The organism is Mesorhizobium sp. B2-9-1, assembly GCF_006439455.1.
Taxonomy (GTDB): Bacteria; Pseudomonadota; Alphaproteobacteria; order Rhizobiales; family Rhizobiaceae; genus Mesorhizobium.
On the sequence record NZ_VFTP01000013.1, the window covers coordinates 1 to 115,343 of the forward strand.

Consider the following 115,343-nt stretch of genomic DNA (forward strand, 5'->3'; position numbering starts at 1 on the left):
CGGCAGGACAGAGGGGGGCGCGAAGGAATGAGACTTGCGATCTCTTCCGCTACCCCTTCTCCGCCGTTCCGTCCAGATACTGCGTCAGCGCACAGACCAGGTGGTAGAAGATGCTGGCCGGCACGTCGGTCGCCAGCGAGCGGCCGCGCTCGTCGATGCGGTCGATCCACAAGCCGAGCGGGGCCGGATCTATGTGCCAGCGAAAAAGGCGGCCGACGCGCGCTTCGATCTCGGGCTTGAGGTCCGGCCCGCCCGAGCCGTCGAGCGCGATTGCCGCCTTGATCGCTTCGGCCTGCGGCCAGCTTCGCGAGACCGTGTCGAGCGGCAGGCCCTGGCGCGAGACCGCGCCATAGGCGAGGCCGGTGGCGCGGTTGAGGCCATTGGCAACGGCCGAGGCATAGAGCTTGCGGGCGAAGGCGGTGAGTTCGCCCTGGCCGCTGCGAGCGGCGAAATCGACCAGCAGCGACGCCCATTCGAAGTGATGGCCAGGCTCGGTCCAGCTCCGCTTGTCGCCTGCCGCCGGTTTCCAGCCGTCGTCGAAATATTCACCCAGTGTCCAGCTCTCGGCATCGAAGAAATGGCTACGGAAAAGATCGATGATGCGCGCCGCGCGGCGCAGATAGACGCGCTCGCCCGTCGCCTTGTGCCAGGCGAGGAAGGCCTCGAGCAGATGCATGTGCGGATTGGAGCGCCGTTCCTCCGCGCCGTCGGAGGTTTCCAGAAAGCCGGTCAGGCGGTCATCTTCCAGATGCGCGTCGAGGAAGGCGAATGTCTCTCCTGCGAGCCGCAACGCGTCGGGATGGCCCGACATATGGGCGTGGGCGAGCGCCAGAAGCACGCAGGAATGGTCGTAGGCATCCTCGACCGGATCGGCGACCGAGCCGTCGATGTTGAGCGTGCGCACCCAGCCGCCGCGATCGGTGCGGCCCTGCCCCGCCATGAAGTCGATGCCGTGCGCAATCAGCCGGTCGGCCGGGCCGTCCCAGCCGCGCTCCTTGGCGACCGCGAAGGCATAGACCTGACGCGCCTGCGTGCGCATGCGCTTGGGTTTCATCAGCGGCGCGGCGTCGAAGCCCAGCGCCTCGTGGAAGCCGCCATGGCGTTCGTCGACGCCAAGCGTCGACCATAGCGGCAGCGTCTCCTCGAACAGCCAGTGGCGCACGCGCCGCCGCCAGGCGCCGCTCTCGATGACGCGATCATGCGCCGGCGTGAACCTTGTTTCGAGCCGGCCGGATTTCTCCAGTTGCTCGACGATCTTCTTGACGTGCTGGCTGTGGCTGACCGGCGCGACGAAGGTGGCGTCGGCCGTGGAGACGATCGCCACGTCCTTCATGCCGATGGCCGACAGCAGCCGACCCTCGCTGCGGATATAGGAGTTCTCGCAATCGATGGCGACGACGTCTCCAACGATGACGTTGCCGCCCTTGTCGGACGGGCCGACATCGAGCAGCGACTGCCAGGAGCCGAGATCGTTCCAGCGGAAACTGGCGGGCACCATGGCGATGTCTTTCGCGCGTTCCATGATGGCGTAGTCGATCGAGGTCGACGGGATAGCGGAATAGAGTTCCAGCGGCATGTAGAGACCGGACAGATCGCTGGTCGCCGTCTTGTAGGCGGCCTCCGTCGCCTGCCAGATTTTCGGCTCATGAGCCGCGAAGGCGTCGCGCATGGCGCCGGCGCGGAATAGGAAGATGCCGGTGTTCCAGTAGAAGCTGCCGGCGTCGACATAGGCCTGCGCGGTGGCGAGATCCGGCTTCTCGACGAAGCGCGAGACGTCGAAGACGCCGTCCTGGCCTGCCCCGACCTCGATATAGCCATAGCCGGTCTCGGGCTGGGTCGGCTTGAGGCCGAACACCACGAGCCGGCCGGCATTTGCCGCGCCCGCGCCCGCCTCGATGCTTTGCCAGAACTGGCCCGGCGTCGATATCTCGTGATCCGACGGCACCACCAGCACCAGCTCGTCGCCATAGTCGGAGAGCGTGCGCAGGCTGGCCAGCGCCACGGCGGCGGCCGTGTTACGGCCCGTCGGCTCGAACAGCGGCCCGCCGCCGGCCAGATCGATGCCGGCAAGGTCGGCATGGACGCGGTCGGCGTGACGCTCCGAGGCGATCAGGAAGATGGGCGTCCCACCGTCGGGCCGCGCCGCCAGCCGGCGCAAAGTCTTGGCCAGCATCGAGCCGTCGCCCGAGAAATCGTGGAACTGCTTGGGATTGTCCTCGCGCGACAGCGGCCACAGCCGCGAACCGACGCCGCCGCTCATGACGAAACTGACGATGCGCTGGTTCATGAACGACCCTGTCAAAAGTCCGGCTCCCTTGGGTCGGACTTACGACAAAAGCCTTTAAGCCCACCTTTACCTCACAACCAAATCCTATGCCATTCGGGCAAGCTCCGCGAAAGAAAGGAAATGCGACAGAAGGACTGCCATTGCCGCTTGCAGGATCGGAAAGCGGCAGCTATAAGCCCGCGGTCTGGTCACGGAGTGTAGCGCAGTCTGGTAGCGCACCTCGTTCGGGACGAGGGGGTCGCAGGTTCAAATCCTGCCACTCCGACCAGTTTCAAGCTCCCGAGAAATCCCCTGAAAGCCTTGCGCCACAACGGTTTGCGCCGCTTCGGTGATGGGAACAAGCAGAGAACATGGACGACCGTGAGACCGTCTCACGTCTCACCTGAGACTTTGGGCGTTCTCCTGGCGTTCAGGCGACCTCGCGATGCAGCTTCTCGTCGATCTGTTGAGGCGCTGCATGGCCGCGTAAGGCAGCGTGAGGATGGGACTGTTGAGGCGGAGCCGCAGAGCGGTTAATTGAGGGAATGACGTTCAAGTTTATAGCCATTTCGATCGCGACGCTGCTTCTGGCAGGCTGCTCGTCGACCACCGCGTCGATCGGCCCGGCGAAATACGACAAAATGAACTGCCCCGAGCTCAACAATGCGGTCGGCGACACCGCGACCGATATTTCACGCACCGCAATCGCTCGCGGCAAGGTCGCCAACACCAGCGTGCCGACATGGCTGCTCGGCGGCGAGCGCGTGAAGACGGCGGTCGCCAATCGCGAAACCGCGCGGATCGATAGGCTGCAGCAACAGCAGCAGGCGATCGTCGCGACGCGGGACCAGAGGTGCCCGTCCTCGCAGTGAGGCGAGCGAGATTAAGCTTACCCGGCTTCAAGCGCTCATACGGAACCGTGCCGTATCGATCGCGGCGTTCATCAGTGTCTGGGTGTAGGCTTCGCGCGGATTGTCGAAGATTTCTTGCGTCGGCCCTTCCTCGACAATCTTTCCCTGCTTCATGACGATGATGTAATCGGCCATGGCGCGGACCACCGCGAGGTCATGGCTGATGAAGAGGTAGGACAGCTCGTGGTCGGCCTGAAGCTTGCGCAACAGCTCGACGATCTGCTTCTGCACGGAACGGTCGAGCGCCGAGGTCGGCTCGTCGAGCACCACCACTTTCGGCTTCAGGATCATGGCGCGGGCAATGGCGATGCGCTGGCGTTGGCCGCCGGAGAACTCGTGCGGGTAGCGGTTGCGCGCATTGGGATCGAGGCCGACCTCGCGCAACGCCTCGACGGCGCGCTGGTCGCGCTGCTTGCCGGTCAATGAGGGCTCGTGCACCAAAAGTCCCTCGGTGATCACTTGGCCGACGGTCATGCGGGGCGACAACGAGCCGAACGGATCCTGGAAGACCAGCTGCAATTCGCGCCTGAGCGGCCGCATCGCCTGGCGGTCCGCGTCCGAAATGTCGCGGTCGCCAAAGCGGATCACGCCGTCGCTGGGCAAGAGCCTGAGCAGCGCGCGGCCAAGCGTCGACTTGCCTGAACCGGACTCGCCGACGATGCCGATCGTCTGGTTACGCTTCAGCCGGATCGAGATCCTGTCCACCGCGCGCAGCATCAGCGGCTCGCCGCCAAGGAAGCCGCCGCCGATCTTGAAGACGACTTCGACATTGCGGCCTTCGAGCAGCACCGGCGCACTGGCGGGCGGCGCCGCCTTGGCGCCCGTCGGCTCGGCCGCTAGCAGCATCTTCGTGTAGGCATGCTGCGGATTGGCGAAGAGCGCTTCGGCATCGCCCTCCTCCACCACCTCGCCCAGGCGCATGACATAGACGCGGTCGGCGAAGCGGCGCACGATGCCGAGGTCGTGGGTGATGAAGACGATGGCCATGCCGAGCTTGCGCTGCAGTTCGGCAAGCAGCATCAGAATCTGCGCCTGGATGGTGACGTCGAGCGCCGTCGTCGGTTCGTCGGCGATCAGGATGTCCGGATCGTTGGCCAAGGCCATCGCGATCATGACGCGCTGGCGCTGGCCGCCCGACATCTCGTGCGGATAGGATTTCATCCGCCGTTCGGGATCGGGGATGTGCACCAGCCTCAGGAGCTTCAGCGCTTCCTCCCGCGCGGCCGCCGCGGAGAGCCCGCGATGCCGGCGGATCGGCTCGATCAGCTGGTTGCCGATGGTGTAGAGCGGGTCGAGCGAGGTCATCGGCTCCTGGAAGATCATGCTGATCTTCCGGCCGCGCACCTGGTTCAGCTCGCTCTTTGACATCGTCAGGAGATTGCGACCGCGGTAGTCGACCTGGCCGGTCGCCTCGCCATTGGAAGAAAGCAGGCTCATCGCCGCCATCATCGTCTGGCTCTTGCCGGAACCGGATTCGCCGACGACGGCGACCGTCTCGCCGGCATTGACCTTGATGTTGATGCCCTTGACCGCCTCGACCGTGCCGTCGAGGGTCTGGAAGCGGACGCGCAGGTCCTTGACGCTGAGGATCGTTTCGGAAGCAGTCATCTCAGCGATCCTTGGGGTCAAGCGCGTCGCGCAGGCCGTCGCCGACGAAATTCAGGGCGAACAGCGTCGAGACGAGGAAGAAGGCCGGGAACAGAAGCAGCCAGTTGGCGTAGCCGATGTTCTTGGCGCCGACCGAGATCAGCACGCCCCAGCTGGTCATCGGCTCCTGCACGCCCAGACCGAGGAAGGACAGGAAGCTCTCCAGGATGATGACCTGCGGCACCAAGAGCGTCATGTAGATGACGACCGGGCCAAGCAGGTTGGGGATGACATGGCGCAGCAGGATGCCGCGCTGGCCGACGCCCATGGCCTCCGCCGCCTGGACATATTCCTGCCTGCGGATCGACAGCGCCTGGCCGCGCACGATGCGCGCCATGTCGAGCCACAACACAGCGCCAACCGCCAGAAACATCAGCACGAAGTTGCGGCCGAAAAACACCACCAGCATGATGACGAAGAAGATGAACGGCAGCGAATAGAGCACGTCGACAATGCGCATCATCACCTCGTCGACCTTGCCGCCGGAGAAGCCCGCGGTCGCGCCGTAGATGACGCCGATGACGCCGGCGACGACGCCGGCGAGCAGGCCGATGGCCAAAGAGATGCGTCCGGCCATCAGCGTGCGCGAAAGCAGGTCGCGGCCGGTGTTGTCGGTGCCGAAGAAGAAATATTGCTGCTTCACGGCCGAGCTCATCGTCACTTCGAGGCCGTCGGGCGACTTGTTCTCGATCCTGGTGTCGTCGAAGGCGTCGGAGCGGTCGAGATAGCGGATGTTGCGGTCGTCGATCGGCTTGGTCGAGGTGACGGTGACGATGACGCGATTGCCGTCCTGATGCCATTCCTTGATGTCGGCGCGCATGCGCTTGATGGCATCGCCCAGCGCACCCTGGATCATGTCGGGTTTCGGATAGGCCGAAAAGCTCGGCGGCATGCGCACATAGTCGCCATAGATGGTGGTGTATGCATGCGGCACGACCCACGGACCGCAAATGCTGATGATGGCGATGAAGGCCAGGTAATAGAGGCTGAGCATCGCGGCGCGGTTGCGTTTGAGCCGCGCCCAGGCATTGCCCCAGAGCGAGCGGCCGACGATCGGCTCGGGCACGGCGACAGCGAGGTCAGTCATAGCGCACCCTCGGATCGACGACCGCATAGAGCAGGTCGACGATCAGGTTGAAGACGATGGTGAAGAGCGCGATCACCACCACGGTTCCCATGACAAGCGTGTAGTCGCGGTTGAGGGCTGCATCGACGAAGTAGCGGCCGACTCCGGGTATGGAGAAGATCGTCTCGACGATGATCGAGCCGGTCAACAGCGCGGCCGCCGCCGGGCCGGTGAAGGAGACGATCGGCAGCACGGCGCCGCGCAGCGCGTGCTTGACCACCACCGACCAGTCGGACAGGCCGAGCGCGCGGGCGGTGCGGATATGGTGCGAACGCAGGCTCTCGATCATGGAGCCGCGCATCAGGCGAGCGACGATTGCGATCTGCGGCAAGGCCAGCGTCAGCACCGGACCGACTTTGTTGATCAAGGCGCCGTCGCCCCAGCCGCCGATCGGCAACAGCTTCCAGGACAGCCCGAAGACGAGCTGGATCACCGGCGCGATGACGAAGGTCGGGATGGTGCTGCCTGCCGTGGCCAAGGCGATCACTGAATAATCGCCTATCTTGTTCTGGTTGAGCGCGGCGATGGTGCCCAGGATCGAGCCCAGCAGCAGCGCCAGCACCAGAGCCGAGGTGCCGATCTGTACCGAGATCGGCAGGCCCTTGGCGAAGAGTTCGGTGACGGTGAAATCCGGCAAATTGTAGCTCGGGCCGAAACTGCCGCGCAAAAGATTGCCGAGATAGTGGACATATTGCAGCCAGAGCGGATCGTTGAGGCCGAACTGGGCTTCGAGATTGGCCCTGATCTCGGGGCTCAAGCCCCGCTCCTGGTTGAACGGGCCGCCTGGCGCGACGCGGATCAGGAAAAACGCCACCGTCACGATGACGAACAGCGTCGGGATGGCGGTCAACAGCCGCCGGAAGACATAACGCAGCATCGGCGCCCCGCTTCAGCCAGGGCGACAGGCTCTCCAGTCGAAGATCCGTGGCGCGCCGGCATCTCTGATCTTCGCACCGGGCAGCCCGAAAATCCAATCCGACTTTCGGCCCGGCACGACGACAGACCGCGACCGCCGCTCCCAAAAGAGCGGCGGCACGGCCAAGGTTTCTTGTCAGTCCTTGGAGATGAAGCGGGACGGATGAATGTCCATCACATTGTCGTCGAAGCCATGCAGCTTCGAGGAAACGATGTCGTGGTAGCTGTAGTAGAGAAGCGGGATCTCGCCGACGTCGTCGACGAGGATGCGCTCGGCTGCGGCGAGGTCCTTCATGCGGTCCTCGGGCTTGCCGCCTGCGGCGGCCGCCTTGTCCATGGCGGCTTCATAGGCAGGGCTGTTGTAGTTCGAGTAGTTGTTGCCGCTCGCCTTGCGCGAGATGCCGAGGAAGGTCTCGGGATCCTTGTAGTCGGCGATCCAGGCGGCACGGGCGACGTCGTAGTTGCCCTTTTGCTCGAGGAAGCTGTAATGGGTCTTGGTGTCGGTGTTGAGCAGCGTCACCTCGACACCGAGCGGCTTCAGCTGTTCCTGGATGGCGACAGCCGTGTTCTTATGGTTCTCCGAGGTGTTGTAGCGGATCTCCATCTTCAACGGATGCTCGGGTGTATAGCCTAGCTTTTCCAGGATCTTCTTGGCCGCATCCTCGCGGTCGATCTGCGGCATGTCGGCGTATTTGGCCAGTGCCGGCGTGTAGCCCTCGATGCCCGGGGGCACCATCGAATATCCGGGCAGCATCGAGTTCTGCCAGACCTTCTCGGCGAGGAAGTCGCGGTCGATCGCCATCGAGATGGCGTTGCGCAACTCTACATTGTCCCAAGGAGCCTTGTCGGTCTTGACCGCGTAATAATAAGTGCCGAGATACGGCCCGACACGGACCTGGTCGCCGAATTTGGTTTTGAGATCGGCGAGCTGCTCGGTCGGCAGGTCGCCGTAGCTGTCGAGTTCGCCTGCCTCGAAACGCTTCATCGCCGACGAGCGATCCTCGGTCGGGATATAGTTGACCACGTCGAGCTTGACGCTCGCGGCGTCCCAGAACTTCGGGTTCTTGACCAATTTCATATGGTCGTTGGGAACCCACTCCGCCAGCGTATAGGCGCCATTGGAGACCAGCTTGCCCGGCTTGATCCAGTCGGCGCCGAGCTTGTCCATGGACGCCTTGTTGACCGGATAGGTCGCCTGGTGGGTCAGCATCTCCAGGAAATAGGGCGTCGGAGCCTTCAGCGTGACTTCAAGCGTGTTGGCGTCGATCGCCTTCACGCCCATATCCTCGGCCTTGCCTTTCTTGGTGTTGAAATCCTCGGCGCCCTTCACCGGATAGAGCATCGAGGCGTATTCTGCAGCGGTGGCCGGATCTTCCAGTCGATGGAACGAAAAGACGAAGTCGTCGGCCGTCACCGGGGTGCCGTCCGACCAGAGGCCGTCCTTGCGCAGCTTGAAGGTGTAGACGGTGCCGTCATCCGACACCGTCCAGCTTTCGGCGGCGCCCGGAATGAGGTTCGTCTTCTGGTCATGCATGACGAGGCCCTGGAACAGGTCGCGTATGATATCGGCTTCGTAGACCGTCGACGTCTTGTGCGGATCGACCGTCTCCGCCTCGGCGGCGGCGCCGCGGTTGTAGACGGTCTCGGCGAAGGCAGGCGTGTAGAATGTGCCGGCGGCCAAGGCCAATGTGGTGGCGAACACCGTCGCCTTCAGCATGTCTTTCAGCATGAAGTTTCTCCCTGTCGGCGCAGCCCCTCAGCCGCGCCTTCTTAAGTTTTGACACCTCGGAACCGTTGAAACGGCCCCGTTTCAGGCGCGCCGCCGGTTCCTTCCGGCGGCTGGTGGCAGGAGACTAGACAGAGCGAAATCTTATTTCAACCATTGCCTGCTTGACGCAAAGTGAGCGCCATAACGCTAAAACAGCGAAACCTAAAGCTTAGAGCTTGCTTTCAACTTGGCACACCTGCCGGTTGTTCCAGCTGTTTTCTGTTTTTGCAGGCGGCCTTTGGCATTCTCCGCGCCATGCTGAAGAACCGAAAATTGCTTGTTCCGTGGTCTCGTTTCCGGGCTGACGCCACGGGCACGTCGGCAATCGAATTTGCCATGCTGGCGCCGGTCTTCATCCTGCTTCTGCTCGGCATGGTTGCATATGGGATTTATTTCGGCGCCAGCCATTCGGTGCAGCAGATCGCCGCCGACGCGGCGCGCACCGCGATTGCCGGCCTCAACCAGACCGAGCGGCAGGCGCTGGTTACCGATTTCATCACTCACGATGTCTCGGGTTATCCGTTCGTCGACGCCAACAAGCTGACCGTCAACGCGCAGGACAGCGCCGTCGACGGCAGCCAGTTCGTCGTCTCGGTCACCTACGATGCGCGCAACCTGCCGATCTGGAACCTGTTTCGGACGCTGCCGTTGCCGGGCACGACGATCCAACGTCAATCGACGATCCGCGTCGGAGGCATATGATGCCGATCAAGGGGGGATTGATGGCGGCGACGCGACGGCTGCTCGCCGACCGGAGCGCGAATTTCGCCGTCATGACCGCGCTGTGCACGCCGGTGGCGCTGGCGCTGACCGCCTTCGCGATCGACGAAGGTTCCCTTTACAACGAGCGCCGCGCCGCGCAGTCGATCGTCGACCTTGCCGCCATCACCGCGGCCTCGAACATCACCAACGCCCAGCAGGCGGTGCTGACCGCGCTCAGCGACAACGGCATCACCTCGGTCGCCGTGCAGCGACAGGGCACGACGGTGGCGCCGACCGCCAGCAAGGCCGTCGTCCAGGTCGTGCCGGGTCGCTACACGGGCATCAGCACCATTGCCGCCGGCAGCCGTTTCGAGGCGGGCAAGCTGCCCTACAATGCGGTCCAGGTAACGCTCAAGAAGCAGGGTACGCTTTATTTCGCCGGCTCGATCATGGCGCCGCCCACTCTCGGCACGACCGCTATCGCCAGCGCGCAGCCGCAGGCGGCTTTTTCGGTCGGCTCGCGGCTCGCCAGCCTCAATGGCGGCATTCTCAACGCGCTTCTCGGCGGCCTTCTCGGCGGCAACATCTCGCTCAGCGTGATGGACTACAATTCACTGGTGTCGGCCGATGTCGACGTTCTTTCGTTCACCGATGCTCTGGCGACGCAACTGCATCTGACCGGCGTTTCCTACAACGACGTGCTCGCCTCCAAAGCAACGATCGGCCAGATCGCCACGGCAATGGCCAATGTGCCGGGGCTCGACCGCACAGCCAAACTCGCTCTGCAGACCATGGCCTCCAGCGCCACCAATACGGTCAGGATACCGCTCAGCACCCTCATCGATCTCGGCTCCGTCGGCGATCTCGGCATCGGGCAAAAGCCGGCCGGCCTCAACGTGACAGCCAGCGCGCTCAGCATGCTCACCGCGGCTGCCGCTCTGGCCAATGGCACGAATCAGGTCGCGGTCAATCTCGGCGCCACCATACCGGGGCTGGCATCGACGACGCTTGCGATCGCCGTCGGCGAGCCGATGCAGAACTCGGCCTGGCTGGCTGTGGGAGAGGCAGGCACCGTGGTGCGCACGGCGCAGACCCGCATCAAACTCAACGCCGATGTCACTGTCGGCAACTCCAATCTCGGCGGCGGCACCAGTCTTGTCGCCGTCCACCTGCCGCTCAATGTCGAAGTGGCCTATGCCGAAGCCAAGCTGACCGACATAACCTGCCCGACCGGGCCGTCGAGCATCAATGTCTCGATCGCCGCGCAGCCTGGCGTCGTCTCTGCGCATCTCGCCAACAGTAATGCCAGCGGCTTTGCCGACTTCGCCCAGCCGCAGTCCTTCTCCAACGCCGATATCGCGGAACTGAGGCTGTTGCTCATCCCGTTGCTGCAGGTGACAGGCTCGTCGGCCTTCTCGGTCACCAATATGGCGCCGACGAACCTGACCTTCAGCGCCACCGATATCGCCAACAAAACGATCAAGACGGTGTCGACGAAGAACCTGACGCAGTCGCTCACGACATCGCTGGTCAACAACCTGTCGCTTTCGATCAATGCGCTGGGGCTAGGCCTCAATGTGACCGCCCTGCTCGGCACGGTGAAACCGGCGGTAGCGACGCTGCTTAACGGCGTGACCGCGCCGGTCGACGACCTCCTCTACAATGTGCTTGGAGCTCTGGGCGTCCATGTCGGCGAGGCCGACGTGCGCGTGACCGGCGCGACCTGCGGACGCTCGGTGCTGGTGCAGTAAGACAACCGTCAGCCAATCCTGCCGACGAAACTGCCCAGAGGCGCCAGCGCCAGCACGCTGTCCTCGACAACACCGGTAAGAATGCCGGCGGCGTCAACGTCAAATGCCGCTATCTCGGCCTCGCCGATCTCGGTGGGCAGCGCCCAGCCTGTTGCCTCGGTCGAGAAATTAAAAACGCAAAGCAGCCTTTCGCCGTCGCGCTCACGGAGGAAAGCAAGCACATCGCCCTCGGCATCGAGAAAGCGGATCGAGCCTTGGATCAGTGCCGGATGGCTCTTGCGCAAGGCGAGGATCGACCGATAGGCGGCAAGCACCGACCGCTCCTCGCCATTCTGAACGTCGACCGCCCGGGCGCGATGCGCCTGTGGCACCGGCAGCCAAGGCTTGGCCGTGGAGAAGCCGCCATTGTCCGCCTCTGCCTGCCAGACCATCGGCGTGCGGCAGCCGTCCCTGCCCTTCACGCCGGGCCAGAAGCGGATGCCGACGGGATCGCGCAGATCCTCATAGGCTAGCTCCGCCTCCTCCAGCCCCAGTTCCTCGCCCTGGTAGAGGCAGATCGAACCGCGCAGGCAGGCAAGCAGCGCGATCGAGAACTTCGCCACCGCGTCCGGGCTCTCGCCAGGCCGCGTCCAGCGGCTGACATGGCGCACGACGTCATGATTGGAAAAGGCCCAGCAGACCCAGCCGTCCGGGGCAGTTGTCTCGAACGCCTCGACGCAGCCGCGCACATGGGCGGCGGAAAATTGCGGGCTGAGCAGGTCGAACGTGTAGCACATCTGCAATTTGTCGCCGCCCGATACGTAGGCGGCGAGCGTCTGCAAGGAGCGCTCCTCGTCACCCACCTCGCCGACCGCGGCGCGGTCGGGATATTCGTCGAGCAGCGCGCGGAAACGCTTCAGGAAGTCGAGGTTTTCGGGACGCGTCTTGTCGAAAAGATGCTCCTGGAAGGCGTAGGTGCTGGTGGCGCCATTGGTGCCGGCCACACTTGCGGCCAAGGGCGGGTTGTCGCGCAGCCAGCGGTCGTGGACATAGTAGTTGACCGTGTCCAGCCGGAAGCCGTCGACGCCGCGTTCCAGCCAGAAGCGCACGGTGTCCAAAAGCGCGTCCTGAACGTCCGGATTGTGGAAGTTCAGATCCGGCTGAGCGGCGAGGAAATTGTGCATGTAGTATTGCCGGCGGGTAGCGTCCCATTCCCAGGCCGGCCCGCCGAACAGCGATTGCCAGTTGTTGGGCGCGCTGCCATCCGGCCTGGCGTCGGCCCAGACATACCAGTCCGCCTTGGCATTGTCGCGGCTGGCCCGGCTTTCGACGAACCATTCATGCTTGTCCGACGAATGCGAGATCACCTGGTCGATGATGAGCTTCAGGCCGAGCCGATGCGCCTCGGCGAGTAGCACGTCGAAATCTTCCAGGCTGCCGAACATCGGATCGACGTCGCGATAGTCGGATACATCGTAGCCCATGTCGGCCATCGGTGACTTGAAGAAGGGCGACAGCCAGACGGCGTCGACGCCGAGCGACGCGACATGGGCGAGCCGCGCGGTGATGCCCTTGAGGTCGCCGCTGCCGTCGCCGGTCGTGTCCTGGAAGGAGCGTGGATAGACCTGATAGATGATGCAGCCGCGCCACCATGCGCTTCCTTGCCCGGAATTTTCGGCAGCCATCACAAGCCCTTCCCGTTGCGCGATTGAGCGGCACGCCGCTCGATCATGAAATTGACGCTGCGGCCGGGCAGCGGCCGCGCAAGATCAACCGGCTGCGCCTCGATCGCCGGGCGCCACTCGTAGCCGTTCCGGACCGGCAAGGTGAAGACGCATTGCCGGCGATCGCCATTGATCATGACGGCAAGGCGGCCGCCCTCGTTGTCGCCGAGCAACATGACGAGGCGATGTCGATCGGGATCGTTCCACTCCGTCTCGCCGAGCGGCGCGCCCGTCTCCGTCAACCACTCGACATCCGGAATGGCCGAAGCATGGGCCGGCTTTCCGGTCAGGAAATGCGTGTCCGACAGCGCGGGAAAGGCACGACGCATTGCAGAGAGCGATGAGGCATATCGCTCCAACGCCTGATCGCGGCCGGCCCAGTCCAGCCAGGTGATGGCGTTGTCCTGCGCATAGGCGTTGTTGTTGCCTTTTTGAGTGCGGCCGAACTCGTCGCCGGCGGCCAGCATGATGGTGCCGCGCGAGGCGAAGAGCGTCGCCAGCAGCGCGCGCTGGTCGTCGAAGCGCGCCTTGGCAATCGCCGCGTCGTCCGTCTCGCCCTCGGCGCCGTTGTTCCATGACAAATTGTCGTTGTGGCCGTCGCGATTGTGCTCGCCATTGGCCTCATTGTGCTTGCGCTCATAGGCGACGATGTCGGCGAGCGTCATGCCGTCATGCGCGGCGATGAAATTGACCGTGCGGCTCGCCGGTTGGCCTTCCCTGCCGAAGACATCGGAGGAACCCGCAAGCCGGGTGGCCAAGGCGCCGGTCGCGCCGGTATCGCCGCGCCAGAAGCGCCTGGCATCGTCGCGGTAGCGATCGTTCCATTCCAGATATGGCGGCCGGAAATTGCCGAGCTGGTAGCCGTTCGGACCGATGTCCCATGGCTCGGCGATCAGCACGCGGTCGGCGAGCCCGGGATCGCCGGCGATGGCCCGAAGCAGCGGCGCTTCCGGGTCGAAGGCGCCGTCGACGCGGCCGAGCACCGGCGCCAGATCGAAGCGGAAGCCGTCGACGCCGGCCAAGCTGACGAAGTGGCGCAGCGTATCGAGCACCATCTCGCGCATCACCGGATGATCGCAGTCGACAGTGTTGCCGGTGCCGGTGTCGTTGACCAGGCTGCCGTCCTGCCGATGCCGGTAGTAAGCCAGCGCATCCAGTCCGCGCAGCGACAAAGTCGGCCCGAGCCGGTCGCTTTCGCCGGTGTGGTTGAAGACGAGGTCGAGGATGGTGCCGATGCCGGCCTGGCGCAGAGCAGCGACAGTGTCGCGCAGTTCCTTGAGACCGCCGGGCGCGAGGCGCGGATCGAGCGCCATGAAGGTGACGGGATTGTAGCCCCAGGCGTTGCTCAGCCCCAATGGCGGCAGGTGCCGCTCGTCGATCGACGCGGTGACCGGCATCAATTCGACGGCCGACACACCGAGACGCTTCAGGTGCTCGATGATGGCCGCATGGGCGAGTGCCGCGATGGTGCCGCGCTGGGTTTCCGGCACGTCCGGATGCAGCTTGGTGAAGGAGCGGACATTGATCTCGTAGATCAGCCCGCCTGGCCGGAACAGCGGCGGCTGGGGCGGCACCGGTTTGGGCAGCGAACGCGCGATCGCCTTCGGCACCAGCGGAGCGGTGTCGGCGCCTTCGTTGCGTTTGGCGGCAAGCCGCCAATGATATTGGTATGGACGATCGACCTCGACGGCATAGGGGTCGGCGAGAAGCTTTTTCGGGTCGAACCACAGGCCGCGCTCCGGTGCATAGTCGCCGTCGGCGCGGAAGCCGTAACGCGCGCCGTCGCCAAGGCCGGAGACAAGGAGCGCGTGCACGCCCCCGCCTTCCGGGTTAAGCTCCAGCCGGTCGATCTCGCGCGCGCCGCTGTCGTCGAAAAGCGAGACCCACAGGCGTCTCGCCGATGACGACCAGGCGGCAAAGCGGATACCTTCGGGGGTGATGGTGGCGCCGAGGGTCATGCGAGCGCCTCCCCTTCTCCCCTTGTGGGAGAAGGTGGATCGGCGCGCAGCGCCGAGACGGATGAGGGGTGTTGGAAGAAATGAGGCGGCGGCGATGCGAGCGCCGGTTTGGGCCAAGCTGGAGCACCCCTCATCCGTCGCCTTCGGCGACACCTTCTCCCACAAGGGGAGAAGGGGGAGTCGCGCCACACCACCCTCAAGTAATCACGCTCGGCTTGTTGCGGCCGGTGTGGCTCTTGATGCCGGCGATGTCGTCGGCGGCGGCGATGAGATCCGCGAGCGCTTCCTGCGTGTCGAGGTCGTGCCTTGCCTTGTCCGGCTCGTAGCGCTCGATGTAGAGGCGCAGCGTCGCCCCTGACGTGCCGGTGCCGGAGAGGCGCAGCACGACGCGCGAGCCGCCCTCGAACAGGATGCGAATGCCCTGGTGCTCGCTGACCGAGCCGTCGACCGGGTCGTGATAGGCAAAATCGTCGGCCTTGGCGATCTTGAGGCCGCGCACGCTGGTGCCGGGCAGCGAGCCCAGCTTGGCGCGTAACTCGTCGACCAGCGCATTGGCGCGATCGCTCTCGACCTCCTCATAGTCGTGGCGCGAATAATAGTTGCGCCCGTAGGTCTCCCAGTGCCCGGTTACGATGTCCTTGCAGCTCTCGCCGCGCGCGGCGAGGATGTTGAGCCACAGAAGCACGGCCCACAGGCCATCCTTCTCGCGCACATGGTTGGAGCCGGTGCCGGCGCTTTCCTCGCCGCAGATGGTGGCCATGCCGGCATCGAGCAGGTTGCCGAAGAACTTCCAGCCGGTCGGCGTCTCATAGATGCCGATGCCGAGCTTTTCGGCGACGCGGTCGGCGGCGCCGCTGGTCGGCATGGAGCGGGCAATGCCTTTCAGGCCGTCCTTGTAGCCCGGCGCCAGTTTGGCATTGGCGGCAAGCATCGCCACCGAGTCCGACGGCGTGACGAAGATGCCTCTGCCGATGATCAGGTTGCGGTCGCCGTCACCATCCGAAGCCGCGCCGAAATCCGGCGCGTCCGGCCCCATCATCTCGTCATAGAGGTGCTTTGCGTGCACCAGGTTCGGGTCCGGGTGGTGGCCGCCGAAATCGGGCAGCGGCTTGAAGTTGCGGCAGGTGCCGTCCGGCGCGCCGAGCCGGCGTTCGAGGATCTCCTTGGCATAGGGGCCGGTCACCGCATGCATGGCGTCGAAGCGCATGCGGAAGCCCGATTTGAAGAGCTTCCTCAGCGCGTCGAAGTCGAACAGGCTTTCCATCAGTTCGGCATAGTCCTTGACCGGGTCGCAGATCTCGACCGTCATGTCGCCGGCCTTGACGGTGCCGATGGTGTCGATGTCGATGGCACCGATATCGGCGATCTTGAAGCTCTTGATCTCTTTCGACTTGGCAAAGATCGTGTCGGTGATCTTTTCCGGCGCCGGGCCGCCATTGCCGGCATTGTACTTGATGCCGAAATCCTCGTGCGGGCCGCCCGGATTGTGGCTGGCCGACAGGATGATGCCGCCGAAAGTCTTGTATTTGCGGATGATGTTGGAGGCGGCCGGCGTCGAGAGAATCCCGCCCTGCCCGACCATCACCTTGCCGAAGCCGTTGCCGGCGGCAATCGCGATGGCCTTCTGGATGACCTCGCGATTGTAGAAGCGGCCGTCGCCGCCGATCACCAGCGTCTTGCCCTGAAAACCGTCCAGCGCATCGAAGATCGACTGGATGAAGTTCTCGGCATAGTGCTCCTGCTGGAACACCGGCACCTTCTTGCGCAAACCGGAGGTACCCGGCTTCTGGTCGGTATAGGGTTTGGTGGGGACGGTTTTGATCATGCCTCAGGCAGCCCTTTTTGAAAGCAGCAAGCGATAGAGTTCGACATATTTTTCGGCGCTCTTGTCCCAGGAGACATCGGCCTTCATGCCCTGGCGCTGGATCGAGGCCCAGGTCGCGGGCCGCGCATGCTGCTCGACCAGCCGCTGGATGGCATGGAGCATCGCGGCACCATTGTTGGGCGCGAACTGGAAGCCGGTGGCGACGCCGGCCGACAAGGCGGCCTCGTTGGCGTCGATGATGGTGTCGGCCAGACCGCCCGTCCTGGCGACGACCGGCACGCAGCCATAGCGCAGGCCATAGAGCTGAGTCAGCCCGCAAGGCTCGAAGCGCGAGGGGATGATGATGGCGTCGCAGCCGCCCTGCATGACGTGCGAAAGGTCTTCGTCGTAACCAACGACGACGCCGACGCGGCCGCGATGGCGGGCGGCGGCGGCGAGCAGCGTGCCTTCGAGGCCGGCGTCGCCGGAGCCGAGGATCGCCAGCCGCGCGCCGGCGGCGACGATGCCGTCGACGACCGCGGCCAGGATGTCCATGCCCTTCTGCCAGGTCAGCCGGCTGATGACGCAGACGATCGGGCTGCCATCCGCTTCCAGGCCGAAGCGCTCTTCGACCGCCTTGCGGTTCTTGCCGCGCGCCGCAAGCGTCTCGGCCGAATAATTGGCGACCAGATGCTTGTCGGTCTGCGGATTCCAGATGTCGACGTCGATGCCGTTGACGATGCCATAGAGATCGGTGGAGCGCATGTTTATCAGCCCGTCGAGACCCATGCCGAATTCGGGCAAGCGGATTTCCTGCGCATAGGTTGGGCTGACCGTAGTGATGGCCCAGGCGGCTTGCAGGCCGGCCTTGAGAAAGCCGACGCCGCCATAATATTCGACGCCGTCGAGCTGCATCGCCACGCTCGGCAGGCCGAGCTCGCCGAAGATGCCCGCGCCGAACTGACCCTGGAAGGCGAGGTTGTGCACGGTGATCAGCGACGGCACGCCGACCGCCTTGCCGTAGCGCATATAGGCAAGCGTCATCGCCGACTGCCAGTCATGGGCATGCACGATGTCGGGCTGGTAACCGGAGATCGCGCCGCCGGCAATGTCGCCGCCGGCCTGGCTGAGCGCGGCGAAGCGGCGCCAGTTGTCCGGCCAGTCGGCGCCGGAGGCGGTGCCGTAAGGGCCGCCCTGGCGATCGAAGAGATGCGGCGCGTCCAAAACGAAGAGATCGAGATCGCCGATCTTGACGGCATGGATCGAAGCCTTAGCGCCCTGCAGCAGCGGATAATGGTAGACCGCCTTCTTCTTGGCGAAGGCCGCCATCACCACGGGATAGCCGGGAACCAGAGTGCGCATCGCCACGCCCTTGCCGGCAAGCGCGATAGGCAAGGCGCCGGCGACGTCGGCAAGGCCGCCGGTCTTGACCAGCGGGAAGATTTCGGGCGTGACCGACAGAACCTGCATGCGCTCCACATTCCGATCTCAAGATGACAGCTCAAAGTGACAATCTGTTGATCTAGTCGTCAGCTTGCTGATCGACCCGTCAGCTTGCTGATCGACCCGTCAGCTTGCTGATCGACCCGTCAGCTTGCTGATCGACCTGGCAGCTTGCCGATCGAGCCTATCAGGCCGACAGCTTGCCGATCGAGCCTACGGGGTCGACAACTTGTTTATCGACCCTACGGGGTCGACAGCTTGTTGATCATGTCCTGCGTGATGAGGCAGATGCCCTTTTCCGAAACGCGAAAACGCTTGGCGTCGAGCGCCGGATCCTCGCCCACCACCAGTCCTTCCGGGATGTGGACGCCGTGATCGATGACGACGCGCTTGAGGCTCGCGTTCCGGCCGACCTGGACGTCGGGCAGCATCACCACTTCCTCGAGCTTGGAATAGGAATTGATGCGCGCGCCGGTAAAGATCAGGCTGCGGCGCAGCGAGGCGCCGGAAACGATGCAGTCGCCGGAGACCAGCGAGGAGATCGCCTCGCCGCGGCGGCCGTCCTCGTCATGCACGAACTTTGCCGGCGGCTTCAACTCGGCATAGGTCCAGATCGGCCAGTCGCGGTCGTAGAGGTCGAGCTCGGGCGTGATATCGGTGAGGTCGATATTGGCTTCCCAATAGGCGTCCACAGTTCCGACGTCGCGCCAATAGGGTTCGGCCTCGTGCGAGGAACGCACGCAGGATTTTGCGAAGCGGTGGGCGATCGCCTTACCGTGCTGCACGATATAGGGGATGATGTCCTTGCCGAAGTCGCGGCTGGAGCCGGGTTCGGCGGCGTCGCGGCGCAGCTGCTCCATCAGGAACTTGGTCTTGAAGACATAGATGCCCATCGAGGCCAGGGCGAATTCCGGCTTGTCCGGAATGCCGGGCGGATCGGCCGGCTTTTCGACGAAAGCGATGATGTTGTCCTTCTTGTCGACATGCATGACGCCGAAGCCGGTCGCCTCCATGCGCGGCACTTCCAGGCAGCCGACGGTGACGTCGGCGCCGGCGTCGACATGCTGGCGCAGCATCAGTTCGTAATCCATCTTATAGATGTGGTCGCCGGCGAGAATAACCATGTATTCGGGGCCGTAGGCCTCGATGATGTCGATGTTCTGGTAGACGGCGTCGGCCGTGCCTTCATACCACTGCGTTTCCGAGACGCGCTGCGATGCAGGCAGGATGTCGAAGCTTTCGTTTCGCTCGGGCCGCAGGAAGTTCCAGCCGCGCTGCAGGTGGCGGATCAGCGAGTGCGCCTTATACTGGGTGGCGACGCCGAGGCGGCGGATGCCGGAGTTGAGCGCATTGGAGAGGGCGAAATCGATGATGCGCGTCTTGCCGCCGAAATAGACCGCCGGCTTGGCGCGCCGGTCGGTCAGCTCCCTGAGGCGGCTGCCGCGGCCGCCGGCCAGCACATAGGCCATGGCATCGCGTGCCAGCGGCTGGGTTCTTCTGATCTCTGCCATTCTGTTACCCTCCCAAACAAGCTGCCCGGACTGTGCAAGAGCAGGATGAGACATCATCTGCTTCAATCCGTGACGAATTCCAGCATGATCGTCGACAGCGGCGGCAAAAGCATCGTCGCCGATACGCCGCCTCCTTCCCCGCTTGCCTCGACCATGCCGCTATTGCCCATGCCGGAGCCGCCATAGACCTCGGCGTCGGTATTGATGATCTCGCGCCATTTTCCTGCCTTTGGCAGCGGCACGCGATAGTTCTCGCGCGGCACCGGCGTGAAATTGGAGACGACGGCTATCGAATTGCCGTCCGGCGCGCTGCGCAGCCAGGCGAAGACCGAATTGTCGCGGTCGTCGACGATCAGCCAGGAGAAGCCCTCCGGCTCGCAGTCGCGCGCATGCAGCGCCGGGCGCGAACGATAGAGATAGTTCAGGTCGCGCACCGTCTGCCAGACGCCGCGGTGCGGCGCGAATTCGAGCAGGTCCCAGTCGAGCGCGCGTTCCTCGCTCCACTCGCGGCGCTGGGCGAATTCCTGGCCCATGAACAGGAGCTTCTTGCCGGGATAGCCCCACATGAAGGCGTAATAGGCGCGCAGCGTGGCGAACTTCTGCCAGTCGTCGCCTGCCATCTTGTGGAGCAGGGTGCCTTTGCCGTGCACGACCTCGTCATGCGAAAGCGGCAGCACGAAATTTTCCGAGAAGGCGTAGACCAGGCCGAAGGTGATGTCGTTGTGATGATGCTTGCGGAAGATCGGCTCCTTGGAGAGATACTCCAGCGTGTCGTGCATGAAGCCCATGTTCCACTTGAAGCCGAAGCCGAGGCCGCCTTCATGCACGGGTCGCGACACTTTCGGCCATGAGGTCGATTCCTCGGCGATCGTCATCACGCCGGGGTGGTGGCCGTAGACCTCCTTGTTCATCTTCTGCAGGAAGCTGACGGCCTGCAGGTTCTCGCGCCCGCCCTTCTCATTGGGGATCCACTCGCCGGCCTTGCGCGAATAATCGAGGTAGAGCATCGAGGCGACCGCGTCGACGCGCAAGCCGTCGACATGGTATTTCTCGGCCCAGAACAGCGCGTTGTTGACCAGGAACGACACCACCTCGCGGCGGCCGAAATTGTAGATGGCCGTGTTCCAGTCCGGGTGGAAACCCTGGCGCGGGTCGGCATGCTCGTAGAGCGCCGTGCCGTCGAAATGGACCAGGCCATGCTCGTCGACTGGGAAATGCGCCGGCACCCAGTCGAGGATGACGCCGACGCCGGCGCGGTGCGCGCCGTCGACGAAGCGGGCGAAGCCATCGGGGTCGCCGAAGCGGGCTGTCGGCGCATAAAGCCCGGTGGTCTGGTAGCCCCAGGATGGGTCGTAGGGGTGCTCCGAGATCGGCAGGAACTCGATATGGGTGAAGCCGGTGTCGGCCACATAGGGGATCAGCCGTGCGGCGAGCTCGTCCCAGGAGAGGAACGTACCGTCGTCGCGGCGTTGCCAGGAGCCGGCATGGACCTCGTAAATCGAGATCGCCTCGCGCCGGGGATCGGCTTTCTGCCAATAGCCGCGATGCGCCTCGTCGCCCCATTGATGCGCGATGGGCGGCGCCGTCACCGAGGCGGTCGCCGGCCGCAGTTCCGACTCGAAGGCGAACGGATCGGCCTTGAGCGGCAGGCGCACGCCGTCGGGGCCGATGATCTCGAACTTATAGGGCCGGCCCGCGCCGAGATCGGGAATGAACAATTCCCAGATGCCGGTGTCCTTGCGGTCGCGCATGGTGTGTCGGCGGCCGTCCCATTCGTTAAAGGCGCCGACCACGGAGACGCGCCGTGCGTTGGGCGCCCAGACCGCGAAATGCACGCCGGTGGCGCCCTCGTGTTCGACAATGTGCGCGCCGAGCTTGTCGAAGAGCCTGAGATGCGAGCCTTCGGCCATGTAATAGTCGTCCATCGGACCGAGCACCGGGCCGAAGGAATAGGGATCGGTCAGCCACCAATCGCCGCCGGCATTCCTGGCGTGATAGCGCAGCGGCTGGCGCTTGCGGATCGAGACCTTGCCCTCGAAGAAGCCGGCATCGTCGCTGCGGGAAAGCTCGCCGACCTCCTTGCCGGTCAGCGTGTAGGCGGTGACGAATTCGGCATTGGGCACGAAGCAGCGGGCAATGAAGCCCTTGCCGGCTTCATGCACGCCCAGGACCGCGAAAGGATCGCCATGCGTTCCGGCGACAATCGCCGCGACATCGCCGGCTGGCGCCAGTCCGTCCGGCCCGCTTGTCGCAGCGGTCGCGCGCGGCTTCCTCATCAAACGGTCGCCCTCCCCGGGCACCTTGTTCTGGCGCATGCCTCGCTCCGGCATGCGCTGTTCTTTGTCTTGGTGCATGTCGTGGTCCCAAAACCGCTACGCACTTTTGGGCGACATGCATCTGGCCACATTCTTTGTGGCTCATGCAATCATATCAGACGGGCACGTTCCAGATGTCTTTCGCATATTGGCGGATTGTGCGGTCGGACGAGAACCAGCCGACGCGGGCGACGTTGCGGATGGCGCGCGCGTACCAGTCGGGGCTGTTGCGCCACACGGCATCGACCTCGCGCTGGCAGGCGGCGTAGGAATCGAAGTCGGCCGCCACCATGAACCAGTCGCTCTGGTAGAGGCCGTTCATCAGGTCGCGATAGCGGTCGGGATCGTCGGGTGAGAAGACGCCGGAGGAAATGGCCGATACCGCCTGCGCCAGCTCGGACGAGGTCTCGATCACACCGCGCGGATTGTAGCCATTGTTGCGCCGCTCGGCGACCTCCGCGGTGGTGAGGCCGAAGATGAAGATGTTGTCGTCGCCGACATGTTCCTTGATCTCGACATTGGCGCCGTCGAGCGTGCCGATGGTCAAGGCGCCGTTCAGCGCGAATTTCATGTTGCCGGTGCCCGAAGCTTCCATGCCGGCGGTCGAAATCTGCTCGGAGAGATCGGCGGCCGGCATCAGCACCTCGGCCAGGCTGACATTGTAGTTCGGCACGAACACCACCTTCAGCAGGCCGCGCACCGACGGATCGCCATTGATGACCTTCGCGACGTCGTTGGCCAGCTTGATGATCAGCTTGGCGTTGTGATAGCTGGGCGCCGCCTTGCCGCCGAAGATCTTGACGCGCGGCATCCAGTCCCGTTCCGGATGCGAGCGAATTTGATCGTACAGCGCGATCGCTTCCAGTATGTTGAGCAGCTGGCGCTTGTATTCGTGGATGCGCTTGACCTGGATGTCGAACAGCGCCGACGGATCGAGCCTGATGCCGAGCCGGTCGGCGACAAGATTGGCGAGCCGCGCCTTATTCTGCCGCTTCACGGCGGCGAATTTCTCACGGAAAGCCGCGTCATCGGCGAGCGGATCGAGATCCCTGATCGCCTCGATGTCGTCCATGAAGCGGTCGCCGATCGCCTCGCGGGCAAGTGAGGTCAGGCCGGGATTGCACTGGATCAGCCAGCGCCTGGGCGTGATGCCGTTGGTCTTGTTGTTGATGCGATAGGGATAGAGCTTGTGGAGATCGGCGAACACCGTCTCCTTCATCAGCTCTGTGTGGAGCGCCGAGACGCCGTTGATCGAATGCGAGCCGACAAAGGCCAGATTGCCCATGCGCACGCGGCGGTCGCCATTTTCCTGGATCAGTGAGATGCGGGCGATCTGATCGCCCGAGAACTGGTTGGTGGCGCGGGCCTCGAGCAGCACCTGCGCATTGATGGCGTAGACGATCTGCATGTGGCGCGGCAGCAGACGCTCGAACAGCGGCACCGGCCAGCTTTCAAGCGCCTCGGGCAACAGCGTGTGGTTGGTGTAGCCGAAGGTGCGCTTGGTGATGTCCCAGGCCTGGTCGAAATCCATGCCGTGGACGTCCATCAGGAGCCGCATCAGCTCCGGCACGGCGACCGCGGGATGGGTGTCGTTCAAGTGGATCGCCGCCTTGTCGGGCAGCGATTTCAGGTCGCCATACTGGCTCAAATGACGCTGCACGATGTCCTGCAGCGAGGCGGTGGAGAAGAAATATTCCTGCCGTAGCCTGAGTTCCTGGCCGGCCATGTGGGAATCGGCAGGATAAAGCACGCGCGACAGCGCGTCGGCCTTGTTGCTTTCGGCCAGCGCGCCGATGTGGTCGCCCGCGTTGAACTTGTCGAGCAGGATTGGGTCGATCGGCATGCCGGACCAGAGTCTCAGCGTGTTGACGCGCCTAGCGCGCCAGCCGGCTACCGGCGTGTCGTAGGCGACGGCGAGCACATGCTCGGTCGGCTTCCAGACGTGGCGTTCGAGCCGGCCTTCCTTCGAGGTGATCGATTCCACCGAGCCGCCGAAGCCGACCTCGAAGGAACGCTCGCGCCGTTCGAACTCCCAGGGATTGCCGTGATCGAGCCAGGTCTCCGGCAGCTCAACCTGCCAGCCGCCGTGGATTTCCTGGCGGAACATGCCGTTGGCGTAGCGGATGCCGTAGCCATGGGCGGGAATATCGACGGTCGCCATGCTTTCCATGAAGCAGGCGGCGAGACGGCCGAGGCCGCCATTGCCGAGTGCGGCGTCCGGTTCGAGCCCCGCGATCAGGTCGAGATCGACGCCGAGGGAGGACAGCGCCTCACGCATGTTCTCCATCAGGCCGAGATTGGAGAAGGCGTCACGCATCAGGCGCCCGATCAGGAATTCAAGCGAAAGGTAATAGACGCGTTTTTCCTGCTGGTCGTAGGCTTCCCTGGTCGCCTGCATCCAGTGGTCGACGACGCGGTCGCGCACCACCTTGATCGAAGCGGTCAGCCAGTCATAGGGCGTGGCGACGGTTGTGTCCTTGCCGACTCGGTATTTGAGCGACATCAAGACTTCTTCGGCGAGCGTCTTGGGGTCGGGATTGTCGAGAACAGGGACTTCGATCGTCATGGCGGATGTCATGCTGCCTCTCGTTCAACTGGCCTGATCATAGCGGCTTTCACCGTTCCTCCCAGCCCATCTTAGTGCGTTGCAGCATAGGTTCAATCGATTTACTTAACCGACCCATCAGCCCGCCTGCGGCAACAGGGACATGTCGTAGGGATCAAGCCGCCAGCGCGTCCTCCGGCGGCTTCTTGGCGCCAGTCATCAGCGCCACCGCATCTGACATGGAAATCTGCTTAGGATCGACGACGCAGAGACGCCTTCCAAGCCGGTGGATGTGGATGCGGTCCGCCACCTCGAAGACATGCGGCATGTTGTGCGAGATCAAAACGATCGGCAGGCCCCGCTTCTTGACGTCCAGAATCAGCTCAAGCACGCGGCGGCTTTCCTTCACGCCAAGGGCGGCCGTCGGCTCGTCCATGATCACCACTTTCGAGCCGAAGGCGGCAGCACGCGCCACCGCCACACCCTGGCGCTGGCCACCCGAAAGCGTCTCCACCGCCTGGCTGATGTTCTGGATGGTCATCAGGCCGAGCTCCGTGAGCTTGTCGCGAGCACGCTTCTCCATCGCCGGGCGGTCGAGCATGCGCAGCCAGCTGCCAAGCGGACCTGGCTTGCGTATCTCGCGGCCGAGAAACATGTTGTCGGCGATCGAAAGCGCCGGCGACAGAGCGAGGTTCTGGTAGACGGTTTCGATGCCGGCTTCCCGGGCCTCCATCGGCGACTTGAAGGCAACGGGCTTGCCTTCAAGGCGGATTTCACCTTCGTCGGGCACGGCCGCGCCGGAAATCGCCTTGATCAGCGATGATTTTCCAGCGCCGTTGTCGCCGATCACGGCGAGGATTTCGCCCGGATAGAGGTCGAAATCGGCATTGTCGAGGGCGGTAACGCGGCCATAGCGCTTGATGAGGCCGCGCGCTGTGAGAATGGGCTCCTGGGTCATGACTATGCCGAAACCTTTCTGATCCATTGATCGATCGCCACGGCGCCGATGATCAGCACGCCGGTGAGCAGCACCTTCCATTGCGGATCGGCGCCCAGCATGTTGAGGCCCATCGAGACGACGCCGACGATCATGGCGCCGAACAGCGTGCCGAGGATCGAGCCGCGCCCGCCGAACAGCGAGATGCCGCCGATCACCGTCGCGGTGATGGCCTGCAGATTGTAGTCCGTGACAGCGGCGGACGGCGAGACCGAGCCGTTGCGGCCGATCGAGACCCAAGCCGCGAAAGCGGCGATCAGCCCGGCAAGGGCATAGACCGTCATCAGCACTTTCTTGGTCTGGATGCCCGACAGTTTCGCAGCCTCCTGGTCGTCGCCGACGGCGTAGACATGGCGGCCCCATGCGGTGTGGTTGAGCACGTACCACAGCAGGATCACCAGCAGGACCATGGCAATGACGCCAAGCGTCAGCACGGCAGAGCCGACCCTGAAGCTCACCGCGAACAGATGCAGCAGCGGCGCCTGCACGTCGACGTCGGTGTCGCGGATCGTCTCATTGGCCGAATAGATGAAATTCGTGGCCATGACGATGTTCCAGGTGCCGAGCGTGACGATGAAGGGCGGCAGCTTCATGTAAGCGACCAGAAGGCCGTTGAGCAGTCCGCAGGCGCCGCCGGCGGCAAGCCCAATCGCCACGGCGAGAATGGCCGGCATCCCATAGGTCACCGCGCAATTGCCCATGATCACCGCCGAAATCACCATGATGACGCCGATCGAGAGATCGATGCCCGCGGTCAGGATGACCAATGTCTGCGCGGCACCGAGAATGCCGACGATGGCGATCTGCTGCAGGATCAGCGTCAGCGTATAGGACGAAAAGAAACGTCCGCCGATGGCGATGCCGAAGATGATGACCGACAGAACCAGCACGATCAGCGGCACCGCCGCCGGCGTGGAATGCAGGAAGTGCTGGGCGCGCTTGACGGCCGATTTGTGCTCGTCGAAGGCGGCGACGCTGGTGTCGCTTCCCGTAAGTACTTTCTCGAATTCCTGTATCTGAGACATATGTCCTCCCGTCTGCATACGGCCTCTCATTGCCGCACACGCCGTCGACGCCTATTCCGGTCTTGTCGCCAGGATTGTCGCGCTTTGACGAAAGCGCATCGTCCACCCGATGCGGCCGGGGATCAAGCCCCCAGCCGCACGGTTCGTGGACCTCTCAGAGCATCAGCCCCAGCACTTGGCCAGGCCTTCCTTGGTGTCGATCGACTTGACGCCATTGGCCGGCTTGTCGGTGACAAGGTTGACGCCGGTGTCGAAGAAGTTCTTGCCTTCGGTCGGCTTGGGCTTGGTGCCGTCCTTGGCGAAGGCGGCGATCGCCTCGATGCCGAGCGCCGCCATCTGCAGCGGATATTGCTGCGAAGTGGCGCCGATGACGCCTTCGGTGACCGACTTCACGCCCGGGCAGCCGCCGTCGACCGAGACGATCAGCACCTGCTTCTCGAGGCCGACGGCCTTGAGCGCCTGATAGGCGCCGACAGCGGCCGGCTCGTTGATGGTGTGGATGACGTTGATGGTGTTGTCCTTCTGCAGAAGGTTCTCCATCGCCTTGCGGCCGCCCTCTTCGTTGCCGTTCGTCACGTCATGGCCGACGATGCGCGGATCGGTTTCGTCTCCGATCTTGTTGGGGTCCTTCACGTCGATGCCGTAGCCCATCATGAAGCCCTGGTCGCGCAGCACGTCGACGGTCGGCTGCGAGGGGGTCAGGTCGAGGAAGCCGATCTTGGCGTCCTTGGCCTTGTCGCCAAGCGTAGCGGCCGCCCAGGCGCCGATCAGCTTGCCGGCTTCGAGATTGTCCGTTGCGAAAGTGGCGTCGGCGGCGTCGATCGGATCGAGCGGCGTGTCGAGAGCGATCACCAGCAAGCCGGCGTCACGCGCCTTCTTCACCGTCGGCACGATGCCCTTGGTATCGGAAGCCGTGATCAGGATACCCTTGGCGCCGTCGGCGATGCAGCTTTCGATCGCCGCGACCTGGCTCTCGCTGTCGCCGTCGATCTTGCCGGCATAGGTCTTGAGGTCAACGCCGAGTTCCTTGGCCTTGGCGGTCGCACCCTCCTTCATCTTGACGAAGAAGGGATTAGTGTCGGTCTTGGTGATCAGGCAGGCGCCGACGCCCGCGGCCGACGCGGACGAGGCAAATGCGAACAGGCCCAGCCCGGCCGCCGCGAATACGGTGGATTTCAGCAGCGATTTCTTGGTCACGATTTCCTCCCAGTGGAACCATTCCGGACGCCGGCCAACCCGGCGCCTCAAACGCATCCAACCATTTCTCCCAGCGTGGACGCCAGATCAAAAGACACCAGTCCGCAACGGCTGTCAATAATTAAATCACTCTTATTTATTATTGACAGCCTTGCGCTGTTCACCCATTCTGAACGAAAAGCATCGAGGGGAAACAGACGGGAGGAAACAGGGTGGAGACCGGCATTGCGAGGCACGGTTCGCCCGAGGCTTTGGAGAGCCGGCTGCACCGCGGCACCAACCAGAGCGGCATGCGCGACCACAATGAACGGCTCGTGCTGTCCCTGGTGCGCCAGCACGGCAGCCTGGCCAAATCCGACATTGCGCGCATGACCGGGCTGTCGGCCCAGACGGTGTCGGTGATCATGCGCGAGCTCGAGGAAGACAAGCTGCTTGTGCGCAAGGAGCCGCTGCGCGGCAAGATCGGCCAACCTTCGATTCCGATGGCGCTCAATCCGGAAGGCGCTTTTTTCATCGGCCTCAAGATCGGCAGGCGCTCGGCCGAGCTCGTGCTGATCGACTTCCTCGGCAATGTGCGCGCCATGCTGCAGCATTCCTACCGCTATCCCGCACCGCGCGAGACCGTCGAATTCGTCACTGCCGGCATCAAGACGATGCGCGGCGAACTGACGCCGGCCCAGGATAAGCGCATTGCCGGGCTCGGCATCGCCATGCCATTCGAGCTATGGAACTGGGCAGACACGGCCGGCGCGCCGCGCGAGATCATGGACGAATGGCGCCATCGCGACATCCGCGCGGACATCCAGGGGCAGTGCGAGTTCCCGGTTTACCTGCAGAACGACGCGACTTCGGCTTGCGGCGCGGAACTCGTCTTCGGACGAGCGGGCGCAGCGCGCGATTTCGTCTATTTCTACATCGGCGCCTTCGCCGGCGGCGGTATCGTGCTCAATGGCCGCCTCTACAGCGGACCGAACGGCAACGCCGGTGCGCTGGGCTCGATGCCGGTGCCCGGGCCGGACGGCAAGCCGACGCAGCTCATCGACGTCGCCTCGATCGCGATGCTGGAAAAGGCGCTCTCCGCCAAGGGCATCGACGGCTCCTATCTGTGGACCTCGCCGCAGGAATGGGGCGAGATCGGCGCCGAGCTCGACGAATGGATCGCCAGCGCCTCGCGGGCGCTGGCCTATGCCATTGTCGCTGCCTCGTCGGTCATCGATTTCGAAGCGGCGGTTATCGACGGCTGGATGCCGCTCGATGTGCGGCGCCGGCTGGTCGATGCCGTTACGGAAGCGATCGCCCGCGTCGATGCCGAAGGACTGAAACTGCCTGTCGTGCGCGAGGGAACGGTCGGCATTCACGCACGCGCCATGGGCGGCGCCAGCCTGCCGCTCTCCGAGCGCTTCCTGATCGGGCCTCACACGTCCGGGGGCGCCTGACATGCTGATCGGCATCCCGTCGCTGCTCGGGCCCCAGTTCCTGGCGACGCTCAGGGCCATGGGCCATGGCGACGAGATCGCGATCGTCGACGGCAATTATCCGGCCGAGGAACAGGCGCGGCGGTTGATTCGCGCCGACGGCCACCACGTCATAGCCGTCCTCGACGCCGTGCTCAGCGTGCTGCCGGTGGACGAGGCGGTGCCGCAGGCTTTGTTCCGTGCCTCGGTGAAGGGCGATCCGGCGCTGGCCGACGCCGTGCATCATGAGATGGAATCGGTTTGCGCCAGGCGTGCGCCGGGCCACAAGGTGGTTGCGCTGGCCGGGCCCGACTTCTATGCACGCGTCAAGGCGGCGCACGCCATCGTTGCAACCAGCGAACCCAGGCTCTTTGCCAACATCATCATCCGCAAGGGCGTGATCCATCCGCCGGAGACCAAGACGACATGATCCTTTGCTGTGGCGAAGCCCTGATCGACATGCTGCCGCGCACCACGACGCAAGGCGAAGCGGCCTTCGCTCCCTATGTCGGCGGCGCGGTGTTCAACTCGGCGATCGCGCTCGGCCGGCTCGGCGCTCCGGCCGGCTTCTTCTCCGGCCTCTCCTCCGACCTGTTCGGCGGCCAGTTCCGCGAGGCGCTCGGCGCAAGCAAGGTGAGCTCCACCTATGCGCACACCTCGCCGCGTCCGACGACGCTCGCCTTCGTCCGGCTCACCAACGGCCAAGCGACCTACACCTTTTATGACGAGAACACCGCCGGGCGCATGCTGACCATCGAGGACCTGCCGAAGCTCGGGTCCGAGATCGAGGCGATGCTGTTCGGCGCCATCAGCCTGATCTCCGAGCCGGCGGGATCGGCCTATGAGGAATTCATGCGGCGCGAGCACGAGAGTCGGGTGATGATGCTCGACCCCAACATCCGGCCGAACTTCATCCCGGACAAGGCGAAGCATCTGAGGCGCATCCGCGAGATGATGGCGATGGCCGACATCGTGAAACTCTCCGATGAGGATCTCAAATGGTTCGACGAGGCCGGCTCGCATGAGGATGTGGTGCGCAACTGGCTGGAGCGTGGGCCGAAGCTGATCGTCGTCACCCATGGCAGCGAAGGCGCCGTCGGCTACAGCAAGGCGCACAAGGTCACGGTCATGCCGCAGAAAGTGAAGGTCATCGACACGGTCGGCGCAGGCGACACCTTCAACGCCGGCATTCTGGCCTCCCTGCACGAGCAGGGCCTGCTCACCAAGGCGGCGATCGGCGACCTGCCGGAAGATGCGATCCGCAAGGCGCTGGAGCTCGGCGCCAAGGCGGCCGCGGTGACGGTTTCGCGGGCCGGCGCCAACCCGCCCTGGCGGCACGAAATAGGCTGATCCGGCGCTTACACTGACGCGAATCCGCCCTTCGCGGCCGATCACTTTATGTTTCCCACCGGTGGATGACGCGATAGGAGGGGCTGGAAAACGCCTCTCGCAGCTCGGATTTTCAGGCATTGCGCCGGCAAAATCGGTAACAGGCTGCGACACCTGAGCAATTTGCGCCGGCCGCCACCGGCTTTCTCAGCCGGTTCAAGTCTGTTACCAGCGGGCCGGTTTTACAGTCACTTTCGAGGCCGACATGCAGTTCATCGATCTTGGCGCGCAGCGCGAACGAATCCGCGACCGGCTGAAGGCCGCGATCGACCACGTCGTGGAGGACGGCCGCTATATCCTCGGGCCGCAGGTTGCGGAATTCGAGAACAAGCTCGCCGCCTATATCGGCGTCAAGCATGTGGTCGCCTGCGCCAACGGCACCGACGCGCTGCTCCTGCCGCTGTTTGCCGCCGGCATCGGCCCGGGCGATGCCGTGTTCGTGCCGAGCTTCACCTTCGCAGCCACCGCCGAGGTGGTGGCGCTCGCCAAGGCCGACCCGGTCTTCGTCGACGTCGACCGCGACACCTACAACATGGACATCGCCAGCCTCGAGGCGGCGATCGAGATGATCAAGAAGGAAGGCAGGCTGAAGCCGAAGGCCATCATCCCGGTCGACCTGTTCGGGCTCTCCGCGAACTACGAGGCGATCATGGCGATCGCCAAGCGCGAGAACCTGTTGGTGATCGAGGACGCTGCGCAGTCGATGGGCGGTTCCGCCGACGGCACCATGTGCGGCGCCTTCGGCCATGTCGGCTCGACCAGCTTTTATCCGGCCAAGCCGCTTGGCTGCTACGGCGATGGCGGCGCGATGTTCACCAACGATGCTGCGCTGGCCGACAAGCTCCGTTCATTCGCCTTCCACGGCAAGGGCGAGACGCAATATGACAATGTCCGCGTCGGCATCAATTCGCGCCTCGACACGCTGCAGGCGGCGATCCTGATCGAAAAGCTCGCCATCCTCGAGGATGAGATGGTGGCCAGGCAGGTGGTCGCGGACCGCTATGCCAAGGGCCTTGGCGACATCGTCAAGGCGTCGCGCAATCTCGGCCACGGCCGCTCGGCCTGGGCGCAGTACGCCATCGAGACGCCGAAGCGCGACGGGCTCAAGGCCCATCTCGGCGAAAAGGGCATCCCGTCGGTGATCTATTACGTGAAGCCGCTGCACGAGCAGGTCGCCTACAAGCACTATCCGCGGACACCGACCGGCCTTGCCGTCTCGGAGCAACTGCCGAAGCAGATCCTCTGTCTGCCGATGCACGCCTATTTGAGCGAGGCCGATCAGGACCGGATCATCGAGACGATCAGGAATTACATCGGCTCGAACTCGGCGCATGTCGCAGCGGCTTAACAGCGCGCTCCGTCATCCTCGGGCTTGACCCCGAGGATGATGAACACCATGGCTGGCGGCAATTTGAAGCGCTTAAACCGCCGCGCCTTTCCCCGTCGCGATGAAATGCGGATTGGCGAAATCGCTGTCGCTGGCCTGGTTGCGCTTGCCGTAGATCAGCGGCTCGCCGTCCAGGGTCCGCGTCATGCCGCCGGCGGCGCGCAGCACCGCGTCGCCCGCCGCCGTGTCCCATTCCATGGTGCGGCCGAAGCGCGGATAGACGTCGGCTTCCGCCGCGGCGAGCAGGCAGAATTTCAATGACGAGCCGATCGAGACGATCTCCGCGGCGCCGAGATCGCGGATGAATTCCTCGGTTTCCGGCGTGTTGTGCGAGCGGCTGGCCACGACCGCGAGCGGCGTGCCCCCTGCCCGCACCTTGATCGGCCGGCGGCCGACGATGCGATAGTCGGCATCGATCTCCAGCGCCTCGGCCTTGCCCGGTCGCCCGGAGAAAAAGCGTCCCGTGCACGGCGCGAAAACGACGCCGACTTCCGGCACGCCATGGCGGACCAGCGCGATGTTGACGGTGAAATCGGTGCGGCGGTTGACGAATTCCTTAGTGCCGTCGAGCGGATCGATCAGGAAGAAGGCGCCGTCGAGATCGGGCGTTGCGATTCCCGCCGCGACCTCCTCCTCCGCCACGCAGGGGATGTCCGGATAGGTGGCGCGCAGGCCGGCCAGGATGATCTTCTCGCTTTCGCGGTCGGCTTCCGTCACCGGCGAAGAATCGGCCTTGCTGTCGACGGCGCAGCCCTCGTGGAAGACGCGCATCACCTCGCGCCCGGCCTCGAGCGCCAGGCGCTCGAAGACGCCGAGCATCGCCTCGTCAGATACCGCCGCCATTGTCGTACTGCTCCTCGGCAATGTCGCGCTCGGTCAACCAGTGCTCCAGGGCTTCCGCCATCTCCTGCGGACTCCTGCCCAGAGTCTTCAGGTGAATTTCCGGATTCTGCGGCGCCTCATAAGGAGAATCGACGCCGGTGAAATTCTTGATCTCGCCGCTCAAGGCGCGCGCGTAGAGGCCCTTCGGATCCCGGCGGGCGCATTCCTCGAACGGGGTGTCGACGAACACCTCGACGAACTCGCCCTCGGCCATCAGCTCGCGCGCCATGCGCCGCTCGGCGCTGAAGGGCGAGATGAAGGAGACGATGACGATCAAGCCGGCATCGGCCATCAGCTTGGCCACCTCGGCGACGCGGCGGATGTTTTCCACACGATCGGCGTCGGTGAAGCCGAGATCGCGGTTGAGGCCGTGGCGGACATTGTCGCCGTCGAGGATGTAGGTATGGCGGCCGGACGCGAACAGCTTCTTCTCGAACAAATTGGCGATGGTCGACTTGCCTGAGCCGGAGAGCCCGGTGAACCAGAACACGGCCGGGCGCTGGTTCTTCAGGTCGGAGCGGCCGCGCTTGCCGACATCGAGCGATTGCCAGTGGATGTTTTCGGCACGGCGCAGCGAATGCAGGATCATGCCGGCGCCGACGGTGCCGTTGGTGATGCGGTCGATCAGGATGAAGGCGCCGGTGGTGCGGTTTTCGGCGAAGGGATCGAAAGCGATCGGCGCGCGCGTCGACAGATTGCAGACGCCAACCTCGTTGATGTCGAGCGACTTCGCCGCCTCATGCGCGAAATCATTGACGTTGACCCGGTATTTCAGGTCGGTGACGGTCGCGCTCACCTGGTCGGTTTCGGTGCGCAGGATGTAGGAGCGGCCGGGCAGCAGCGCCTGCTCGTCAAACCAGACGATGTTGGCGGCGAACTGGTCGGCGACCTGCGGTCGCGCGGCCGGCGACACCAGCAGGTTGCCGCGCGACACCTCGACCTCATCGTCGAGCACAAGTGTGATGGCCTGGCCGGCGACCGCCTGCTCGAGGTCGCCGCCTTGCGCAACGATGCGCTTGACCCTGGACGCCTTGCCGGACTTGGCGACAACGACCTCGTCTCCTTCAGAGACGGTGCCGGAGGCGATGGTGCCGGCAAAGCCGCGGAAATCGAGGTTCGGACGGTTCACATACTGAACGGGGAAGCGGAACGGCAGCTCGACGGCGGCCTCGTCGACAGACACGGTTTCCAGATGCTCGATCAGCGACGGCCCGGAATACCAGGGCGTGCGGTCCGAGCGGCTGGTGACGTTGTCGCCAAAGCGCGCCGACATCGGGATCGGGGCGACGCTCATGAAGCCCAGTTCCTTGGCGAATTCGCCGTAGTCGGCGACGATCCGGTCGAACACGATCTTGTCGAAGCCGACGAGGTCGATCTTGTTGACCGCAAGCACGATATGCCGGATGCCGAGCAGCGAAGCGATGATGGAGTGACGCCGGGTCTGGCGCAGCACGCCCTGGCGCGCGTCGATCAGCACGATGGCGAGATCGGCTGTCGAGGCGCCCGTCGCCATATTGCGTGTGTACTGCTCGTGGCCGGGCGTGTCGGCGACGATAAACTTGCGCTTCGGCGTGGCGAAGAAGCGATAGGCGACATCGATGGTGATGCCTTGCTCGCGCTCAGCCTCCAGCCCGTCGACCAGCAGCGCGAAATCGATGTCGTCGCCGGTGGTGCCGTGCTTGCGCGAATCCCTTTCGAGCGCGGCGAGCTGGTCCTCGAAGATCTGCTTGGTGTCGGAGAGCAGCCGGCCGATCAGCGTCGACTTGCCGTCGTCGACCGAGCCGCAGGTGAGGAAGCGCAGCAGCGACTTCTTCTCCTGCGCGGCCATGTAGTCGCGGATCGAATCGGTCGGGGCGAGGCTCTTGGCCATGATGTGGCGCATTATCAGAAATACCCCTCGCGCTTTTTCTTTTCCATGGAGCCGGCCTCGTCGCGGTCGATGAGGCGGCCCTGGCGCTCGGAGGTGCGTGCGGTCAGCATCTCGCCGACAATGGCTTCCAGCGTGTCGGCATCGGACTCGATCGCGCCGGTCAGCGGGTAGCACCCCAGCGTGCGGAAGCGCACCAGGCGGTTCTCGATCACCTCGCCGGGATGCAGTTGCATGCGGTCGTCATCCTTCATGATGAGCATGCCGTCGCGCTCGACCACCGGCCGCTCCTTGGCGAAATAGAGCGGCACGATCGGGATGTTCTCCTGCAGGATGTACTGCCAGATGTCGAGCTCGGTCCAGTTGGACAGCGGAAAGACGCGGATCGATTCGCCCGGCGCGATGCGGGTGTTGAAGATCTTCCACATTTCCGGCCGCTGGTTCTTCGGGTCCCAGGCGTGCTGGGCGTTGCGGAAGGAAAAGATGCGCTCCTTGGCCCGCGACTTCTCCTCGTCGCGGCGGGCACCGCCGAAAGCGGCGTCGAAACCGTATTTGTCGAGCGCCTGGCGCAGCGCCACCGTCTTCATGACATGGGTGTGGGTGTTGGAACCATGGTCGAACGGATTGATGCCGTCGCGCACGCCGTCCTCGTTGACGTGGACCAAAAGGTCGAAGCCGAGCTTCTGCGCCATCTGATCGCGAAAGGCGATCATCTCGCGGAACTTCCAGGTGGTGTCGACATGCAGGAACGGGAAAGGCGGTTTGGCCGGATAGAAGGCCTTCATCGCCAGATGCATCAGCACCGAGGAATCCTTGCCGACCGAATAGAGCATCACCGGCTTGGAGAAAGACGCCGCGACCTCGCGGAAGATGTGGATGGATTCGGCCTCGAGCCGCTGCAGATGCGTGAGCGCGATATTCATGGAGCGTCGAGCGTTCTCTCGTGCCGTGGAGCGGAAATCTTGCATCGCAGGGGCAATCCGATGCCGCCCAGGCGCAGATTTCACTTCGGACAAACTGTTTCGTGCGGGCGTTCTAACAGATCGGCGCCGCCGATAACAATGCAAGACCCGCGCGGCTCGCGGTGATTGGAGAACGAATTTTCCAAACACGTCCGGCAAAGCGGAAAATCCTGCCGGAGCCGTCGAAAGCGCTGAGCGGGGAAAAGCAGTGGTGCCCAGATAATTCCGGAGTTCCCCGATCCTCACCGGACCGGGGGATTTCTGTTGCAACATTGTCGACCGCACTATCGCAGGTCGGCGCCAGCCGCTATATGGGCTCGGGGAACGGGCAAGGCGCGGCAAACGGAGACCGGCGAGGCGGCCTTTGGCTGGCTCCATGGATCCGGGCGCAACCTGGAAATTGCGAAGCGAAGCATTTGAACCCGTCTACAACGCTCCGGCGCCACCTCACGCCCGCACAGATCAACATCTATTTCTCGATCGTCTGCTTTTTTTCGCCGCCGGTGCTTGGATCGCTGGTCAGCGTCGCCTTCAATGCCGGTGGCGTGTGGTCGGCGATGGTGGTGGCCGCGAAGCGGCGACGCTTCAATATCGACCGGCCGATGCTCGCCGTCACGGCGGCGATCTATGCCTATTGCGCGGCGATGGTTCTCGCTTCGATCGTCAACGACACGCTGACTGCCGATTTGCGGTTCTTCCTGCCCTTGATCACCTTCCTGCTTTTCCCCCTCTCCTATTCGACATGGAGCATCACCGAGAAGACCGCACTGGCACGCATCGCCATTCTGGCCAGCACCGCGGCCTGCTTCGGCGCGCTGGCGATGGCCGTATTCCAGTCTCACTGGCTCGGTGTGAGGGCGGAGGGCGGCGCCGGAAACCCGATCGTCTTCGCAACCGTTACCTGCCTTGCCGCCATGACATGCCTCGCCGGCGCCCTGTCGGGCATCGAGAAACGCTGGAAGCTGCTGGTCCTGGCGGCGATCGCCGGAGCCATGGCGATCGTCTATTCGGGATCGCGCATGATCTGGGTGGCCGTGCCGATTGCCGGCATCGTCGTGCTTCTCATCAACCGCCGCCGGTTCACCGGCGCCAGCGTAGCGCGCTTCGTGGCGATCGGCGTCGTGGTCGCCCTTGTGATTGCCGCCATCGGCTCTCGCGTCATCCTGGACCGGGCCGATTTCCTGATCAGCGACTGGGATGCGCTGAATGCCAATGGCGACCATTCGACCGCGCTCGGCTTGCGCGTGGCGATGTGGGAAATCGGTTTTGCCGCGTTTCGCGAGATGCCGATTTTCGGCCACGGCATCTCGGCGAGCCGGGCGCTGATGAAGCAAGGCTTGCAGGACCAGTTTGGCCTACAGCAGGGTTTCAGCCATTTCCACAATGGCTTCCTGACGGCACTGGTCGAGGCCGGCCTGCTGGGAGCATTGGCCCTGGCCTCGATCTTCGTCGTTGCCGCATGGAATGCGGCACGGACGCTGCGCCGCAGCGCCGATCCGGTGGAGCGGTTCGGCGCGACGATGATCCTTGTCGCAATCATCACCTATCTCACCGGCGGAATGACCGGCATCCTCGTCGGCCACGATATCCTCGACGCGACGCTGATGGTGTTCTTGATTGTGGGAACCTACCTCGCGTCCGGGCGGACGATAGCGCCGACCGGCAAAAGCGCGCCCACCATGGCGCCGGGCGCCAGCCCGCAACCATGAAGGTCCTGGTCACCGGCGCGACGGGCTTCATTGGACGCCGGGTCGTGAGCCGGTTGGGCGAGGCCGGATTCGACACACGGATCGCATCGCGCCTGCCGCAGCGGCTGGCAGGCGAGGCCGATGCCGTCGCGCTGCCCGGTACCGATGCACCGAATGAAGCCTTTCTGGCCCTGATGCGTGACGTGACGCATGTCGTCCACTGCGCGGCGCTCAATAATGACCGCAGCGCCGGCACGGCCGACTTGCGAGCCGTCAACGCGACGCTGACCGGACGGCTCGCCCAGGCCGCCGCCACGTGCATCGACGGGCGCTTCGTCCATCTCTCCTCGATTCGCGCCGTGGTGGGCGCCGGTTTCAGCGGCATAATCGACGAAGCCACGCCCCCTGCCCCGCAATGCGCCTACGGGCGCTCCAAGCGCGAAGGCGAGATCGCAATGCTGGAGGCTTTTGCCACGGCCGGACGCGACGGCGCGACGGCGCTGCGGCTGCCGCCGGTTTATGGCGAAGGCATGAAGGGAAATCTGCGCGGGCTGATGCGGTTGGCCGCCACCGGCCTGCCGTTGCCGACAGCCGCTCTGACGGCGGTTCGCTCGTTCGTCTCGCATGACGCCGTGGCCGGCGCCGTGACGCATCTTTTGAGCCGTCCCACGGCGCCGCTCCCAACTTATGTGCTGGGCGATGCTTCTCCGGTTGCGGTGTCCGAAATCGTCACCGCGTTTCGGCGCGGATACGGCCGCCCGGCCCGGCTTCTCCCCATGCCGGCCTGGCCGTTCCGAATGCTGGCCACGCTCAGCGGCAGACGGGCCGCGTGGCAAGCTCTGGTGGCGACGCAGGTCTGCGATTCGTCGTTGCTTGCTTTGGAAGGCTGGGAACGGGAAGCCGACACACTCGGCCGGCTTGAAGAACTGGCGCGACAGAGGAGCCGTTCGCCGCTTCCGTGAACGGTGAACCGCTCTATGCGCGGAAGAACGTGCCCAGCAATATCTTGAGGTCCAGGCCGGTCGAGGCGGCCTTGACGTAGGCCGCGTCGGTTTGCGCGCAAAGTCTTGGATCGGACATGTCGATGCCCTTGATCTGCGCCAGCCCTGTGATGCCCGGAAGTGCGGTGAGCACGCCCAGTTCCTTGCGCCGTTCGATCAGCTCCGCCTGCGTCGGCAGGCATGGACGAGGGCCCACAAGGCTCATCTCGCCCTTCAGCACGTTCCAGAGCTGCGGCAGTTCGTCGATCTTGGTTGCGCGCAGCACCTTGCCGACCGCGGTGACCGAACGGGCCGGCGCCTCGTGGGTGGGCAAGGAAGGGGTTTCCCGATACATGGTGCGCAGCTTGTGGCAGGCGAAGAGGGCTCCTCCCCGGCCGACGCGGATCTGCGAGAAGATGGCGGGGCCCGCCGACGTCGCCCGGATCGCCAGCATCGCGACAAGGAGGACGGGCGACGTTACCGCCAGCATCGGAACAGCGACCGCCAGGTCGAGCGCGCGCTTGGCCGTCATGGCTCAGATCCGGCGCCAGAGGAAAGCGACATAGAGCCCGAGCGTGCCCATGAATGTCTGCCGGTAGACACCGCTTTTGCCGAGCAGGCCGAAGCGCCTGAAGACATTGCCCTTGCGCGCCCTGATGAACAGGCGAAGGCAAAGCGCGGCATCGCGCGCGATGAGGTCCCGGTTGACGGCTAGGCCGCGCAGATTGGTGTCCGTCCAGGTGGCGAACTGGCCCTTGAACAGGCGGCCCAGCCTTGAAAACCTCGCTCTCCATGAAACGTTGGCGCCGACGAGGTTTGCCGCGTGCTGGCGGTATCTGACAAGCGGCCGCGGCTCGTAGCGGACTTTGCCGCCGGCGGCGGTGACGATGAGATAGGCCCACCAGTCATGGCTGACGAATTCGGTTCTGGCCGACGCTTTCGCCAGAAGGTCGCGCGCCTTGCGGTTGAAGAGCATGGTGTTGCCGCCGGCGATGCTTTGCACCAGCGCGTTGCGGAAGGACGGCGGGCGCCGGAAGAGCGGCGAGTAGCCGGCCGGAACGCCGGCCTCAGAGATAGTCGCCGTGCGCGAGCAGAACAGGAGCGGCGTTTCCATGTCCTCTCCCTCCATCCAGCGGATGGCGCTCTCCAGCCGATCCGGCTCCCAGACATCGTCCTGGTCACAAAAGGCGTAGCAGTCGGCATCGATGCGCGGATCGAGGATCATGGAGCGGAAATTGGCGGCGAAGCCCCTTCGCGGGCCCTGCGAAAGTGTCAGCGACCCCTTGTTCCAGCGGGACCGCCACGCCTCGACGATCGCGGCCGTGGCGTCCGACGAGCCGTCGTCGGAGACCCAGAGATCGACGAGCGGCCAGGATTGCGTAGCCAAGGATTCCAATTGTTCGCCGATATAGGCCGCGCCATCCTTCGTGCCCATGAGAACGGCCACGCGCTGATCTTTTCTGGTCACGGCTTTGGAATCACTTGCCCGCGAGGTGCTTGAAAGGTTTCAATAGCTAATTGCGGGCACGCGGCAAAGTTTTAACCGACCTGCCCGGCCGTTTTCGGTTCCGCTTCCTCGCGCACGCCGCCGATGTCTTCTTCCGCCCGGTAGAGCCCGGCCAGAATGGCAAGCGCGGCGGCCTTGTCGCGATCGTGCATCGCGGCCGCCAGCGCCGGCAGGGCCGCCTCGATCCTCGGCCATTCGACGACGCCGGTCCTGAGACCGAAGATCTTGGCGGTGTCGAGCTTGACCACCTCCTCGTTCTCGGCGTGCAGCGTCTCGTGCAGCTTCTCGCCGGGCCTGATGCCGGTGAAGCGGATCGGAATATCGGTGTGGGGGCTTTTGCCGGCCATGCGGATCATGGTTTCGGCGACTTCGAGGATCGGCACCGGCTTGCCCATGTCGAGCATATAGATGGCGTAGTCGTCCTTGCCCTGGCGCTGCTCGGCATCGGCGGCCGACATGATGACGAGATCGACGGCCTCGGCCACGGTCATGAAATAGCGGGTCATGCGCCGGTCGGTGATGGTGACCGGCCCGCCGGCCTCGATCTGCGCCTGGAAGACGGTCGCCACCGAGCCGTTGGAGCCGAAGACGTTGCCGAAGCGCACGGCGATGAATTTCGTGCCCAAATGACGCAGATCGGCGGCGCCGGCATGGCCATTCGCCGCGCCGGCACGCGGCGCCGAGGCCGCCTGGGCCTCATGCAGCGAGGAGACGATCTGTTCGGCCGCACGCTTGGTGACGCCCAGCACCGAGGTCGGGTCGACCGCCTTGTCGCTGGAAATCAGTAGGAACCGCGGCACCCCGCATTCGGCGGCGATCTCGGCGCAGGCAAGCGTGCCGAAGACATTGGTCTCGATCGCCGCTTCCCAGTTCTCCTCGAGCAGCGGCACATGCTTCAGCGCCGCGGCATGAAAGATGATCGCGGGTTTGAACTCCTTGACGAGGCGCGTCATGTGGGGCCGGTCGGTGACGTCGACGATGCGGCTGGTCAGCCGGTCGCGGTCGGCGTCGTCGGTCTGCTGATCGAGCTGGAAAATGCCGAATTCGGAATTGTCGGCCACCAGCACCGCCTCGGCGCCCAGCTCCAGCGCGCGCTTGACGAGCACGCGGCCGATGGAGCCGGCGCCGCCGGTGACCATCACGCGCTTGCCGCCGACGAAGACGCCGATGCGCGTGGTATCGGTGGCGACCGCCGAACGGCGCATGATGGTTTCCATCTCAACGGCATCGAGAACCAGCTTGCCACCCTGCCCCAGTTCCGACAGGCCGGCAAACTGGACGACGGCGATACCGCTGTGGCGGGCGACGCGCACCAGCTCGGCATAGTCTTCGATCTCGCGCTCGACCCCCTGGCCGAAGATCAGGAGGTCGAGGCTTTGCGTGCCTTTGACATAGTCTTCCAGCACCTCGACTAGGCGCGGTCGCAGCGCCACGACCGGAACGCCCTGGATCCGCGTGCCGAGCGGCGCGGCGCTCTCGGTGGCCATGATGCCGGCGATGGCGTATTCGGCGGGCTGAGCCGTGCGGGTGAAGCGCACGATCAGATCCGCCTCGCCCAGCCGGCCGATGAACAGCGCCTGCTTGGTCGAGACCTCCCCGGCGGCGCGGCGCAGGATGCGCCAGCTCGCGCCGTCGCGCAGGAAGCGGTAATAGAGCCTGGGCGCCGAGATGATGGTGAAGGAGACCAGGAAGAAGACGATGAACTGGCGCTCGTTGAGGCCGGCGACCGGCTGGAAGAAGAAGCGGAAGGCAAGCGAGGCCAGGTAGAGCACCACCGTCAGGCTGCCGCAGCCCTTGAGGATGTTGAAGAAGTCGGGCGTGGAGGCAAAGCGCCAGACGGTGTTGTAGAGGCCGCTGGATCGGAACAGCAGATGGGCGATGAGCACGATGAGCGCCCAGCAGGCCAGCCCGCCGACGGAGAACGCGTCGAAGGAAAGCCGCGACTGCGACAGGATGAGACTAAGCGCCACCGCGACCAGGACCATGACGAGATCCTGGACCATGATGATGGCGCGCCGCATCCTCGGTCGGAGTTCCGATACGGCTTCTACGTATGCGGTCATTGGGCAGTACTGACTCCAGGCGCGTGATACTATCAGAACGGCCGCGGACAAAACATCGCCCACCGCCACTTCAGATTGCAATCCCCAACCCCGTCACCCGGTTACCGCCTTAGCGCGGAGAGGGCGGGAGGGCTAGAGGTTTTTTGGGGATATTTAATTGTGCGAATGATTTGACTAGGAACGGCAATAACTCGGAGCGGATTGTCAGTCGTTCAGAGAACCTGTCGGGCGCCCAAAAGGGAAGCCAATAGATGTCACGATGTGACGATCCGGCTTCACCACGGCGCAGCACGCTGCAACAAGCTTGTCGCAATAGCTATGAGTCGCTGACGGCGGTGCCGATCAGGTCTGCCGAAGCGGTTTTGGCCAGCCCCTAGGCTCACAGCGTTCCACAAATGACGCCAGCCTGTCGCGACCGAGCCGAAATCTCAATAGTTGGGCACGTGGTTTTGGCTTTCCGCTGTTTCTGCGGTGCAAGTATTCTTAACTGAGTCATGCCAGAATCATCTGAATTTCCGAATGTTTGCGGGCGAACACGCCGGAGCGAACAAGACACGCTGTCGAGTTGTTGATGACGAAGCCGAATGCCGTTCCGATGAATGATCTCAAGCGTCTGTACCAGCGCTATGAGGTTGAAATCGCGCGCGAAGTAGCAGGCACGCTGCGGTCCGGATGGTGGCTCAATGGCGCGGCAGGGAAGCGATTCGCAGCGAACTTTGCGACGTTTGCAGGAGCCTCGGATTGCATCCTCGTCGCCAACGGAACGGACGCCCTTGAACTCGCTTTACGCTCTATCGTCGGGCTTGGCGATGCGCATGGACGCGAGGTGATCGTGGCGGCGAATGCCGGGGGATATGCCAGTTGCGCGTGCTGGCACAACGACCTCATTCCACACTATGTCGATATCGAACCAGCTAGCCAACTTGCAAGCGTCCAATCGGTGCTGGAAGCGGTGAGTACCGATACCGCTGCGATTGTCGTTACCCATCTTTACGGCGGCGTGGTCGATGTACCCGCTATCCGGGCAGGACTTGTCAATGCCGGGATGTCGCACATACCAGTCATCGAGGATTGCGCCCAGGCACATGGGGCTCGCATCGGGGGTGAAACGGCTGGATCGCTTGGAGACATCGCCACCTTCAGCTTCTATCCGACCAAGAATCTCGGCGCGATGGGTGACGGCGGCGCAGTCCTCACCTCCAACCCAAGACTGGCGGAGCGCGTTCGTCAGCTTCATCAGTATGGCTGGAGTTCCAAATACCATGTAGCCCTACCGGGAGGGCGCAACTCTCGCATGGACGAGGTCCAGGCCGCGATTTTGGATGTACTTCTTCCGGACTTGAACAGCCGCAACGAAAAACGCCGGGCCATCCTTGGCCGATTTAAGGCCGTTACCGGGCGCCGGCTCAAATTCCTCGACGGCGGCAACGGCGCCGTCGCACACCTCGCGGTCCTGCTGTGTGACGACCGGGACGCGTTCCGCACCTTCATGAAGGAACGCGGCGTCGATACCGATGTCCACTATCCCGTGCTCGATTGCGATCAGGTTGGTTGGGCTGCCCTGCCCATGAAAGGGACCGAAAATCTTGCGATCTCCCGGGCAAGCATCAGTCGTCTCTGTTCCGTCCCGTGCTACCCGGACATGACGAATGATGAGGTCGAGCAAGTGTGCGGGGCCCTCGGCGAATGGGAGGCAATGTGACTGCGCGCTCTCTTGTTTTTCCCATTTACCGCAATGAGCCGAACATCCCTTCCCTGTTGCAGGCCGTCGCCAATTTCGACGCCACGTATGAGGGCGACATCGAGTTTGTCTTCGTCATCGATGGGTCGCCCGACCAGTCGGGCGGCCTGCTGGTCCGGGCCTTGAAGGGCGCCAGCTACAGATACAAGATCATCTTCCACAGCCGGAATTTTGGCTCCTTCACGGCCATTCGGACGGGGCTCGAGCACGCGTCCGGCAAACATGTGGCCGCGATGGCTGCCGACCTGCAGGAGCCGCCCGAACTCATTGTCGAATTCTTTTCGATGCTGGAAAAGGACACGGCCGACGTTGTGTTTGGCCGCAGAACCGGCCGCGACGACCCCCTTCTGACACGTTTCCTGTCCCGGGCCTTCTGGAGCGTTTACCGCAGGCTGATTTTGCCCAGCATGCCGAGCGGCGGCGTCGATATATTTGCCTGCAACCGCCAGGCGCTCGATGCGATCCTGTCAATCGAGGAGCCAAACAGCTCGCTTGTGGTTCAGCTGTTCTGGGTCGGGTTCAGGCGGGAGTTCGTGCCTTACCGGCGGCGCGAGCGGGAGCATGGGAAGAGTGCCTGGGGTATTGGGCGCCGGCTCAGATATATGATGGATTCGATCTTCTCGTTTTCCGATTTTCCGATCGTTTTCGTACTCTGGGTAGGAATTGCGGGCTGCGTGCTCAGCCTTGTGTTTGCCGCGATCACCGTCGTCGCCCGCTTGCTGGGCAAGATCGATCCGGCCGGATACACGACCCTGGTGCTGCTGATCGTGGGGTTTGGATCAGCGATCCTCGCGGTGCAAGGCATTCTTGGCTGTTATCTTTGGCGGGCGGTTGAAAACACCAAATCGCGCCCATTGCGGATAATAAGTCACATTGTTGACGGGACGTCCGCATGAACGACAAACCGTTTTTTGTCCATGACCACGGTATCTGCGAAAGCACGCGCGTCGGCAATGGCACGCGCATATGGGCGTTTGCCCATGTCCTCCCAGGGGCCGCGATCGGCGCGAACTGCAACATCTGCGATCACGTCTTTATCGAAAACGACGTGAGCGTCGGCGATGACGTCACGATAAAAAGCGGCGTTCAGCTATGGGACGGCGTCCGGCTGGGCAACCGCGTGTTCGTTGGCCCGAATGCAACCTTCACCAACGACCGCTTCCCGCGTTCGAAACACTATCCGGAGCAGTTTCTCCAGACGGTCGTCGAGGACAGCGCGTCGATCGGCGCCAACGCAACGATCCTGCCGGGCATAACGATCGGCCGCCAGGCGATGATCGGCGCCGGCGCCGTGGTCACCAAGAACGTCCCGGCAAACGCCGTGGTCGTTGGAAATCCCGCCGTCATCGTCGGCTATCAGACCGGCCCGCAGGTCGAGCCTGTGATGACGCAAGCGGCCCCCGGCGCTGCAGGCGACAGGATGGCGCTGGGCGTCGGCGGATGCGAGCTCTGGCGGCTGCCGCACTTCAGCGACCTTCGCGGCGAGCTGGCCCCGCTCGAGTTCGGACACAACCTGCCGTTCAAGCCCTTGCGCTCGTTTCTCGTTTACGGCGTCCGTTCCGACAAGGTCAGGGGCGAGCATGCGCACCGCCAGTGCCACCAGTTCCTGATTGCCACCCATGGCCGCCTGTCGGTGGTCGTCGATGACGGCCACGACAGAAAGGAAGTGTCGCTGGCAGATCCCTCGGTCGGGCTCTATCTGCCGCCCGGCGTGTGGGGCATCCAGTACAAGTTCCAGCCGGACACGGTCTTGCTCGTCATGGCCTCGCATCCATATGACGCAAGCGATTATATCAGGGACTATTCGGATTTCCTCGCGACGGTCGGGCCGGATGGCCGCTGACCGGATAGGCTCGGATGTGCTCCGTTTTCTTGCGGCGGGAGGACTGAACACCGCGCTGACGAGTGCCGTCTACTTTGCCGGCCTGACGATCCTGTCGTCGGGCGTTTCCTACTCCATTGCCTGGCTGGCAGGCCTCGCATTCGTGATGGTGTTCTATCCGGACCGCGTCTTTCCCGGCGGTCGCACCGGCTTGACGGACCGGCTGGCGGTCGGCGGCTCGGTCGCGGTGGTATTTGTAGCCGGGTTGGCGACTCTTCATTTTCTTGAGCGGGCGCTGCAAAGCCGAGCGGCGGCATTCTTTGCAACGCTTGTCGTCACGACGATGCTCAATTTCCTGGTTTCCCGATGGATACTGCGCAGACGATACTGATACGCCCCTCCTCGATCCGGGCGACGCTGTCGGTGGCCATGATGCCGGCGTATTCGGCAGGCTGAGTCGTGCGGGTGAAGCGCACGATCATGGTGCGCCCGCATCCTCGGACGGATTTCCGATACGGCTTCTACGTCTGCGGTCATTGGGCAGCACTGAACTCCAGGCGTGAGGACATGCATACCAAAACTGCGCCGGACCGACCATCGTCCGCCACCATTCTAGATTGCAAAACCCCAACCTCCGTCACCGGCTACCTCATCAGCGCGGAGCGGGCGGGAGAGCCATAGATTTTTTGGCCTCCCACCCATGCCAGAGTTGCAAGATTACTGCGCGCCTACCAGCTTGGGCAAAGTTAGAGCGCTTCACCGTTTCAGTGAAACGGTGAAGCGCTCTAATGTCCCCAAACGGCCAGTTCGTTGCCGGCCGGATCGGTGAAATGGAATCGCCTGCCGCCGGGAAAGGCGAAAATCGGCTTGACGATGGTGCCGCCGGCGCTCTCCACCGCATCCAGCGTTTCCTCGAGGCTCTCGGAATAAAGCACCGGAAGCGGCTTGGCCGGCGCCTCCCCGGCATCTGCCTGGAAGCCGCCGTCGAGCCCTTCGGCAAAGGCGGCGTAAGTCGGACCGTAGTCGGTGAACGACCATGAAAAGGCGGCGCTGTAGAAAGATTTGACGCTGTCCAGCGTGCCGCCCGTCGCCGGCAGTTCGAGATGGTCGAGTTTTCCGTTGAGTTTCATCACGCTACTCCACTGCGTTCCCGTTATGTTCTAGATCGGCCGTTTCCCTCCGGCAAGTCTTTTTGACGCAGCTTTTGCTTAATCGATTGTAGCCGCGGTGGTTGCTTGCCGGTGCCTTGCCTTTCGCAGTGCAGCATCCTATCGCTCGGGAGCGGGGGAAGGCGGGAAACGGCCATCATCCGGATGTTTCTATCTTCCACGAACTGGAGGGCAAGCATGACCAAGTGGGTTTACACCTTCGGCGACGGCGCCGCCGAGGGCCGTGCCGGCGACCGCAACCTTCTCGGCGGCAAGGGTGCCAATCTGGCCGAGATGTGCAGCCTCGGGCTGCCGGTGCCGCCCGGTTTCACCATCACCACGGAGGTCTGCAACGCCTATTACGCCAACGGCCGCACCTATCCCGGCGGGCTCGAGACGGATGTCGTCTCCGCTCTCGACCATATCGGCCGGATTACCGGCCGCCGCTTCGGCGACCCGTCGAAGCTGCTTCTGGTCTCCGTGCGCTCCGGTGCTCGCGCCTCGATGCCCGGCATGATGGATACGGTGCTCAATCTCGGCCTCAACGACGAGACGGTCGAGGCCTTGGCCGCCGATTCCGGCGATGCGCGTTTCGCCTATGACAGCTACCGCCGCTTCATCCAGATGTATTCCGACGTGGTCATGGGCCTGGACCACGAAGTGTTCGAGGAAATCCTCGAGGACCAGAAGGCCAGTCTCGGCCATGAGCTCGACACCGGCCTGACGGCCCGGGAATGGCAAGGCGTGATTTCGCTCTACAAGGCCAAGGTCGAGGAAGAGCTCGGCAAGCCGTTCCCGCAAGACCCGCAGGAACAGCTCTGGGGCGCGATCGGCGCTGTGTTCTCGAGCTGGATGAACAATCGCGCCGTCACCTACCGGCGCCTGCACGACATCCCGGAAAGCTGGGGCACCGCCGTCAACGTCCAGGCCATGGTATTCGGAAATATGGGCGACACGTCGGCCACCGGCGTCGCCTTCACGCGCAATCCTTCGACCGGCGAAAGGCAGCTCTACGGCGAATTCCTGGTCAATGCCCAGGGCGAGGACGTGGTGGCCGGCATCCGCACGCCGCAGAACATCACCGAGGCGGCGCGCATTGCCGCCGGCTCCGACAAGCCGTCGCTGCAGAAGCTTATGCCGGACGCCTTCCAGGCTTTCGTCGACATCTCCGACCGGCTGGAAAAGCACTACCGCGACATGCAGGATCTCGAATTCACCATCGAGCGCGGCAAATTATGGATGTTGCAGACCCGCTCCGGCAAGCGCACCGCCAAGGCTGCGCTGAAGATCGCCGTCGAGATGGCGAAGGATGGGCTGATCACCAGGGAGGAGGCGGTCGCCCGCATCGATCCGGCCTCGCTCGATCAACTGCTCCATCCGACCATCGACCCGAATGCCGCGCGCGATGTCATAGGCATGGGCCTGCCGGCGTCGCCCGGCGCCGCCACCGGCGAGATCGTTTTTTCCTCCAGCGATGCCGAGGACGCCAGGGCGCAAGGCCGTAAGGTAATCCTGGTGCGCATCGAAACCAGCCCGGAGGACATCCACGGCATGCATGCCGCCGAAGGCATCCTCACCACGCGCGGCGGCATGACCAGCCACGCCGCGGTGGTGGCGCGCGGCATGGGCAAGCCCTGCGTGTCCGGCGCCGGCTCGCTGCGTGTCGACTACAAGGCCGGCACGCTGCTCTCGATGGGCCAGACCTTCCGCAAAGGCGACATCATTACTATCGACGGCGGCAACGGCCAGGTGCTCAAAGGGGCGGTCGCCATGCTGCAGCCGGAGCTGTCGGGCGATTTCGCCGCCATCATGGAATGGGCCGACGCCACGCGCCGCATGAAGGTGCGCACCAATGCCGAAACGCCGCTCGACGCCCGCATGGCGCGCTCCTTCGGTGCCGAGGGCATCGGCCTTTGCCGCACCGAGCACATGTTCTTCGATGGCGACCGTATCGTCGCCATGCGCGAGATGATCCTGGCCGACACCGAGAAGGACAGGCGTGCGGCCCTGGACAAGCTCCTGCCCATGCAGCGCTCGGACTTCCTCGAGCTGTTCGAGATCATGGCCGGCCTGCCGGTGACGATCCGCCTGCTCGACCCGCCGCTGCACGAATTCCTGCCGAAGACCGAGGCCGAGCTCGCCGAGGTCGCCGCCGCCATGAACGTTTCGGCCGACAAGCTCAGGCAGCGCACGGAAGCCCTGCACGAATTCAACCCGATGCTCGGCCATCGCGGCTGCCGGCTCGCTGTCTCCTATCCCGAGATCGCGGAGATGCAGGCGCGCGCCATCTTCGAGGCGGCGGTCGAGGCCGGCCGCAAGGCCGGCGCGCTGGTCGTGCCGGAGATCATGGTGCCGCTGGTCGGCCTGGTGAAGGAGCTGCAATACGTCAAGGCGCGCATCGATGCGGTCGCGCAAAGCGTCATGCAGGAGACCGGCACCAAGATCGATTATCTGACCGGCACGATGATCGAATTGCCGCGCGCGGCGATCCGCGCGCATGTCATTGCCGAAGCGGCCGAATTCTTCTCCTTCGGCACCAACGATCTCACGCAGACCACGTTCGGCATCTCGCGCGACGATGCGGCGTCCTTCCTCGAAACCTACCGGCAGAAGGGCATCATCGAACAGGATCCGTTCGTGTCGCTCGACATTGACGGCGTCGGCGAGCTGGTGCGGATCGCGGCCGAAAAGGGCAAGGCGACGCGGCCGGGTATAAAGCTCGGCATCTGCGGCGAGCACGGCGGCGATCCGGCCTCGATCCGTTTCTGCGAGGAGGTCGGCCTCGACTACGTGTCGTGCTCGCCCTACCGCGTGCCGATCGCCAGGCTGGCCGCTGCGCAGGCGGCAGTGGCGGCAGCGAAGGGCGCGGCAAAACGCGCCTGACGGGCTTCGGCCAGCGGCGTCCCGATACATTACGACTTTGTATGCAATGTCACGCGAACGTGCGCGTGACGGCCCTGAATCTCGACACCGTTCCAAGCGACTTTTCGACACCGAATTTATTTGTGTCGGAAAACCCATGTTGCAGATTTCACCGTCCGTTTACCGATCGATCCTGATCCTGCAGACCAAGTTCATCGGCGACATCGTGCTTGCCTCGGCGTTGGCGAAGAACCTGCAGCTTCAATATCCGGGCGTCAGCATCGTGTTTCTCTGCGAAGCCCATTTCGCCGGCTTCCTGACTGCCCATGGCATAGCTTCCGAGGTCGTCCCCTTCAGCCGTGCCAAGATGCGTGGCTCGCCGCTCGAGCGGGGGCGCGAGCTCTTCCGCATGGTGCGCACGTTGCGGCAGCACCGTTTCGACATGACCGTCGACATCACAGATTCCAAGACCTCGCGGATCATTTCCGGCCTGGTCAACGCTCCGGTCAGGGTCGGCTATTTTCCGACGGAGCGGCCTTTGCGCTGGCACGAGCGTCAACCCGCCAACGTCAGGATGAAGCCGTTCGGATTCGGCAAGAAGCACTATCTCTACCGTTATTTGTCTCCGCTGGAGGCGCTGGGCATCGATCTGCGCGTCAGGGCGCCGGCCATCCGGCCGCTGCCCTTCGAGACGACGCGCGTCCTGGCCTTGCTCGCCAGGCACCAGATCCAGCCAAACGCTTTTGTTGCGGTCCATGCCGGAGCAAGCTTCGCGGGGCGGCGGTGGCAGCCGGAGCGCTTTGCCGAGACAATCGACAGGATCGCCCGCGAAACCGGCCTGCGCGTGGTCCTGGTCGGCGGTCCGGACGAGGTTGAGGCGACCGACAGGATCATGGCCGCGGCGAAGACGCCTGTCATCAACCTGGCGGGCACGTTGCGGCTGGAAACGCTGCTGGCGCTGCTCAGGGAGGCGCGGCTGTTTCTCGGCAACGAAAGCGGACCGATGCATATGGCAGCCGCGGCCGGAACGCCGGTCGTCGGCCTGTTCGGCCTCACCAACCCGGTCCTTTGGGCGCCGGTCGGCGTGCCCAGCATTTCGTTGCGGCCATCGATGCCTTGCGACTGCATCGGGGGCGACCTGTGCCGCCGAACCGACCCGAGCAAGGCATGCTGCGTCTGGCGCCTGGAGGTCGATCCGGTGGTGGACGCGACGCTGGAACTCTTGGCGCGCACCGAGATGGTCCTGGAAACCGCGGTCTGACATTTGCTGGAAATTTTGGACCGCCCGTCGGCTGCGTCCCGCCTCTTTGCGCAAAGCCAGGAAAACGTGTGAAACGGTCGGGTCCTGGGACTTCGCCTTAGCCTTCCGTCCGGAATTGCGTCAAAGACGACGAAATAGCGCATTCTTCGCGGTTTCCGAGAAATGGTGAAACGCTCTATCGGCGCGCGAGAGTCCGATGGTCCGCGACCGAGTCGTCTTGTATAAGATCACGTGAAAATGCGCGCGTGATGGTTACACATGTCGACGTCTCAACCCAGCTTCGCGAACTCCGATCCGTCCGGCGCCCGGACACCGACGTTGCGGGCTCCCTTCGCGGTCCGCTCGATCCTGATCCTGCAGACGAAGCACATTGGCGATCTCGTTCTTGCCTCCGCGCTGGCGAAGAACCTGCAGCTCGAATGTCCCGACGCCCGCATCGTCTTCCTCTGCGACGCCCGCTTCGGCGGTCTCCTCACCGCCAACGGCATCGCCTCGGAGGTTGTGACCTTCCGCCGTTCCCATATGCGCGGCACGCCGCTGCTACGCCTGCAGGAGCTCGTTCTCACGCTCTTTAAGTTGCGCCGTAACCATTTCGAGATGGCCATCGACATCACCGACACCAAGACGTCGCGGTTCATCTTGGGGCTGGTCGGCGCACGGGTTCGGGTGGGATATCACCCGTCCGAGAGGCCCCTGCATTGGTTTGCGCGCCAACCTGCCAATGTGAAGGCAAAGCCGTTCGGCTATGGCGAGCAGCACTTTCTCTATCGTTATCTTTCGCCGCTGGAGGCGCTTGGCGTCGACCTGCGCGTGCGGGCTCCCGCCTTCCGGCCGCTGCCGTTCGAGACGACGAAAGCCTTGGCGCTGCTGGACAAGCTGCACCTTCGGCCGAACGCCTTTGTCGCCGTGCATGCCGGGGCAAGCTTCCCTGGGCGCCGCTGGCAGCCCGAGCGCTTTGCCGCCGCAATCGATCGGATAGCGGCCGAAACCGGTCTCGACGTCGCCCTGGTCGGCGGCCCGGACGAGAACGAGGTGGCCGAGAAGATTCTGGCGACTGCGAAGACGCCGATCGTCAACTTGGTCGGGGCGCTCCCGCTCGAAACGTTGCCGGCGCTGTTCAAGCAGGCGCGGCTGTTTCTCGGCAACGACAGCGGCCCCATGCACATGGCTGCCGCGGTCGGCACTCCCGTCGTCGGCCTGTTCGGCCTGCAGAGCCCGATCCATTGGGGGCCAGTCGGCGCGCCGAGCATCGCGGTATGCCCGTCCATGCCTTGTGACTGTGTCGGTGGCGACCTGTGCGAACGGCCCGACCCCAACAAGGCCTGCTGCGTCTGGCGCCTGGAGGTCCACGCGGTCGTCGAGGCCGTGCTCCAGTTGCTGGCCCGAACCGAGATGCCTCTGGAAGCAGCGGTATAGGCGAAAGCAAATTTTCGCGATTGCTGTTTTTACGCTGTTTGCCGTCCCGATTTTCGCCTAGATGCCGGTCTTCTAGAGACAAGTTTTTGGCGCGGCGCGAAGATGGTGCCGAGCGTGCCGGTTTGGAATGAATGATGGGTCTGCTTCGAAACTCCCTTTGCGCGATGGTGCTGTTCGCGGCGTCGGCGGGCAATGCCGCGACGCTGCTCGAGCCGACGCTGCATCTGAAGCCGCAGGGCGTTGAAGGTGGTGGTCGCGTCGCCTTGACACTCGATGCCTGCGGCGGAAAGACCGACACAAGGATACTTTCGGCGCTTGTCGACAACAGGATACCGGCGACGATCTTCGTTACCGGCATCTGGCTGAAGCGCAATGCCGAGGCCGTCGAGATCATGCGGGCGCATCCCGACCTGTTCGAGTTGGAAAATCACGGCGGCCGCCATATTCCGGCGGTCGATATGCCGCGGAAGATCTTCGGCATCCGCAGCGCCGGCAGTCCGGACGCCGTGCAGGCCGAGGTTGAATCCGGCGCCGCCGCCCTGGTTGGCGCGGGCGGCCCTGCGGCAAAATGGTTTCGCGGCGCCACCGCCGAATACAGCCCCTCGGCGATCGCCATGATCCGCAGGCTGGGCTTCAAGATCGCAGGCTTCTCGGTCAATGGCGACGGCGGCTCGCTGCTCGGCGCGAAGGAGACGGCGCGCCGCATTGGCGCCGCCAAGGACGGCGACGTCATCATCGCCCACATCAACCAGCCGACCCATGCCGCCGGCGAGGGCGTGGTTCAGGGGCTGCTGGCCTTGAAGCAGAAGGGCATGACCTTCGTTCGCCTCGACGATGCCGAGGGCGTCGGCAATGACGGCACCACGGATTGAGAGCGCGGCGCGAGGTGGCGACGGCTGAATTTTGGTAGCCACATCCTTCCGAGATTGACGTAAACGCCCTCCCTTTACGGCTCAGTCCGGCGTGGCTTCGACCGTCACCTTGTTCGTGTAGAACGCGCCGTGATTGCGGATCTCGACCATTTCGTCGAACGGATGCTCGTAAGCCCACATCGCGTTCTCGCCGGCTTCGCCGGCTGGCTGGACGCTCCAGTAGCTGGCATCGCCCTTGTATGGGCAATGTGTCGAATGGTCGGTCGGGGCGAGCTTGCCGAAATCGATATCGTCGAACGGGATGTAGAAGACGGCCGGGTAAGGTGGCTCCGAGAGAACCTTTGCCGCAGTCGATGTGGCGATGATCCTGTCGCCCGCGCGGACCGTGACGGTGCCGCGATAAGGTTCGACCGTGATCACCTTGTCCCGGTTGCGCTGGAAGCCGGGCGCTGGATTGGTAAGCTTGTCCATGAATGGTCTCCTGGAGCAATTCCAGGAAAAGTGCGTTTTTCCGTCCGGAATTGCGTCAAAACGAAGAGAGAACGTTTCGTCGTTTCCGCGAAACGGTGAAACGTTCTCAGGGGGGACTTACATGTGTCGGCCAAGCGCGTCGCGCAAGCGCGCGTCCCGCTTGTCGTCATCACCATTCATTGAACGTCTGCTTCCGGTCGTCAGGCGGCCGTCTTGAAGGCATCCATGAGGCCGGCATAGGCGGCGGCAATGCCCGCGACCGGATTGGTGCTTCTCGCCGCCGTCTCGACCTTCAGCGCGCCGCCGGTGGTCGGCAGCGTGAGCAGCAGGAACTGGCGGTTGTCGGCGCTGCCGATGCAGGCCGCGGCGACATGCTCGCCCTCGGCGCCGTTTTCAACGCGCATCTTGAACAGCAGCGTTCCGCCGACGGCCTCCAGCGCGCCGCCGACGACTTCGGCAAATTCATCTTCGGAAACGGTTTTGATGTCCGGCGTCAGATCGTCCAGACTTTCGGCAAGCGTGCTTTCGAGGGCTTTTTCGTCGAGCTGCGCGTCCATGCGAATCTCTCCATTCGCCAATCTCACCCAGCCCGTTAATGAAGCTTAACGGCGACGATGGCCGGATTATGGCGGTTTTGCCTGGCCTTTCGATCCATCCACCGGCTTCGACTTATGGCGGCTGGACAAACCGCCGGTTCGTTTCACAATGCGTGAAACAAATGGCGCGAATGCGCAAAGGGAGGAATTGATGCTCGGATTGATGCAGGAATGGCCGCTGCTTTGCCATAAGCTGCTCGACCATGCGGAACGCCAGCACGGCAGCCGGGAGGTCGTGTCGCGTTCGATCGAGGGCCCGATCGTGCGCACCACCTTTGCCGAGATCCATCATCGGTCGCTCAAGGTGGCGCAACGGCTGGAGCGCGACGGCTTCAGGCTCGGCGACCGCATCGCGACTCTCGCCTGGAACACGGCTCGCCATATCGAGGCCTGGTACGGCATCATGGGCATCGGCGCGATCTACCACACGCTCAACCCGAGGCTTTTTCCCGAGCAGATCGCATGGATCATGAACAATGCCGAAGACAAGGCGATCTTCGTCGACCTGACTTTCGTGCCGATCCTGGAAAAGATTGCCAGCGCGGTCCGGTCGCTGACAAAGGTGATCGTGCTGACCGACCGGGAGCATATGCCGCAAACGTCGCTGACGAACGCCGTCGCCTACGAGGAATGGCTGGCCGAAGCCGACGGCGCCTTCGCCTGGAAGACGTTCGACGAGAACACCGCCGCCGGCATGTGCTACACGTCGGGCACGACGGGCGACCCGAAAGGCGTCCTCTACAGCCACCGCTCCAATGTCCTTCACGCCATGATGGCCGCCATGCCCGACGCCATGGGCATGTCCACCCGGGACGTGATCCTGCCGGTCGTGCCGATGTTTCACGCCAACGCCTGGGGGCTCGGTCAGAGCGGGCCGATGATCGGTGCCAAGCTGGTGATGCCGGGCTGCAAGATGGACGGCGCTTCGATCTATGAACTGCTCGACACCGAGAAGGTGACGTTCAGCGCGGCCGTGCCGACCGTATGGATGATGCTGCTGCAATATCTTGAGGAAACCGGCAAGAAGCTGCCTCACCTGAAGAAGGTCGTCATCGGCGGGGCGTCCTGTCCGCGTGCCATCACCGCCAAGTTCCAGGACAACTACAACGTGCAGGTGGTGCATGCCTGGGGCATGACCGAGATGTCGCCGCTGGGCACCCTGTGCACCTTGAAGCCGCAACATGAGATGCTGACCGGCGAGGCGCGGCTCGATGTCCAGGGCAAGCAGGGTTTTCCCCCCTTCGGCGTCGAGATGAAAGTGACGGACGACGACAACAACGCGCTGCCCTGGGACGGCAAGACCTTCGGACATCTCAAGGTGCGCGGCCCCGCGGTGGCCCGAGCCTATTATGGCGGCGCCGGCGCCGAGCAGTTCGATGCGGATGGTTGGTTCGATACCGGCGATGTCGCCCATATCGACGCCAGCGGCTATATGCAGATCACCGATCGCGCAAAGGACGTCATCAAGTCCGGCGGCGAGTGGATATCGACCATCGATCTCGAGAACCTTGCCGTGGGCCATCCGGACGTGGCGGAGGCGGCGGCCATCGGCATCCCGCACTCCAAATGGGGCGAGCGGCCTTTGCTCGTCGTCGTGCGCAAGCCCGGCAAGGAGCCGACCAAGACCGACATTCTCGCTTTCATGAGCGGCAAGGTGGCGAAGTGGTGGATGCCCGATGACGTCGCCTTCGTCGGCGAAATTCCGCACACCGCCACCGGCAAGATCCAGAAGACCAGTTTGCGCGACCAGTTCAAGGATTACCGCCTGCCGACGGATTGACGAAAAATGTTCGATCTTTCGGCTTCAAGCCGGCGCCAAAAACCGCTAACTCTCGGCTCGGGTTGGGGCGACACGGCAAAGAATGGCATCTATTCCTGAACGGCAGACGTCAAGGGCGGCCGGCTGGTCGCGGCGGATCGGGGCATTCTCTCTCGTCTTTTTGCTCACCGCCGTTGCCGCTTACCGGCTGGGTCTCGTCGAGACGCCGCCTTTCCTGTGGGTACTGGCGCTCGTGGCGCTGCTGGCCGCGCTTGCCCTGTTGCTGGCAGGTCTCGGCCTGGCGAGGGTCTGGAGCTTCGGCGATCGCGGCGGCCGCGATCTCTCCATCGGCGCGCTGCTGGCCCTGCTCGTGCTGGCACCCTACGGCGTCGCCGTCTACTGGGCGACGATCTATCCGCCGCTGCGCGACATCTCGACCGATCTCGACGATCCGCCGGTGCTGGACACCAGCGACCGCACCGCCGACATGAACGAGTTGTCGCCGCCGACCCCAGGCGAGCAGAGCCTGCAGGCCGATGCCTATCCGCTGGTCAGCGGGCGCAGCTACAATCTGCCTTTCGAAACCGTCGTCGACGCTGTCGAAACCGTGCTCGACCGCCGCGACTGGCAATTGACGGCGCCTTATCCCGACATCAACGGCCAGAGCGAAGCGACAATCAACGCGCTGGCCAAGGGCTTCGTGCTCGGATTGCCGGCCGACGTCGCCATCCGCATCACCGACGACGGCGAGCAGGTCATCGTCGACATGCGCTCGGCCTCGCGCTACGGCCGCTACGACCTTGGCGACAACGCCGCCCGCATCACGGATTTCCTCGGCGAGCTCGACCAGGAGGTCGCGGGGCAGGTCGGCGCGGCGCCGGCTGAGTGATCACGCGGCGGGGCTGAAAATGCCGTCTATGGCCGGATCGCCGTCCGTGACGACCAGGCCGCGCGCGACCAGATCCTCGAGATGGGCAAGCACCGACAGGCCGGCAGCGCCGTGCAGCCGCGGGTCGGTGTCGCGATAGATCGCCGCAACCATCTCCGCGATCGTCCGGTCCCCGGCGCGGATGCGTTCCAGGATCGCCCTTTCGCGCATCTTGCGATGCGTCTTCAGTCCGCGCATGAAGCTTTGCGGCGCGGTCACAGCTCCGCCGTGGCCCGGCAACAGCAAACGATCGTCGCGCGCCAAAAGCTTGTCGAGGGAGCTCATATAGTCGGCCATGGCGCCATCCGGCGGCGCGACGATCGAGGTCGACCAGGCCATGACATGGTCGGCTGAAAACAGGGTTCCGGTCCCCTCGAGGGCAACCACGGCGTGGTTGGCGGTGTGGCCGGGCGTCAGCACGGTGCGGATGGCCCAGCCGTCGCCCTCGGTCAGCGCATTGTCGGCCAGCACGACATCGGGAACGAAGGCGAGATCGGCGCTGGCGTCGAGCGGATTGACCTCGCCGATGCGCAAGGGGCGCGCCGGCCGATGCGGGCCTTCGGCAAGCGTCGGGGCGCCGGTCAGCTCTTTCAATCGCGCCGCGAGCGGCGAATGGTCGCGATGGGTGTGGCTGACGAAGATGTGGCTGACCGGTCGGCCGCCGATCGCCTTGAGCAGCGTTTCGAGATGGGCGTCGTCTTCCGGCCCCGGATCGATCACTGCCAGCGTGTCGCTGCCGACGAGATAGCTGTTGGTGCCGTGGAAGGTGAAAGGGCCCGGATTTCTTGCGGTGATGCGCAGCACATCCGGCGCAACCGAAACCGCCCGGCCGTAGGCGGGATCGAAGCTGGTGTCGAATTCAAGGGCCATGCCTGCGGGCTCCGTTGCGATGCGGCAAAGTGATTGCCGTCCGATACGGAAGCCAATATAGGAAAATCAATGCATGTCTCCCAAAACCGCGCAGCGGTTTTGGGAGACATGCATCAAGACAATTTTTAAAGCGCGTCGCCTGAATGCGTTTCTGCGCGATGCGCTTTAAGAGCCAGCTGATCAGCCACCCGGCAAATCAGCCAGAATGGGGAAGACCATGGCAACTGCAACCACGATGCGCCCGCTTGTTTCTCTCACGCTGCCGGATCGGGGTGTTGCCAGGCTGGCGACCCAGCTCTTCCTGGCGCTCGCCGGAACCCTGCTGCTGACGCTTTCGGCCAAGACCAAGGTGGTGCTCGGCCCGGTCGACATCTCGCTGCAGACGCTGGCCGTGCTGTTGATCGCCTCGGCATTCGGCCTGCGCCTTGCCGTCGCGACGCTCCTTCTCTACCTCGCCGAGGGCGCTTTTGGTCTGCCGGTCTTCCAGGGCACGCCGGAAAAGGGCATCGGCATTGTCTATATGCTGGGCTCCACGGGCGGCTATCTCGCCGGCTTCGTGGTCATGGCGGCGATCGCCGGCTGGGCCGCCGACCGCGGCTGGGACCGCGACCCGTTCAAGCTGTTCGGCGCCATGCTGGCGGCGGAGGTCGTCATGATGGCCATGGGCTTTGCCTGGCTGGCCACGCTCATCGGGCCGGAAAAGTCCTGGCAGTTCGGCGTCCTGCCCTTCATCGTCGGCGACCTGATCAAGGTGGCTTTGGCCGCCAGCCTGGTGCCGGCCGTGTGGACATTGCTCAAGCGCGGCTGAGAACAATCGACGAGAAAAGGGCCGGCGGGCGACAGGCGCCTGCCGGCCCTTTTTCATGGCGCTGTCGGATTTCGCTCGAAACCGCCTTACGCCGGATGATAGAAAGCGATGAAGTAACGTCGGAAAGCAGTCAAAGCCGACATTGACAAGCCAGCGCCCGAAAACTAAGCACGGGCAACTTGGCGTCGAGGCGGGGGCCGCGGTAGTTCAAGGAGAGCTTGTTGAAAGGAATTATCCTTGCGGGTGGCAGCGGAACACGTCTTTATCCGCTAACATTAGCAGTTTCTAAGCAAATACTGCCGATCTACGACAAGCCGATGATCTATTACCCGCTGAGCGTGCTGATGCTCGCGGGAATTCGCCAGGTTCTGGTCATTTCAACTCCGCGCGACTTGCCGGTTTTCCAGGCGTTGCTGGGCGACGGTTCCGAATTCGGGCTGGAATTGTCCTATGCCGTGCAGGCGCAGCCCAACGGCCTCGCCGAGGCCTTCATCATCGGCCGCGACTTCATCGGCAAGGACAGCGTGTCGATGATTCTCGGCGACAACATCTATTTCGGCGGCGGCCTGTCGCAACTCTGCCGCGAGGCGGCGAAGCGCGACGGCGGCGCCTCGGTCTTCGCCTATTATGTCGACGATCCCGAGCGCTATGGCGTGGTCTCCTTCGACAAGGCCACCGGCAAGGCCCTGACGATCGAGGAGAAGCCGCAAAGGCCGAAGTCCAACTGGGCCGTGACCGGTCTCTATTTCTACGATAACGATGTGGTCGACATCGCCTCGACGATCCGCCCTTCGGCGCGCGGCGAGCTCGAGATCACCGCGGTCAACAATGTCTATCTCGAGCGTGGCGAATTGCATGTGCATCGCCTCGGCCGCGGCTATGCCTGGCTGGACACCGGCACGCATGACAGCCTGCTCGAGGCATCGTCTTTCGTGCGCACGATCGAGCATCGCCAGGGCATCAAGATCGCGTGCCCGGAAGAAATTGCGCTGGAACAGCACTGGATCGGCGCCGACAAGGTTCTGGACCGTGCCGCGCGGCTCGGCAAGAACGAATATGCCGCCTATCTGCGCCGGCGGGTGGCCGATCTGATGGAGGAACGCGGTGCTTGAGGTCAGGCGGCTCGGCCTCGACGGCGTGCTGGAGATCGTGCCGAAGCGGCATGGCGACGCGCGCGGTTTTTTCAGCGAGACCTGGAATGCCGAGCGCTTCGCCGAAGCCGGCATCGATCTCGCCTTCGTGCAGGACAATCATTCCTATTCCGTCGCGGCCGGCGTGCTGCGCGGCCTGCATTACCAGCTGCCGCCGCGCGCGCAAGCCAAGCTGCTGCGCGTCATCCGGGGCAGCGTGCTCGATGTCGCGGTCGACATCCGCCGTTCTTCGCCCACTTTCGGCAAATGGGAAGCGCTGGAGATATCGGCCGAGAAGGGCAACCAGGTCCTGGTGCCGAATGGGTTCGCGCATGGTTTCGTCACGCTCGTGCCGGATACCGAGGTGCTCTACAAGGTGACCGACACCTATTCGCCCGAACATGACCGCTCGATCCGCTTCGACGACCCGGCGATCGGCATCGCATGGCCGGAGATCGCGGGCGGCTTCCAGCTTTCGGACAAGGACCGCAACGCGCCGCTGCTCGGCGCGGCGGAGGTGTTCGCGTGAGGAGGGACGGCGGCATGAATTTCCTGGTCACCGGCGGCGCCGGCTTCATCGGCTCGGCCGTGTGCCGGCATCTGTGCGCCAATCCGGCCTACCGCGTCACCAATCTCGACAAGCTCACCTATGCCGGCAACCTCGCTTCGCTGAGGCCGATCGAGAACGCGTATAATTACCGCTTCGAGCAGGCCGACATCTGCGACGAGCGCGCGGTGCTGGAGATCCTGCGCCGCGACGATATCGACATCGTCATGAACCTCGCCGCCGAGAGCCATGTCGACCGCTCGATCGACGGTCCAGGCGCCTTCATCGAGACCAACATCGTCGGCACCTACCGCATCCTGAACGCCGCGCTGGAATATTGGCGCGGCCTGTCCGACGAGCGCAAGGCGGGCTTCCGCTTCCACCATGTCTCGACCGACGAGGTCTTCGGCGACCTGCCTTTCGACGGCGGCATGTTCGTCGAGGAGACGCCCTATGCGCCGTCCTCGCCCTATTCGGCCTCCAAGGCGGCCTCCGACCATCTGGTGCGGGCCTGGCACGAGACCTACGGCCTGCCGGTGGTGCTTTCCAACTGCTCCAACAATTACGGCCCCTATCATTTCCCGGAAAAGCTGATCCCGCTGGTCATCCTCAACGCGCTCGACGAGAAGCCGCTGCCCGTCTACGGCGCCGGCGCCAATGTGCGCGACTGGCTGTTCGTCGAGGATCACGCGCGCGCCCTGGAGCTGGTGGCGACCAGGGGGCGGCCGGGCGAGAGCTATAATGTCGGCGGCAATTCCGAGCGCACCAATCTCGGCGTCGTCGAGGCGATCTGCGACCTGCTCGACCTTAGGCGGCCGCGCGCCGGCGGCAAGCGCTATCGCGAGCTGATCGCCTTCGTCACCGACCGCCCCGGCCATGACCGGCGCTATGCGATCGACGCCTCCAAGATCGCGCGCGACCTCGGCTGGGCGCCGCGGGAGGATTTCGACAGCGGCCTGGCCCGGACCGTCGACTGGTATCTCGACAACAAATGGTGGTGGGGGCCGATCCGCGAGCAGCGCTACGACGGCGCACGGCTGGGCCGGGCTACGGTGCACCCGGTCGAGAACGCCCCGGTCGAGAACGCCCCGATCGGCAATGCCCCGATCGGCAACGCAAAGACCGAAAATGGCCTGGCCGGGAACGCGGCCGAGAGCAGGAAGGTGACCACGTGAGGCTTGCCGTCACCGGACGCGAAGGCCAGGTCGCCGCAAGCCTGGTCGAGGCGGCGCGGGGCCGCGACGATCTCGAGGTCGTCGCCGTCGGCCGCCCGGCACTCGACCTTGCGCAGCCCGACACGGTGTTCGCAGCCCTTGAAGCGGCAAGGCCCGACCTCGTCGTTTCCGCCGCCGCTTACACCGCCGTCGACCAGGCCGAGGACGACAAGGACCTGGCCTTCGCGGTGAACGCCGCCGGCGCCGGCAAGGTGGCGCAAGCCGCGGCAAGGCTCGGCGTCCCCGTCATCCATCTGTCGACCGACTATGTCTTCGACGGCGCCAAGGACGGCGCCTATGTCGAGACCGACCCGACCGCGCCGCTCGGCGTCTACGGCGCCTCCAAGCTCGCCGGCGAGGAGGCGGTCGCCGCGGCCAACCCGCGCCATCTCATCCTGCGCACGGCCTGGGTCTACAGCCCCTTCGGCAGGAACTTCGTCAAGACCATGCTGAGGCTGGCCGCCGAGCGCGACGAGATATCGGTCGTCGCCGACCAATGGGGCAATCCGACCTCGGCGCTCGACATCGCCGACGCGATCCTGCATGCGGCGCCGAAGCTGGTCGACGACAGCAATGTCGCCGCCTTCGGCGTCTATCACCTGGCGGGCGAAGGCGACATCAACTGGAGCGGCTTTGCCCGTCACATCCTCGACACAAGCCGGGCGTTTGGTGGCCCGCACGCGAGCGTGCGCGATATCGCGACGGCGGACTATCCGACCAAGGCCAGGCGCCCGCAAAATTCGCGGCTGTCGAGCGCGAAGTTTGCAACCGTGTTCGGGTGGCAGGCGCCGGGGTGGCGGGTGTCGGCTGAGAGGGTGGTTCGCCGGCTGGGGAGCGGCGAGACGAAACAGGCATTGAGTGCATGAACAAGCATCCAGCACCGGAGCAACTGCGCGAAGCGAGCGCGCAGTCGGCCGATCAAGCGGCGCCGAAGAAGGGCGCGAAGGCTAAGTCACCGAAGACCAAGCCGGCGAAGCGCACCTGCATCATGGTGCTCGGCATGCACCGCTCGGGGACGAGCGCGCTCACGAGGGTATTAAACCTCTTGGGGGCAGAGTTGCCCGATCGAGTCATTGCCGCGGACGACAACAATATCAACGGTTATTGGGAGCCCACGAGCCTCAATACTCTTAATGAGAAAATGCTCAGGGATGCTGGCAGCAGTTGGGATGACTGGCGGCCCTACGATGTAACAAAACTGTCGGAGGAGCGTAGGGAATTTTATCGAAGCGAAATCACTCGCATCATTGGCGAAGAATACGGCGCTGCGCCACTATTCGTCATCAAAGAACCGCGTATTGCACGTTTCGCTGAAATATACGCCGACATCCTGCAGTCGCTGCAAATCGATGTCCGCTATGTCCTCGTGTCCCGGAATCCGTTGGCGGTCGCCTCATCGCTCGAAAAGCGCGGCGGCTCAAGCCAGGGATTTGGGACACTTGTGTGGTTACGTCATGTGTTGGATGCCGAGCAAGCTAGTCGCGGCAAGCGCAGGGCATTGGTTTCATATGAAGCGATTGTCGAGAACTGGCGGCCCTGCCTGCAGACGATCGCAGACACGCTTTCGCTGGACTGGCCGAGATCCCTTGATGACGCGCAATCGGACGTCGATGCCTTCATCTCATCCGCGAACCAGCACCATCGGGCAAGCCAGGGTGAACTCGATGCGAGCACGACGGTTGCAGGCTGGGTAAAGGACAGTTACGCCGCCCTTCAATCTCTGGAGCGCAACCCATACGATCAGCAGGCATCCAGGACATTGGATCGTGTGAGACGCGCGTTCGATTCGGTCTCCACGACTTTCGGTGATGCTGTCTATCCCGACCGCCATGCTCTCCAAGCCGCCCTGACGGAAGCTGATAGTCACATACAGCGTGTCACTTCGGAAAGCGCCGCCGAAATTGAAGCTACCAAGCAGGCATTGGAACGGCAGGGAATTGAGTTTCAGTCGCGCGAAGACAGCCTGCGGACTCAGCTGGAACAGCAAGGCATCGAGTTCCTGTCGCGCGAAGATAGTTTGCAGAACCAACTGAGGCAGCAGAGGGCTGAGTTTCAGTCGCGTGAAAGTAGGTTGCAAGACCAGCTGAAAAAAGCACGTGGCTTGGCGAATGAGCATCGCAAGAAGGAAAGGCACTTAGTTGAGATGTTGGAGCAGGAGCGAGCAGTGGCCGCTCTAGCTAAAGTCGGGCAACTCGCCGAAATGCGCGACGACTTAGCCAGTATGCGACGCACGCTGGAAGCGGCGACGGCCATCAACGGAACGCTTTCCATTGCTCAAGCTGAACGCCAACAACTGGAAATCGCACTCGCCCGCAGCCAAGCCGAAGTCGCGAGCTACGCAAATGCAATTATGGAAATGCGCGATAGTACAAGTTGGCGTATTACCGGCCCTATTCGCGCTATAAAGTATTTACTGGTCAATCCAGTTGGTTCCGTTCGCGCCCTACTTGGGTTTGGAAGGCGGGTTGCGCGTCGCCTGCCGATTCCAATCTACATGAAGCATTCTGTCAAAATGCGCCTTCTACGATATGGCGTAGTGCGAAAGGCGGGGAGTTTGTCTCGTCAAGAGGCGACCGGTAGCTTGGCGGGTAGCAGCGCACCTGTTGCTGCTGCTCCGTTAGTTCTCAGCAGCAATCCTAACGTTGAGGCCGAATACGTTCGTCAAGTTCTTGCAATCGCGAAGCGTCCGGCGGGCACGGACCTGGATTATGTACCGCGCTCCGAAGAGGTCATCGACTTCGCGCGTTCGCCATTGAAGACAATAGCGTTCTACCTGCCTCAGTTTCACCCGATAGCCGAGAATGACGAATGGTGGGGAAAGGGGTTCACGGAATGGACCAATGTCGCAAAGGCAGTCCCTCAATATATTGGTCATTATCAACCACATATGCCTGGCGAATTGGGATTCTATGACCTGCGAATCGTCGATGTCATGCGGCAGCAGGCAGCCTTGGCCAAGTCCTATGGCGTGGCGGGATTCTGTTTCCACCACTATTGGTTCGGCGGCAAAAGGCTACTTGAGAAGCCGGTCCGGCAATTCCTCGAGAACACGGATATCGACGTCGAGTTCTGCCTGTGCTGGGCCAACGAAAACTGGACGCGGCGATGGGACGGTCAAGAGCAAGATGTGCTGATGGCGCAGCAGCACTCACCAAGCGACGACGTGGCTTTTTTAGACGACATCCTTCCAGCACTCCGTGATCGGCGCTACCTGCGACATGAGGGTCGCGCAGTTCTCATCGTCTATCGCGCCAGCCTGCTTCCCGATTCCGCCGCGACAGCGGCCCGTTGGCGGGAGCGGGCTAAAACCGCAGGCGTCGGCGATCTGTATCTCGTCGCAGCGCAAACGTTTGGAATATTGGATCCACGCCCACTTGGCTTCGATGCAGCTATCGAATTCCCTCCGCATATGGGAATGGCATCTGGTCTCAACGGCCAGCTGAAAATCGTGAATCCAGATTTTCGTGGTCAGATCTACGACTACGAAGAGCTTGCCGCATCATACGGCCAGAAGAAGCGTCCCCCTTACCAGCTTATCAAAACCGTAAGCCCCAGTTGGGACAACGAGGCGCGCAAGCCGGGTAGCGGGCACAGTTTTTATGGTGCTAATCCGGCTTCGTATGCCAAGTGGCTTAGGAACGCGTGTGACATCACCGTGGACAACCTAGCGCATGATCCAACTCAACCGCCGTTAGTGTTCGTAAACGCATGGAATGAATGGGCCGAAGGTGCGCATTTGGAGCCCGATCGAAAGTTCGGGTACGGCTATCTGCATGCCACAGCCAATGTGGTGCGAGACTTCATCGCGCCGGACCCGCGCCTCGTCCGACTGGTTGAACAGTCTCAGAAGACATTTCGCAAGCGATCGAAGTCGGCGATTGTTCTGCACTTGCATTATGACGACCTGTTCGAGGAAATGCGCGAAAGCCTCTCGAACGCTGGTGGTGCCGACCTTTTCGTTGCGTTGCGACGCGACGCTTCGGGCAATGCTGCCGAGCGCGTCCTCAGCGCTTTCCCTAACGCGCGCCTTTCGTATTTCCGCAACCGCGGCCGCGACATGCAGTCGTTTCTCCAGCTTTTGCCACTTCTTCTAAGCGAAGGCTACGAACTGGCCTGCAAGGTGCATAGCAAAAAATCGCTGCATCGGCTTGATGGCAATGCTCTTAGGACCAGCGCGTTGAGCAGCCTGTTGGGATCGGTAAAACACGTTAAGCAAATTGTGCGACGTTTCGAAAAGGACCGCAAATTGGGGCTGTTGGCACCGGCCGGAACACTCCTCGATCTAAGTGAGCTGGACAGAAACATTCTCAATCGCAATTGGTTGGACCGGCTGTTGCCCAGGCTCGGAATGCAGGCTCAAGTCGGTCGTTACGACACTGTTTTTCCTGCGGGGTCGATGTTCTGGTTCAGACCGAAAGCTCTTAAGCCGCTTGCAGATCTATCGCTAGGTCCTGACGATTTTGAGGATGAGGTCGGGCAGATCGACGGAACGCTCGCCCATGCAATCGAACGACTGACCGCCGCCGTGGCTTTGCGCGAAGACTACTCAGTCGGCGAAACTGATACTCACTAAAGGATAAACGATGACTACCATCGAGGATTTTCGAGGATCTTCAGACAGTGAATGGCTTGAGATGCTCGTGGCGAGCGTTCGGAGTCCAGTAGTTTCCGGCCTTACTTTTCCATCGTTTCCGCCGGTTGATTTGCAATCGCAATTCGTCGGCTCCGCAAACGAGAACGCGCTTAGAGAAGCCCACAGTTTTTATACTTTGATGAAGCAAACGGCTCAGCAATACGGAAAGCCGATCGGCAAGGACAGCACGTTCCTGGACTTTGGTACGGGATGGGGCCGGTTCCTTCGATTTGCTTGGAAGGATGTCGCCGAAGACCATCTTTTCGGGGTCGACATCGATCCTGATGTTATCGCGCTGACCAAATCGAACGGTGTTCCCGGGAAACTATCGACTATCGAGCCTTTGGGCTCCTTGAACATGCCGAATGCAAGCGTCGACGCGATCCTCGCCTATTCCGTGTTTACCCACCTGCCGGAGCGGGTGCACCTCCATTGGATGGCGGAATTCAAGCGCATTACGCGCCCCGGGGGGATTGTGGCGCTTACAGTCGAGCCGCGCCGGTTCTTGGAGTTTGTTGCTTCGCTCGAAGGCAAGGTTCCTGAAAGTGGCTGGCATGCGGGCCTGCAGAGGTTCTCCGCAGAAGCGAAAAATCGACTAGCCGAATTCGATGCAGGCCGGCTAGTTTACCTCCCCACTGGCGGCGGCGATCATCGCGGCGCGGAAATCTATGGCGATGCCATCTGCCCCATTCAATACTTGCGGGACAAGTGGGGGCCAGAGTTTGCGGTGCGTGTCCATATCGATGATCCCTCACGCTTTTGGCAGGCAGCCGTAATTCTGCAACGTGTTTAAGACTGCAGCCGATGCTCGAAATAGGCCCGATCCGTGAGGTGGACGACTTAAACCTTGGCCCGCGAGTGGATAATGGCGATGCACTTCTATCCATGCCCACCACCGACGCCGGCTCTTGCGTGATGTCCTCTGGTGCTATGTTGCCGTTGGGGAGCATAGCCAAGATTCCGCCTCAACCCGGTGGAAGAAATGTGCCAATATGGTGTGCGCCGGAGGAAAAAGTTTACGTCGGCGAAATTCGCGCCATACGTCTCACGAATTGTTACTACCTGCCAAAGTTTGGCATATTGATCGACTCAACCGGCCGCATTAGCAAGACGAGCTTCGATGAGGCGCGGTTTGTTGTTGGTGATTTGACTAACCTTCCAGATGTTCGCGTGGACGGTTCGGGGGCTTTCTTCCAGATACCTCCTGATACAGAAATTCTTGACGATGCTGTCGTGTTCATGCCCTGGGGAGCCATGTCCAACTATGGACATTTCATCCTCGATGCACTGCCTTCTCTGTTGTTGTTGAACAAGCTCTCAGCCCCCCGGCAGTGGATCATGGTTTCACCTGCAATGTCGGCTTGGCAGCGCAAGTTGTACGATCTGGTTTCGAATGAACTCGGAAATTTGAGGCTGACGATTGTCGAGTCGGACGTCGTTTTCCTGCGTTCTGCGCTATTTTTTAGCACGATGAACCACTTCCTCCATCACGGCGGAAAGGTATGGGGGGATCTGAGAACTGCGTTGCTTGCTACGGCACTGCCGTCGCGGCCTACACCAAAGCGCGTCTTTATCGTGCGTAACGACGTAAAGCGGGCGTTCGTCAATCAGTCGGAGATCCTAGAGAGACTCTCAGAGCTCGATTTCGAGCCAGTTGCTCCCGAGCGGCTTTCAGTCGAAGAGCAGCGAGAGCTCTTTTCTCAGGCTGAAATCGTAATAGGCGTTTCCGGAGCGGGGCTTGCCAATGTCATTTTTTGCCGACCGGGAACGAGCGTGGTTGAGATCCAGCCAAGCCTTGGGCAAGGGATCTGGGTGCGAAACGTCTGTATTCACCTCGATTTGGGGTGGGCGCCTTTCTTTGTCGAGAGCGCGCCCCCGGACGTAGTCCAAATTGTTGGAGGCAGCGCTCGTCCAGAGATCGGAATTTCTTTTCACGTTCCGGAAGAGCAGTTTTTGGAACACGTTCGCCAAGTCATCGACACAAAGACCTCCAGATCGGAAAAATGAACGCCGCACTCGCACTTTCCCTCATTCGCCGCGAGGTTGCCGGCCGCTATCGCGGATCTGCGCTCGGGCTTTTCTGGTCGCTCCTCAATCCGCTATTCATGTTGGCCGTATATACCTTCTTCTTTGGTATGGTGATGAAGTCGCGTTGGGCCACCCCTGACGGGCAGAACGTCACGCATTCCACCGGAGAGTTTGCCGTCATTCTGTTTTGCGGGCTAATCGTCTTCCAGTTTTTTGCCGAGGTGATTTCGCAGTCGCCCGGCTTGATTGTGGCGAACGCAGGTTACGTCAAGAAGATTGTATTTCCGATCCAGATTCTACCTGTTGTTTCAGCCGGCGCCGCGTTGTTTCACGCTGCCGTCAATCTAGTCGTGCTGCTCGTCTTTGCCTATGCCGCGTTTGGGAATATTCCTTCAACCGTCATTTTGGCTCCGGTGATTTTCACTCCGTTGGTTTTTTTGGTGCTTGGCATCGCCTGGTTTCTGTCTTCAATTGGCGTGTACTTTCGAGACATGAACCAGATCGTAGCGCCGCTCGTGACTGCGACCATGTTCCTGTCCCCAGTATTCTTTCAAAGGACATCACTTCCGACATGGCTGCAACCTTGGCTTTCACTCAATCCACTTGCAATTCCCGTCGAGAGTTTCCGAGCAGTGGTTCTCTTCGGTATGCAACCGGACTGGACGTCGCTCGGCTACTACTCGCTAGCTGCGATCTTGGTTGCCGTTCTCGGCCACCAGTTTTTCCAGAAGACTCGCAGGGGCTTTGCTGATGTCCTCTGAAAAGCTTGGCGTTGAGTTCGGAATTCCAAAGTCGGATATTGCAATTCATGTGAGCGGCGTTTCGAAACATTATGTGATGTTCGAGCGACCAGAGGATCGCTTCAAGCAGATGGTAGTGCCCCGACTGGAACGACTGTTCGGCAGGCCTTCCCGTCGCTACTTTCGAGAATTTGCTGCACTATCCGATGTTTCGCTTGAGATCGGCCGAGGTGAAACGGTCGGCATTGTCGGGCGCAACGGCTCGGGCAAGTCGACCTTGCTGCAGATTATCTGCGGTACGCTGCAGCCAACCAGTGGCTCGGTTAAGGTCAATGGCCGCATCGCTGCCCTACTCGAACTTGGTGCCGGCTTCAATCCAGAATTCACCGGCCGAGAAAATGTCTTCCTCAACGCCGCGATACTCGGCGTACCGCGTAAGGAGATGGAATGGCGTTTCGACGAGATCGCACGGTTTGCCGATATAGGTCCGTTTATTGATCAGCCGGTAAAGACCTATTCGTCGGGCATGTATGTGCGCCTCGCCTTCGCAACCGCCATTAATGTTGATCCGGACATCCTCGTCGTGGATGAGGCGCTTGCGGTAGGTGACGAAGCCTTTCAGCGCAAGTGCTTTGCTCGAATCGAAGACATCAAGGATAAGGGCGGTACCATTCTCTTCGTTAGCCATGGTGCCCAAGCGATCGTGCAACTATGCACACGGGCGATCTTGATCGACAGCGGAGAGAAGATACTCGAAGGACGACCTAAGGCAGTAATAAGTCAGTATCAACGTTTGGTGAATGCAACCGCAAGCGGTGCTGCGGAGATTCGATCCGGCATCGTTGCCATGCGGGATGCAAACATATCTATCGGTGGATCTGCGGAGCGGTCAGCCGCCGAAGCCAGAATAGAAACTGAGGGCCAGAATGCACGGCCGACAGAAATCTCCACCGGGGCTACGTCTGACTTAGGTGATTTCGATTCGTCGTTGATCTCAAAATCGATAGCCTATCAAGAAGAGCGAGGTGCCCGAATTCGCGACGTAAGAATCGTGACTGTGGGAGGAGAGAAAGTTAACGTACTTAAGCTTGGACGAAGATATTTCGTGGAGTACTGGGTCGACTTCGTGACGAGCGCTTCGCGCGTGGGTTTCGGTATTGGAATAACAACGACAACAGGTTTGCATGTAGCTGGCGCCAAGTGCCGGGCATCCAGAGTTGCACTTGCTGCTGCGGGTTCGTCTCTGAAGGCCAAATTTGAATTTACGTGTCTGCTGCTCCCTGGACATTATTTTATTACCTGCCAAGTGCGCGGATTGCCGGAAGAGGACGAGGTGCCTCTCCACCGCATCATTGACGCGATGGCCTTCAGAGTGGCTGAGGAGGATGAAAAACTGCCCGCAGGCTTAGTCGACCTCTCCATGGTAGTGACGATTGAGCGGTGAGTGAAGAATGTCTCTCTCTTCTTCCGGATTCGAATCTCAGTTTCCCGAAATTTTAAAGGCAAGTAATGGTGTTTCGATCGCATTTGTGCATGCTTGGCCTTCGACTTTCAACATAGGCGACTATCTTTCAAGTCCGAGGCATTATTTCGAGTTCGAGTGTTATTCAGTTGAAGAATGTCATATTAAAAAAATACTCATTGTAGGCGGTGGTGCGTTTAATGATCTTGGCGACAATATAGGATCGTTAATAGAATCGGATAGAAAGATAGCGTGGGGGATTGGTCAAAGCATTTCATCTTCTGTTAGATCGTCCAGAGCCGCTGGATCAATCTCGACAAGTTTCTCATTTTTCGGTTCGCGGGATCGTGCTCTTGTCGCGACTAATTCGACTTTGGTCCCTTGTGTGAGTGTTATGGGAGATATTGTTGACATCCCTCCTGGAGCGGGGCTGGGAGTTTTTTTAAATCAAAACCCCGCGGCCAGTGGAAATACGTTCATGGATGCGCTCTCCTCCATGAACGTTGACACGGTACTTGGTACTAACGCGCTTTCGGAGGCAGAATTTCGTGTTAGGTTCGCGCGTACTGGAAGGATTGTAACCAACTCATATCATATCGCCTACTGGGCCCTCTTGTCGGGTCGACAGGTCGCGCTAATTGGGTACTCGTCTAAATTCGCCAGTCTATTCGAGCTTTTCCAGCTTCCCGATAATATCACTCGATACGAGCGTGGCGATGACGCTGGCTTGGCGGAAGCGATTAGCCGTGCGCTGGCTGGTCGATCGTTCTCTTGTCTTCCTTCCCCAGGCGAAATAAAGATGGCATTCAGGCAACTGAATATAAATTATGCCAAAACGCTGGTTCGTGAGGGCTTATTTAGGAAAATCGAATTGTTGGAAGACAATAAGATACAAAAAAGGATAAGAGAAATAGAGGTGTGGAAGAAATATGCCTTAAAAAGGAGATAAGTACAAATTAGGCCGTCCATTTTGTTTCATCGCTAGAATGAAGTAGTTGGAATCGCCGGAAGACAGTGTCATTTTGGTGAAGTCGGCGGAAAACTTCAAGAAGAATTGCTGAGGCAACGGTTGGTTTATCGCATAGGGATCTCAGTCTCCCGTTTAGGTTTGCCACCATATCTCCGCCGCCGACAATGAAGGGTGTTACGCCATCGAAAAGCGTCATGCTGCCTTCTGGAAAGCGTTCATATTCTCCGGATCCGTTAGCCCTCATCCAATTTTCGGTTTCGTACAATTTCACGGTGTTCACTAGGAGAGAACCGGCAAGGCCCAGCGCCCGCTCTGTTCGATCAGGGGAATGGTCGGCAATTGTATCACAGGCTGAAACCAGCCAACGCGTGTTTAATCGCTCTAATAGAAGAGGGCCAGCTTCTTTCCAGATTTTCTGGAAACGCCTCCAGCAACGTTCCTCGACCACACGCCGTCGCAAAAGCACGATTATAGCTGCAAGTGCGTATTCAACCTCGCTTCGCCCTACAAACTCCCGTCTCACCATAGCGAGATGTTCGGCAAGATCGTCTTTTCGTCCGACTGAAACGATCGAGGCAGTCCCGGTCACCGTGCTGGTCGCGAGCTCGGCGATGTCACGTGTGAAAAGAGACTCTAGACCTCCGACTAAACGTTGATCGCGTCGTCGAAAAGGGAATCTTACCCTAGCCATCGCCAATTTCCCTTATGGTCGTGACGACGTATACAAGACTCTAATTGAAAGGCCGGAGTTCCGTTAGGTTCAAAAGGGCTGTCGAAGTCACCTGTACGCGGGACCAATAGCCCGTGAACTCGTCTCGATCCATTGCTTGAAAGTCAGCTATGATTTTCCCGTAATTTTCCGAGAGCGTGTTATTCGCAGGGTTGAGGTCTGTAATTAAGACCAGCCCTGTCGGCGCGCTGTCTATGATCGTGAGTGAAAGCTCTGGGCGATATTTCTGCAAAGTGGGGACCATCTTCCACACATCGCCTGTCCACCAGCCTGGAAATGCTGAGTGAGGATGGTTGGCATCGGCCATATCCCGAGACGTCATATAGAACCCTGGTGGCAAACAATCGTGCAAAGCGATGACTGATTCGGGAGCGCAGTGCTTTTCTGTGTTTATGAAGTCTCGAAGCAGGAATTCAAATAAATGCATGCCGTCAAGAAAGGCAAGATCAATGGGTCTTCCAAGTATAGCCGACGGATTGTGCTGTTCAAAAAAGGCATCACTCGTTTGCTGAAATAGCTGGCAAATCGGTTTTCCACCTATGATGTTCGTCTCGCATCTAAAACGCGGATCAACACCGATCGTCGCGCATTCAGCTAACTTGATCGTATCGCCAAATTGGACACCAATCTCAAAATATGTCGTTGGTTTCGTCTTTTTGTGGATGTCTTCCAGCAAGCTAATATACGACTTGCCTGAAACACGCTCTCTGAAGTCGACGTCCCGCATCGTTGGCTCTCCTCTGGTCGGCATTTGGCAGTGGAGCGTCCCGCCCAGAGTCCGACTGCATGTCATCCGGTGACACATCTATTTTGCCCTAACGCGACAGGCAACATGTGAATTGATTCTTTTCGGGCGAGTGTGACGGGAAGAACTTCTAGCCCTCCCTCGCCCTGCGCTAACGCGATAACCGGGCGACGGGTCGGGGATCTGCAATCTGAAGTGGCGGTGGACGATATTTTGTCCTGGGCCTGCCTGATGGCATCTTCGCGCCTACTCAATTGGCTTGAGGATGGTGATGGCAGTGACGCAGGACGGTCTGAACGGCTTTGATGAAGAATTCCTGGCGAAGTGGGAGCCAACATCGAACCGGGAAAAGTGCTTGGCGCGCGGCGTTCTCTATAGGGAACAAAAGGGCCTTGAAATAGGCGCTCTTAATTTCCCTACTCTACCAGTCGGTGATGTCTCCTACGTCGACTATGCGTCGACTGAAGAACTGAAAAAACGGCATCGCGACCATCCTAAACGGGTACAAAGGATGGTGGATGTGACGTATGTGTGGCCCGGCTCCGGCTCTCTGGCTGCAATTGTCGGTGACACCGATGTCTTCGATTTTGCAATCGCATGTCATGTCATCGAGCATGTGCCCAATGTCCTTGGATGGTTTAGAGGCATCGGCGAAGTGTTAAAGCCAGGAGGCGTGTTCAATCTCGCCATCCCGGATCGTAGATACACTTTCGACATCAGGTGCCCATTAAGCACAATGGGTGAGTTGGTGGAGGCAGATCTTCTTGGATATGTTCGCCCGAGCATCAGGCAGATGTTCGATCATACGTACTATGCCAAAGCCATCGAACCAGGAGCTATCTGGAATATCGATGTCGATGTCGACGCGACCCCTGCATTTTCCGGATCGCCAGCTCCATTCTTGGCTTTGCAACAAGCATACGAAATTAGGGACAATGCATCTTACATCGATAGTCACTGCTGGATATTTACGCCGTCTTCGTTTCTCGACCTGATTGACGGCGCTTGCAGGTTGGGCCTCTTTACCCTGGTTCCGGATTTTCTCGAGCCGACGTCCCCTGGCCAATTCGAGTTCTATTTTTCCGCGAAGAAGCCACCAGTTGAGATGCCAGAAGAAGCACTGAGGTCGCTGCAGGCCGAGAAGATCTCGTCGATCCGCAACAGCTTGCGCAAGCGAGACAAGGAACTGCGCCTGCTCATTTCGTAAGCTGCATCGCCAAGCATGGCTCTTTGATTTTACGCAATTCCGGACGGAAAACCGCTCACACTTTTCCTGGAATTGCTCTAGGAAAGACGCGGATTTCGAGTTGTTTTTGCTGTTGACAGCCGGGGGCGGCCGGGCTCATTGCAATGAGCGTCGGCAGTCTTCCAACAGCAAAGCAGACTGATGAAATTCGGCTCAAGCGGCGTTCGGGGTTTGGCTTCCGAATTGGTTGGAAGGCCAAGCGGACTTTATACCGAAGGTTTCGCCCGGCGCTTGCGGTCGACCGGATTTCAGCAAGGCAAGGTCTTCGTCGGGCGCGATTTGCGCGACAGCAGCCCAACGATTGCCGAAGACTGCATGGCGGCATTGGCCGCGGCCGGCTTCCAGCCGGTCGATTGCGGTCCCATCCCCACGCCCGCGCTCGCCTTTTACGCCCGCCTGCACGGCGCCGCGGCGCTTATGGTGACCGGGTCGCATATTCCCGCCGACCGCAACGGTATCAAGTTCTATGGGCCGAAGGGCGAGATCGACAAGGCGGACGAGGCCGCGATCACCGCTCATGTCGCGGAACTGTCGGATCGATATCCCTGGCCGCCGGCCCATGCGGACCGGCAAGCCGGCCATGAACAGGCGCTCGCGGCCTTTCGAGATCGTGTCGACGGCATTCTGCTCCCTCGCGCCCTTTTCGGAATGCGTCTCGGCGTCTACCAGCACAGCACGGTTGCGGCGGAGCTGCTGGTCGAGGTCCTGCGGTCCTACGGCGCCGAGGTGATCCCCGTCGGGAAACTGGAAACCTTCGTGCCCGTCGATACGGAGGCCGTCGACCAGGAAACGATGGCGAGGGTGAAAGACTGGGTGCGCGAATTCGAATTCGACGCCGTGCTCTCGGCCGACGCCGATGCGGATCGCCCGCTTGTCATCGACGAAAATGGCGAGCTGTTCCGCGGCGACCTGATCGGTCTGGCCACGGCGCTGTTCCTCAAGGCCGACATTGTGGTGACGCCGATCACCTCCAATTCAGGCATCTCCGAGGCTTTCGGATTCGGCGTCAGGAGAACGAAGGTCGGATCCCCTTTCGTCATAGCGGAAATGGACGCCGCGCGGCAGACAGGCGGCATTATCGTCGGCTTCGAAGCCAATGGCGGGGTTCTTCTGGGGTCGGACTGCGTGGTGAACGGCAGGTTTTTGTCGGCGCTGCCGACACGGGATTCATTTTTGCCGATCCTGGCGGTGCTGGGCACGATGGCATCGTCCGGAAAATCGCTGTCCGGCCTGCGCGAAACCTGGAGGCTTCCGGTCTGCGCCAGCGAACGGCTCGAGAACTTCCCTGTCGAGAAATCGCGCGGCTTGATGCGAAAGCTCGCCGACCGCGACGCCTTGCAGCACTTCCTTGCCCCCTTCGGCAGCGTCTTGGACGTCGATGAGACCGACGGTCTCAGGGCACGGATAACCAGCGGCGAGATCATCCATCTGCGGCCTTCCGGCAACGCTCCCGAATTTCGGTGCTATGCCGAGGCCGCCAGCCATGACAGGGCGAGCGAGATTGTGGCAATGGCGCTGGAACGAGCGCGCGACACCACACTGGCAGATGAATCAGAAGCCATATAACGAAGATGGAGCCGGCGATCGCCGCAGGCCTTGGGCGCGGCCCGCTCTACAATAACGGGGACTCGTGCCCCACGTCTCGCTCGAGCCCTGAGAGCATCGATGACAAGAACGGCGTTGATAACCGGCATTACGGGGCAGGATGGCGCCTATCTGGCCCAGCTCCTGCTTTCGAAGGGTTACCGAGTCCACGGCCTGGCGCGGCGGTCGAGCACAGCCGATGTCAACACCACGCGCCTGAAATGGCTGGGGATCGAAAACGACGTGCGGATCGTGGACGGCAACCTGACGGACCTGTCGGGTCTTAGTCGAACCATGCGCGACGTAAGGCCGGACGAGGTCTACAACCTTGCCGCACAGTCTTTCGTCAAATCCTCATGGCAGCAGCCGATTCTGACCGGAAATGTCACCGGTATCGGCGTCACCAATGTTCTGGAGGCGCTGCGTCTCGAGATCCCCGCGGCGCGTTTCTACCAGGCGTCGTCGTCGGAGATGTACGGCCTTATCCAGGAGCCGGTGCAGTCGGAGACCACGCCTTTCCATCCCCGCTCTCCCTATGCGGTGGCGAAGGTCTACGGTCACTGGATCACCGTCAATTATCGCGAGAGCTTCGGCCTGCACGCTTCGAGCGGCATCCTGTTCAATCACGAATCGCCGCTTCGCGGCATCGAATTCGTGACACGCAAAGTCACGGACGCCGTCGCGCGCATCAAGAAGGGCCTGGCAAGGGAACTGCGCCTGGGCAACATCGACGCCAAGCGCGACTGGGGCCACTCCAGGGACTATGTCCGCGCCATGTGGCTGATGCTGCAGCAGGATCAGCCCGACGACTATGTGGTCGCCACCGGCAGGACGACGACGGTGCGCGATATGTGCAGGATCGCGTTCGAGCATGTAGGGCTGGAGATGGATGACCATCTTTTCATCGATCCCGACCTGTTCAGGCCGGCGGAAGTCGAAATCCTTCGCGGCAATCCGGCCAAGGCAAAGGCGAAGCTCGGATGGGAAGCCACGATCTCCCTGGAGGATATGATCCGCGAAATGGTGGACGCCGATCTGGCGCGCCACTCGGCTGCCAGGAATTGAAAGGAAGCTCTTGCATCTACAGGTCGATGACTTGACGCACCGTCTTCTGCCACGCATCCGCGTGCGGACAATTCGTCGTGGTCCGTGAGGCCGGCATGCGCGTTTTGATAACCGGCGCCAACGGTTTCGTCGGGCCCTATGTGGGCGACGCGCTGCGCAGGATTTGCGGCCGCGAAATTGCCATTGTCGCGACCTCCAAGGATGGTGGTCCGCATCCCGCCTTCGGCCAGGTGGAAGAACTGGACGTGACCGATCCGGCCGCCGTCCATGATGCCATTGCCCGTCACCGGCCCGCCCATGTCATTCACATGGCGGCGGTCGCCGCCCTGGGTGCTGCCCAGGCCGATCCCCGCAACACATGGCGCATTCATGTGGGCGGCGCGCTCAACGTGGCCCATGCCGTCCTCGACAAGGCTCCGGACTGCTGGCTGGTTCATGTCGGATCGGGCTTGGTCTATGGCGAAAGCGCCAAGACCGGACGCCCGCTCGACGAAGGCACGCTGCTTGCTCCGATCGACGACTACGCCGTGAGCAAGGCCGCGGCCGACCTCGCGCTCGGCGCGCTTTCGCGCCAGGGGTTGAAGTGTGTCCGAATGCGCCCCTTCAACCATACGGGCCCGGGCCAGACCGAGGCATTTGCCGTGCCGGCCTTCGCCATGCAGATCGCCCGGATCGAAGCGGGCCTGGCTCCGCCGGTGATCCGCGTCGGCAATCTCGATGCGAGGCGCGATTTCCTGGATGCACGCGACATCGCCAACGCCTATGCGCGCGCGGTTCTGAAGAGCCGCGATCTTGCGCCGAACGCCATTTTCAACCTTGCGTCCGGCCTCTCCTGGCGGATGGGAGACATCCTCGATCGGCTGCTGGCCCGCAGCAGCGTCAAGATCGTCACGGAGCAGGATCCGCTGCGGCTGCGGCCGAGCGATCTGCCATGCATCGTCGGCGATGCGACCCGCGCCCGGACCCTGCTCGGCTGGGCGCCCGAGCATCCCTTCGACGATACGCTTGCGGCCGTCCTGGAGGATTGCCGCGCACGCGTGGCCCAGGCGGAGGCAAGGACACATCGCCTGCTTCCCTGAAGCCGGAGCTGAGCCGCTCCCGCGCCAGCACTGCTCGAAGCAGCCGCGCGACGCGTGCGGCTTACGATCCACCGCCGGGCGATCGGCGACGAACTGGCCGGAAATGGCGCCCCGCCTCGCTGCCGATTTTAGTTGATCTCCCGGCATTGAGCTTTGCGCCGCCTCGTCCTATAAGGCCGCGCGCAGCGCGGCATGCCCGCCTGCTGGGGCGTCGCCAAGTGGTAAGGCATCGGTTTTTGGTACCGACATTCCCAGGTTCGAATCCTGGCGCCCCAGCCAACCTCCACATCAGCGCCGAGCTCGAACGGACGATCGGTCAAGGCGTTTGAAGCATCGCGTGGTTCGACCGGAAAGCCGTCGGACATCAGGCGCCTTGAATGGCGATTGCGGTGGTGAGCAGGATCAGGCTCAGCATCGCCAGTGCCGCGCGGATAACGTGCGACAGTTCCCAGCGGTTGCGCAGCGCTGTCCACTCCTGCGCTGATGGGAGCGGAGCTCCGTCGCTGCCTTCAGTCGCGAAGAAGCGCTTTGCCGGCGCGTTCAATTCCACGTCCTGCAGCCAGTGCTTGTTGACCGGCTGGGTCATGAACCAGAAGACAAACTGCATGGCGAGGAGCGCGATCAAGGCGCCGGCGATCAGCCAGACATGGAGCGCACCGCTCGACGTCAGCATCAGCGCAAAAGTCGCGAGGATCCCACCGATCTCCGCGATGCCGCCTCCAATCGTGAAACCCGGGTAGTAGATGCGTTGGACAACGAAATACTCTTGCCTACCGAGTAGCAACTTGCCGGGCAGCTCCAGCGCGTGGGCGAGCGCCATAGCCATCGCCCCGGCCACAAGGACGACGGTCAGGACCTCCAGAAAGACATACATCGGATCGGCATCTCACTCCAGCTCGAGCGCTTGTGCGGAAGCAACCTCGTCAAGACGGAACGTGATCCTGCCGACCGAGTTCCCATCGGCGTACGCTCCAATTCCGCCGGGCAGCGCGCTGTATGGGCCGTGAGCTGGGCGAAACACCGCGATCGTTTCGACACCTAAACCTTTTCCGCCGACAGGCGTTGTTCGTTCCAGACGGACCGACAAACACCGTTCGGAGAGGTTTCAACCGATGTATTTCATGGCATTGGCCACCGATTATGATGGCACGCTGGCGCATGATGGCCTGGTCGCGGCCAGCACGATCTTGGCACTGGAGAAGCTGAAGAAGTCCGGGCGCAAGCTGATCCTGGTCACCGGGCGGGAACTGCCCGATCTCAAGGAGGTGTTTCCCGAACTTTCCCTGTTCGACAAGGTCGTCGCCGAAAACGGCGCGCTGGTCTACACGCCGGCCAGCGAGGAAGAGCGCACGATCGCCCCCTCGCCTTCCGCGGATCTTGTCGACAGGCTCAAGAAGCGCGGCGTGAAGCCGCTGTCCGTCGGCCGCTCGATCGTCGCCACCTGGGAGCCGCACCAAGCCACCGTGCTCGACGTCATCAAGCAGCTCGGGCTGGAGCTGGAGATCATCTTCAACAAGGGCGCGGTGATGATCCTGCCTTCCGGCATCAACAAGGCGACCGGGCTGGTGGCGGCGCTAGACGACCTGAAGCTGTCGCCGCACAATGTCGTGGCCGTCGGCGACGCCGAAAACGACCACGCCTTCCTCAGGGCTTCGGGCTGCAGCGTCGCGGTGGCCAACGCGCTGCCCGCCGTCAAGGAAACTGCCGACCTCGTCACCAGGGAGGCGCGCGGCACGGGCGTCGAGGAACTGATCCGCAAGCTGATCAAGCACGATCATCTGGTGGCTAAGAAACGCTTGCGCGGCGTGCTGCTCGGGACCTCGCGCGGGAAAGAGATCTATCTGTCGCCGATGGAAACGGTGCTGATCGCCGGCAGCTCGGGCATCGGCAAATCGACCTTGGCCATAGCGCTCACCGAGCGGCTGGTCGAAAAGGGTCTGCAATTCTGCATTTTCGACCCCGAGGGCGACTATGACGAACTGAAAGGCGCGGTGCCGCTCGGCAACGGCTCGACCGCGCCGAACAAGGAACAGTTGCTGGAATTGATCGAGAAACCGCAGACCAATATCGTGGTCAACGGCCTGGCGCTGAAGGTCGATGAGAGGCCCGATTTCTTCGCCGAATTGCTGCCCGGCCTCGGCAATGTCCGCTATCGCACGGCAAGGCCGCACTGGCTGATCATCGACGAGGCGCATCATTTGATGCCCAAGCGACGCGGGGATACGCGATCCGTGCTTTCGATCGAGCTGCCCGGCACGGTGCTGATCACCGTCCATCCGGAAGCGATCTCGACCGATGCGCTCGGCCTGGTGACGGCGGTGATTGCGCTTGGGCCCAAGGCAAAGGGCGTGATCAAGACCTTCTGCAAGGAAACGGGGCTCCAGGCTCCAAAGAACATGCCGTTGCCCAAGGACGACCGGGTGCTGTTCTGGCGGCCGCACGACGGCAAGAAGCCGTTCACGATAAAGGCAATCGAGCCCGACCAGTCGCTGAAGCGCCACAGCCGCAAATATGCAGAAGGCGAACTCGACGAGGCGGGCAGCTTCTACTTCACCGGTCCGAGGAAGGCGATGAACCTCAGGGCCCACAATCTCATCATCTTCGCGCAGATGGCGGAAGGCATCGACGACAGGACATGGGAATACCATCTGCGCGCCGGCGACTACTCCAAATGGTTCCGCCAGCAGATCAGAGACGAGGACCTCGCCCGAGAAACGGCTGAGGCGGAGAAGAACAAGACATTGTCGGCCGACGAGAGCCGCAAGCTGGTGATCGACGCCGTGCGCCGCCGCTATACGGCGCCAGCCTCCGCTGCGGAGAAGTAGGGCAGATTCGCCAGCCCGAACCGGCCGAGCTCTCAGCTCGCCTCGCGCATCGCCTCGGCGGCCTGCAGATCGACCGAGACCAGTTGGCTGACGCCCTGCTCGGCCATGGTGACACCGAACAGCCGGTCCATGCGCGCCATGGTGATGGGGTTGTGGGTGATGATGACGAAGCGCGTCTCGGTGGTCTTCGACATCTCGTCCATCAAATTGCAGAAGCGCTCGACATTGTGGTCGTCGAGCGGCGCGTCGACCTCGTCGAGCACGCAGATCGGCGCGGGGTTGGTGAGGAACACCGCGAAGATCAGCGACATCGCCGTCAGCGCCTGCTCGCCGCCGGAAAGCAGCGTCATGGTCTGCGGCTTCTTGCCGGGCGGACGGGCGAGGATTTCCAGCCCCGCCTCCAGCGGATCTTCCGACTCGATCAACTGCAGCTCGGCCGTGCCGCCGCCGAACAGATGCGAGAACAACCGCTGGAAATGGCCGTTGACCACCTCGAAGGCCGACAGCAGCCGCTCGCGGCCCTCGCGGTTGAGGCTCTGGATCGCCTGGCGCAGCTTGCGGATCGCCTCGATGATGTCCTCGCGCTCGGAGACGATGGTCTCCAGGCGCTCCGACAATTCCTTCTGCTCTTCCTCGGCGCGCAAATTGACGGCGCCGAGCCGCTCGCGCTCGATCTTCAGCCGGTCGAGCTGGCGTTCGATCTCGGCCATGTCGGGCATCGGATCGTCGGCTTCCAGGCCGGTATGCTTGATGACCAGATGCGGCGGCGTGTTCAGCGCCTCCTGGATGCGCGCCTCGATCTCGGCGCGGCGTTCATCCGCCGCGGTCAGCCGCTCCTCGGCGCGAACGCGGGTTTCGCGTGATTCGGCGAGCGACTGGATGGCGGCGGTGGCCGCCTTGTCGAGCTCCGCCTGCTTGTTTTCCGCCTCCTGCAGACGGTCGCCAGCAGCCTTGCGCAGCGCCTCGGCCTCGGAAAGCTGCGTCAGCAGGGCGCGGCGCTTGGCGTCGATCTCGTCGGGCGCATCGGCCAGCCTCTCGCGCTCGGCTTCGGCTTCGGCCTTGCGCTCGCCGAGCGCCGCGATCTGCGTCGAGGCATTTTCGGCGCGCTCCAGCCAGTTCCTTCGCTCGGTGCCGATGGCGTCCAACCGGCGAATGCGCGCCTCGGCCTCGCGCCGCAGCCCTTCATGCACGGCGCGTGCATCGGCAAGCGTGGCGCGGTCGCGCGAGACGTTGGCGGAAGCCTGTTCGAGCTGAAGCTGCAGGTCGCCGAGATCGGGCGCGTCCTTCAGCATCTCCTCGGCTTCGAGAAAGGAGGCCTGCGTCTCCTCGTGGCTGTCAACGATGCGAGCGCGTGCCTCTTCAAGCGCGGCGCGCCGGCTCAACAGCTCGCCGCCGGCCTTCTCGGCCTCGGCCAGCGCGTTGCGCGCGGCATCCAGCGCATGCTGGGCGTCGCGGCCGGCCTGGCGCGCATTGCGCTCGGCCTCACTTGCCTGGCGCATCGCCTGTTCGGCGCGCGCCAGCGCTTCCTCGGCCTCGCGCACGACGCGCGTCGCCTGCACGGCTTCGGCGTCGAGCTCGGCCAGACGGTTCTTCTGCGCCAGCCGCTGCGCGGCGGCGGTCGGGGCATCGGCGCTCGCGGTCAGGCCGTCCCAGCGCCAGAGCGCGCCGTCTCGGCTGACCAGCCGCTGGCCGGGCGAAAGCTGCGCCTGGAGACGGCGGCCGTCGGCGCCGTCGACGATGCCGATTTGCGCGAGGCGGCGGGCAAGCTGCGGCGGCGCGCGCACGACGCTGGCCAGGCTCTCCACGCCTTCAGGCAACGCCGCATCGCCGGGCTGCACCGCGCTTTCGCCCCAATGCACCGGAGCGCTGCGGTCAAGCGGGACGTCGAGATCCTCGCCGAGGGCCGCGCCAAGCGCGGTTTCATAGCCGCGCTCGACATTGATCTGCTCCAGCACGGACGGAAAGAGATCGCCGCTGGCGGCATTGAGGATCTTGGCCAGCGTGCGCGCTTCGGTCTCGATGCGCGCCAGTTCGGCCCTTGCATCCTGCAGCGGCGGGCGAGCGGCGCTTTCGGCCGCGCGCGCCTCGGCGACGGCCTGCTCGGCGGCAATGGCGCCGGCCTCGCTCTCTTCCAGCCGAGCCAGCGCGTCCTCGACCAGCAGGCGCTTCTCGGCCGGATCGGGCAGGCCGGAAATCCGCGCGACGACATCGGAAAGCTCGCGGTCAACCTCGGCGAGCTGGCGGGCGAAGCGGCCGCGGCGCTCGGCGGTCTCGCGCAGCGAGCGCTCGATCTGGTGGCGCGAGGCGGCCGCCTCGGCGCGCTCGGCAGTCAGCGCGGCAAGTTTCGCCTCGCTTTGCGACAGCGTCGCGCCGGCCTGCTCGAAGGCGGCGCGAGTGGTCGCCTCGCGCTCGGCGGCACCGGCGTTCTCCGAATTGAGCTCGGCCTCCTCGGCGCGCAGGCGCTCGAGGATGTCGGCATTGTCGCGCACCATCCGCTCCTCGCGGGCGATGTCGGCGTCGAGCTGCTGCAGCCGACGTTCGAGCTCGGTCTGGCGCGCACGGATGCGGCCGGCCTCTTCCTCGATCTGGGTCTTGGCGATCGACAGGCGCTGGAAGGCGGCTGCGGCGGCAGCTTCCGCGTCACGCAAATCCGGCAGCCGGTGCGCGGCTATGCCCTGCTCCCTGGCCGCCGCCATCTGGGCGGCGGCGCGGTCGCCAACCAGCGTGGTGGCGACCGCAAGCGCTGAACGTGCCTCGCCTTCCTGCGCCTTGGCCAGCGTCCAGCGCAGATGCAAGAGCGTTGCCTCGGCCTTGCGGATATCGGCCGACAGGTTCTTGAAGCGCGAGGCCTGGCGCGCCTGGCGCTTCAGGCTCTCGATCTGGCCTTCCAGCTCGCCGACGACGTCGTCCAGTCGCTCGAGATTCTGCTCGGCACCCTTCAGTCTGAGCTCGGCTTCATGACGGCGCGTGTGCAGGCCGGAAATGCCGGCCGCCTCTTCGAGCAGCGCGCGACGGGCCTGGGGCTTGGCCTGGATCAGCTCGCCGATGCGGCCCTGCCCGACCATCGAGGGCGAGCGCGCGCCTGTCGACTGGTCGGCGAACAGAAGCTGCACGTCCTTGGCGCGCGCTTCCTTGCCGTTGATGCGGTAGAGCGAGCCCGCCTCGCGCTCGATACGGCGCGACACCTGCAATTCATCGGCATCGTTGAAGGCGGCGGGTGCCGTGCGATCGGTGTTGTCGAGGAAAAGTGTGACTTCGGCGGTGTTGCGCGCCGGCCGGGCACCCGAGCCCGAGAAGATCACGTCGTCCATGCCGGACGCGCGCATGTTCTTGTAGGAGCTTTCGCCCATCACCCAGCGCAGCGCTTCGACAAGGTTCGACTTGCCGCAGCCGTTCGGCCCGACAATGCCGGTCAGCCCGCGTTCGATGACGAACTCGCCGGGCTCGACGAAGGACTTGAAACCGAGGAGGCGAAGGCGCGAAAACTTCATTCGCGCCGCCCAACACTACAGGCGTGCGCGCCGAAGCCGGACCGCTTCGGCGCGGCCTGGATGTCAGAGCAGAGGGTCGATGATGGCCGACATTTCCTCAATCGACATCGCCCCTTTGTAGGTCTTTCCATTGATGAAGAAGGTCGGCGTCGAGTCGACCTTGAACTCGTCCGCTCCGCGTTTCTGGACTGCTCTCACATCGTCCAGAAGTTTCTGGTCCGTCAAGCAGGACTCAAAGGACTCCTGTGTAAAACCGGCCAGCTTGGAGATCTGCAGCAGCGCTTCCTTGGTGTTGCTGACGCCAACCCAGCTCGGCTGCTGCTTGAACAGCACGTCGACCATGGCGAAGTAATTGTCCTTCGAGCAGCGCGCCAGCATGAAGCCGGCCTCGGCGCTCGGGTCGAACGGGAATTCGCGCAGGATGTAACGGGCCTTGCCTGTGTCGATATATTTGGTCTTCAGCTCAGGGAAAGTGGTCATGGCGAAATGCGCGCAATGCGGGCAGGTCATCGACGCGTATTCAACGATGGTGACCTTGGCGTCGTCCTTGCCGAGCTGCTTTTCGGGCAGCGCGCCGGGCTTGAGCAGTTCCGCCATGTCGACGGTGCCCTGCGCCTCGGGCACCTGGGCCGCCGCCGGCGTGGCGGCCGGCTTGGCAGGCGTCGACGGGTTGGCCGGTTTCACATCGGCGGCCTTGGCCTGCTCGCCGGAGTCGCTGCATGCTGCAAGCAGCGCCACCGCAGGAACAGCAGCCAGCGTGGTCAGAAGGTTTCTGCGAGACAGACTTTTGCCAAACGGGGCACGGTTCATGCGAATCACCTGATATCGGTTGGATTTTGCAATGCAAGGGCTAGAAAAGGCGAGAGTTGGCGCGAATTAAGGCATCGCGATCCCCAATCCAATCGGGAAACTCGATCATGAGCATCACGAATGCGCGAGATCGGTAACGCATTCATGACGCTTCTTACGACCCTTTGGGCTTCCTTTCACCCATAATCGTGGCGCCGAGCCGCTCCAGCGAAGCGCGCAGGCCGTCATCCTCGATCTTGCCGACCATGCGCGAAAGCTTCGATTTCTCGGCGTCGCTCAAAGGGCGCGGCGCCGGCTTTGGGCGCGCCTTTTGCGAAAGCACCGGTTTTTGCAGAATCTTGATGCGGCCGACCGCGTTGAAACCCAGGAAGGCGTTGACGCGGTTGATGACCTCGCCGGCCTCGTGCTGCAGATGCAGCGCAGCCATGCCTTCGCAGGCGATGATCAAGGTCGCCGGCTCGAACGGGTCGTCCTCATGCAGCCGGCGCGGCCACTGGATCTTCTCTGGCCGCGAGTAGGCGGCCAGGCGCGGTCCGGCGATCTCTTCCCAGGACTGCACCAACCCTATCGAGATGCCGGCGCGCTTCTTCAACACCGGATCGAGGATCTCGGTCGCGAGATCGCTCACCGGAACGGGATTGCCGAAGGGCCTTTTCCCTGCCATGTGCGTTCTCCAGTCCCCAGCTCATCCGATCAATGACACCGCTCGATCAGACCCGCAAGGCATCACAGAAGGCCCCGTCCGGCGATACGGGATCCGGAGATACCAGCAAAGCTGGATCCCGGGATATCGGGGCCCGCCTGCTTGCCTGGTATGATGCGCATCATCGCGACCTGCCCTGGCGCGTGACGCCGGGCGCGTTTGCGCGCGGCGCAAGGCCTGACCCCTATCGCGTCTGGTTGTCCGAAGTGATGCTGCAACAGACCACGGTCGAGGCGGTAAAAGCCTATTTCCGCAAGTTCGTCGAGAAATGGCCGACGGTCGAGGCGCTGGCGGCGGCACCCGCCGAGGACGTGATGAAGGCCTGGGCCGGGCTCGGCTATTATTCCAGGGCGCGCAACCTGAAGGCCTGCGCCGACCTCGTGGCGCTGCGAGGCGGCCGCTTTCCCGACACCGAGGCGGGCCTGCGCGAATTGCCCGGCATTGGTGCCTACACCGCGGCGGCGATCGCGGCGATCGCCTTCGACCGGCCGGCGGCGGTCGTCGACGGCAATGTCGAGCGGGTCGTGGCCCGGCTCTATTCAATCGAGACGCCGCTCAGCGAAGCCAAACCGCAAATCCGCGCCCTGGTGGAAAAGCTGGTCCCGCAAACGCGGCCCGGCGATTTCGCCCAGGCGATGATGGATCTCGGCGCGACGATCTGCACGCCGAAGCGGCCGCGCTGCATGCTGTGCCCGGTGCGCGAGGATTGCAGCGCCATTCTCAGCGGCGATCCGGAACGCTTTCCGGTCCGCCTGCCGAAGGACGACAAGCCGCTGCGCAAGGGTGCCGCCTTCGTCGCCGAGCGCGATGACGGCGCCATCCTCTTGCGCAAGCGGCCCGACAAAGGCCTGCTCGGCGGCATGACCGAAGTGCCGACCACCGCCTGGACCGCCAGGGTGGATGGCGCGACGACCGCGGACGCCGCGCCTTTTCCCGCCGATTGGCGGCGCGCCGGGCAGATCGGCCACGTCTTCACCCATTTCGCGCTCGAGCTCGACATCTTTCATGCCCACGTCAAGCGCGATGCGCCCGACGGGCATTTCTGGTCGCTGGCCCATGAAATTTCCGGGGAAGCGCTGCCCACCGTCATGAAAAAGGTAATCGAGACGGCCATACCGGGCGCGACCAAAAAGCAGCAGCATTGAAAGGACCGCAATGACCGAAATCCGCCATATCGTCTTCGACATCGGCAAGGTGCTTATCCATTACGATCCGGACATTCCGTTCAGCCGCCTGATCCCCGATGCCGAGCAGCGGAAGTGGTTCTTCGACAATGTCTGCACGAGCGCCTGGAACATCGAGCAGGACCGCGGACGGACATGGGAAGAGGCCGAGGCGGCGCTGATCGCCGACCATCCCGACCACGCCGATAACATCCGAAATTTCCGCCGCCACTGGCATGAGATGGTGCCGCATGCCTACGAGGATAGCGTCGCCGTCATGCTCGGCCTGATCGAGAGGGGCCACGACGTGACTATGCTAACCAACTTCGCCGCCGATACGCTTGCCGAAGCCAGGCAACGTTTCGATTTCCTCAACCGGCCGCGCGGCGTCACCGTCTCCGGCGAGATCGGCCTGATCAAGCCGGATCAGGCGATCTACGACCATCACGTCGCCGCATTCGGGCTCAAACCGCCCGCGACATTGTTCATCGACGACAGCCAGAAAAATGTCGATGGCGCCAAAGCGGCAGGCTGGCAGGCCGTGCTGTTCACCGACGCCAAGGCGCTTAAAGCAGACCTTGAGCGGCTGGGGATTGCAGCCTGATCTGAATCGCTTGCGGCGATCCGTTGATGTTTCAGCTTCAGGCGGATCAGGCCCCCGCCCGCTCCATGCCGAGGCGCGCGATGCGGCGCAGCTCGTCGATCGGGGTCAAGCCGCCGCTGCGCTCATAGTGCCAGAAGGTCCAGCCGTTGCAGGCATCCAGCCCCTGCACCTCGGCGCCGATCTTGTGGATCGAGCCGGCGCTGTCGCCGATGGCCAGCGTGCCGTCGGCGCGCACTTTCGCCGCCCAGCGCTTCTTGGCGTCGTAGAGCGTGGCGCCCGGCGTCATCAGGCCGTTGTCGATCAGGCTGATGAAGGCGACGCGCGGTTCGGCGCGCTTGCCGGAAAGCACGGTGAGATCGGCGCTTTCCAGCGGGCGCACCGCGGCGATGCGCTCATTGGCGGCATCGATATAGGCTTGTTCGCGCTCGATGCCGACAAAGTGGCGACCAAGGCGCTTGGCGACGGCGCCGGTGGTGCCGGAACCGAAGAAGGGATCGAGCACGACGTCGCCCGGCTTGGTCGAGGCCATCATGATGCGGGCAAGCAAGGCTTCCGGCTTCTGCGTCGGATGCAGCTTGTTGCCATTCTCGTCCTTGAGCCGCTCGCCGCCGGTGCAGATCGGGAACAGCCAGTCGGAGCGCATCTGCAGGTCGTCGTTCGAGGCCTTCAGCGCTTCGTAGTTGAAGGTATAGCCCTTGGCCTTCTGGTCTCGCGAGGCCCAGATCATCGTCTCATGCGCGTTCTGGAAGCGGCGGCCGCGGAAATTCGGCATCGGGTTGGTCTTGCGCCAGACGATGTCGTTCAGGATCCAGAAGCCGAGATCCTGCATGCGGGCGCCGACGCGGAAGATGTTGTGATAGGAGCCGATGACCCAGATGGTGCCGCTGGGCTTCAGCACGCGGCGCGCCGCGAGCAGCCAGGCACGAGTAAAGGCGTCGTAGGCCTCGAAACTCTCGAACTGGTCCCAGTCGTCGTCGACGGCGTCGACCTTGGACTGGTCGGGCCGGTGCAGGTCGCCGTCGAGCTGCAGATTGTAGGGCGGGTCGGCGAAGATGACGTCGATCGACTTTTCCGGCAGCCGGTCGAGCGCGGCGACGCAATCGCCTTTCAGGATGGTATCCAGCCATTCGGACCGCTGGGGAGCGTGGGAAAGCTCGTCGAGAAGACGCATGGCAGACATCAAAACACCCAAAGCACGCGTTACGGTTTACTGACTGTTATGGTTACCGATCAGCGTAAACATTCAGTGAAGGCTGCAGACGCTTGCGCGGTTTGCGAAGAGCGGCCCGTTGGTGTATGCCGCACCGCTTGGGCCAGCCATGCCATGCTCCCCTTCTCAACTTCCGGATTGCCATGCCCCAGCCAGACCTTGTCATCTTCGATTGCGACGGCGTGCTCGTCGATTCCGAAATCATCGCCGCGCGCGTCGATGCCGAGCTTCTGACGTCGGCCGGATTCGAGATTTCGGCCGAGGAGCTTGCCGAGACCTATGCCGGCCTGACCTTCAAGGACATCATGCTGCGGGTCGAGGAGAAGTCGCGGATCCCATTCCAGGCCTCGCTGATCGACCGCGAGGAAGAACTCGTCGACCGCAAGCTGCGCGCAGACGTGCGCGTCATCGACGGCGCCCGCGAGGCGGTTGCCGCAGTCACCGCGCCACGCGCCGTCTGCTCCAATTCACGCACCGAGCGGGTCGAATTCATGCTGGAGAAGGTGCGGCTGCTGCCGTTCTTCGCCGGCCGCATCTTTTCGGGCCTCGATATTCCCAGCAAGAAGACCAAGCCGGCGCCGGACGTGTTCCTCTACGCCGCCGAAAAGCTCGGCGCCAACCCGAAGAACACTTTCGTGATCGAGGATTCCGTGCACGGCATCGCCGGCGCCAGGGCCGCCGGCATGCGCGTCATCGGCTTCACCGGCGCCGGGCACAGCTATCCGGGCCATGCCGATGCGCTGACCGAGGCCGGCGCCGAAACGGTCATCCGGCGCTGGGCGGAGCTCAACAGCACGATCGCGGCGCTGTCGGAGTGGTCCGAAGACGCCTAGAAATTCAAGGGACCCGGCTACGAGCGCGTCGTCAGCGTCGACAGCTGGTCAGTGTCGTAGCGGTTTCGCAGATCGGCGAGCGCTTTCGGATTCGGCGCGCCCTGCGCCGTGAGTTCGGCAAGCTCTTCGAAATAATGCTCGTGACCGGGCGGAGAGACGGTCATCAGCACGCGCGCCGGCTTCTTGCTGACATTCGTGATGTTGTGCGGCATTCCCGGCGGGATGAACAGAAAGGTGCCGGGCGTTGCCCGAATCGTCCTGTCGCCGACATGCCATTCACACTCGCCCTCGAGCAGGTAAAAGGTCTCTTCCTGCACCCGGTGAACGTGTCGCCCGGTGGCGAATTCCGGCGGGATCGTCCAGTCGAACATGCTCGTATGCGTGGTATTTTCATCGGTAACGAGGAAAGCCATTGGATGGCCACGCAACATGACGCCCTTCTTCTCGTCGGGCATGCGGATGACGGCATCAGCGCTCATATGATCCTCCTCTGACAGGGCGCTTGTTTGCGGCAAGCGTTCGCGCAACATCGGCTGCTCACGCCGGAAAGTCGTGAATCCGTTGCCAAAAATTTGCTAAAAGACTCGAATGACAGCCAGGGGCGACGCCTACCAGTTCGGCCCGTTCCGCCTCGATCCCGAGGTGGGCATTCTCTTTTACGGGGCCGAGCCGACCATGCTTGGGCGGCGCGCCGTGGCGCTGCTGCGGCTGCTGATCCAGAATGCGGGCCAACCCGTATCGAAGGACGCGCTGATCGACGCGGGCTGGGGCGGATCGGCGGTTGCCGATAACAATCTGACGGTTCAGATTGCAGCCTTGCGCCGGACTCTGGCCGACGCGGCGAATGTCGCGAGTTGGATCGAGACTTTGCCGCGCCGCGGCTATCGCTATGTCGGACCGGCCGTCGCCACCAGTCTTCCCGACACCTCGGCCACCACCCGCGCCGCGTCGGCGCCGATGTTGCCTGAAAAGCCCTCGATCGCGGTCCTGCCGTTCTCGAATTTGAGCGGCGACCCGCAGCAGGAGTATTTTGCCGATGGGATGGTGGACGACATCATCACAGGTCTGGCGCGCATCAAATGGCTGTTCGTCATCGCGCGAAACTCGAGCTTCAGCTACAAGGGTCGCGCCATCGACGTGAAGCAGGTCGGCCGCGAGCTTGGCGTTCGCTATGTCCTCGAAGGCAGCGTGCGCAAGGCCGGCGGCAGCGTGCGTGTTGCCGCGCAAATGATCGATGCTTCGACCGGCGCCCATGTCTGGGCCGAGCGCTACGATCGCAGCTCCGAAGACATCTTTGCGCTCCAAGACGAGATCGCACTGGCAGCAGTAGGAGCGATTGCGCCGAGCGTGCGGAAAGCCGAAATCGAACGAGTCAGGCGCAAGCGCCCCGACAGTCTCGATGCCTACGATCTAGTGCTGCAGGCCCAGCCTGACGTGGATTCAGGCATGCCGGATCAGGTAACCAGGGCGCTGGTGCTTCTCGAGCGTGCGCTCGCGCTCGAACCGGCCTATGCGCTGGCGCATGGCAATGCCGCGATGTGCCATCATTGCCTGTTCCTTCGCGCCGGCCTGCAGGAGATCAACCGTGCGTCTTCGATCCGCCACGCGCGGTCGGCCATCGTCCACGGGCAGGATGATGCGCTCGCCCTCACATGGGCGGGCTTTTCCATCGGAATGGATGCGCATGATCGCGCCGGCGCATTCGCGGCATTGGAAGCTGCGCTTGCCATCAGTCCGTCATCGGCGCTGACCTACATTCTCGGCAGCGTCATGCTCGGATGGAGCGGTGAAGCAGAGCGCGCGATAGAGTGGAGCGAGCAGGGCATACGGCTGAGCCCGTTCGATTCATGGGCCTGGGCCGCATTTGACGCGCAGGCGATGAGCCATGTGCTGCGCGGCCGCTACGAAGAAGCTTGCCGTGCTGCCTACAAGTCCGTCCAAGCCAATCCGGCGCACAGTATCACCTATGTGCAATTGGCCGCCGCGCTGGCCAAGCTTGGCCGATTGGACGAAGCGAGGGCGGCCGCCGCCCGCGTGATCGAGCTTCAGCCTGGCTTTCGCTACAGCCGCCAGTTTGCAGGCGTGAATTGCGCGCCCGCGCTCGCGCAGGCTCTTGGCAGCGCATTACGGGCAGCCGGATTACCTGAGTAGACGACGAACACGTTTGTTTCGTTGGCCAGCGAGACGCCGTTGTTGTTTCCTGCCGTTGCTCAGTTCGTCGCCGGAGCGCGCTTCTTCCCCTTGCCTTTCGGCTTGTCGGCCGAGGCGACCGGCGTGTTCTCGTCATAGCCGGCATAGGCCTGGTAGTCGCGCGCGGTCGGCTCAGGCACCACGACGTTGTTGTCGACGAAGACGAACTGGGTAGCGGCCGATGGGTCGGTAATCTGCACCTGGTACGGATGCAGCTGCGAATAAAGCACCTCGTCGCCATGCTGAACCGCGATGCGGATCGGCATGGTGACGGTGCCGGGCGCGAACATCGGCCCCGGCACGACCTTGCCGGCGACGGCTATCTTCATCGACATCTGGCCGTTGGCATGGGTGCAATCGCGCGTCACGTCGGTGATCGACGCCTGGTAGATGATCTTTGACGGATCGCGATTGGGATCGACGGGTTGGCCGTTAGGTCCGACCTGCACGGCCGCGGCGGCTGCCTGGGCCTCGGCGTCGGCCGCGGCGTCAACCTTCTTTTTCTTGGGCTTCGCCGTCGTGCCCTTGGCATAGGTGTTGAAATAGGCGGTGCCGTCGCGCAGCGTCACTTTCGGGCAATAGGCGCGCAGCTGGCTGGCGAGGATCTTGGGATCCTGCGGCGGCGGCGGCGCGACGGGATCCTTCTTGGTTAAACCAAAGTTAAGAATACCATTGTCGCTCGATTGGCAGCCGGCGGCGGCAAGCATAAAGCCGGTGAGCGCCAGACCCGCGACAAAACGACGGTTGACCGAATAAAACCCCATGAAACTGCACTTCCCTCTCACAAAGCCGGTGACGTATAGCAACCGCGCGGCAAAAATGCGACTGAGCGGGCTCGGAAAATTAACCAATTGCCGTGGATGACTCGACCGGCAGCAATAGGCCTTTGACGATGCAATATGTGAGTACCCGCGGGGATGCGCCCGCGCTTGGATTTTCCGACGCTGTGCTGGCCGGCCTGGCGCGCGACGGCGGGCTTTACGTGCCGCGCGAGTGGCCGCAGTTTTCGGCCGCCGACATCCGCGCCATGCGCGGGCTTGCCTATCCGGACCTTGCCATCCGCGTGCTGGCGCCGTTCCTCGGCGGCGAGATCGCGGCGCCCGTCTTCGAGCGGCTGGTGCGCGAGGCCTATGCGACTTTCCGGCATGAAGCCGTCTGCCCGCTGGTGCAGACCGGGAAAAACACCTTCATCCTCGAGCTGTTCCACGGCCCGACGCTGGCCTTCAAGGACGTGGCGATGCAGTTGCTGGCGCGGCTGATGGACCATGTGCTGTCAGAACGCGGCCAGCGCGCCACCATCGTCGGCGCGACCTCGGGCGACACCGGGGGTGCCGCGATCGACGCATTCTCCGGCCGCGACCGCACCGACATCTTCATCCTGTTCCCGCACGGCAAGGTCTCGCCGGTGCAGCAGCGCCAGATGACGACGTCGAGCGCGGCAAACGTCCATGCGCTGTCGGTCGAGGGCAATTTCGACGACTGCCAGGGCCTGGTGAAGGACATGTTCAACGACCACGCCTTTCGCGACCGAGTGTCGCTGTCGGGTGTGAATTCGATCAACTGGGCCCGCATCATGGCCCAGATCGTCTATTATTTCTCGTCTGCGTTGTCGCTCGGTGCGCCCGACAGGCCGGTCTCCTTCACCGTGCCGACGGGCAATTTCGGCGATATTTTCGCCGGCTACGCCGCCAAGCGCATGGGCCTGCCGATCGAGCGGCTGATTATCGCCACCAACGACAACGACATCCTGGCGCGCACGCTGGCGAGCGGCGAATACCGCACCAAGGGCGTGTTCGCCACGACCTCGCCGTCGATGGACATCCAGGTGTCGTCTAATTTCGAGCGGCTGCTGTTCGAGGCCGCGGGCCGCGATGCCGAGACGGTGCGGCGCTATATGAACGGCCTGAAGCAGTCAGGCGCCTTCACCATCGAAGCAGGCGAGCTCAAGCGCATCCGCGCCGAGTTCGACGCCGGCCGCGCTAGCGTCGACGAGGTCGCCGCCACCATCCGCGCGACGCTCGAGGCGAGCAACTACCTGCTCGATCCGCATACGGCCGCAGCCGTCCGTGTCGCCGCCGCACATGACTCCGGCGCGGTGCCCATGGTGGTGCTCGGCACCGCGCATCCGGCGAAATTCCCGGCGGCGGTCGAGGCCGCGAGCGGCATCACCCCTGCCCTGCCCGCATGGCTAGGCGGCTTGATGACAGCCGACGAAAAATACACGATACTTCCATCCGACTTGAAAATGGTGGAAGATTACGTGAGCCGCCACTCGCGGGCGGCGCGTTAAGGAGTACTTGCCATATGGGTGTTGAGGTAAGCCGTCTGTCGAACGGCCTGACAGTCGCCACCGAAACCCTTCCAAGCATCGAATCGGTTGCCCTTGGTGTCTGGGTGAAGTCAGGCGCCCGCAACGAGCGCGACGAAGAGCATGGCATGGCCCATCTGCTCGAGCACATGGCGTTCAAGGGCACCAAGCGCCGCAGCGCCTTCGAGATCGCCTCGGAAATCGAGAATGTCGGCGGCGAGATCAACGCCGCCACCAGCGTCGAGACGACCTCCTACTACGCCAGGGTGCTTTCCGACGACGTGCCGCTGGCGGTCGATATCCTGGCCGACATCCTGCAGGAATCCGCATTCGATCCCGACGAGCTGGAGCGCGAGCAGCATGTGATCCTGCAGGAGATCGGCGCCGCGCACGACACGCCCGACGACATCGTCTTCGACCGCTTCACCGAGACGGCCTTCCGTCATCAGACCATCGGCCGCTCGATCCTCGGCACGCCGGAGACGGTCAAATCCTTCACCTCCAAACAGCTGCACAGCTTCATCGAGCGCCAATATGACGCGGAGCGGATGGTCGTCGTGGCCGCCGGCGACGTCAAGCACGACAATTTCGTGCGCGAGGTCGAGAAGCGGCTTGGCGGCTTCCGCGCCAAGGCGGCGGGCAATATCCCGCAATATGCGCAATATGTCGGCGGCGACTTCCGCGAGGACCGCGACCTGATGGATGCGCAGATCGTGCTCGGCTTCGAGGGCCGCGCCTATCATGTGCGCGATTTCTACGCCTCGCAGGTACTGTCGATGATCCTGGGCGGCGGCATGTCGTCGCGGCTGTTCCAGGAGGTGCGCGAGAAGCGCGGCCTCTGCTACTCGGTCTATGCCTTCCACTGGGGTTTTTCCGACACCGGCATCTTCGGCGTGCATGCCGCCACCGGGCAGAGCGACATCGCCAAGCTGGTGCCGGTGATCATCGGCGAATTGCAGAAGGCCGGCGAGAGCATCCAGCAGGACGAGCTCGACCGGGCGCGGGCGCAATATCGCGCCGGCCTGATCATGTCGGCCGAAAGCCCAGCGAGCCGCGCCTCGCAGATTGCCCGGCAATTGCTGTTGTTCGGACGGCCGATCGCCAAAGAGGAATTGATGGAGCGGCTTTCGGCGCTGACCGTCGAGCGGCTGACCGACCTCTCCTCGCGCCTGTTCTCGACCAAGCCGACGCTTACCGCGGTCGGTCCCGTGGGCACGCTGGCGCCCTACGAGGCGATCCTCGAATCGCTTGCGGGCCCGCAGACGACGGCCCGCCGGCTCGCCGTCTGATCTTCGACCAAAACCGTGTTCGCGCTCCCTTTCTTTCGCCGCGACCTGCCGGCACTGAAGGGCGACAAGGTCACGCTGCGCGTGCCCTTGACCAACGACTACCGCGAATGGTCGGCGGTGCGCGGCGAAAGCCGCGCCTTCCTCGAACCCTGGGAGCCGCGCTGGCAGCCGGACGAGCTCGACCGCAATGCCTGGCGCCTGCGCATCAGCCGCTACCGCGAGGATTATGCCCAAGGCACGGCCATCGCCTTCTTCATCTTCGAAAAATCGAGCGGTAAGCTTGCCGGTGGCATCACGCTCGGCAACATCCGCCACGGCGTCGCGCAGAGCGGCCATATCGGCTACTGGATCGGTGAACGCTTCGGCGGCCGCGGCATGATGACCGAGGCGGTCAAGCTGGTGTCGCGCTTCGCCTTCGATACGCTGCGGTTGCACCGGATCGAAGCTGCCTGTATTCCCGAAAATGCCCGGTCGATCCGTGTGCTTGAAAAAGCCGGATTCCGGCGCGAAGGACTTCTGCGATCCTATCTCAGGATCAATGGCATCTGGCAGGATCACTATCTCTACGCCCGGATCGCGGACGATCCGCCGGGCGATGGAACGAAGGGCTGATTGTGACGAATTTTCCGCGATTAGCGTCGCTGTTCGCCCTCATCATGACGGTCGTCGTCACGCTTTTTTCCGCCATGCCGGCTTTTGCCGTCGAGCCGATCAAGATCGCGCGCGACGACAAGGCGCTGGACCTGTCGCGGGCCGTGGAAATCTACCGGAACCAGGGTGAGAATTTCCAGGTCTCGACGGCGCCCGGCCCCGACGGCATCGTGCGGCGGATCGAGGTGGAAGCCAATGACGCGCGCTCGAGCGGCGACTGGGCCGTCTTCGCGCTCGCCAACACCACCGACCAGCAGCTCGACCGGCTGATTGTCGCGCCGCATTTCCGGCTGGTGAATTCCGGCATCTTCTGGCCGGATCTCGGCTCCACGCGCATCGCCGCCATCACGCCCAGCGAGGGCTTCGCGCTCGACCGCCAGACAAGCCCCGACGCCGACGTGTTCCGGGTGACGCTGAACCCTGGAACGGTGGTGACCTTTATCGCCGAGCTCGCCTCGCCGAAACTGCCGCAGGTCTATCTCTGGGAGCCGGATTCCTACAAGGATTCGGTCAACTCCTACACGCTGTTCCGCGGCATCGTCATCGGCATTTCGGGGCTTCTTGCGCTGTTCCTGACGATCCTGTTCGTGGTCAAGGGAACCTCGATGTTCCCGGCGACCGCGGCGCTCGCCTGGGCGGTGCTGGCCTATATCTGCGTCGACTTCGGTTTCCTCAACAAGATCATCGAGATATCGCCCGGCAACGAGCAGATCTGGCGGGCCGGCACGGAGGTGGCCCTGGCCGGAACCTTCGTGGTGTTCCTGTTCGCCTATCTCAACCTCAACCGATGGCATGGTCATTTCAGCTATGGCGCGCTGGTCTGGATCCTCGGGCTGCTGCTGATCGCGGGGGTGGCCATCGTCGATCCGGCGGTCGCCGCCGGCGTTGCTCGCATCTCGTTCGCGGCCACCGCGCTCACCGGCCTCGGCCTCATCATCTTCCTCGGCATCCGCGGCTATGACCGCGCGATCATGCTGGTGCCGAGCTGGGTGATGGTGCTGCTATGGCTATGCGGGTCGTGGATGGCGATCACCGGCATGCTGGACAACGACATCGCCCAACCGGCGCTGGGCGGCGGGCTGATCCTGATCATCCTCTTGATCGGCTTCACGGTCATGCAGCATGCCTTCGCCGGCGGCGCGCTGCACCAGGGCCTGTTCTCCGACCTCGAGCGGCAGGCGCTCGCCGTCGCCGGCTCGGGCGACATCGTCTGGGACTGGGACGTGCTGCGCGACCGCGTGGTGACCAAGCCGGACATCAGCCTGCAGCTCGGCCTTGCGCCCAACAGCCTTGGGGGTGCGGCCCGCAACTGGCTGCCGGTGCTGCATGCCGACGACCGCGACACGTTCCGCACCACGCTCGACGTGGTGCTGGAGCATAGGCGCGGCAAGGTGGCGCAGAACTTCCGCCTGCGCGGCGCCGACGGCCATTACCACTGGTTCTCGCTGCGCGCCCGCCCGGTGATCGGCTCCGACGGCGAGGTGATCCGCTGCGTCGGCACCATGATCGACGTCACCGAGCAGAAGAAATCCGAGGAAAGGCTGCTGCACGACGCCGTGCATGACAATTTGACCGGCCTGCCGAACCGCGAATTGTTCATGAACCGGCTGGAAGCGATCATCTCGATCGCCCGCACCGAGGAGAAGGTGCGCCCGACGGTCTTCATCATCGATATCGATCGCTTCAAGCAGGTCAATGACGGCCTTGGCATCTCCGCCGGCGACACCATTCTGCTCACTGTCGCGCGCCGGCTGCACCGGCTGCTCAAGCCGAAGGATTCGCTGTCGCGCTTTGCCGGCGACCAGTTCGCGCTGATGCTGCTTTCGGAACAGGACCCGGCCCGCATCGCTGCCATGGCGGACGCCATCAAGCACGCGATCAACAATCCGATCACCTTCGCCAAGCGAGAAATCGTGCTCACCGCATCGATCGGCCTGATCACCTGGACGACGGCGCAGACTTCGGCCGAGGACATGGTCAAGGACGCCGAGCTTGCCATGCACCAGGCCAAGCGTTTCGGCGGCGATAGAATCGAGCCTTTCCGTCCCGCCTTCCGCACCGTCGGCACCGACCGGCTGCAGTTCGAATCCGACCTTCGCCGCGCCATCGAGCGGCGCGAGTTCACGCTTGCCTACCAGCCGATCGTGCGGCTGGAGGATGGCAGCGTCGCCGGCTTCGAGGCGCTGCTGCGATGGGACCATCCGCGCCGCGGCATGATCCCGCCGGGGGACTTCATTCCGGTCGCCGAGAATTGCGGGCTGATCGTGCAGCTCGGCCTGTTCGCCATGCAGCAGGCGGCCGAGGACCTCGCCACCTGGCAGAAGCAGATCGGCGACGCGCCGCTCTCGGTCTCGGTCAACCTGTCCAGCCGCCAGCTCATCCGCCGCGACCTGGTCAGCGACGTCCGCTCGGTGATCGCGCGCGCCAATCTAAAACCGCGCTGCTTCCGGCTCGAGCTCACCGAATCCCTGGTGATGGACAATCCCGAGCAGACGGCGCATGTGCTGACCAAGCTGAAGCAGCTCGGCATCGGATTGTCGCTCGACGATTTCGGCACCGGCTATTCCTCGCTCTCCTATCTGACGCGCTTCCCCTTCGACACCATCAAGATCGACAAGAGCTTCGTCGACGACGCCACGCCGAAGCGCGCCGTGCTGCTCAAATCGATGGTCAACATGGCGCATGAGCTCGGGCTTTCGGTCGTGGCGGAAGGCATTTCGGATGAAAGCGACGCGCTGGAGTTGCGCCAGATGGGCTGCGAATATGTGCAGAGCTTCATGTTCGGCGCGCCGATGCCCGGCGACCAGGTGCTGAAGACGCTGAGGGAACAATATCCGCTGACCCAGGCTTAGAGGCCGTTTGGAAACTCTGCTCCTGCGGCCATCTGGCGGCGCTTTCTGCGCTTCCGGTGCTCACGTGCGTTAAGCACGCTCCGCTCCGGTTCTCGAAATCACCACCATATGACTCGCATGAGCGAGTTTCGAAACGGCCTCTGCGTCTGCTCGGTAGGCTAAGCGTGCCCGGCGGCGGCGCTCAGATGGGCGAGGTCGATGCCGATCGAGGCAAGGATACGGTCGTATTTGCGCTCGATGTCGGTGTCGAAGAGAAGCTCTGGCGTCGCCGGACAGGTGAGCCAGCCATTCTCGGAGATCTCCGTTTCGAGCTGGCCGGCGCCCCAGCCGGAATAGCCGAGCGCCATGAGGGCATGGCGCGGGCCGCGGCCGGTCGAGATGGCGCGCAGGATATCGACGGTTGCCGTCAGGCAGATGTCGTCGGACACGTTGAGCGAGGATTCCACGCGATAGTCGCCCGAATGCAGCACGAAGCCGCGGCTGCGGTCGACAGGCCCGCCGTTGCGCACGACGAAATCGCGCGTATGCGCCGGCAGGCGGATCGCTTCCTGCTCGTTCATGATGCCGAGTTGCACAAGCAGGTCCGGAAACAGCATCTGCTGCGTCTGGTTGATGATCAGTCCCATCGCGCCCTCGTCGCTATGGGCGCAGATGTAGATGACGGAGCGTGCGAAACGGTCGTCCTTCATGCCAGGCATGGCAATCAGGAACTGATCGTCGAGGAAACCGCGTCCGGCGGCCGACTTCTTGTGGCGCAGCAAGTCCATGGCTTCAGCGTAACGCGTTTCGGCAGCGCCGAAAAGATGGTGCCAGTCCCCGATGTCACGCAAATATGATAGCGGGAGAGCGATGAAGTCATTGCGCGGCCAAGAACGGACGGTCAAATCACCGCATGCGATACATGAAATTACTGGTTCTCGGCGTCGTTTTCGGGTGGGCTACAAGCCTGCCGGCCGAGGCCTCCTCCTCCAACTGGTACAACAGTGAAGGCGGCAAGGTTCGGCTGGTGACCACCGGCAAGCCCGACGAGGCCGGCAAGATCCACGGCGTGCTCGACATCGCGTTGAAGCCCGGCTGGAAGACCTATTGGCGCGATCCAGGCGACGCCGGCGTGCCGCCGCAACTCGACATATCGGGCAGCACCAATGTCGCCGACGCGCAATTGTCGTTCCCGCCGCCGCAGCGGCATGACGACGGCTACGGCAAATGGGCCGGCTACGATCGTCCGGTGTCGCTGCCGGTGACGTTCACGCTGTCTTCGCCCGACCAGCCGGCGACCATCGATGCCAACATTTTCCTCGGCATCTGCGAGACGATCTGCATTCCAGTGCAGACCCGGCTCAGCGTCAATCCCGGGTCCGATCCCGATAACGCGACCGACGCGGCCCTGGTGAAAACCGCGCTTGCGACGCTGCCCTCCCCGGCCCGGTCCGATTTCGGCATCAGCGTGCTGTCCAGCGACCATGAGACCCTCGTCGTCCAGGCGCAGTCGCCCGGCGATCCGCAATCCGTCGATCTCTTCATCGCCGGCGAGCGCGACTACATGTTCGGCGCGCCGGTGCGCAGTCAGAAGGACGGCAAGCTCGTCTTCACCGTGCCGATCCTCGACCGGCCGTCGGCGGCGCCGACCGATGGCGGGCTGTATTACACGCTGACCAGCGCCGACGGTTCGGTGGACGGCCTGCTGCCTTTCCCTTGATCCAGGGTCTTTCTGAGCCGCAATTCCGGATGGAAAACCGCTGCACACTTTTCCTGGAATTGCTCTGAAGAGTTGCCGCAGCCCGCGCAGTCCGATATCGAAGGCATCGATCCTTCCCATCCCCCAAGCGAGGCACCACATGACCATTACGGTTGGCGAAAAACTGCCCGAAGCGACCTTCAAGACCATGACCGCGGACGGCGCAAAGCCGATCACCGGCGATGAGATCTTCGCCGGCAAGAAAGTCGTGCTGTTCGGCGTTCCCGGAGCCTTCACGCCGACCTGCAGCAACAACCACCTGCCTGGCTATCTGGAAAACCATGACGCCATCCTGGCCCGCGGCGTCGACACGATCGCCGTCGTTTCGGTCAACGATGTGCATGTCATGGGCGCCTGGGCGCGGTTCACCGGCGGCGAAGGCAAGATCCTCTATCTCGCCGACGGCAGCGGCGATTTCGCCAGGTCGGTCGGACTCGACAACGATCTTTCCGCTACCGGCATGGGATTGCGCTCGAGACGCTTCTCGATGATCGTCGACGACGGCAAGGTCGCGGCGCTCAATGTCGAGACCAAGCCGGGCGTCGACGAGAGCGGCGCGGCAAAAATCCTCGAGCAGCTCTAGATCAGGATCAGGTTTCGTTGACCGCCATCCCGATCTTACTCTCTATTGGAGCATGATCTTGTCCGAAAACCAGTTTCCACTTTTTGCGTTCGCTGACCTTCGGTTCAGGGATCGTGCTCTTTGTTGGAGCATGATCTTGTCCGAAAACCGGTTCCCACTTTTCGGGATCATGCTCTGATGCTCGAGACCATCTGGCGCGCAGTGGCGATCGGCATCGGCGCCACGGTGTTCATGGATATCTGGGCGATCGTCCTCAACAAGGCGTTCGGCCTGCCATTGCCCAACTGGGGCATGGTCGGACGCTGGGTGCGGCATCTGCCGGAGAGGGTCTTTCACGACGATATCGGCAAGGCCGCGCCCTATGCGCATGAAAAGGCGCTCGGCTGGGCATTCCACTATCTGGTCGGCATCCTCTATGGCGTGATCCTGGTGGTGCTCGCCGGCGCAGGCTGGCTGGCGGCGCCGACATTCCTGCCGGCCTTCATTCTCGGCATCGTCACGGTCGGGGCCGGCTGGTTCCTCCTGGCGCCGGGCATGGGCGCCGGCTGGGCGGCGTCCAAGCTTCCCAATCCGATGAAGGTGCGCGCGCTCAACCTCATAGCGCACACGGTGTTCGCGCTCGGCATGTTCTCGACGGCGCTGCTGATCCGCTAACGATCAAATGCCGCTATGCGGCGTCGATGGGGCGCCAGCCGTGCAGGACGCGGCGCGCGCCGATATCATAGGCGAAGTAGTTGCCGCCACCCGCCGGCTGATCCGCGATACGGCTGATCTGGCGGCCATCGAGCGAAAGCAGCAGAAGTGTCCCCACGCCTCCGTGGCCAATGAAAGCCACATTGCCGGTGAGGCCGGCGTCAAACACGGCGTCGACTTCGTCCATGATGCGCTGCTGCGCATCTATCGCCCGTTCCCATCCGCGGATGCTGTCGTGCGGCCTGGCGAAGAACTCGTCGGCAACCGCTTCGAATTCCGGCGGCGGCAGGAAGCCCGTCGCCGACCGGTCGTTCTCGTGCATCCGCTCCCGCACCTCGACCTCAAGATGAAGGTGCTTCGCCAGGATTTCCGCAGTTTCGACCGCCTTGCGTTCAGCGGACGACACGATGCGCCCTATCGAGCCAACCCAGGGCTGATCGAGCATCGCAACAGCCCTTGCCCGGCCGATGTCAGACAGCCCCCATTCCGGCACCGGAATGTTGGCGTCGATCCGAACCTGCGGATGGGTAATGTAATAGGCGATCGGCAACGCAAACTTTCTCCGATCAGATGCGGGCTGGATGGCCGATCAGTAACTTTGGGTCGAGCGTCGCGCCTTCGCAACCGCCGGCCGCTTCGGCTGCGCTGCGGGCTGCGCCGCCAAGACGGGCTTCACCGGGCCTTTCTTGAACGGCGCCATGCCTTGCCGGGCCAGTTCGTCGGCGCGCTCGTTCTCCGGGTGGCCGGCATGACCCTTCACCCAGTGCCAAGTGACCTTGTGGCGCCGATTGGCCTCGTCGAGCGCCTGCCACAGCTCGCCATTCTTGACCGGCTTCCTGTCGCCGGTCTTCCAGCCGTTCTTCTTCCAGCCGTGGATCCACTTGGAGATGCCGTCCATGACGTATTTGCTGTCGGTGTAGAGGTCGACCGCGCAAGGCACCTTCAGCGCGTTTAGCGCGGTGATGGCGGCCAGCAACTCCATGCGGTTGTTGGTGGTCTCGGCCTCGCCGCCGGACAGCTCCTTGGTGACGCCGTTGTAGCGCAGCACTGCGCCCCAGCCGCCCGGCCCGGGATTGCCCGAGCAGGCGCCGTCGGTGAAGATCTCGATCTGCTTGTTCATGTCAGCCCGTATTCGGATGGCGACTTGATGGCGCGGTGGAAGCGCATGCGGCGGATATATTCGGTCGGATCGCGCTTCATCACCAGCCCGCCATCCGGAATGGTCAGCCAGTCATAGAGGCGGGTCAGCATGAAGCGCAGCGCCGAGCCGCGCGCCAGCATCGGCAGCGCCGCCTTCTCGTCGTCCTGAAGCGGCCGCACCGACTGGTAGCCGGCCAGCAGCGCCGTCCCCTTGGTCAGGTTGAAGGAAAAATCCTTCTCGAAGCACCAGGCGTTGAGGCAGGTGGCGACATCATAGGCGTAGAGGTCGTCGCAGGCGAAATAGAAGTCGATCAGCCCGGAAAGCTTCTCGCCGAGGAAGAAGACGTTGTCCGGGAACAGATCGGCGTGGATGATGCCCTTCGGCAGGCCGGTGGGCCAGTTGCGGTCGAAATCGGCGAAATCGGCATCGACCTCAGCCGCCAAGCCGGGCTCGACCTCATCGGCGCGCTCGCGCGAGGCCGCCCAGAGCTTGCGCCAGCCGTCGATGGCCAGCGCATTCGGCCTTCGCATCTGAAAATCCCGGCCGGCAAGATGCAGGCCGGCGAGCGCTTTACCGACCTCGCCACAATGTGCGGCCGTCGGCCGCCTGAGCGACAGGCCTTCGAGGAAAGTGATGATGACGGCGGGCCGGCCGGCCAGCGTGCCGATGACGGTGCCGTCATGCGCGGTGACCGGCAGCGGGCAGGAAATGCCTTTCCTGGCGAGATGGCCCATCAGGCCGAGAAAGAACGGCAGGTCGGCCTTGTCGACCCGCTTCTCGTAGAGCGTCAGGATGTAGGAGCCGGTCGAGGCGTGGACCAGGAAGTTGGAATTCTCGGTGCCTTCGGCGATGCCCTTGTAGGAGAGCAGCTCACCCACCGGATAGGCTTTGAGGAATGCGGTCAGCTCGCCTTCGTTGACGTCGGTGTAGACGGCCATCCGGTTTCACGCCGCTCCGTTGACGAAGGCCATGTCGGCCGCCGTCAGTTCGACATCGCGCAACACCCGCATCACCGGAAAATCCTCCGTTTCCGTGGCCGTGACGGCCAGATCGATGGTGACGTCGAAGCGTTGCCGGAACGCGTCGATGATCTCGTCGACGATGATTTCCGGCGCCGAGGCGCCGGCCGACAGGCCGAGCGTCCTGATCCCGGCGATCTCATCCCACGGAATTTCGGCGGCGCGCTGCACGAGAAGCGACATCGTCGCGCCGGCGCGCTCCGCCACTTCGACAAGGCGACGCGAATTGGACGAATTGGGAGCGCCGACGATGAGGAAAAGATCGGCGCCGGCCGCCGTCTCCTTCACCGCTTCCTGGCGGTTGGTGGTGGCGTAGCAGATCGATTCGGCCGCGGCCGCATGCAGTTCGGGAAACCGCTCCTGCAGCGCCCGGATGATGCCGGCGGTGTCCTCGACCGATAAGGTCGTCTGGGTGACGAAGCCCAGCGCCGATGCGTCGACGGGCACGAAGCGCGCGGCGTCAGCTTCGGTCTCGATCAGCGTCACCGCGCCTTCCGGCAATTGGCCCATCGTGCCGATCACCTCCGGGTGGCCGGCATGGCCGATCAAAAGCACATGGCGACCAAGGCGCTGGTGGCGCATCGCCTGCTTGTGCACCTTGGAGACGAGCGGGCACGTGGCGTCGAGGTAGAAGAGATTGCGCGCCTGGGCGTCCGCCGGCACCGATTTCGGCACGCCATGCGCGGAAAAGACCACGGGCGACTGGCGATGCTCCGGCGGAATCTCGGACAGTTCCTCGATGAAGACGGCGCCCAGGCTCTGCAGCCCTTCGACGACGTAGCGGTTGTGCACGATCTCGTGGCGGACATAGACCGGCGCGCCGTATTTCTTCAGCGCCAGCACGACGATCTGGATGGCACGGTCGACGCCGGCGCAGAAGCCGCGTGGCTGGCAGAGCCTGATCGTCAGCGGTGGCTTTTTCTGGGTCATGAATGCAAGGCCGATTCAGTCGGAACCAAGAACATGATGCCGAAAAGTGTGAAGCGGTTTTCGGACGACATCATGCTCTATCTGTTTGATTAGGCGAAATGAGGTGCGCACCCCTGCCCTGTCAAGAGCGACGGCGCTCACTGCTCCTTCGCCGGGCGGCGCAACCTCAGGATCAGCACGGCTGCAAGGGCGGCGGCTAGCCCGTACCAGGTGACGGCATATTGCAGGTGGTTGTTCGGCAGATCGATGATGGTGACGCCGCCGACCGGCAGGCCGCCGGGATTCGGCGTCTTGTCGGCATCGACGAAGAACGGCACCAGCACGAAACCGGCAGGCAAGCCGGCGGTCGCTGCCATGACGTCGCGGTCCTTCCAATAGAAGATGTTCTTGGCGACGTCATTGTCGGGAAGCATCATCGACGGCTTCGCGGGCAGCGGATTGCGGGCGAGCCCGGTCACCGTCACCTTGCCGGCAATTTCGCCCTGCCGGCGCTTGGAGGGATCCTTGAGGTCATAGGGAACGAAGCCGCGGTTGACGAGCACGAAGCGGCCGTCCTCGAGCTGCAGGGGCGTGTAGACGTTGAAGCCGCTGTCGCCTTGCCAGGTGGAAAAGAAGTGCCGCTCGCCCTGGTGCAGGAAAGTGCCTGTCACCGTCACGGGCGTGTAGTCGACATCGTGGGAAGCGGCGAATTCCTTCTCGACGTCCGCCAGAGCCAGCGGTGCGGAATGGGTGCGCTTGTCAATGGTTGCGAGCAGGCCTTCCTTCCAGTGCAGGCGCTGGACCTGCCAGGTGCCGAGCCCGATCAGGACAGCGAACAGGACAAGGCCGAGGCCAAGCAGCAACGCCGTGCGCGGCCGCGAAGGGCCGGCAACCAAACCGGTCGTCCCGCTCATTCGTTGGAATCCAGCCTGCCCTCTGAGGCCTTCTTCGAGTACTGCAAGGTGATCAGCACACCCTTGATCAGGCGCAGCGCCGTCAGGCACAGCACCAGGGCGAGCGGTATCCACAACATGAAGTGCAGCCAGAGCGGCGGACTGAACGTCACCTCCATCCACAATGCGAGGCCGACGACGACGAAGCCGATGATCAGGATGACAAACACTGCCGGCCCATCGCCCGCATCGGCGAAGGAATAGTCGAGCCCGCAATTATAGCAGCGCTTGCCGACGGTGAGGAACCCCGAGAACAGCTTGCCTTCGCCGCAGCGCGGACAGCGGCCATGCAGGCCGGCCGAGATCGGATCGATGGGGGGCCAGATCGCCTTGTCTTCGCTCATGTTCTCACCCTAGACCTTTTCGCCCCAAAGAATAAGGCGGCCACGTCGCCGCGGCCGCCTCTTGAGATTCCCAAACCCGTCGGTTTAATGGCCTTCGATCATGGCGCCGTTGGAGGCCCAGACATAGATCGCGCTGAACAGGAACAGCCAGACCACGTCGACGAAGTGCCAGTACCAGGCGGCCGCCTCGAAGCCGAAATGCTGCTTCGGCGTGAAGTCGCCGCGCATCGCACGCACGAGGCAGACCAGCAGGAAGATGGTGCCGATGATGACATGGAAGCCGTGGAAGCCGGTCGCCATGAAGAAGGTGGCGCCGTAGATCGAATCCCGGAAGCCGAACGGAGCGTGCATGTACTCATAGGCCTGCACCATGGTGAACAGCATGCCGAGGCCGACGGTCAGCACCAGGCCGTTGATCAGGCCCTTGCGGTCGCCATGCAGAAGCGCGTGGTGCGCCCAGGTCACCGTCGTGCCCGACAGAAGCAGGATGATGGTGTTGTAGAGCGGCAGGTGGAAGGGATCGAGGACTTCAAGCCCCTTCGGCGGCCACACGCCGCCGGTGAAGGCGGTGCGGGCATACTGGTTCGCCTCGCCGGGGAAGAGACTTGCGTCGAAGAAGGCCCAGAACCAGGCGACGAAGAACATCACCTCCGAGGCGATGAACATGATCATGCCGTAGCGCAGATGCAGCGACACGACGCGCGTGTGGTGACCCTCATGCGCTTCCTTGATGGTGTCGGACCACCAGGCGAACATCGTGTAGAGCACGATGATCATGCCGATGAAGAACAGCCACGGATTGGCGATGTTGTGGCCGAAGACCGGGAAGTTGCCGGCCTTCAGATACTGCATCAGGCAGACGCCGCCGATTGCGGTGACCAGCGCGCCGATCGAACCCAGGAAAGGCCACGGGCTGGGGTTGACGAGATGGTAGTCGTGTTGTGGTTTTGCGTGCGCGTCTGCCATATCAACCCCCGAGGCTTGCGTCGGAATCTGGAACTTTGTTGCTGCTGCCAGCGGCCGGCACCGACGAGGCGACCGGCTTTTTGTTTTCGACCGGGAACATCGTGTAGGACAGGGTGATGGTCTTCAAGTCCTTGAGTTCCGGCACGTTGACGATGTCTGGATCGACATAGAACACGACCGGCATGTCCAGCGTCTCGCCGGGCTTCAGCGTCGTGTCGGTGAAGCAGAAGCACTCCACCTTGTTGAAATAGGCACCGGCCATTTCCGGCTGCACGTTGAACGAGGCGCGGCCGGTGATGGTGCGGTCGAACTTGTTGGTGGCGCTGTAATGCGCCTGCGCCGTCGCGCCGATCTTGATCGTCACCGAGCGGGCGACAGGCTCGAACTGCCATGGAATGCCGTTGGTGTTGGCATCGAAGCGGATGGTGATATCGCGGTCGAGCACGCGGCCGGCATATTGTTTTTCGGCGCGCTGCGTGGTCCCGCCATAGCCGGTGACCTGGCAGAACATCTTATAGAGCGGCACCGCCGCATAGGCCATGCCGACCATGCCGGTGAAGAAGGCGAGGCAGACGGCAGCGACGATGCCGTTGTTCACCTTGTGGGGCTTGCTGCTGGCCTCGCCGCTCATCAGCCGCCTCCCAACAGGCCGGAGCCGGTGATGCTGGCCCCGCTGTGACCGAAGCGCACGATGGTGGCGGCATAGAAGACGACGACCAGCGCTGCCAGCGCGAGACCGATGGCGATGGAGCGGTTGCGGCGCGCCTTCTGCTGGCGTTCGGTCAGCGTGACCAGTTCGAGTTTTTTGTCGGCCACGATCATGCTCCCCCCATCATGAGGACGCGCCCGACCACGCAGTCGACGAGATAGGCGGCAAAGATAGCGAAGAGATAGAGCAGCGAGTAGCCGAACAGGGCCTTGGCCGGCTTCATCGCGCGATCATCGTCGGCCATGGCAAGCACTTTCCAGGCATACCAGACGAAGCCCGCGCCGAGGGCCGCCGAGACGACGCCGTAGCCGGCCGTTGTGTAGCCGAGTGCCCAGGGCAGCACCCCAACCGGCGCCAGGATCAGCGCATAGGCAAAGATCTGCCGGCGGGTCGAGGCCTGGCCGGCGACGTTCGGCATCATCGGGATGCCGGCGCGGGCATAATCGTCGGACTTGAACAGCGCCAGCGCCCAGAAATGCGGCGGCGTCCACAGGAAGATGATCAGGAACAGGACCACGCTTTCGAGGCTGACCGAGCCGGTCACGGCAGCCCAGCCGATCACCGGCGGGATAGCGCCGGCGGCGCCACCGATGACGATGTTCTGCGGCGTCCAGCGCTTCAGCCACATGGTGTAGACGACGGCGTAGAAGAAGATGGTGAAGGCCAGAAGCGACGCCGACAACCAGTTGACCAGCACGCCGAGCGTCATCACCGACAGAACCGACAGCACGAGGCCGAAGCTCAACGCCTCGCCTGGCGTGACGCGACCGGACGGCACCGGGCGGCCGGCGGTCCTGGTCATCACCGCGTCGATGTCGGCGTCGTACCACATGTTGAGCGCGCCGGAGGCACCGGCACCGATGGCGATCGCCAGGATGGCGATCACCGCCATGAGTGGATTGATGGCGGCGGGTGCCGCGATCATGCCGACAAAGGCCGTGAAGACGACCAACGACATGACGCGCGGTTTCAACAGGGCGAAGAAATCGCCTGCTGTCGCTTCCGACATGCGAAAGCCCGCTTCCTCCATCAATCTGTCCTCGGCAAGCGCCATGCGTACTTAAAGTCCATCATTCCGTTGGCAAAGACCGCCGGACGAGCCGGCGGCCGCGTATGCGTCGGGACGCTGCCTACTTGATCTTCGGCAGCTGTTCCCACTGGTGGAACGGCGGCGGCGAAGGCAGCTGCCATTCGAGCGTGGTGGCACCCTCGCCCCACGGGTTGGCGCCGGCGACACGCTTCTTCTGGAAGGCCTCGAACACGCCGTAGAGGAAGATCGCGACACCGACGGCTGCGATGTAGGAGCCGTAGGACGACACCATGTTCCAGCCCGCGAACGCGTCCGGATAGTCGACGGTACGGCGCGGCATGCCGGCGAGGCCGAGGAAGTGCTGCGGGAAGAAGATCAGGTTCACGCCGACGAACGTGACCCAGAAGTGTGTGTTGGCGATAACCGGCGAGTACATGTAGCCGGTCATCTTCGGGAACCAGTAGTACCAGCCGGCGAAGATCGCGAACACCGCGCCCAGCGACAGCACATAGTGGAAGTGGGCGATGACGAAATAGGTGTCGTGCAGCGAGCGGTCGAGGCCGGCATTGGCCAGCTGAACGCCGGTGACGCCACCGATGGTGAACAGGAAGATGAAGCCCAGCGCCCACAGCATCGGCGGCTTGAAGGAGATCGAACCGCCCCACATGGTGGCGATCCAGGAGAAGATCTTCACGCCGGTCGGCACCGCGATGACCATGGTGGCGAACACGAAGTAACGCTGCGTGTCGAGCGACAGGCCGGTCGTGTACATGTGGTGCGCCCAGACGATGAAGCCGACGGCGCCGATCGCGACCATGGCGTAGGCCATGCCGAGATAACCGAAGACGGGCTTCTTCGAGAAGGTCGAGACGATATGGCTGACGATGCCGAAGCCCGGCAGGATCAGGATGTACACTTCGGGATGGCCGAAGAACCAGAACAGATGCTGGAAGAGGATCGGGTCACCGCCCTGGTCCGGCACGAAGAAAGCGGTGCCGAAATTGCGGTCGGTGAGCAGCATGGTGATGGCGCCCGCCAGGACCGGCAGCGACAGAAGCAGCAGGAAAGCGGTGATCAGCACCGCCCAGGCAAACAGCGGCATCTTGTGCAGCGTCATGCCGGGAGCGCGCATGTTGAAGATGGTGGTGATGAAGTTGATGGCGCCGAGGATCGACGACGCGCCGGCGATATGGATCGACAGGATCGCCAGATCCATCGCCGGGCCGGGCTGGCCGGATGTCGAGAGCGGCGGATAGATGGTCCAGCCGCCGCCGACGCCGAAGGCGCCCGGCGCGCTCGGCACGAACATTGAGGAGAGCAGCAGGATGAAGGCAGGCGGCAGCAGCCAGAACGAGATGTTGTTCATGCGCGGGAAGGCCATGTCCGGCGCGCCGATCATGATCGGCACCATCCAGTTGGCGAAGCCGCCGATGAGCGCCGGCATGACCATGAAGAAGATCATGATCAGGCCGTGCGCGGCGCCGAAGGCGTTGTACATGCTCTTGCCGCCGTCGATGGCGGCGTCGCCCTGCATGCCGTAGACCATCTGGGCCAGGCCGCTGAAGATCTGGATGCCCGGCTCTTGCAGCTCCATGCGGATGGCAACCGAGAGCGCGCCGCCGACGATGCCGGCCATGATCGCGAAGATCAGGTAGAGCGTGCCGATGTCCTTATGGTTGGTCGAGTAGACCCAGCGGACCCAGCCATGCGGCCTGTGGTCGCCGTGATCGTGAGCTGCAGCCTCTGCCATGTTCCGCTCCGTTCCCTAAATCTTGCTAACCCGCGGCATCAGTTGCCGGCGGCCGCTACCTTGTTGGTACCATCGATCTCGGCCATCAGCGCCTTATTGGCGGCAGGCACGTCGGTCTTGGCCGTATCCAGCCAGGTCTTGAACTGCGCATCGGACACCACGCGCACGGCGATCGGCATGAAGGCATGGTCCTTGCCGCAGAGCTGCGAGCACTGGCCGTAGTAGAGGCCTTCCTTCTCCGCCTTGAACCAGGTCTCGTTGGTGCGGCCGGGGACGGCATCCATCTTGATGCCGAAGGACGGCACGGCGAAGGAGTGGATGACGTCGGTGGCGGTGATCAGCACGCGGGTCATAGTGTTGACCGGCACGACCAGCTCGTTGTCGACCGCGAGCAGACGCGGATAGCGGGCGCGGTCTTCCTTGCCGGCCTTGGCGCGGTCGCCATCCTGCAGAACCGCCGAGTTGAAGGAGAAGGTCTTGTCGACCTGGTACTCGTAATCCCAGTTCCACTGGTTGCCGGTCGCCTTGACGGTGAGCTTGGCTTCTTCCGGCGGCGTGTACTGCGCGGTGAGCAGCTGGAAGGAGGGAATGGCAATGAGCAGGAGCACGATCACCGGCCCGACCGTCCAGATCACCTCGATCAGCGTGTTGTGGCTGGTCCTGGACGGCACGGGATTGGCGCTGGCGCGGAACCTGACGATGCAGACCAGCAGAAGCACCAGCACGAGGATGGTGATCGGGACGATGAACCACATGGTGTAGTTCCCGAACCGCTCGATCTGCCGCATCATGTCGGTCGCCGGCGCCTGGAAGGTCATCTCCCATTCCCGCGGCTGGTCGGCACGAGCCGCCACACTGGAGAAGAGCACGGCCGAAGCGGCCGCACCTGCCAAGAATTCAGCGCTTGCCAGGAATTTCCTCATCGCCCTCTCGTCTCCCATTTCCCGCGATCTGGTCGCACCAATAACGGACGCTGCCAGGATCGGGAATCCCGGGTCTGTCCCGAGGGTGGTTCAAACCATACTCTATTTCCCTCCGCAAGAAAGGAGCGGAGGAAACCGTGCGGCATTTTTGCGCGCAGGCCGAAGGCCGCGTTCGGCGCCCGCCATGCTATATGCGCGACGGTCGCAATTCGGGCGAATTTGCTTTGGAAAAGCATGCGATTGCCGGTGTCGGGGCGGACCGGCGGAGGTCTCGTCCTTTACTTGGCCCCGGCGCGGCTTAAAGTGCCGTGATTCGCAATGGAGCCGTCATGACTTCCTGGCTTTCGAGAACCCTGGCGAAGGTCGTCCTTGCCGTCGCCTTGCTCGGTGTCGGCGTAGCCGTCGGCGCCCCCGCCTCGCCTAACGACGCCAAGCCGCCGAGCGGCACGGTGAAGTCGACGCATGGCGCGTGGTCGATCATCTGCGATACGCCTGCAGGTGCTACGTCAGAGCAATGCGTGATGATGCAGAACGTCGTCGCCGAGGACCGCCCTGAAATGGGGCTTTCGGTCGTGGTGCTGCGCACAGCCGACAACAAGGCCGAGATCCTGCGCGTGCTGGCGCCGCTCGGCGTGCTCCTGCCCAACGGCCTTGGCCTCAATGTCGACGGCAAGGATATCGGCCGCGCCTATTTCGTGCGCTGCTTCCAGGACGGCTGCTACGCCGAGGTGATCCTTGAAAAGCCGTTGCTTGACACGCTGAAGAGCGGCACGTCGGCCACCTTCATCGTCTTCCAGACGCCCGAAGAAGGCATCGGCATTCCCGTCGATCTTAAGGGCTTTGCGGACGGCTTCGCCGCCCTACCTTGATCTTCTTGCCCATGCACCGCGACCATTTCCGACGCTGAGGTCGGATGGCGAATGCGGATTTAGCGGCAGGAGGCTCCATGCGCACGTCGTTGTCCGCTTTCATCGCTGGGCTGGCGCTGGCCGGTGCGGTTTCGGTCGCCCGGGCCGAGGATGCCGAAATCCTCCAGAGGCCCGACCCCGCGGCGATCCTCGATATCGCCAAGGGCTTCGGTTCCGCCAGGATGGGCAAGGACGACAATGGCGACCCGATGATTTCGGGGCGGATCGACGGCGTTAAATACCTGATCTATTTCTACGGCTGCGAAGACCACGAGAACTGCAAGTCGCTGCAATTCGCGACCGGCTACGCCGACCCGCTTACCGCTGACCAAGCCAACGTCTGGAACGCAAAATACCGCTGGGTGAAGGCCTATTCGGGCGACGGCTCGAATTTCAGGATGGATGTCAGCTTTGCCGGCGGCATTACCAGGGCCAATCTCGAGGAGCAGTTTTCCAATTGGAACGCGATGGCCGGCAACATCAAGGACTTCGTCAACGGCAAGTGACGGCGGCGCAATCGTCGGCTTGACCCAGTTGGCGATTGTGCGACAGCAGCTTCGCGCCTACATGCCGAGGAACGATTTGTTTCCATGAATGGATTTGCCATGAACAGCCTGATCGGCCAATTCGACATTTCCGACGATCGCGTCAAGGAGATCGTCACCGAGACCATCAAGGGCGCCGACGACGGCGAGCTGTTCCTCGAATACAGCGAGAGCGAAGCGCTGATGTTCGACAATGGCCGGCTGAAGACGGCCAATTTCAACACCGACCAGGGGTTCGGCCTGCGTGCCGTGGCCGGCGAGGCCAGCGGCTATGCGCATTCCAGCGATCTCTCCGAAGCCTCGCTGCTGCGCGCGGCCGACGCCGTCTCGGCTGTCAAGGGCGGCTATTCCGGCACATTGGCCGGAGCGCCCGCCCGCACCAACCGCCATCTCTATGGCGACGAGAACCCTATCCCCTCGCCTTCCTTCGAGGCCAAGGCCAAGCTGTTGCAGGAGATCGACGGCTGGCTGCGCGCGAAGGATCCGCGCGTGCGCCAGGTGACGGCTTCGCTTGCCGCCTCGTGGCAGCATGTCGAGATCGTGCGCGGCGACGGCCAGATCGTGCGCGACATCCGCCCGCTGGTCCGGATCAATGTTTCCGTGGTGGTCGGCGATGGCGACCGGCAGGAGAGCGGCTCCTATGGCATGGGTGGCCGCAAGAGCTTTGGCGAATTCGTCGGCGAGGAAAGCTGGAAGCATGCGGCCAGTGAGGCGCTGCGGCAGGCGCTGGTTAATCTCGAGGCCGTCCCTGCGCCGGCGGGCACGTTCGACATCGTGCTGTCCAGCGGCTGGCCGGGCGTGATGCTGCATGAAGCGGTCGGGCACGGGCTCGAAGGCGACTTCAACCGCAAGAAGACATCGGCCTTCGCCGGCCTGATGGGTCAACAGGTGGCGGCGAAGGGTGTCACCGTGGTCGATGACGGCACCATCCCCGAGCGGCGCGGCTCGCTGACCGTCGACGACGAAGGGACGCCCTCGGCGCGCAACGTGCTGATCGAGGACGGCAAACTCGTCGGCTATATGCAGGACCGCCAGAACGCCCGGCTGATGGGCATGAAGGCGACGGGCAACGGCCGCCGCGAAGGCTATGCGCACCAGCCGATGCCGCGAATGACCAACACCTACATGACCTCGGGCGACATGCAGCCGGAAGAGATCATCGCCTCGGTCAAGAACGGCATCTACGCCGTTTCCTTCGGCGGCGGCCAGGTCGACATCACGTCGGGCAAGTTCGTGTTCGGCTGCACTGAGGCCTACATGATCGAGAACGGCAAGGTGACGCAGCCGATCAAGGGCGCGATGCTGATCGGCAACGGGCCGGACGCCATGCACCGCGTCAACATGATCGGCAACGACATGAAGCTCGACACCGGCATCGGCATGTGCGGCAAGGCCGGACAGGGCGTGCCCGTCGGCGTCGGCCAGCCGCATCTGCGGATGAACCAGATGACGGTGGGCGGCACCAGGGTTTGAGGTCTAACCGATACGTTCGTCTTACACAGGTAAGGTGCCATGACCACCTCTGAAAAGCTGACGACCACCGTCTCGACCAAGGGGCAAGTGATCCTGCCCAGCGCCATCCGGAAACGGAGAGAGTGGGGCCCGGGAACGAGGTTCGAGGTTGAGGAAATGGCTGAGGGAGTGCTTTTGAAGCTGGCGCCTGTGTTCGCGGCGACGCAGCCGAACGATGTCTTTGGCTCCCTGCCATCCCGCGGCGCGCCGAAGACACTGGAAGAAATGGACGCGGGCGTCCTCGCTGAAGCAGCGCGGCGCCATGCTCGAGATTGATGCCAACATTATCGTTCGCTGCCTGACGAACGAACATCCCGAGCAGTCTCCGCGCGCCAGGCGGTTGATTCCGGCTTGAATGCATCCTCCACCTTGAAGTGAACACAATCGTGTTAGGACATTATTAATTGTTTAATTGGCGGGGCGGGCGTTTGCGCATTAGCTTCTCCACAGTCCTCTCGTTGCGGTGGTGTGGCAATGCAGCGTTCCCCTGGCGTCCTGACCTCTTCTTTCCTCATTGGCCTCGCTTCGCTGGTTGGCGCATCGTCGCTGCAAATCGGCCCTGCAGCGGCGCAGTCGTCGCTGTTCAAGCTAGCGGCTGCGAGCTCCGCCGCAGTCGGCGGCAGCACCAGCGTCCCATATGGCTGGCTCGATTTCTGTCATCGCCGGCCGAAGGAATGCAAAGTGCCTGCCCTGCCCGCCACAAGCGTCAGGCTGACCGCGCAGAACATGAGCATCCTCAAGCGGGTAAACCAGAAGGCGAACCGTTCCATCAAGCCCGTCAGCAACTACGACCACTGGGGCACGACGATGGACCACTGGGACTATCCGACGGACGGCAAGGGCGACTGCAAGATCTACGCGCTCTACAAGCGCAAGCTGCTCCTGGAAGCGGGCTTCCCCCGGCAGGCGCTGCTGATGACGGTGGTGCGCGATCTCCACAATGAGGGCCACACCATTCTGACGGTGAAAACCGACAAGGGCGATCTCGTGCTGGACAATCTGGTCGACGAGATCCGCCCCTGGAACGCCACCGGCTATTATTTCCTGAAACGCCAATCGCAGCAGAACCCGAACACCTGGGTGTCGATCAACCAGCGCGGCGGCACGGCGAAACGGCTGTCTCCAAGTTCGTAAGGGCCAGAGCGTTTCACGGAAACGGCGAGCCGCTCTATCTGCTTGGGTTGCAATTCCGCACGGAAGG

Annotated in this window: 97 protein-coding genes and 2 tRNA genes; 53 read left to right on the forward strand and 46 right to left on the reverse strand. The window is 63.0% G+C overall.

Annotated features, from left to right (window positions below; translation table 11 throughout):
* Positions 1-49: 49 nt before the first annotated feature.
* Positions 50-2,287, reverse strand: a complete 2,238-nt coding sequence (locus tag FJW05_RS20245; RefSeq protein ID WP_140635156.1) for an AGE family epimerase/isomerase — start codon at positions 2,285-2,287, stop codon at positions 50-52.
* 191 nt (positions 2,288-2,478) lie between these two features.
* On the opposite strand from FJW05_RS20245, the gene FJW05_RS20250 reads away from it, so the two are divergent.
* Both FJW05_RS20250 and FJW05_RS20255 read left to right on the forward strand, forming a co-directional pair.
* Positions 2,479-2,555 (forward strand) — tRNA-Pro (locus tag FJW05_RS20250).
* Positions 2,556-2,811: 256 nt separating this feature from the next.
* Positions 2,812-3,138: a hypothetical protein gene (locus FJW05_RS20255; protein WP_140635158.1), complete on the forward strand. Its 327-nt coding sequence runs from the start codon at positions 2,812-2,814 to the stop codon at positions 3,136-3,138.
* Positions 3,139-3,165: 27 nt separating this feature from the next.
* On the opposite strand, the gene FJW05_RS20260 is transcribed toward FJW05_RS20255, so the two are convergent.
* From FJW05_RS20260 to FJW05_RS20275, 4 genes are all read right to left on the reverse strand, one after another.
* Positions 3,166-4,785: an ABC transporter ATP-binding protein gene (locus FJW05_RS20260; RefSeq protein WP_140635160.1), complete on the reverse strand. Its 1,620-nt coding sequence runs from the start codon at positions 4,783-4,785 to the stop codon at positions 3,166-3,168.
* A gap of 1 nt (position 4,786) precedes the next feature.
* Entirely contained in the window at positions 4,787-5,911 is a 1,125-nt protein-coding gene (locus FJW05_RS20265) for an ABC transporter permease subunit (RefSeq protein WP_140635162.1), read from the reverse strand.
* Positions 5,904-6,827, reverse strand: a complete 924-nt coding sequence (locus FJW05_RS20270; RefSeq protein WP_140635164.1) for an ABC transporter permease subunit — start codon at positions 6,825-6,827, stop codon at positions 5,904-5,906. The genes FJW05_RS20265 and FJW05_RS20270 overlap by 8 nt, the downstream gene beginning before the upstream one ends.
* 174 nt (positions 6,828-7,001) lie before the next feature.
* The gene (locus FJW05_RS20275; RefSeq protein ID WP_140541605.1) at positions 7,002-8,594 is read right to left on the reverse strand and encodes a peptide ABC transporter substrate-binding protein; all 1,593 of its coding nucleotides are present in this window, start codon (positions 8,592-8,594) and stop codon (positions 7,002-7,004) included.
* A 375-nt stretch (positions 8,595-8,969) separates the two neighbouring features.
* Between FJW05_RS20275 and FJW05_RS20280 the strand changes: the two genes are divergently transcribed.
* Both FJW05_RS20280 and FJW05_RS20285 read left to right on the forward strand, forming a co-directional pair.
* The gene (locus tag FJW05_RS20280; RefSeq protein WP_245340453.1) at positions 8,970-9,335 is read left to right on the forward strand and encodes a TadE/TadG family type IV pilus assembly protein; all 366 of its coding nucleotides are present in this window, start codon (positions 8,970-8,972) and stop codon (positions 9,333-9,335) included.
* A complete protein-coding gene (locus FJW05_RS20285; RefSeq protein ID WP_140635166.1) occupies positions 9,332-11,086 on the forward strand; it encodes a TadG family pilus assembly protein in 1,755 nt (584 codons plus the stop codon). Before FJW05_RS20280 ends, FJW05_RS20285 begins: the two co-directional genes overlap by 4 nt.
* A gap of 8 nt (positions 11,087-11,094) precedes the next feature.
* Here FJW05_RS20285 and FJW05_RS20290 read toward each other — a convergent pair whose 3' ends face one another.
* The 10 genes from FJW05_RS20290 to FJW05_RS20335 form a co-directional block, all read right to left on the reverse strand.
* Positions 11,095-12,750 carry an alpha-glucosidase family protein gene (locus FJW05_RS20290; RefSeq protein ID WP_140635168.1) on the reverse strand — a complete coding sequence of 552 codons (1,656 nt, stop codon included), beginning with the start codon at positions 12,748-12,750 and terminating at the stop codon, positions 11,095-11,097.
* Entirely contained in the window at positions 12,750-14,747 is a 1,998-nt protein-coding gene (gene glgX, locus FJW05_RS20295) for a glycogen debranching protein GlgX (RefSeq protein ID WP_140635170.1), read from the reverse strand. The genes FJW05_RS20290 and glgX overlap by 1 nt, the downstream gene beginning before the upstream one ends.
* Positions 14,748-14,943: 196 nt before the next feature.
* Entirely contained in the window at positions 14,944-16,572 is a 1,629-nt protein-coding gene (locus FJW05_RS20300; RefSeq protein ID WP_140635171.1) for an alpha-D-glucose phosphate-specific phosphoglucomutase, read from the reverse strand.
* 3 nt (positions 16,573-16,575) lie between these two features.
* Positions 16,576-18,021: a glycogen synthase GlgA gene (gene glgA / locus FJW05_RS20305; protein WP_140635173.1), complete on the reverse strand. Its 1,446-nt coding sequence runs from the start codon at positions 18,019-18,021 to the stop codon at positions 16,576-16,578.
* Positions 18,022-18,236: 215 nt separating this feature from the next.
* Entirely contained in the window at positions 18,237-19,505 is a 1,269-nt protein-coding gene (glgC, locus tag FJW05_RS20310; RefSeq protein ID WP_140635175.1) for a glucose-1-phosphate adenylyltransferase, read from the reverse strand.
* Between the two features lie 62 nt (positions 19,506-19,567).
* Positions 19,568-21,781, reverse strand: coding sequence for a 1,4-alpha-glucan branching protein GlgB (glgB, locus tag FJW05_RS20315; RefSeq protein WP_140635309.1), 2,214 nt, complete (start codon positions 21,779-21,781; stop codon positions 19,568-19,570).
* 154 nt (positions 21,782-21,935) lie between these two features.
* Positions 21,936-24,398, reverse strand: a complete 2,463-nt coding sequence (locus tag FJW05_RS20320; RefSeq protein ID WP_140635177.1) for a glycogen/starch/alpha-glucan phosphorylase — start codon at positions 24,396-24,398, stop codon at positions 21,936-21,938.
* A gap of 142 nt (positions 24,399-24,540) precedes the next feature.
* The gene (locus tag FJW05_RS20325) at positions 24,541-25,323 is read right to left on the reverse strand and encodes an ATP-binding cassette domain-containing protein (RefSeq protein ID WP_176477005.1); all 783 of its coding nucleotides are present in this window, start codon (positions 25,321-25,323) and stop codon (positions 24,541-24,543) included.
* Positions 25,324-25,325: 2 nt separating this feature from the next.
* Positions 25,326-26,387: an ABC transporter permease gene (locus tag FJW05_RS20330; protein ID WP_140541596.1), complete on the reverse strand. Its 1,062-nt coding sequence runs from the start codon at positions 26,385-26,387 to the stop codon at positions 25,326-25,328.
* A gap of 162 nt (positions 26,388-26,549) precedes the next feature.
* Positions 26,550-27,584, reverse strand: coding sequence for a sugar ABC transporter substrate-binding protein (locus FJW05_RS20335; RefSeq protein WP_140635179.1), 1,035 nt, complete (start codon positions 27,582-27,584; stop codon positions 26,550-26,552).
* 212 nt (positions 27,585-27,796) lie between these two features.
* Here FJW05_RS20335 and FJW05_RS20340 point away from each other — a divergent pair, with 212 nt between their 5' ends.
* The 4 genes from FJW05_RS20340 (at position 27,797) to FJW05_RS20355 (ending at position 31,775) form a co-directional block, all read left to right on the forward strand.
* Entirely contained in the window at positions 27,797-29,020 is a 1,224-nt protein-coding gene (locus tag FJW05_RS20340; RefSeq protein ID WP_140541595.1) for an ROK family transcriptional regulator, read from the forward strand.
* 1 nt (position 29,021) lies between these two features.
* Positions 29,022-29,468, forward strand: a complete 447-nt coding sequence (locus tag FJW05_RS20345) for an RbsD/FucU domain-containing protein (protein WP_140635181.1) — start codon at positions 29,022-29,024, stop codon at positions 29,466-29,468.
* Positions 29,465-30,388 carry a carbohydrate kinase gene (locus FJW05_RS20350; RefSeq protein WP_140635183.1) on the forward strand — a complete coding sequence of 308 codons (924 nt, stop codon included), beginning with the start codon at positions 29,465-29,467 and terminating at the stop codon, positions 30,386-30,388. Before FJW05_RS20345 ends, FJW05_RS20350 begins: the two co-directional genes overlap by 4 nt.
* A gap of 244 nt (positions 30,389-30,632) precedes the next feature.
* On the forward strand, positions 30,633-31,775 hold the full coding sequence (locus FJW05_RS20355; RefSeq protein ID WP_140635185.1) for a DegT/DnrJ/EryC1/StrS aminotransferase family protein: 1,143 nt from the start codon (positions 30,633-30,635) through the stop codon (positions 31,773-31,775).
* 72 nt (positions 31,776-31,847) lie between these two features.
* Here FJW05_RS20355 and cysQ read toward each other — a convergent pair whose 3' ends face one another.
* Genes cysQ through cysD form a run of 3 tightly spaced genes read right to left on the reverse strand, consistent with a single transcriptional unit; the run spans position 31,848 to position 35,486 of the window.
* Positions 31,848-32,633: a 3'(2'),5'-bisphosphate nucleotidase CysQ gene (gene cysQ / locus FJW05_RS20360; protein ID WP_181165025.1), complete on the reverse strand. Its 786-nt coding sequence runs from the start codon at positions 32,631-32,633 to the stop codon at positions 31,848-31,850.
* A gap of 7 nt (positions 32,634-32,640) precedes the next feature.
* On the reverse strand, positions 32,641-34,578 hold the full coding sequence (gene cysN, locus FJW05_RS20365; RefSeq protein ID WP_181165018.1) for a sulfate adenylyltransferase subunit CysN: 1,938 nt from the start codon (positions 34,576-34,578) through the stop codon (positions 32,641-32,643).
* A 2-nt stretch (positions 34,579-34,580) separates the two neighbouring features.
* Positions 34,581-35,486, reverse strand: coding sequence for a sulfate adenylyltransferase subunit CysD (gene cysD, locus FJW05_RS20370; protein WP_246673561.1), 906 nt, complete (start codon positions 35,484-35,486; stop codon positions 34,581-34,583).
* A 455-nt stretch (positions 35,487-35,941) separates the two neighbouring features.
* Between cysD and FJW05_RS20375 the strand changes: the two genes are divergently transcribed.
* Together FJW05_RS20375 and FJW05_RS20380 are read left to right on the forward strand one after the other, a co-directional pair.
* Positions 35,942-37,234, forward strand: a complete 1,293-nt coding sequence (locus tag FJW05_RS20375) for an O-antigen ligase (protein ID WP_140635190.1) — start codon at positions 35,942-35,944, stop codon at positions 37,232-37,234.
* Positions 37,231-38,175, forward strand: coding sequence for an NAD-dependent epimerase/dehydratase family protein (locus FJW05_RS20380; RefSeq protein ID WP_140635192.1), 945 nt, complete (start codon positions 37,231-37,233; stop codon positions 38,173-38,175). Before FJW05_RS20375 ends, FJW05_RS20380 begins: the two co-directional genes overlap by 4 nt.
* Before the next feature lie 13 nt (positions 38,176-38,188).
* Here FJW05_RS20380 and FJW05_RS20385 read toward each other — a convergent pair whose 3' ends face one another.
* From FJW05_RS20385 to FJW05_RS20395, 3 genes are all read right to left on the reverse strand, one after another.
* The gene (locus tag FJW05_RS20385; protein ID WP_140635194.1) at positions 38,189-38,725 is read right to left on the reverse strand and encodes a sugar transferase; all 537 of its coding nucleotides are present in this window, start codon (positions 38,723-38,725) and stop codon (positions 38,189-38,191) included.
* Positions 38,726-38,728: 3 nt separating this feature from the next.
* Positions 38,729-39,640: a glycosyltransferase family 2 protein gene (locus tag FJW05_RS20390; RefSeq protein ID WP_246673563.1), complete on the reverse strand. Its 912-nt coding sequence runs from the start codon at positions 39,638-39,640 to the stop codon at positions 38,729-38,731.
* A 92-nt stretch (positions 39,641-39,732) separates the two neighbouring features.
* Positions 39,733-41,763 (reverse strand): nucleoside-diphosphate sugar epimerase/dehydratase, encoded by a 2,031-nt coding sequence (locus FJW05_RS20395; protein ID WP_181165019.1) that lies wholly within the window; start codon positions 41,761-41,763, stop codon positions 39,733-39,735.
* A gap of 571 nt (positions 41,764-42,334) precedes the next feature.
* Between FJW05_RS20395 and FJW05_RS20400 the strand changes: the two genes are divergently transcribed.
* Genes FJW05_RS20400 through FJW05_RS20415 form a run of 4 tightly spaced genes read left to right on the forward strand, consistent with a single transcriptional unit; the run spans position 42,335 to position 45,717 of the window.
* Positions 42,335-43,465, forward strand: a complete 1,131-nt coding sequence (locus tag FJW05_RS20400) for a DegT/DnrJ/EryC1/StrS family aminotransferase (RefSeq protein WP_140635198.1) — start codon at positions 42,335-42,337, stop codon at positions 43,463-43,465.
* Positions 43,462-44,400 (forward strand): glycosyltransferase family 2 protein, encoded by a 939-nt coding sequence (locus FJW05_RS20405; protein WP_210239106.1) that lies wholly within the window; start codon positions 43,462-43,464, stop codon positions 44,398-44,400. The genes FJW05_RS20400 and FJW05_RS20405 overlap by 4 nt, the downstream gene beginning before the upstream one ends.
* Positions 44,397-45,347 (forward strand): WxcM-like domain-containing protein, encoded by a 951-nt coding sequence (locus tag FJW05_RS20410; protein ID WP_140635202.1) that lies wholly within the window; start codon positions 44,397-44,399, stop codon positions 45,345-45,347. The genes FJW05_RS20405 and FJW05_RS20410 overlap by 4 nt, the downstream gene beginning before the upstream one ends.
* A complete protein-coding gene (locus tag FJW05_RS20415; protein WP_140635203.1) occupies positions 45,337-45,717 on the forward strand; it encodes a hypothetical protein in 381 nt (126 codons plus the stop codon). Before FJW05_RS20410 ends, FJW05_RS20415 begins: the two co-directional genes overlap by 11 nt.
* A 394-nt stretch (positions 45,718-46,111) precedes the next feature.
* Here the strand turns inward: FJW05_RS20415 and FJW05_RS20420 are convergent, their stop codons facing one another.
* Positions 46,112-46,456, reverse strand: a complete 345-nt coding sequence (locus FJW05_RS20420; RefSeq protein ID WP_140541580.1) for a VOC family protein — start codon at positions 46,454-46,456, stop codon at positions 46,112-46,114.
* A gap of 216 nt (positions 46,457-46,672) precedes the next feature.
* Here FJW05_RS20420 and ppdK point away from each other — a divergent pair, with 216 nt between their 5' ends.
* From ppdK to FJW05_RS20440, 4 genes are all read left to right on the forward strand, one after another.
* The gene (gene ppdK, locus FJW05_RS20425) at positions 46,673-49,357 is read left to right on the forward strand and encodes a pyruvate, phosphate dikinase (protein ID WP_140635205.1); all 2,685 of its coding nucleotides are present in this window, start codon (positions 46,673-46,675) and stop codon (positions 49,355-49,357) included.
* A gap of 136 nt (positions 49,358-49,493) precedes the next feature.
* Positions 49,494-50,597: a glycosyltransferase family 9 protein gene (locus FJW05_RS20430; protein WP_140635207.1), complete on the forward strand. Its 1,104-nt coding sequence runs from the start codon at positions 49,494-49,496 to the stop codon at positions 50,595-50,597.
* Between the two features lie 318 nt (positions 50,598-50,915).
* Positions 50,916-52,013 carry a glycosyltransferase family 9 protein gene (locus FJW05_RS20435; protein ID WP_246673565.1) on the forward strand — a complete coding sequence of 366 codons (1,098 nt, stop codon included), beginning with the start codon at positions 50,916-50,918 and terminating at the stop codon, positions 52,011-52,013.
* 134 nt (positions 52,014-52,147) lie between these two features.
* On the forward strand, positions 52,148-52,885 hold the full coding sequence (locus FJW05_RS20440; protein WP_140635211.1) for a polysaccharide deacetylase family protein: 738 nt from the start codon (positions 52,148-52,150) through the stop codon (positions 52,883-52,885).
* Between the two features lie 81 nt (positions 52,886-52,966).
* Here FJW05_RS20440 and FJW05_RS20445 read toward each other — a convergent pair whose 3' ends face one another.
* Together FJW05_RS20445 and FJW05_RS20450 are read right to left on the reverse strand one after the other, a co-directional pair.
* Entirely contained in the window at positions 52,967-53,356 is a 390-nt protein-coding gene (locus FJW05_RS20445) for a DUF427 domain-containing protein (protein ID WP_140541576.1), read from the reverse strand.
* Positions 53,357-53,556: 200 nt separating this feature from the next.
* Positions 53,557-53,913, reverse strand: coding sequence for a hypothetical protein (locus FJW05_RS20450; protein ID WP_140635213.1), 357 nt, complete (start codon positions 53,911-53,913; stop codon positions 53,557-53,559).
* 190 nt (positions 53,914-54,103) lie between these two features.
* Between FJW05_RS20450 and FJW05_RS20455 the strand changes: the two genes are divergently transcribed.
* The gene (locus FJW05_RS20455) at positions 54,104-55,732 is read left to right on the forward strand and encodes a fatty-acid--CoA ligase (RefSeq protein WP_140635215.1); all 1,629 of its coding nucleotides are present in this window, start codon (positions 54,104-54,106) and stop codon (positions 55,730-55,732) included.
* 82 nt (positions 55,733-55,814) lie between these two features.
* Positions 55,815-56,600 carry a DUF1499 domain-containing protein gene (locus tag FJW05_RS20460; RefSeq protein ID WP_140635217.1) on the forward strand — a complete coding sequence of 262 codons (786 nt, stop codon included), beginning with the start codon at positions 55,815-55,817 and terminating at the stop codon, positions 56,598-56,600.
* On the opposite strand, the gene FJW05_RS20465 is transcribed toward FJW05_RS20460, so the two are convergent.
* Positions 56,601-57,509 (reverse strand): MBL fold metallo-hydrolase, encoded by a 909-nt coding sequence (locus tag FJW05_RS20465; protein ID WP_140635219.1) that lies wholly within the window; start codon positions 57,507-57,509, stop codon positions 56,601-56,603.
* 217 nt (positions 57,510-57,726) lie between these two features.
* Here FJW05_RS20465 and FJW05_RS20470 point away from each other — a divergent pair, with 217 nt between their 5' ends.
* The 11 genes from FJW05_RS20470 to FJW05_RS20520 all read left to right on the forward strand — a co-directional run bounded on the left by FJW05_RS20470 (position 57,727) and on the right by FJW05_RS20520 (position 71,020).
* The gene (locus FJW05_RS20470) at positions 57,727-58,317 is read left to right on the forward strand and encodes a biotin transporter BioY (protein WP_140541571.1); all 591 of its coding nucleotides are present in this window, start codon (positions 57,727-57,729) and stop codon (positions 58,315-58,317) included.
* A 221-nt stretch (positions 58,318-58,538) separates the two neighbouring features.
* On the forward strand, positions 58,539-59,429 hold the full coding sequence (gene rfbA / locus FJW05_RS20475) for a glucose-1-phosphate thymidylyltransferase RfbA (RefSeq protein ID WP_140635221.1): 891 nt from the start codon (positions 58,539-58,541) through the stop codon (positions 59,427-59,429).
* Positions 59,422-59,976, forward strand: coding sequence for a dTDP-4-dehydrorhamnose 3,5-epimerase (gene rfbC, locus FJW05_RS20480; protein ID WP_140635223.1), 555 nt, complete (start codon positions 59,422-59,424; stop codon positions 59,974-59,976). Before rfbA ends, rfbC begins: the two co-directional genes overlap by 8 nt.
* 14 nt (positions 59,977-59,990) lie before the next feature.
* Positions 59,991-61,169 carry a dTDP-glucose 4,6-dehydratase gene (gene rfbB / locus FJW05_RS20485; protein ID WP_246673567.1) on the forward strand — a complete coding sequence of 393 codons (1,179 nt, stop codon included), beginning with the start codon at positions 59,991-59,993 and terminating at the stop codon, positions 61,167-61,169.
* Positions 61,166-62,074 carry a dTDP-4-dehydrorhamnose reductase gene (rfbD, locus tag FJW05_RS20490; RefSeq protein WP_140635225.1) on the forward strand — a complete coding sequence of 303 codons (909 nt, stop codon included), beginning with the start codon at positions 61,166-61,168 and terminating at the stop codon, positions 62,072-62,074. The genes rfbB and rfbD overlap by 4 nt, the downstream gene beginning before the upstream one ends.
* A complete protein-coding gene (locus FJW05_RS20495; RefSeq protein WP_140635227.1) occupies positions 62,071-65,781 on the forward strand; it encodes a glycoside hydrolase family 99-like domain-containing protein in 3,711 nt (1,236 codons plus the stop codon). Before rfbD ends, FJW05_RS20495 begins: the two co-directional genes overlap by 4 nt.
* A gap of 10 nt (positions 65,782-65,791) precedes the next feature.
* Positions 65,792-66,634, forward strand: a complete 843-nt coding sequence (locus FJW05_RS20500; protein WP_140635229.1) for a class I SAM-dependent methyltransferase — start codon at positions 65,792-65,794, stop codon at positions 66,632-66,634.
* A gap of 11 nt (positions 66,635-66,645) precedes the next feature.
* Complete coding sequence (locus FJW05_RS20505) at positions 66,646-67,848, forward strand: glycosyltransferase 61 family protein (protein ID WP_140635231.1); 1,203 nt, start codon at positions 66,646-66,648, stop codon at positions 67,846-67,848.
* Positions 67,845-68,630: an ABC transporter permease gene (locus FJW05_RS20510; protein ID WP_140635233.1), complete on the forward strand. Its 786-nt coding sequence runs from the start codon at positions 67,845-67,847 to the stop codon at positions 68,628-68,630. The genes FJW05_RS20505 and FJW05_RS20510 overlap by 4 nt, the downstream gene beginning before the upstream one ends.
* Positions 68,620-70,053 carry an ABC transporter ATP-binding protein gene (locus FJW05_RS20515; protein WP_140635235.1) on the forward strand — a complete coding sequence of 478 codons (1,434 nt, stop codon included), beginning with the start codon at positions 68,620-68,622 and terminating at the stop codon, positions 70,051-70,053. Before FJW05_RS20510 ends, FJW05_RS20515 begins: the two co-directional genes overlap by 11 nt.
* 7 nt (positions 70,054-70,060) lie before the next feature.
* Positions 70,061-71,020 (forward strand): hypothetical protein, encoded by a 960-nt coding sequence (locus FJW05_RS20520; RefSeq protein WP_140635237.1) that lies wholly within the window; start codon positions 70,061-70,063, stop codon positions 71,018-71,020.
* A 752-nt stretch (positions 71,021-71,772) separates the two neighbouring features.
* Here FJW05_RS20520 and FJW05_RS20525 read toward each other — a convergent pair.
* Positions 71,773-72,498, reverse strand: coding sequence for a class I SAM-dependent methyltransferase (locus FJW05_RS20525; protein WP_181165020.1), 726 nt, complete (start codon positions 72,496-72,498; stop codon positions 71,773-71,775).
* Positions 72,499-72,787: 289 nt separating this feature from the next.
* Between FJW05_RS20525 and FJW05_RS20530 the strand changes: the two genes are divergently transcribed.
* From FJW05_RS20530 to FJW05_RS20550, 5 genes are all read left to right on the forward strand, one after another.
* Positions 72,788-73,723, forward strand: coding sequence for a class I SAM-dependent methyltransferase (locus FJW05_RS20530; RefSeq protein WP_181165021.1), 936 nt, complete (start codon positions 72,788-72,790; stop codon positions 73,721-73,723).
* 180 nt (positions 73,724-73,903) lie between these two features.
* Positions 73,904-75,328: a phosphomannomutase gene (locus FJW05_RS20535; protein WP_140635243.1), complete on the forward strand. Its 1,425-nt coding sequence runs from the start codon at positions 73,904-73,906 to the stop codon at positions 75,326-75,328.
* 99 nt (positions 75,329-75,427) lie between these two features.
* Positions 75,428-76,411: a GDP-mannose 4,6-dehydratase gene (gene gmd / locus FJW05_RS20540; protein ID WP_140635245.1), complete on the forward strand. Its 984-nt coding sequence runs from the start codon at positions 75,428-75,430 to the stop codon at positions 76,409-76,411.
* 95 nt (positions 76,412-76,506) lie between these two features.
* Positions 76,507-77,490, forward strand: coding sequence for an NAD-dependent epimerase/dehydratase family protein (locus FJW05_RS20545; RefSeq protein ID WP_140635247.1), 984 nt, complete (start codon positions 76,507-76,509; stop codon positions 77,488-77,490).
* Positions 77,491-77,694: 204 nt separating this feature from the next.
* A tRNA-Gln gene (locus FJW05_RS20550) sits at positions 77,695-77,769 on the forward strand.
* Between the two features lie 85 nt (positions 77,770-77,854).
* Here FJW05_RS20550 and FJW05_RS20555 read toward each other — a convergent pair.
* A complete protein-coding gene (locus FJW05_RS20555; RefSeq protein ID WP_140635248.1) occupies positions 77,855-78,364 on the reverse strand; it encodes an anthrone oxygenase family protein in 510 nt (169 codons plus the stop codon).
* A gap of 238 nt (positions 78,365-78,602) precedes the next feature.
* Between FJW05_RS20555 and FJW05_RS20560 the strand changes: the two genes are divergently transcribed.
* The gene (locus FJW05_RS20560; RefSeq protein WP_140635250.1) at positions 78,603-80,315 is read left to right on the forward strand and encodes an HAD family hydrolase; all 1,713 of its coding nucleotides are present in this window, start codon (positions 78,603-78,605) and stop codon (positions 80,313-80,315) included.
* 32 nt (positions 80,316-80,347) lie between these two features.
* Here FJW05_RS20560 and smc read toward each other — a convergent pair whose 3' ends face one another.
* The 3 genes from smc to FJW05_RS20575 form a co-directional block, all read right to left on the reverse strand.
* The gene (gene smc / locus FJW05_RS20565) at positions 80,348-83,806 is read right to left on the reverse strand and encodes a chromosome segregation protein SMC (protein WP_140635252.1); all 3,459 of its coding nucleotides are present in this window, start codon (positions 83,804-83,806) and stop codon (positions 80,348-80,350) included.
* Between the two features lie 63 nt (positions 83,807-83,869).
* Positions 83,870-84,616: a DsbA family protein gene (locus FJW05_RS20570; RefSeq protein WP_140541554.1), complete on the reverse strand. Its 747-nt coding sequence runs from the start codon at positions 84,614-84,616 to the stop codon at positions 83,870-83,872.
* 154 nt (positions 84,617-84,770) lie between these two features.
* A complete protein-coding gene (locus FJW05_RS20575; RefSeq protein ID WP_140541553.1) occupies positions 84,771-85,280 on the reverse strand; it encodes a DUF721 domain-containing protein in 510 nt (169 codons plus the stop codon).
* Positions 85,281-85,312: 32 nt separating this feature from the next.
* Between FJW05_RS20575 and mutY the strand changes: the two genes are divergently transcribed.
* Both mutY and FJW05_RS20585 read left to right on the forward strand, forming a co-directional pair.
* Positions 85,313-86,464 carry an A/G-specific adenine glycosylase gene (mutY, locus tag FJW05_RS20580; RefSeq protein ID WP_140635254.1) on the forward strand — a complete coding sequence of 384 codons (1,152 nt, stop codon included), beginning with the start codon at positions 85,313-85,315 and terminating at the stop codon, positions 86,462-86,464.
* Positions 86,465-86,474: 10 nt separating this feature from the next.
* The gene (locus FJW05_RS20585; RefSeq protein ID WP_140635256.1) at positions 86,475-87,086 is read left to right on the forward strand and encodes an HAD family phosphatase; all 612 of its coding nucleotides are present in this window, start codon (positions 86,475-86,477) and stop codon (positions 87,084-87,086) included.
* 46 nt (positions 87,087-87,132) lie between these two features.
* Here FJW05_RS20585 and FJW05_RS20590 read toward each other — a convergent pair whose 3' ends face one another.
* Complete coding sequence (locus FJW05_RS20590; protein ID WP_140635258.1) at positions 87,133-88,266, reverse strand: site-specific DNA-methyltransferase; 1,134 nt, start codon at positions 88,264-88,266, stop codon at positions 87,133-87,135.
* A 173-nt stretch (positions 88,267-88,439) separates the two neighbouring features.
* On the opposite strand from FJW05_RS20590, the gene FJW05_RS20595 reads away from it, so the two are divergent.
* Positions 88,440-89,129 (forward strand): HAD family phosphatase, encoded by a 690-nt coding sequence (locus FJW05_RS20595; protein ID WP_140541548.1) that lies wholly within the window; start codon positions 88,440-88,442, stop codon positions 89,127-89,129.
* 17 nt (positions 89,130-89,146) lie between these two features.
* Here FJW05_RS20595 and FJW05_RS20600 read toward each other — a convergent pair whose 3' ends face one another.
* Positions 89,147-89,608 carry a cupin domain-containing protein gene (locus tag FJW05_RS20600; RefSeq protein WP_140635315.1) on the reverse strand — a complete coding sequence of 154 codons (462 nt, stop codon included), beginning with the start codon at positions 89,606-89,608 and terminating at the stop codon, positions 89,147-89,149.
* Positions 89,609-89,717: 109 nt separating this feature from the next.
* Here FJW05_RS20600 and FJW05_RS20605 point away from each other — a divergent pair, with 109 nt between their 5' ends.
* Positions 89,718-91,280: a winged helix-turn-helix domain-containing tetratricopeptide repeat protein gene (locus tag FJW05_RS20605; RefSeq protein ID WP_140635260.1), complete on the forward strand. Its 1,563-nt coding sequence runs from the start codon at positions 89,718-89,720 to the stop codon at positions 91,278-91,280.
* Between the two features lie 59 nt (positions 91,281-91,339).
* On the opposite strand, the gene FJW05_RS20610 is transcribed toward FJW05_RS20605, so the two are convergent.
* Positions 91,340-92,083: a hypothetical protein gene (locus tag FJW05_RS20610; RefSeq protein WP_140635262.1), complete on the reverse strand. Its 744-nt coding sequence runs from the start codon at positions 92,081-92,083 to the stop codon at positions 91,340-91,342.
* A 128-nt stretch (positions 92,084-92,211) separates the two neighbouring features.
* On the opposite strand from FJW05_RS20610, the gene thrC reads away from it, so the two are divergent.
* From thrC to FJW05_RS20630, 4 genes are read left to right on the forward strand one after another with little or no spacing between them, the layout of a single operon-like run.
* Positions 92,212-93,609 carry a threonine synthase gene (thrC, locus tag FJW05_RS20615; RefSeq protein ID WP_140635264.1) on the forward strand — a complete coding sequence of 466 codons (1,398 nt, stop codon included), beginning with the start codon at positions 92,212-92,214 and terminating at the stop codon, positions 93,607-93,609.
* A 14-nt stretch (positions 93,610-93,623) separates the two neighbouring features.
* Complete coding sequence (locus tag FJW05_RS20620) at positions 93,624-94,916, forward strand: pitrilysin family protein (RefSeq protein ID WP_140635266.1); 1,293 nt, start codon at positions 93,624-93,626, stop codon at positions 94,914-94,916.
* Between the two features lie 15 nt (positions 94,917-94,931).
* On the forward strand, positions 94,932-95,528 hold the full coding sequence (locus FJW05_RS20625; protein WP_140541542.1) for a GNAT family protein: 597 nt from the start codon (positions 94,932-94,934) through the stop codon (positions 95,526-95,528).
* 2 nt (positions 95,529-95,530) lie between these two features.
* Entirely contained in the window at positions 95,531-98,419 is a 2,889-nt protein-coding gene (locus tag FJW05_RS20630) for an EAL domain-containing protein (protein ID WP_176476983.1), read from the forward strand.
* 158 nt (positions 98,420-98,577) lie between these two features.
* Here FJW05_RS20630 and FJW05_RS20635 read toward each other — a convergent pair whose 3' ends face one another.
* A complete protein-coding gene (locus FJW05_RS20635; RefSeq protein WP_095767156.1) occupies positions 98,578-99,186 on the reverse strand; it encodes a YqgE/AlgH family protein in 609 nt (202 codons plus the stop codon).
* Between the two features lie 125 nt (positions 99,187-99,311).
* On the opposite strand from FJW05_RS20635, the gene FJW05_RS20640 reads away from it, so the two are divergent.
* The 3 genes from FJW05_RS20640 (at position 99,312) to FJW05_RS20650 (ending at position 101,394) form a co-directional block, all read left to right on the forward strand.
* The gene (locus FJW05_RS20640) at positions 99,312-100,118 is read left to right on the forward strand and encodes a protein-disulfide reductase DsbD domain-containing protein (RefSeq protein ID WP_140635268.1); all 807 of its coding nucleotides are present in this window, start codon (positions 99,312-99,314) and stop codon (positions 100,116-100,118) included.
* A gap of 139 nt (positions 100,119-100,257) precedes the next feature.
* The gene (locus tag FJW05_RS20645; protein WP_140635270.1) at positions 100,258-100,740 is read left to right on the forward strand and encodes a peroxiredoxin; all 483 of its coding nucleotides are present in this window, start codon (positions 100,258-100,260) and stop codon (positions 100,738-100,740) included.
* A gap of 177 nt (positions 100,741-100,917) precedes the next feature.
* Positions 100,918-101,394, forward strand: coding sequence for a DUF2938 domain-containing protein (locus FJW05_RS20650; RefSeq protein WP_140635272.1), 477 nt, complete (start codon positions 100,918-100,920; stop codon positions 101,392-101,394).
* A gap of 13 nt (positions 101,395-101,407) precedes the next feature.
* Here FJW05_RS20650 and FJW05_RS20655 read toward each other — a convergent pair whose 3' ends face one another.
* From FJW05_RS20655 to coxB, 12 genes are all read right to left on the reverse strand, one after another.
* The gene (locus FJW05_RS20655) at positions 101,408-101,983 is read right to left on the reverse strand and encodes a histidine phosphatase family protein (protein WP_140635273.1); all 576 of its coding nucleotides are present in this window, start codon (positions 101,981-101,983) and stop codon (positions 101,408-101,410) included.
* A gap of 39 nt (positions 101,984-102,022) precedes the next feature.
* On the reverse strand, positions 102,023-102,553 hold the full coding sequence (rnhA, locus tag FJW05_RS20660; protein WP_140635275.1) for a ribonuclease HI: 531 nt from the start codon (positions 102,551-102,553) through the stop codon (positions 102,023-102,025).
* Positions 102,550-103,512 carry a homoserine kinase gene (locus tag FJW05_RS20665; protein WP_140635277.1) on the reverse strand — a complete coding sequence of 321 codons (963 nt, stop codon included), beginning with the start codon at positions 103,510-103,512 and terminating at the stop codon, positions 102,550-102,552. Before FJW05_RS20665 ends, rnhA begins: the two co-directional genes overlap by 4 nt.
* A gap of 6 nt (positions 103,513-103,518) precedes the next feature.
* Positions 103,519-104,523 carry a 4-hydroxy-3-methylbut-2-enyl diphosphate reductase gene (gene ispH, locus FJW05_RS20670; protein ID WP_140541535.1) on the reverse strand — a complete coding sequence of 335 codons (1,005 nt, stop codon included), beginning with the start codon at positions 104,521-104,523 and terminating at the stop codon, positions 103,519-103,521.
* 137 nt (positions 104,524-104,660) lie between these two features.
* Positions 104,661-105,416, reverse strand: coding sequence for an SURF1 family protein (locus FJW05_RS20675; protein WP_181165022.1), 756 nt, complete (start codon positions 105,414-105,416; stop codon positions 104,661-104,663).
* A complete protein-coding gene (locus FJW05_RS20680) occupies positions 105,413-105,799 on the reverse strand; it encodes a DUF983 domain-containing protein (RefSeq protein WP_140541534.1) in 387 nt (128 codons plus the stop codon). Before FJW05_RS20680 ends, FJW05_RS20675 begins: the two co-directional genes overlap by 4 nt.
* A gap of 84 nt (positions 105,800-105,883) precedes the next feature.
* Positions 105,884-106,765, reverse strand: coding sequence for a cytochrome c oxidase subunit 3 (locus FJW05_RS20685; protein ID WP_140541533.1), 882 nt, complete (start codon positions 106,763-106,765; stop codon positions 105,884-105,886).
* Position 106,766: 1 nt separating this feature from the next.
* On the reverse strand, positions 106,767-107,396 hold the full coding sequence (locus FJW05_RS20690) for a cytochrome c oxidase assembly protein (protein ID WP_140635279.1): 630 nt from the start codon (positions 107,394-107,396) through the stop codon (positions 106,767-106,769).
* The gene (locus FJW05_RS20695; protein ID WP_140541531.1) at positions 107,396-107,587 is read right to left on the reverse strand and encodes a hypothetical protein; all 192 of its coding nucleotides are present in this window, start codon (positions 107,585-107,587) and stop codon (positions 107,396-107,398) included. Before FJW05_RS20695 ends, FJW05_RS20690 begins: the two co-directional genes overlap by 1 nt.
* Positions 107,584-108,528: a heme o synthase gene (locus FJW05_RS20700; RefSeq protein WP_140541530.1), complete on the reverse strand. Its 945-nt coding sequence runs from the start codon at positions 108,526-108,528 to the stop codon at positions 107,584-107,586. Before FJW05_RS20700 ends, FJW05_RS20695 begins: the two co-directional genes overlap by 4 nt.
* A 76-nt stretch (positions 108,529-108,604) precedes the next feature.
* On the reverse strand, positions 108,605-110,254 hold the full coding sequence (gene ctaD, locus FJW05_RS20705; RefSeq protein ID WP_140541529.1) for a cytochrome c oxidase subunit I: 1,650 nt from the start codon (positions 110,252-110,254) through the stop codon (positions 108,605-108,607).
* 38 nt (positions 110,255-110,292) lie between these two features.
* Entirely contained in the window at positions 110,293-111,177 is an 885-nt protein-coding gene (gene coxB / locus FJW05_RS20710; protein ID WP_140635281.1) for a cytochrome c oxidase subunit II, read from the reverse strand.
* 329 nt (positions 111,178-111,506) lie between these two features.
* Between coxB and FJW05_RS20715 the strand changes: the two genes are divergently transcribed.
* The 5 genes from FJW05_RS20715 (at position 111,507) to FJW05_RS20740 (ending at position 115,276) form a co-directional block, all read left to right on the forward strand.
* On the forward strand, positions 111,507-112,046 hold the full coding sequence (locus FJW05_RS20715; RefSeq protein ID WP_095766761.1) for an invasion associated locus B family protein: 540 nt from the start codon (positions 111,507-111,509) through the stop codon (positions 112,044-112,046).
* A gap of 77 nt (positions 112,047-112,123) precedes the next feature.
* The gene (locus tag FJW05_RS20720; RefSeq protein WP_181165023.1) at positions 112,124-112,591 is read left to right on the forward strand and encodes a YbjN domain-containing protein; all 468 of its coding nucleotides are present in this window, start codon (positions 112,124-112,126) and stop codon (positions 112,589-112,591) included.
* 99 nt (positions 112,592-112,690) lie between these two features.
* The gene (tldD, locus tag FJW05_RS20725) at positions 112,691-114,103 is read left to right on the forward strand and encodes a metalloprotease TldD (protein ID WP_140635284.1); all 1,413 of its coding nucleotides are present in this window, start codon (positions 112,691-112,693) and stop codon (positions 114,101-114,103) included.
* A gap of 39 nt (positions 114,104-114,142) precedes the next feature.
* Positions 114,143-114,418 (forward strand): AbrB/MazE/SpoVT family DNA-binding domain-containing protein, encoded by a 276-nt coding sequence (locus tag FJW05_RS20730; protein WP_140635286.1) that lies wholly within the window; start codon positions 114,143-114,145, stop codon positions 114,416-114,418.
* Between the two features lie 198 nt (positions 114,419-114,616).
* Positions 114,617-115,276: a transglutaminase-like cysteine peptidase gene (locus FJW05_RS20740; RefSeq protein WP_181165024.1), complete on the forward strand. Its 660-nt coding sequence runs from the start codon at positions 114,617-114,619 to the stop codon at positions 115,274-115,276.
* Positions 115,277-115,343: the final 67 nt, after the last annotated feature.

Bases quoted from the DNA above. Each gene is read 5' to 3' on its own strand.
- FJW05_RS20695 (WP_140541531.1), bottom strand. From the start codon at position 107,587: ATGATCGTGGCCGACAAAAAACTCGAACTGGTCACGCTGACCGAACGC.
- FJW05_RS20350 (WP_140635183.1), top strand. From the start codon at position 29,465: ATGATCCTTTGCTGTGGCGAAGCCCTGATCGACATGCTGCCGCGCACC.
- FJW05_RS20700 (WP_140541530.1), bottom strand. From the start codon at position 108,528: ATGGCGCTTGCCGAGGACAGATTGATGGAGGAAGCGGGCTTTCGCATG.
- smc (WP_140635252.1), bottom strand. From the start codon at position 83,806: ATGAAGTTTTCGCGCCTTCGCCTCCTCGGTTTCAAGTCCTTCGTCGAG.
- FJW05_RS20280 (WP_245340453.1), top strand. From the start codon at position 8,970: ATGCTGGCGCCGGTCTTCATCCTGCTTCTGCTCGGCATGGTTGCATAT.
- FJW05_RS20635 (WP_095767156.1), bottom strand. From the start codon at position 99,186: ATGGACTTGCTGCGCCACAAGAAGTCGGCCGCCGGACGCGGTTTCCTC.
- FJW05_RS20285 (WP_140635166.1), top strand. From the start codon at position 9,332: ATGATGCCGATCAAGGGGGGATTGATGGCGGCGACGCGACGGCTGCTC.
- ppdK (WP_140635205.1), top strand. From the start codon at position 46,673: ATGACCAAGTGGGTTTACACCTTCGGCGACGGCGCCGCCGAGGGCCGT.
- FJW05_RS20265 (WP_140635162.1), bottom strand. From the start codon at position 5,911: ATGACTGACCTCGCTGTCGCCGTGCCCGAGCCGATCGTCGGCCGCTCG.
- glgX (WP_140635170.1), bottom strand. From the start codon at position 14,747: ATGACCCTCGGCGCCACCATCACCCCCGAAGGTATCCGCTTTGCCGCC.
- tldD (WP_140635284.1), top strand. From the start codon at position 112,691: ATGAACAGCCTGATCGGCCAATTCGACATTTCCGACGATCGCGTCAAG.
- FJW05_RS20460 (WP_140635217.1), top strand. From the start codon at position 55,815: ATGGCATCTATTCCTGAACGGCAGACGTCAAGGGCGGCCGGCTGGTCG.
- FJW05_RS20680 (WP_140541534.1), bottom strand. From the start codon at position 105,799: ATGAGCGAAGACAAGGCGATCTGGCCCCCCATCGATCCGATCTCGGCC.
- FJW05_RS20500 (WP_140635229.1), top strand. From the start codon at position 65,792: ATGACTACCATCGAGGATTTTCGAGGATCTTCAGACAGTGAATGGCTT.
- FJW05_RS20440 (WP_140635211.1), top strand. From the start codon at position 52,148: ATGGGTCTGCTTCGAAACTCCCTTTGCGCGATGGTGCTGTTCGCGGCG.
- FJW05_RS20575 (WP_140541553.1), bottom strand. From the start codon at position 85,280: ATGGCAGGGAAAAGGCCCTTCGGCAATCCCGTTCCGGTGAGCGATCTC.
- FJW05_RS20400 (WP_140635198.1), top strand. From the start codon at position 42,335: ATGACGAAGCCGAATGCCGTTCCGATGAATGATCTCAAGCGTCTGTAC.
- coxB (WP_140635281.1), bottom strand. From the start codon at position 111,177: ATGAGGAAATTCCTGGCAAGCGCTGAATTCTTGGCAGGTGCGGCCGCT.
- FJW05_RS20570 (WP_140541554.1), bottom strand. From the start codon at position 84,616: ATGAACCGTGCCCCGTTTGGCAAAAGTCTGTCTCGCAGAAACCTTCTG.
- FJW05_RS20300 (WP_140635171.1), bottom strand. From the start codon at position 16,572: ATGATCAAAACCGTCCCCACCAAACCCTATACCGACCAGAAGCCGGGT.
- FJW05_RS20545 (WP_140635247.1), top strand. From the start codon at position 76,507: ATGCGCGTTTTGATAACCGGCGCCAACGGTTTCGTCGGGCCCTATGTG.
- FJW05_RS20720 (WP_181165023.1), top strand. From the start codon at position 112,124: ATGCGCACGTCGTTGTCCGCTTTCATCGCTGGGCTGGCGCTGGCCGGT.
- FJW05_RS20355 (WP_140635185.1), top strand. From the start codon at position 30,633: ATGCAGTTCATCGATCTTGGCGCGCAGCGCGAACGAATCCGCGACCGG.
- FJW05_RS20345 (WP_140635181.1), top strand. From the start codon at position 29,022: ATGCTGATCGGCATCCCGTCGCTGCTCGGGCCCCAGTTCCTGGCGACG.
- FJW05_RS20260 (WP_140635160.1), bottom strand. From the start codon at position 4,785: ATGACTGCTTCCGAAACGATCCTCAGCGTCAAGGACCTGCGCGTCCGC.
- FJW05_RS20410 (WP_140635202.1), top strand. From the start codon at position 44,397: ATGAACGACAAACCGTTTTTTGTCCATGACCACGGTATCTGCGAAAGC.
- FJW05_RS20430 (WP_140635207.1), top strand. From the start codon at position 49,494: ATGTTGCAGATTTCACCGTCCGTTTACCGATCGATCCTGATCCTGCAG.
- FJW05_RS20495 (WP_140635227.1), top strand. From the start codon at position 62,071: ATGAACAAGCATCCAGCACCGGAGCAACTGCGCGAAGCGAGCGCGCAG.
- FJW05_RS20470 (WP_140541571.1), top strand. From the start codon at position 57,727: ATGGCAACTGCAACCACGATGCGCCCGCTTGTTTCTCTCACGCTGCCG.
- FJW05_RS20525 (WP_181165020.1), bottom strand. From the start codon at position 72,498: ATGCGGGACGTCGACTTCAGAGAGCGTGTTTCAGGCAAGTCGTATATT.
- FJW05_RS20520 (WP_140635237.1), top strand. From the start codon at position 70,061: ATGTCTCTCTCTTCTTCCGGATTCGAATCTCAGTTTCCCGAAATTTTA.
- FJW05_RS20620 (WP_140635266.1), top strand. From the start codon at position 93,624: ATGGGTGTTGAGGTAAGCCGTCTGTCGAACGGCCTGACAGTCGCCACC.
- thrC (WP_140635264.1), top strand. From the start codon at position 92,212: ATGCAATATGTGAGTACCCGCGGGGATGCGCCCGCGCTTGGATTTTCC.
- FJW05_RS20380 (WP_140635192.1), top strand. From the start codon at position 37,231: ATGAAGGTCCTGGTCACCGGCGCGACGGGCTTCATTGGACGCCGGGTC.
- FJW05_RS20740 (WP_181165024.1), top strand. From the start codon at position 114,617: ATGCAGCGTTCCCCTGGCGTCCTGACCTCTTCTTTCCTCATTGGCCTC.
- rfbB (WP_246673567.1), top strand. From the start codon at position 59,991: ATGAATTTCCTGGTCACCGGCGGCGCCGGCTTCATCGGCTCGGCCGTG.
- FJW05_RS20590 (WP_140635258.1), bottom strand. From the start codon at position 88,266: ATGTCTGCCATGCGTCTTCTCGACGAGCTTTCCCACGCTCCCCAGCGG.
- FJW05_RS20275 (WP_140541605.1), bottom strand. From the start codon at position 8,594: ATGCTGAAAGACATGCTGAAGGCGACGGTGTTCGCCACCACATTGGCC.
- FJW05_RS20465 (WP_140635219.1), bottom strand. From the start codon at position 57,509: ATGGCCCTTGAATTCGACACCAGCTTCGATCCCGCCTACGGCCGGGCG.
- cysN (WP_181165018.1), bottom strand. From the start codon at position 34,578: ATGCGCCACATCATGGCCAAGAGCCTCGCCCCGACCGATTCGATCCGC.
- FJW05_RS20555 (WP_140635248.1), bottom strand. From the start codon at position 78,364: ATGTATGTCTTTCTGGAGGTCCTGACCGTCGTCCTTGTGGCCGGGGCG.
- glgB (WP_140635309.1), bottom strand. From the start codon at position 21,781: ATGAGGAAGCCGCGCGCGACCGCTGCGACAAGCGGGCCGGACGGACTG.
- cysD (WP_246673561.1), bottom strand. From the start codon at position 35,486: ATGAATATCGCGCTCACGCATCTGCAGCGGCTCGAGGCCGAATCCATC.
- glgA (WP_140635173.1), bottom strand. From the start codon at position 18,021: ATGCAGGTTCTGTCGGTCACGCCCGAAATCTTCCCGCTGGTCAAGACC.
- FJW05_RS20585 (WP_140635256.1), top strand. From the start codon at position 86,475: ATGACCGAAATCCGCCATATCGTCTTCGACATCGGCAAGGTGCTTATC.
- FJW05_RS20330 (WP_140541596.1), bottom strand. From the start codon at position 26,387: ATGTCTCAGATACAGGAATTCGAGAAAGTACTTACGGGAAGCGACACC.
- FJW05_RS20450 (WP_140635213.1), bottom strand. From the start codon at position 53,913: ATGGACGCGCAGCTCGACGAAAAAGCCCTCGAAAGCACGCTTGCCGAA.
- FJW05_RS20610 (WP_140635262.1), bottom strand. From the start codon at position 92,083: ATGGGGTTTTATTCGGTCAACCGTCGTTTTGTCGCGGGTCTGGCGCTC.
- FJW05_RS20530 (WP_181165021.1), top strand. From the start codon at position 72,788: ATGGCAGTGACGCAGGACGGTCTGAACGGCTTTGATGAAGAATTCCTG.
- ispH (WP_140541535.1), bottom strand. From the start codon at position 104,523: ATGACCCAGAAAAAGCCACCGCTGACGATCAGGCTCTGCCAGCCACGC.
- FJW05_RS20645 (WP_140635270.1), top strand. From the start codon at position 100,258: ATGACCATTACGGTTGGCGAAAAACTGCCCGAAGCGACCTTCAAGACC.
- mutY (WP_140635254.1), top strand. From the start codon at position 85,313: ATGACACCGCTCGATCAGACCCGCAAGGCATCACAGAAGGCCCCGTCC.
- cysQ (WP_181165025.1), bottom strand. From the start codon at position 32,633: ATGCTCGGCGTCTTCGAGCGCCTGGCGCTCGAGGCCGGGCGCGAGGTG.
- FJW05_RS20505 (WP_140635231.1), top strand. From the start codon at position 66,646: ATGCTCGAAATAGGCCCGATCCGTGAGGTGGACGACTTAAACCTTGGC.
- FJW05_RS20685 (WP_140541533.1), bottom strand. From the start codon at position 106,765: ATGGCAGACGCGCACGCAAAACCACAACACGACTACCATCTCGTCAAC.
- FJW05_RS20675 (WP_181165022.1), bottom strand. From the start codon at position 105,416: ATGAGCGGGACGACCGGTTTGGTTGCCGGCCCTTCGCGGCCGCGCACG.
- FJW05_RS20605 (WP_140635260.1), top strand. From the start codon at position 89,718: ATGACAGCCAGGGGCGACGCCTACCAGTTCGGCCCGTTCCGCCTCGAT.
- gmd (WP_140635245.1), top strand. From the start codon at position 75,428: ATGACAAGAACGGCGTTGATAACCGGCATTACGGGGCAGGATGGCGCC.
- ctaD (WP_140541529.1), bottom strand. From the start codon at position 110,254: ATGGCAGAGGCTGCAGCTCACGATCACGGCGACCACAGGCCGCATGGC.
- FJW05_RS20290 (WP_140635168.1), bottom strand. From the start codon at position 12,750: ATGGCTGCCGAAAATTCCGGGCAAGGAAGCGCATGGTGGCGCGGCTGC.
- FJW05_RS20255 (WP_140635158.1), top strand. From the start codon at position 2,812: ATGACGTTCAAGTTTATAGCCATTTCGATCGCGACGCTGCTTCTGGCA.
- FJW05_RS20325 (WP_176477005.1), bottom strand. From the start codon at position 25,323: ATGACCCAGGAGCCCATTCTCACAGCGCGCGGCCTCATCAAGCGCTAT.
- FJW05_RS20385 (WP_140635194.1), bottom strand. From the start codon at position 38,725: ATGACGGCCAAGCGCGCGCTCGACCTGGCGGTCGCTGTTCCGATGCTG.
- FJW05_RS20640 (WP_140635268.1), top strand. From the start codon at position 99,312: ATGCGATACATGAAATTACTGGTTCTCGGCGTCGTTTTCGGGTGGGCT.
- FJW05_RS20515 (WP_140635235.1), top strand. From the start codon at position 68,620: ATGTCCTCTGAAAAGCTTGGCGTTGAGTTCGGAATTCCAAAGTCGGAT.
- FJW05_RS20245 (WP_140635156.1), bottom strand. From the start codon at position 2,287: ATGAACCAGCGCATCGTCAGTTTCGTCATGAGCGGCGGCGTCGGTTCG.
- FJW05_RS20445 (WP_140541576.1), bottom strand. From the start codon at position 53,356: ATGGACAAGCTTACCAATCCAGCGCCCGGCTTCCAGCGCAACCGGGAC.
- FJW05_RS20270 (WP_140635164.1), bottom strand. From the start codon at position 6,827: ATGCTGCGTTATGTCTTCCGGCGGCTGTTGACCGCCATCCCGACGCTG.
- FJW05_RS20690 (WP_140635279.1), bottom strand. From the start codon at position 107,396: ATGAGCGGCGAGGCCAGCAGCAAGCCCCACAAGGTGAACAACGGCATC.
- FJW05_RS20455 (WP_140635215.1), top strand. From the start codon at position 54,104: ATGCTCGGATTGATGCAGGAATGGCCGCTGCTTTGCCATAAGCTGCTC.
- FJW05_RS20420 (WP_140541580.1), bottom strand. From the start codon at position 46,456: ATGAAACTCAACGGAAAACTCGACCATCTCGAACTGCCGGCGACGGGC.
- FJW05_RS20595 (WP_140541548.1), top strand. From the start codon at position 88,440: ATGCCCCAGCCAGACCTTGTCATCTTCGATTGCGACGGCGTGCTCGTC.
- glgC (WP_140635175.1), bottom strand. From the start codon at position 19,505: ATGGCAGAGATCAGAAGAACCCAGCCGCTGGCACGCGATGCCATGGCC.
- FJW05_RS20665 (WP_140635277.1), bottom strand. From the start codon at position 103,512: ATGGCCGTCTACACCGACGTCAACGAAGGCGAGCTGACCGCATTCCTC.
- FJW05_RS20510 (WP_140635233.1), top strand. From the start codon at position 67,845: ATGAACGCCGCACTCGCACTTTCCCTCATTCGCCGCGAGGTTGCCGGC.
- FJW05_RS20730 (WP_140635286.1), top strand. From the start codon at position 114,143: ATGACCACCTCTGAAAAGCTGACGACCACCGTCTCGACCAAGGGGCAA.
- FJW05_RS20600 (WP_140635315.1), bottom strand. From the start codon at position 89,608: ATGAGCGCTGATGCCGTCATCCGCATGCCCGACGAGAAGAAGGGCGTC.
- FJW05_RS20650 (WP_140635272.1), top strand. From the start codon at position 100,918: ATGCTCGAGACCATCTGGCGCGCAGTGGCGATCGGCATCGGCGCCACG.
- rnhA (WP_140635275.1), bottom strand. From the start codon at position 102,553: ATGAACAAGCAGATCGAGATCTTCACCGACGGCGCCTGCTCGGGCAAT.
- FJW05_RS20715 (WP_095766761.1), top strand. From the start codon at position 111,507: ATGACTTCCTGGCTTTCGAGAACCCTGGCGAAGGTCGTCCTTGCCGTC.
- FJW05_RS20395 (WP_181165019.1), bottom strand. From the start codon at position 41,763: ATGACCGCATACGTAGAAGCCGTATCGGAACTCCGACCGAGGATGCGG.
- FJW05_RS20415 (WP_140635203.1), top strand. From the start codon at position 45,337: ATGGCCGCTGACCGGATAGGCTCGGATGTGCTCCGTTTTCTTGCGGCG.
- FJW05_RS20535 (WP_140635243.1), top strand. From the start codon at position 73,904: ATGAAATTCGGCTCAAGCGGCGTTCGGGGTTTGGCTTCCGAATTGGTT.
- FJW05_RS20320 (WP_140635177.1), bottom strand. From the start codon at position 24,398: ATGACATCCGCCATGACGATCGAAGTCCCTGTTCTCGACAATCCCGAC.
- FJW05_RS20560 (WP_140635250.1), top strand. From the start codon at position 78,603: ATGTATTTCATGGCATTGGCCACCGATTATGATGGCACGCTGGCGCAT.